The sequence below is a fragment of the Pseudomonas sp. 102515 genome, from assembly GCF_031085165.1.
Taxonomy (GTDB): domain Bacteria; phylum Pseudomonadota; class Gammaproteobacteria; order Pseudomonadales; family Pseudomonadaceae; genus Chryseomonas.
Map to the genome: position 1 here is coordinate 394,263 of NZ_JAVHTY010000003.1, position 111,367 is coordinate 505,629.

General features: G+C 66.1%; 104 protein-coding genes and 4 pseudogenes (2 of these 108 only partly in view). 61 read left to right on the top strand and 47 right to left on the bottom strand.

What is annotated here, in order from left to right:
* Window positions 1-706, bottom strand: the 5' portion of a protein-coding gene (trpB, locus tag RCF34_RS13175) for a tryptophan synthase subunit beta (RefSeq protein ID WP_308708575.1). 503 nt of this gene lie to the left of the window's left edge; the window shows 706 of its 1,209 coding nt (coding positions 1-706); the start codon lies at window positions 704-706; its stop codon lies beyond the left edge, outside the window.
* Between the two features lie 92 nt (window positions 707-798).
* Here trpB and RCF34_RS13180 point away from each other — a divergent pair, with 92 nt between their 5' ends.
* Window positions 799-1,695 carry a LysR family transcriptional regulator gene (locus RCF34_RS13180; protein ID WP_308708576.1) on the top strand — a complete coding sequence of 299 codons (897 nt, stop codon included), beginning with the start codon at window positions 799-801 and terminating at the stop codon, window positions 1,693-1,695.
* 38 nt (window positions 1,696-1,733) lie between these two features.
* Here the strand turns inward: RCF34_RS13180 and RCF34_RS13185 are convergent, their stop codons facing one another.
* The gene (locus tag RCF34_RS13185; protein ID WP_308708577.1) at window positions 1,734-2,057 is read right to left on the bottom strand and encodes a DUF883 domain-containing protein; all 324 of its coding nucleotides are present in this window, start codon (window positions 2,055-2,057) and stop codon (window positions 1,734-1,736) included.
* 218 nt (window positions 2,058-2,275) lie between these two features.
* Here RCF34_RS13185 and RCF34_RS13190 point away from each other — a divergent pair, with 218 nt between their 5' ends.
* Window positions 2,276-2,491, top strand: a complete 216-nt coding sequence (locus RCF34_RS13190; protein WP_007160169.1) for a dodecin — start codon at window positions 2,276-2,278, stop codon at window positions 2,489-2,491.
* Window positions 2,492-2,535: 44 nt separating this feature from the next.
* Window positions 2,536-2,763, top strand: coding sequence for a DUF1161 domain-containing protein (locus RCF34_RS13195; RefSeq protein WP_145008271.1), 228 nt, complete (start codon window positions 2,536-2,538; stop codon window positions 2,761-2,763).
* 86 nt (window positions 2,764-2,849) lie between these two features.
* Here RCF34_RS13195 and hmpA read toward each other — a convergent pair whose 3' ends face one another.
* Window positions 2,850-4,019 carry an NO-inducible flavohemoprotein gene (hmpA, locus tag RCF34_RS13200; RefSeq protein WP_308708578.1) on the bottom strand — a complete coding sequence of 390 codons (1,170 nt, stop codon included), beginning with the start codon at window positions 4,017-4,019 and terminating at the stop codon, window positions 2,850-2,852.
* 131 nt (window positions 4,020-4,150) lie between these two features.
* Between hmpA and norR the strand changes: the two genes are divergently transcribed.
* Complete coding sequence (gene norR / locus RCF34_RS13205; RefSeq protein WP_308708579.1) at window positions 4,151-5,689, top strand: nitric oxide reductase transcriptional regulator NorR; 1,539 nt, start codon at window positions 4,151-4,153, stop codon at window positions 5,687-5,689.
* Between the two features lie 17 nt (window positions 5,690-5,706).
* Here the strand turns inward: norR and choX are convergent, their stop codons facing one another.
* Window positions 5,707-6,624 carry a choline ABC transporter substrate-binding protein gene (gene choX, locus RCF34_RS13210; RefSeq protein WP_308708580.1) on the bottom strand — a complete coding sequence of 306 codons (918 nt, stop codon included), beginning with the start codon at window positions 6,622-6,624 and terminating at the stop codon, window positions 5,707-5,709.
* A 21-nt stretch (window positions 6,625-6,645) separates the two neighbouring features.
* Window positions 6,646-8,145: a choline-sulfatase gene (betC, locus tag RCF34_RS13215; protein WP_308708978.1), complete on the bottom strand. Its 1,500-nt coding sequence runs from the start codon at window positions 8,143-8,145 to the stop codon at window positions 6,646-6,648.
* A 117-nt stretch (window positions 8,146-8,262) separates the two neighbouring features.
* Here betC and RCF34_RS13220 point away from each other — a divergent pair, with 117 nt between their 5' ends.
* Window positions 8,263-9,249: a choline sulfate utilization transcriptional regulator gene (locus RCF34_RS13220; protein ID WP_308708581.1), complete on the top strand. Its 987-nt coding sequence runs from the start codon at window positions 8,263-8,265 to the stop codon at window positions 9,247-9,249.
* 7 nt (window positions 9,250-9,256) lie between these two features.
* Here RCF34_RS13220 and RCF34_RS13225 read toward each other — a convergent pair whose 3' ends face one another.
* The 5 genes from RCF34_RS13225 to prlC all read right to left on the bottom strand — a co-directional run bounded on the left by RCF34_RS13225 (window position 9,257) and on the right by prlC (window position 14,409).
* Complete coding sequence (locus RCF34_RS13225; protein WP_308708582.1) at window positions 9,257-9,646, bottom strand: VOC family protein; 390 nt, start codon at window positions 9,644-9,646, stop codon at window positions 9,257-9,259.
* 143 nt (window positions 9,647-9,789) lie between these two features.
* Window positions 9,790-10,956 (bottom strand): lactonase family protein, encoded by a 1,167-nt coding sequence (locus RCF34_RS13230; protein WP_308708583.1) that lies wholly within the window; start codon window positions 10,954-10,956, stop codon window positions 9,790-9,792.
* Between the two features lie 262 nt (window positions 10,957-11,218).
* Complete coding sequence (locus tag RCF34_RS13235; RefSeq protein ID WP_308708584.1) at window positions 11,219-11,677, bottom strand: anti-virulence regulator CigR family protein; 459 nt, start codon at window positions 11,675-11,677, stop codon at window positions 11,219-11,221.
* A gap of 366 nt (window positions 11,678-12,043) precedes the next feature.
* Window positions 12,044-12,316 carry a YheV family putative zinc ribbon protein gene (locus tag RCF34_RS13240; protein ID WP_308708585.1) on the bottom strand — a complete coding sequence of 91 codons (273 nt, stop codon included), beginning with the start codon at window positions 12,314-12,316 and terminating at the stop codon, window positions 12,044-12,046.
* Entirely contained in the window at window positions 12,313-14,409 is a 2,097-nt protein-coding gene (prlC, locus tag RCF34_RS13245; protein ID WP_308708586.1) for an oligopeptidase A, read from the bottom strand. Before prlC ends, RCF34_RS13240 begins: the two co-directional genes overlap by 4 nt.
* Window positions 14,410-14,453: 44 nt before the next feature.
* On the opposite strand from prlC, the gene RCF34_RS13250 reads away from it, so the two are divergent.
* Window positions 14,454-15,026 (top strand): gamma carbonic anhydrase family protein, encoded by a 573-nt coding sequence (locus tag RCF34_RS13250; RefSeq protein ID WP_308708587.1) that lies wholly within the window; start codon window positions 14,454-14,456, stop codon window positions 15,024-15,026.
* Window positions 15,027-15,124: 98 nt separating this feature from the next.
* Here the strand turns inward: RCF34_RS13250 and aroE are convergent, their stop codons facing one another.
* Both aroE and hemF read right to left on the bottom strand, forming a co-directional pair.
* Complete coding sequence (gene aroE, locus RCF34_RS13255; protein WP_308708588.1) at window positions 15,125-15,940, bottom strand: shikimate dehydrogenase; 816 nt, start codon at window positions 15,938-15,940, stop codon at window positions 15,125-15,127.
* A 5-nt stretch (window positions 15,941-15,945) separates the two neighbouring features.
* On the bottom strand, window positions 15,946-16,875 hold the full coding sequence (gene hemF / locus RCF34_RS13260) for an oxygen-dependent coproporphyrinogen oxidase (RefSeq protein ID WP_308708589.1): 930 nt from the start codon (window positions 16,873-16,875) through the stop codon (window positions 15,946-15,948).
* 143 nt (window positions 16,876-17,018) lie between these two features.
* On the opposite strand from hemF, the gene RCF34_RS13265 reads away from it, so the two are divergent.
* From RCF34_RS13265 to RCF34_RS23070, 4 genes and pseudogenes are all read left to right on the top strand, one after another.
* A complete protein-coding gene (locus RCF34_RS13265) occupies window positions 17,019-17,996 on the top strand; it encodes an NADPH:quinone reductase (RefSeq protein WP_308708590.1) in 978 nt (325 codons plus the stop codon).
* A gap of 158 nt (window positions 17,997-18,154) precedes the next feature.
* Window positions 18,155-20,638: pseudogene (locus RCF34_RS13270) on the top strand (PAS domain S-box protein); the annotation flags it as partial.
* Window positions 20,639-20,839: 201 nt separating this feature from the next.
* Window positions 20,840-21,079: pseudogene (locus RCF34_RS23065) on the top strand (ATP-binding protein); the annotation flags it as partial.
* Window positions 21,080-21,220: 141 nt separating this feature from the next.
* Window positions 21,221-21,538: pseudogene (locus RCF34_RS23070) on the top strand (response regulator); the annotation flags it as partial.
* 1 nt (window position 21,539) lies between these two features.
* Here RCF34_RS23070 and RCF34_RS13275 read toward each other — a convergent pair.
* From RCF34_RS13275 to RCF34_RS13285, 3 genes are all read right to left on the bottom strand, one after another.
* Window positions 21,540-22,094, bottom strand: a complete 555-nt coding sequence (locus RCF34_RS13275) for an L-threonylcarbamoyladenylate synthase (protein WP_158891449.1) — start codon at window positions 22,092-22,094, stop codon at window positions 21,540-21,542.
* Between the two features lie 64 nt (window positions 22,095-22,158).
* Window positions 22,159-23,244, bottom strand: a complete 1,086-nt coding sequence (gene dprA, locus RCF34_RS13280; RefSeq protein ID WP_308708592.1) for a DNA-processing protein DprA — start codon at window positions 23,242-23,244, stop codon at window positions 22,159-22,161.
* 50 nt (window positions 23,245-23,294) lie between these two features.
* Window positions 23,295-24,326 (bottom strand): LysM peptidoglycan-binding domain-containing protein, encoded by a 1,032-nt coding sequence (locus RCF34_RS13285; RefSeq protein ID WP_308708593.1) that lies wholly within the window; start codon window positions 24,324-24,326, stop codon window positions 23,295-23,297.
* A gap of 231 nt (window positions 24,327-24,557) precedes the next feature.
* Here RCF34_RS13285 and def point away from each other — a divergent pair, with 231 nt between their 5' ends.
* The 4 genes from def to RCF34_RS13305 are packed head-to-tail and all read left to right on the top strand — an operon-like array spanning window position 24,558 to window position 27,694.
* The gene (gene def, locus RCF34_RS13290) at window positions 24,558-25,064 is read left to right on the top strand and encodes a peptide deformylase (RefSeq protein ID WP_308708594.1); all 507 of its coding nucleotides are present in this window, start codon (window positions 24,558-24,560) and stop codon (window positions 25,062-25,064) included.
* Window positions 25,065-25,122: 58 nt separating this feature from the next.
* Window positions 25,123-26,067 carry a methionyl-tRNA formyltransferase gene (gene fmt, locus RCF34_RS13295; RefSeq protein WP_308708595.1) on the top strand — a complete coding sequence of 315 codons (945 nt, stop codon included), beginning with the start codon at window positions 25,123-25,125 and terminating at the stop codon, window positions 26,065-26,067.
* Entirely contained in the window at window positions 26,064-27,365 is a 1,302-nt protein-coding gene (rsmB, locus tag RCF34_RS13300) for a 16S rRNA (cytosine(967)-C(5))-methyltransferase RsmB (RefSeq protein ID WP_308708596.1), read from the top strand. Before fmt ends, rsmB begins: the two co-directional genes overlap by 4 nt.
* Window positions 27,366-27,376: 11 nt before the next feature.
* Complete coding sequence (locus RCF34_RS13305) at window positions 27,377-27,694, top strand: tetratricopeptide repeat protein (RefSeq protein ID WP_308708597.1); 318 nt, start codon at window positions 27,377-27,379, stop codon at window positions 27,692-27,694.
* Here RCF34_RS13305 and RCF34_RS13310 read toward each other — a convergent pair.
* The 3 genes from RCF34_RS13310 to RCF34_RS13320 all read right to left on the bottom strand — a co-directional run bounded on the left by RCF34_RS13310 (window position 27,685) and on the right by RCF34_RS13320 (window position 29,688).
* Window positions 27,685-27,957, bottom strand: coding sequence for a PilZ domain-containing protein (locus RCF34_RS13310; protein WP_007160145.1), 273 nt, complete (start codon window positions 27,955-27,957; stop codon window positions 27,685-27,687). The genes RCF34_RS13305 and RCF34_RS13310 overlap by 10 nt on opposite strands.
* Before the next feature lie 168 nt (window positions 27,958-28,125).
* Window positions 28,126-29,013, bottom strand: coding sequence for a lysophospholipid acyltransferase (locus tag RCF34_RS13315; RefSeq protein ID WP_187980760.1), 888 nt, complete (start codon window positions 29,011-29,013; stop codon window positions 28,126-28,128).
* A 90-nt stretch (window positions 29,014-29,103) separates the two neighbouring features.
* Window positions 29,104-29,688, bottom strand: a complete 585-nt coding sequence (locus RCF34_RS13320; protein ID WP_308708598.1) for a DNA-3-methyladenine glycosylase I — start codon at window positions 29,686-29,688, stop codon at window positions 29,104-29,106.
* 175 nt (window positions 29,689-29,863) lie between these two features.
* Here RCF34_RS13320 and glyQ point away from each other — a divergent pair, with 175 nt between their 5' ends.
* From glyQ to RCF34_RS13340, 4 genes are read left to right on the top strand one after another with little or no spacing between them, the layout of a single operon-like run.
* Window positions 29,864-30,829, top strand: coding sequence for a glycine--tRNA ligase subunit alpha (glyQ, locus tag RCF34_RS13325; RefSeq protein WP_150340262.1), 966 nt, complete (start codon window positions 29,864-29,866; stop codon window positions 30,827-30,829).
* Complete coding sequence (gene glyS / locus RCF34_RS13330; RefSeq protein WP_308708599.1) at window positions 30,829-32,886, top strand: glycine--tRNA ligase subunit beta; 2,058 nt, start codon at window positions 30,829-30,831, stop codon at window positions 32,884-32,886. Before glyQ ends, glyS begins: the two co-directional genes overlap by 1 nt.
* 3 nt (window positions 32,887-32,889) lie before the next feature.
* On the top strand, window positions 32,890-33,432 hold the full coding sequence (gene gmhB / locus RCF34_RS13335; RefSeq protein ID WP_308708600.1) for a D-glycero-beta-D-manno-heptose 1,7-bisphosphate 7-phosphatase: 543 nt from the start codon (window positions 32,890-32,892) through the stop codon (window positions 33,430-33,432).
* A complete protein-coding gene (locus RCF34_RS13340; protein WP_308708601.1) occupies window positions 33,432-34,181 on the top strand; it encodes a lysophospholipid acyltransferase family protein in 750 nt (249 codons plus the stop codon). The genes gmhB and RCF34_RS13340 overlap by 1 nt, the downstream gene beginning before the upstream one ends.
* Before the next feature lie 386 nt (window positions 34,182-34,567).
* Here the strand turns inward: RCF34_RS13340 and gyrB are convergent, their stop codons facing one another.
* Genes gyrB through dnaA form a run of 4 tightly spaced genes read right to left on the bottom strand, consistent with a single transcriptional unit; the run spans window position 34,568 to window position 40,700 of the window.
* Entirely contained in the window at window positions 34,568-36,988 is a 2,421-nt protein-coding gene (gene gyrB / locus RCF34_RS13345) for a DNA topoisomerase (ATP-hydrolyzing) subunit B (RefSeq protein WP_133860228.1), read from the bottom strand.
* Entirely contained in the window at window positions 36,985-38,094 is a 1,110-nt protein-coding gene (gene recF / locus RCF34_RS13350; RefSeq protein ID WP_007160137.1) for a DNA replication/repair protein RecF, read from the bottom strand. The genes gyrB and recF overlap by 4 nt, the downstream gene beginning before the upstream one ends.
* 10 nt (window positions 38,095-38,104) lie before the next feature.
* A complete protein-coding gene (dnaN, locus tag RCF34_RS13355) occupies window positions 38,105-39,208 on the bottom strand; it encodes a DNA polymerase III subunit beta (RefSeq protein ID WP_308708602.1) in 1,104 nt (367 codons plus the stop codon).
* A 28-nt stretch (window positions 39,209-39,236) separates the two neighbouring features.
* Window positions 39,237-40,700, bottom strand: coding sequence for a chromosomal replication initiator protein DnaA (dnaA, locus tag RCF34_RS13360; RefSeq protein ID WP_308708603.1), 1,464 nt, complete (start codon window positions 40,698-40,700; stop codon window positions 39,237-39,239).
* A 525-nt stretch (window positions 40,701-41,225) separates the two neighbouring features.
* Between dnaA and rpmH the strand changes: the two genes are divergently transcribed.
* From rpmH to glmS, 21 genes are all read left to right on the top strand, one after another.
* A complete protein-coding gene (rpmH, locus tag RCF34_RS13365) occupies window positions 41,226-41,360 on the top strand; it encodes a 50S ribosomal protein L34 (RefSeq protein ID WP_017641476.1) in 135 nt (44 codons plus the stop codon).
* Between the two features lie 12 nt (window positions 41,361-41,372).
* Window positions 41,373-41,774, top strand: coding sequence for a ribonuclease P protein component (rnpA, locus tag RCF34_RS13370; protein WP_133860591.1), 402 nt, complete (start codon window positions 41,373-41,375; stop codon window positions 41,772-41,774).
* Window positions 41,767-42,015 carry a membrane protein insertion efficiency factor YidD gene (gene yidD, locus RCF34_RS13375; protein ID WP_183632178.1) on the top strand — a complete coding sequence of 83 codons (249 nt, stop codon included), beginning with the start codon at window positions 41,767-41,769 and terminating at the stop codon, window positions 42,013-42,015. Before rnpA ends, yidD begins: the two co-directional genes overlap by 8 nt.
* 2 nt (window positions 42,016-42,017) lie before the next feature.
* Window positions 42,018-43,733, top strand: coding sequence for a membrane protein insertase YidC (gene yidC, locus RCF34_RS13380; protein WP_308708604.1), 1,716 nt, complete (start codon window positions 42,018-42,020; stop codon window positions 43,731-43,733).
* Window positions 43,734-43,796: 63 nt separating this feature from the next.
* A complete protein-coding gene (mnmE, locus tag RCF34_RS13385; RefSeq protein ID WP_308708605.1) occupies window positions 43,797-45,161 on the top strand; it encodes a tRNA uridine-5-carboxymethylaminomethyl(34) synthesis GTPase MnmE in 1,365 nt (454 codons plus the stop codon).
* Between the two features lie 443 nt (window positions 45,162-45,604).
* On the top strand, window positions 45,605-47,497 hold the full coding sequence (mnmG, locus tag RCF34_RS13390; protein ID WP_308708606.1) for a tRNA uridine-5-carboxymethylaminomethyl(34) synthesis enzyme MnmG: 1,893 nt from the start codon (window positions 45,605-45,607) through the stop codon (window positions 47,495-47,497).
* The gene (gene rsmG / locus RCF34_RS13395; RefSeq protein ID WP_308708607.1) at window positions 47,497-48,141 is read left to right on the top strand and encodes a 16S rRNA (guanine(527)-N(7))-methyltransferase RsmG; all 645 of its coding nucleotides are present in this window, start codon (window positions 47,497-47,499) and stop codon (window positions 48,139-48,141) included. The genes mnmG and rsmG overlap by 1 nt, the downstream gene beginning before the upstream one ends.
* A gap of 8 nt (window positions 48,142-48,149) precedes the next feature.
* A complete protein-coding gene (locus tag RCF34_RS13400; RefSeq protein WP_183632188.1) occupies window positions 48,150-48,944 on the top strand; it encodes a ParA family protein in 795 nt (264 codons plus the stop codon).
* A gap of 9 nt (window positions 48,945-48,953) precedes the next feature.
* Window positions 48,954-49,826 carry a ParB/RepB/Spo0J family partition protein gene (locus RCF34_RS13405; RefSeq protein WP_183632189.1) on the top strand — a complete coding sequence of 291 codons (873 nt, stop codon included), beginning with the start codon at window positions 48,954-48,956 and terminating at the stop codon, window positions 49,824-49,826.
* Between the two features lie 146 nt (window positions 49,827-49,972).
* Entirely contained in the window at window positions 49,973-50,377 is a 405-nt protein-coding gene (locus tag RCF34_RS13410) for a F0F1 ATP synthase subunit I (RefSeq protein ID WP_308708608.1), read from the top strand.
* 16 nt (window positions 50,378-50,393) lie between these two features.
* Entirely contained in the window at window positions 50,394-51,257 is an 864-nt protein-coding gene (gene atpB / locus RCF34_RS13415; RefSeq protein WP_308708609.1) for a F0F1 ATP synthase subunit A, read from the top strand.
* 139 nt (window positions 51,258-51,396) lie between these two features.
* Window positions 51,397-51,654 (top strand): F0F1 ATP synthase subunit C, encoded by a 258-nt coding sequence (gene atpE, locus RCF34_RS13420; RefSeq protein ID WP_003097235.1) that lies wholly within the window; start codon window positions 51,397-51,399, stop codon window positions 51,652-51,654.
* A 55-nt stretch (window positions 51,655-51,709) separates the two neighbouring features.
* Window positions 51,710-52,180, top strand: coding sequence for a F0F1 ATP synthase subunit B (locus RCF34_RS13425; protein ID WP_007160122.1), 471 nt, complete (start codon window positions 51,710-51,712; stop codon window positions 52,178-52,180).
* 12 nt (window positions 52,181-52,192) lie between these two features.
* Window positions 52,193-52,729, top strand: a complete 537-nt coding sequence (locus RCF34_RS13430) for a F0F1 ATP synthase subunit delta (RefSeq protein ID WP_007160121.1) — start codon at window positions 52,193-52,195, stop codon at window positions 52,727-52,729.
* An 18-nt stretch (window positions 52,730-52,747) separates the two neighbouring features.
* Entirely contained in the window at window positions 52,748-54,292 is a 1,545-nt protein-coding gene (gene atpA / locus RCF34_RS13435) for a F0F1 ATP synthase subunit alpha (RefSeq protein ID WP_308708610.1), read from the top strand.
* 48 nt (window positions 54,293-54,340) lie between these two features.
* On the top strand, window positions 54,341-55,204 hold the full coding sequence (gene atpG / locus RCF34_RS13440) for a F0F1 ATP synthase subunit gamma (RefSeq protein WP_273805523.1): 864 nt from the start codon (window positions 54,341-54,343) through the stop codon (window positions 55,202-55,204).
* Between the two features lie 30 nt (window positions 55,205-55,234).
* Window positions 55,235-56,611 carry a F0F1 ATP synthase subunit beta gene (gene atpD / locus RCF34_RS13445; RefSeq protein ID WP_059228664.1) on the top strand — a complete coding sequence of 459 codons (1,377 nt, stop codon included), beginning with the start codon at window positions 55,235-55,237 and terminating at the stop codon, window positions 56,609-56,611.
* A 38-nt stretch (window positions 56,612-56,649) separates the two neighbouring features.
* Entirely contained in the window at window positions 56,650-57,075 is a 426-nt protein-coding gene (locus RCF34_RS13450; protein ID WP_007160117.1) for a F0F1 ATP synthase subunit epsilon, read from the top strand.
* Window positions 57,076-57,229: 154 nt separating this feature from the next.
* On the top strand, window positions 57,230-58,597 hold the full coding sequence (glmU, locus tag RCF34_RS13455; protein WP_308708611.1) for a bifunctional UDP-N-acetylglucosamine diphosphorylase/glucosamine-1-phosphate N-acetyltransferase GlmU: 1,368 nt from the start codon (window positions 57,230-57,232) through the stop codon (window positions 58,595-58,597).
* A 54-nt stretch (window positions 58,598-58,651) separates the two neighbouring features.
* Window positions 58,652-59,422, top strand: coding sequence for a DeoR family transcriptional regulator (locus RCF34_RS13460; protein WP_308708612.1), 771 nt, complete (start codon window positions 58,652-58,654; stop codon window positions 59,420-59,422).
* Window positions 59,423-59,488: 66 nt separating this feature from the next.
* Window positions 59,489-61,324, top strand: a complete 1,836-nt coding sequence (glmS, locus tag RCF34_RS13465; RefSeq protein WP_308708613.1) for a glutamine--fructose-6-phosphate transaminase (isomerizing) — start codon at window positions 59,489-59,491, stop codon at window positions 61,322-61,324.
* 18 nt (window positions 61,325-61,342) lie between these two features.
* Here the strand turns inward: glmS and RCF34_RS13470 are convergent, their stop codons facing one another.
* Window positions 61,343-61,693, bottom strand: a complete 351-nt coding sequence (locus RCF34_RS13470; RefSeq protein WP_308708614.1) for an NADH:ubiquinone oxidoreductase — start codon at window positions 61,691-61,693, stop codon at window positions 61,343-61,345.
* A 51-nt stretch (window positions 61,694-61,744) separates the two neighbouring features.
* On the opposite strand from RCF34_RS13470, the gene RCF34_RS13475 reads away from it, so the two are divergent.
* Together RCF34_RS13475 and RCF34_RS13480 are read left to right on the top strand one after the other, a co-directional pair.
* Window positions 61,745-62,701: a CobW family GTP-binding protein gene (locus RCF34_RS13475; protein ID WP_308708615.1), complete on the top strand. Its 957-nt coding sequence runs from the start codon at window positions 61,745-61,747 to the stop codon at window positions 62,699-62,701.
* 131 nt (window positions 62,702-62,832) lie between these two features.
* The gene (locus RCF34_RS13480) at window positions 62,833-63,795 is read left to right on the top strand and encodes an energy transducer TonB (protein WP_308708616.1); all 963 of its coding nucleotides are present in this window, start codon (window positions 62,833-62,835) and stop codon (window positions 63,793-63,795) included.
* Here the strand turns inward: RCF34_RS13480 and ybaL are convergent.
* The 5 genes from ybaL to RCF34_RS13505 form a co-directional block, all read right to left on the bottom strand.
* Window positions 63,792-65,510, bottom strand: coding sequence for a YbaL family putative K(+) efflux transporter (gene ybaL, locus RCF34_RS13485; protein ID WP_308708617.1), 1,719 nt, complete (start codon window positions 65,508-65,510; stop codon window positions 63,792-63,794). The two genes, RCF34_RS13480 and ybaL, sit on opposite strands and share 4 nt — an antisense overlap.
* A gap of 74 nt (window positions 65,511-65,584) precedes the next feature.
* On the bottom strand, window positions 65,585-66,067 hold the full coding sequence (locus RCF34_RS13490; protein ID WP_308708618.1) for an acyl-CoA thioesterase: 483 nt from the start codon (window positions 66,065-66,067) through the stop codon (window positions 65,585-65,587).
* 61 nt (window positions 66,068-66,128) lie between these two features.
* On the bottom strand, window positions 66,129-66,887 hold the full coding sequence (locus tag RCF34_RS13495; RefSeq protein ID WP_027598710.1) for an SDR family NAD(P)-dependent oxidoreductase: 759 nt from the start codon (window positions 66,885-66,887) through the stop codon (window positions 66,129-66,131).
* 68 nt (window positions 66,888-66,955) lie between these two features.
* A complete protein-coding gene (locus tag RCF34_RS13500) occupies window positions 66,956-67,357 on the bottom strand; it encodes an SMI1/KNR4 family protein (protein WP_133860206.1) in 402 nt (133 codons plus the stop codon).
* A 180-nt stretch (window positions 67,358-67,537) separates the two neighbouring features.
* Complete coding sequence (locus RCF34_RS13505; protein WP_183632204.1) at window positions 67,538-68,395, bottom strand: Tim44 domain-containing protein; 858 nt, start codon at window positions 68,393-68,395, stop codon at window positions 67,538-67,540.
* 271 nt (window positions 68,396-68,666) lie between these two features.
* Here RCF34_RS13505 and RCF34_RS13510 point away from each other — a divergent pair, with 271 nt between their 5' ends.
* Window positions 68,667-70,427 carry a cation:proton antiporter gene (locus tag RCF34_RS13510; protein ID WP_308708619.1) on the top strand — a complete coding sequence of 587 codons (1,761 nt, stop codon included), beginning with the start codon at window positions 68,667-68,669 and terminating at the stop codon, window positions 70,425-70,427.
* A gap of 180 nt (window positions 70,428-70,607) precedes the next feature.
* Here the strand turns inward: RCF34_RS13510 and RCF34_RS13515 are convergent, their stop codons facing one another.
* From RCF34_RS13515 to RCF34_RS13525, 3 genes and pseudogenes are all read right to left on the bottom strand, one after another.
* A complete protein-coding gene (locus tag RCF34_RS13515; protein WP_273805531.1) occupies window positions 70,608-71,036 on the bottom strand; it encodes an EamA family transporter in 429 nt (142 codons plus the stop codon).
* A 2-nt stretch (window positions 71,037-71,038) separates the two neighbouring features.
* The gene (gene uvrD, locus RCF34_RS13520) at window positions 71,039-73,207 is read right to left on the bottom strand and encodes a DNA helicase II (protein ID WP_308708620.1); all 2,169 of its coding nucleotides are present in this window, start codon (window positions 73,205-73,207) and stop codon (window positions 71,039-71,041) included.
* Window positions 73,208-73,308: 101 nt separating this feature from the next.
* Window positions 73,309-73,773, bottom strand: a pseudogene (locus tag RCF34_RS13525) (Hcp family type VI secretion system effector); the annotation flags it as partial.
* A 320-nt stretch (window positions 73,774-74,093) separates the two neighbouring features.
* On the opposite strand from RCF34_RS13525, the gene hexR reads away from it, so the two are divergent.
* Together hexR and RCF34_RS13535 are read left to right on the top strand one after the other, a co-directional pair.
* Window positions 74,094-74,963 carry a transcriptional regulator HexR gene (gene hexR / locus RCF34_RS13530; RefSeq protein WP_295465432.1) on the top strand — a complete coding sequence of 290 codons (870 nt, stop codon included), beginning with the start codon at window positions 74,094-74,096 and terminating at the stop codon, window positions 74,961-74,963.
* 74 nt (window positions 74,964-75,037) lie between these two features.
* Entirely contained in the window at window positions 75,038-75,259 is a 222-nt protein-coding gene (locus RCF34_RS13535; RefSeq protein ID WP_308708621.1) for a transcriptional regulator, read from the top strand.
* On the opposite strand, the gene RCF34_RS13540 is transcribed toward RCF34_RS13535, so the two are convergent.
* Window positions 75,189-76,163 carry a LysR family transcriptional regulator gene (locus RCF34_RS13540; protein ID WP_308708980.1) on the bottom strand — a complete coding sequence of 325 codons (975 nt, stop codon included), beginning with the start codon at window positions 76,161-76,163 and terminating at the stop codon, window positions 75,189-75,191. The genes RCF34_RS13535 and RCF34_RS13540 overlap by 71 nt on opposite strands.
* 138 nt (window positions 76,164-76,301) lie before the next feature.
* Here RCF34_RS13540 and RCF34_RS13545 point away from each other — a divergent pair, with 138 nt between their 5' ends.
* From RCF34_RS13545 to RCF34_RS13585, 9 genes are all read left to right on the top strand, one after another.
* Window positions 76,302-77,717, top strand: coding sequence for an acetyl-CoA carboxylase biotin carboxylase subunit (locus RCF34_RS13545; protein WP_064307073.1), 1,416 nt, complete (start codon window positions 76,302-76,304; stop codon window positions 77,715-77,717).
* Between the two features lie 13 nt (window positions 77,718-77,730).
* Entirely contained in the window at window positions 77,731-79,536 is a 1,806-nt protein-coding gene (oadA, locus tag RCF34_RS13550) for a sodium-extruding oxaloacetate decarboxylase subunit alpha (protein WP_308708622.1), read from the top strand.
* A 147-nt stretch (window positions 79,537-79,683) separates the two neighbouring features.
* Complete coding sequence (locus RCF34_RS13555; protein ID WP_308708623.1) at window positions 79,684-79,815, top strand: hypothetical protein; 132 nt, start codon at window positions 79,684-79,686, stop codon at window positions 79,813-79,815.
* 210 nt (window positions 79,816-80,025) lie between these two features.
* Entirely contained in the window at window positions 80,026-80,919 is an 894-nt protein-coding gene (locus RCF34_RS13560; protein WP_308708624.1) for a metal ABC transporter substrate-binding protein, read from the top strand.
* Complete coding sequence (locus tag RCF34_RS13565; protein ID WP_308708625.1) at window positions 80,916-81,677, top strand: ATP-binding cassette domain-containing protein; 762 nt, start codon at window positions 80,916-80,918, stop codon at window positions 81,675-81,677. The genes RCF34_RS13560 and RCF34_RS13565 overlap by 4 nt, the downstream gene beginning before the upstream one ends.
* A complete protein-coding gene (locus RCF34_RS13570; protein ID WP_308708627.1) occupies window positions 81,677-82,531 on the top strand; it encodes a metal ABC transporter permease in 855 nt (284 codons plus the stop codon). The genes RCF34_RS13565 and RCF34_RS13570 overlap by 1 nt, the downstream gene beginning before the upstream one ends.
* Window positions 82,531-83,376 (top strand): metal ABC transporter permease, encoded by an 846-nt coding sequence (locus RCF34_RS13575; RefSeq protein ID WP_308708628.1) that lies wholly within the window; start codon window positions 82,531-82,533, stop codon window positions 83,374-83,376. The genes RCF34_RS13570 and RCF34_RS13575 overlap by 1 nt, the downstream gene beginning before the upstream one ends.
* Window positions 83,377-83,442: 66 nt before the next feature.
* Window positions 83,443-83,877: a CBS domain-containing protein gene (locus RCF34_RS13580; protein ID WP_308708629.1), complete on the top strand. Its 435-nt coding sequence runs from the start codon at window positions 83,443-83,445 to the stop codon at window positions 83,875-83,877.
* An 82-nt stretch (window positions 83,878-83,959) separates the two neighbouring features.
* A complete protein-coding gene (locus tag RCF34_RS13585; protein WP_308708630.1) occupies window positions 83,960-85,903 on the top strand; it encodes a TonB-dependent receptor domain-containing protein in 1,944 nt (647 codons plus the stop codon).
* 416 nt (window positions 85,904-86,319) lie between these two features.
* On the opposite strand, the gene RCF34_RS13590 is transcribed toward RCF34_RS13585, so the two are convergent.
* From RCF34_RS13590 to RCF34_RS13610, 5 genes are all read right to left on the bottom strand, one after another.
* Window positions 86,320-87,675, bottom strand: a complete 1,356-nt coding sequence (locus RCF34_RS13590; protein ID WP_308708631.1) for an ATP-binding protein — start codon at window positions 87,673-87,675, stop codon at window positions 86,320-86,322.
* Window positions 87,672-88,400, bottom strand: coding sequence for a response regulator transcription factor (locus tag RCF34_RS13595; protein ID WP_308708632.1), 729 nt, complete (start codon window positions 88,398-88,400; stop codon window positions 87,672-87,674). The genes RCF34_RS13590 and RCF34_RS13595 overlap by 4 nt, the downstream gene beginning before the upstream one ends.
* A gap of 67 nt (window positions 88,401-88,467) precedes the next feature.
* On the bottom strand, window positions 88,468-89,133 hold the full coding sequence (locus RCF34_RS13600; RefSeq protein WP_308708633.1) for a GNAT family protein: 666 nt from the start codon (window positions 89,131-89,133) through the stop codon (window positions 88,468-88,470).
* Complete coding sequence (locus RCF34_RS13605; RefSeq protein WP_308708634.1) at window positions 89,130-89,579, bottom strand: GNAT family N-acetyltransferase; 450 nt, start codon at window positions 89,577-89,579, stop codon at window positions 89,130-89,132. Before RCF34_RS13605 ends, RCF34_RS13600 begins: the two co-directional genes overlap by 4 nt.
* Window positions 89,580-89,593: 14 nt before the next feature.
* Entirely contained in the window at window positions 89,594-90,226 is a 633-nt protein-coding gene (locus tag RCF34_RS13610) for an FMN-binding negative transcriptional regulator (protein ID WP_308708635.1), read from the bottom strand.
* Window positions 90,227-90,316: 90 nt separating this feature from the next.
* Here RCF34_RS13610 and RCF34_RS13615 point away from each other — a divergent pair, with 90 nt between their 5' ends.
* Window positions 90,317-91,732: a PLP-dependent aminotransferase family protein gene (locus tag RCF34_RS13615; RefSeq protein ID WP_308708636.1), complete on the top strand. Its 1,416-nt coding sequence runs from the start codon at window positions 90,317-90,319 to the stop codon at window positions 91,730-91,732.
* A gap of 9 nt (window positions 91,733-91,741) precedes the next feature.
* On the opposite strand, the gene RCF34_RS13620 is transcribed toward RCF34_RS13615, so the two are convergent.
* The 5 genes from RCF34_RS13620 to RCF34_RS13640 form a co-directional block, all read right to left on the bottom strand.
* Window positions 91,742-92,749: a hypothetical protein gene (locus RCF34_RS13620; protein ID WP_308708637.1), complete on the bottom strand. Its 1,008-nt coding sequence runs from the start codon at window positions 92,747-92,749 to the stop codon at window positions 91,742-91,744.
* Window positions 92,749-94,608, bottom strand: a complete 1,860-nt coding sequence (locus RCF34_RS13625; RefSeq protein ID WP_308708638.1) for a hypothetical protein — start codon at window positions 94,606-94,608, stop codon at window positions 92,749-92,751. Before RCF34_RS13625 ends, RCF34_RS13620 begins: the two co-directional genes overlap by 1 nt.
* A 12-nt stretch (window positions 94,609-94,620) precedes the next feature.
* On the bottom strand, window positions 94,621-95,511 hold the full coding sequence (locus RCF34_RS13630; protein ID WP_308708639.1) for an SH3 domain-containing protein: 891 nt from the start codon (window positions 95,509-95,511) through the stop codon (window positions 94,621-94,623).
* A 136-nt stretch (window positions 95,512-95,647) separates the two neighbouring features.
* Window positions 95,648-96,454, bottom strand: coding sequence for an amino acid ABC transporter permease (locus RCF34_RS13635; protein WP_308708640.1), 807 nt, complete (start codon window positions 96,452-96,454; stop codon window positions 95,648-95,650).
* On the bottom strand, window positions 96,451-97,272 hold the full coding sequence (locus RCF34_RS13640; protein ID WP_308708641.1) for a transporter substrate-binding domain-containing protein: 822 nt from the start codon (window positions 97,270-97,272) through the stop codon (window positions 96,451-96,453). The genes RCF34_RS13635 and RCF34_RS13640 overlap by 4 nt, the downstream gene beginning before the upstream one ends.
* Before the next feature lie 99 nt (window positions 97,273-97,371).
* On the opposite strand from RCF34_RS13640, the gene RCF34_RS13645 reads away from it, so the two are divergent.
* Window positions 97,372-98,274, top strand: a complete 903-nt coding sequence (locus tag RCF34_RS13645) for a homocysteine S-methyltransferase family protein (protein ID WP_308708642.1) — start codon at window positions 97,372-97,374, stop codon at window positions 98,272-98,274.
* Between the two features lie 78 nt (window positions 98,275-98,352).
* Here RCF34_RS13645 and RCF34_RS13650 read toward each other — a convergent pair whose 3' ends face one another.
* On the bottom strand, window positions 98,353-99,105 hold the full coding sequence (locus RCF34_RS13650; protein WP_308708643.1) for an SDR family oxidoreductase: 753 nt from the start codon (window positions 99,103-99,105) through the stop codon (window positions 98,353-98,355).
* A 100-nt stretch (window positions 99,106-99,205) separates the two neighbouring features.
* Here RCF34_RS13650 and RCF34_RS13655 point away from each other — a divergent pair, with 100 nt between their 5' ends.
* From RCF34_RS13655 to RCF34_RS13670, 4 genes are all read left to right on the top strand, one after another.
* Window positions 99,206-100,147: a LysR family transcriptional regulator gene (locus tag RCF34_RS13655; RefSeq protein ID WP_308708644.1), complete on the top strand. Its 942-nt coding sequence runs from the start codon at window positions 99,206-99,208 to the stop codon at window positions 100,145-100,147.
* A 242-nt stretch (window positions 100,148-100,389) separates the two neighbouring features.
* On the top strand, window positions 100,390-101,724 hold the full coding sequence (locus tag RCF34_RS13660; RefSeq protein WP_308708645.1) for a CitMHS family transporter: 1,335 nt from the start codon (window positions 100,390-100,392) through the stop codon (window positions 101,722-101,724).
* Between the two features lie 116 nt (window positions 101,725-101,840).
* Window positions 101,841-102,593, top strand: coding sequence for a TerC family protein (locus tag RCF34_RS13665; protein ID WP_273805552.1), 753 nt, complete (start codon window positions 101,841-101,843; stop codon window positions 102,591-102,593).
* 164 nt (window positions 102,594-102,757) lie between these two features.
* Window positions 102,758-104,428: a Na/Pi cotransporter family protein gene (locus RCF34_RS13670; protein ID WP_308708647.1), complete on the top strand. Its 1,671-nt coding sequence runs from the start codon at window positions 102,758-102,760 to the stop codon at window positions 104,426-104,428.
* Between the two features lie 241 nt (window positions 104,429-104,669).
* Here RCF34_RS13670 and ampC read toward each other — a convergent pair whose 3' ends face one another.
* Complete coding sequence (gene ampC, locus RCF34_RS13675; protein WP_308708649.1) at window positions 104,670-105,824, bottom strand: class C beta-lactamase; 1,155 nt, start codon at window positions 105,822-105,824, stop codon at window positions 104,670-104,672.
* Between the two features lie 171 nt (window positions 105,825-105,995).
* On the opposite strand from ampC, the gene RCF34_RS13680 reads away from it, so the two are divergent.
* Window positions 105,996-106,898, top strand: a complete 903-nt coding sequence (locus RCF34_RS13680; protein WP_308708650.1) for a D-hexose-6-phosphate mutarotase — start codon at window positions 105,996-105,998, stop codon at window positions 106,896-106,898.
* Between the two features lie 45 nt (window positions 106,899-106,943).
* Here RCF34_RS13680 and RCF34_RS13685 read toward each other — a convergent pair whose 3' ends face one another.
* Window positions 106,944-107,927, bottom strand: a complete 984-nt coding sequence (locus RCF34_RS13685) for an asparaginase (RefSeq protein ID WP_308708651.1) — start codon at window positions 107,925-107,927, stop codon at window positions 106,944-106,946.
* A gap of 86 nt (window positions 107,928-108,013) precedes the next feature.
* A complete protein-coding gene (locus RCF34_RS13690; RefSeq protein WP_308708652.1) occupies window positions 108,014-109,468 on the bottom strand; it encodes an alanine/glycine:cation symporter family protein in 1,455 nt (484 codons plus the stop codon).
* 270 nt (window positions 109,469-109,738) lie between these two features.
* On the opposite strand from RCF34_RS13690, the gene RCF34_RS13695 reads away from it, so the two are divergent.
* Window positions 109,739-110,527, top strand: coding sequence for a helix-turn-helix transcriptional regulator (locus tag RCF34_RS13695; RefSeq protein WP_308708653.1), 789 nt, complete (start codon window positions 109,739-109,741; stop codon window positions 110,525-110,527).
* Here the strand turns inward: RCF34_RS13695 and RCF34_RS13700 are convergent.
* Window positions 110,524-111,367: the 3' portion of a GGDEF domain-containing protein gene (locus RCF34_RS13700; RefSeq protein ID WP_308708654.1), read on the bottom strand. It continues 362 nt past the right edge of the window; only the last 844 of its 1,206 coding nucleotides appear in the window; the start codon falls outside the window, past its right edge — the gene reads right to left on this strand; its stop codon occupies window positions 110,524-110,526. The genes RCF34_RS13695 and RCF34_RS13700 overlap by 4 nt on opposite strands.

Below are 111,367 nucleotides of genomic sequence, written 5' to 3' on the forward strand. Positions count from 1 at the left end.
TCAGGCTATCGGGCAGGCGCCCTTCCTTTTCCAGGATCTGCGCGCGCGTCTCACGACCGATCACGGCCTGGAAGTCACGGACCATGGCCGGGTAGGGGTGCGGACCGGCCACGGTGCCGATCAGGTAGAAGGTGTCGGCGACGTTGGTGACCCAGTCGCGCAGCGCCTCGTTCATGGCGTCCTTGAGGGTGCCGGTACCGGCGGTGACCGGGATCACCTCGGCGCCCAGCAGCTTCATGCGGAAGACGTTGGCCTGCTGGCGATCGATGTCGGTGGTGCCCATGTAGATGACACAGGGCAGGCCGAAGCGCGCGGCCACGGTGGCGGTGGCCACGCCGTGCATGCCGGCGCCGGTCTCGGCGATGATGCGGGTCTTGCCCATGCGCTTGGCCAGCAGGATCTGGCCGATGCAGTTGTTGATCTTGTGCGCGCCGGTGTGGTTCAGCTCTTCGCGCTTGAGATAGATCTTGGCGCCACCGAAGTGCTCGGTCAGGCGCTCGGCGAAATACAGCGGATTGGGGCGGCCGATGTAGTCGCGCTGGAAATAGGCCAGCTGCTCGAGAAACGCCGGATCTTCCATGGCGGTCTCGTATTCGCGCTGCAGATCGAGGATCAGCGGCATCAGGGTTTCGGCGACATAGCGGCCACCGAACTGGCCGAACATGCCTTGAGCGTCGGGGCCCTGGCGATAAGCGGTCTGGATCATGGGATTCTCCTGCGAAGATGGATCTACCTTACCTGCTTGAGTGCCGCCGATAAATCGATAAGATCGCCATGACCCGTCAGGAAATCTCACAGATGAGCGACCCCCGCGACCTACCTCCTCTGAATGCCCTACGTGCCTTCGAAGCCACTGCTCGTCTGGGCGGAATGAGCCGTTCCGGGGACGAGCTGCATGTGACCCACGGCGCCGTGAGTCGCCAGATCCGTGCACTGGAGGAACAGCTCGGGGTGGCGCTGTTTCGCCGCGAAGGCCGCGGCCTGGCGCTGACCGAAGCCGGTCTGCGCCTGCGCGAGGTGAGTGGCGAGGTCTTCGAGCGACTGCGCGAGGTGTGCGCCGAACTCAAGGCCGGCAATCGCCAGGGGCCTTTCGTGCTGGGCTGCCCGGGCAGTCTGGTAGCGCGATGGTTCATTCCACGGCTGGATCGCCTCAATCGCGATCTGCCGGAGCTGCGCCTGCACCTCTCGACCCGTACCGACGATACCCCGCTGGCCGCCGCCGGCCTGGACGCCAGCCTGCTGTTCACCGATACCGCGCCGCCGCGGGACGTGATGCCCTATCACCTGGCACCCGAGCGCATCGGCCCGGTGCTGAGTCCCTATTGCCCGGCCTATTTGAGATTGCGGGACGGCGATCTGCAGGCCTTGCTGGCGGAGCGCCTGCTGCACACCCTGTCACGGCCCCAGGCCTGGCCACAGTGGTTCGCCACCCAGGCCCTGGAGGCACCGGTGCTGGAGTACGGGCAGGGTTTCGAGCACCTCTACTACCTGCTGGAGGCGGCGCTGTCGGGACTGGGCGTGGCGATCGCGCCGGAGCCACTGGTGGCGGCGGATCTCAAGGCGGGAAGGCTGGTGGCGCCCTGGGGCTTTGCGGCGACGGGTGCGGAATTGGCACTGTGGGCGCCGGGTCGGCTGGCGGATGAACGGGTGGAGCGGTTGGCCGCCTGGCTCAGAACCGAGCTGGCCGGGCGCTAGCGCCCGAGGCACCCTTAGGATGCCTCGAACCGCCGCGATCAGTGGTCGCCGCGCAGCAGGGCCCAGCCGACCAGGACGGTCACGCCGGCGGCGATGCCGACGGTGGCCCAGGGATGTTCGCGCGCCACGCCGCTGGCGGCGCGACCGTACTGACGGGTCAGGCGACGCACGTCGTCGTAGACCTCTTCCAGCGAATCGCCCGAATGGTGCAGGGCTTCGCGAGCGGTGCTCTTGAAGGAATTCAGGCTGCTGCGGGAATCGCGCGCAGCATTCTTCTTCAGCGACGCCAGCGAGTCGAGCAGGCTGTTGATTTCGTTCTCGATGCTGGCGATGGACGCCTGGTAATCGGTGTTACGGGCCATGACAACCTCCTGGGATGGACGGATTCAGGAAATGTGACTACCGAGCCGTTGGAAAGTGCTGCAAAGCCGTGGGCGAGAGCCTGGGCAGTGAACTTATCGGGGCCTTTCGCGGCCTCAAATGGCAGAGGCACCCTTCCCGGCGAGTCGACCGCGACACCGGTCAACGCGTTGCCGGCTATCCGCTGCAACGCCCGTCATTGCTGACCCAGGAGATTCTCATGTCCGATCATCACACCTACAAGAAGCTGGAAATCGTTGGCTCTTCCACCACCAGTGTCGAGGACGCCATCAACAACGCCCTCGCCGAGACCGCCAAGTCGGTCAAGAACCTGGAATGGTTCGAAGTGGGTGAAATCCGCGGTCATATCCAAGACGCCAAGGTGGCCCACTATCAGGTCACCCTGAAGATCGGCTTCCGTATCGAAGCCAGCTGAGCAGTTACTCAAGACCTCCCTCCCCTCGCAAAAGGACAGGCAAGATGCGTAGAGTCGTGATCACCCTCGGTTTGTTGGCCCTGAGCGGCGGCGCCTTCGCCGCTGGCACCTCGTGCGACACGGTCAAGGCCGATATCGATGCCAAGCTGCAGGCCAAGCAGGTGGCGCACTACAGCCTCGAGGTGGTGGACAAGGGCAGCGCCAGCGCCTCCGCCAAGGTGGTAGGCAGTTGCGAAGGCGGTAGCAAGGACATCGTCTACCAGCGTCGCTAGGTCTCTGGCTGCGGGTGTCGCCCCGGGCAGCGTCCGCGGCGGCCTATGAAGCGCCCGCTCCCGAAAGGTAGCGGGCGTTGTCACATCTAGAGGTCCGTGGCAGGTCCGAAGAACTCGTGACGGATCTGCTTTTCCGGTACGCCCAGCTCCAGCAGATCGCGCCTTACCTGGCTCATGAATGGCTGCGGACCAAGGACGTAGGCATCGAGGTCGCGATCCTTGGGCAACCAGCGCTGCAGGCGCGTCCGATCCAGGCGCGAGGCATAGGCTTCTTCCGCCACCGGCTCGCTGTAGCAGAAGTACAGCTGCAATTGCGGATGATGGGCGGCCTGCTCTTCCAGCCAGTGACCGAAGGCCTGCACCCCGACGTGACGGGTGCAGTGGATCAGCTGGATCGGCCGGCCGCTGGGCAGGGCCGCCGACACCATGGGCAGCAACGGCGTGATGCCGACCCCGCCGGCGATCAGCAGCAGCGGCCTGGTGGAATCCTGCAGGACGAATTCACCAGCCGGCGCGAAGACCTGCAGCACGCTGCCTTCATGGGCGTCGGTGTGCAGGAAGCGCGACACCACCCCACCCGCCTGATGCTTGACGCTGATCCGGTAGCCACGGCCATCGCTGGCCGCCGAGATCGAATAGTTGCGGCGGTATTCCACCCCATCGAGGATCAGACTCAGCCCCAGGTACTGGCCAGGCTGGGCGATGCTGGTGGGCAGGCCGTCCACCGGCTCCAGGTAAAAGGAGCTGATCTCTTCGCTTTCCGGCTCGATCCGGACGATGCGGAAGGGTCGCCCGCCGCGCCAGCCACCGGGCGTCTCGGCCTGGGCCGCATAGCGTCGTTCCTCGGCGCCGATCAGCAGATTGGCCAGCTGGCCATAGGCGGCGGCCCAGGCATCGATCACGGCGTCAGTGGCCACCTCGGCCCCCAGCACTTCGTGGATGCTCTGCAGCAGCGCGATACCCACCAGGGGATAGTGATCCGGTTGCACCTGCAGCGAGACGTGCTTGTTGACGATCTGCTCCACCAGCGGCCCCAGGGTATCCAGACGGTCGATGTAGCGGGCATACAGGAGTACCGCCCGGGCCAGCGCCCGCGCCTGGGCACCACTGGCCTGGTGGGCGCCGTTGAACAGCGGGCGGATCTCGGGATTGTCGCCCAGCAACTTGTCGTAAAAATGCCGGGTCAGGGCCTCACCACCGGTTTCCAGCAGGGGGACGGTGGCCTTGATGATGGCTTTTTGGTCTGATGACAGCATGGCAAGGATCTCCAAACAGGACTGCCCTGGCCGTATCACGAGTCGTGCCAACCGAAAAACTGCGCTAGATCAGGCTTTTATCCGGAGAGCAGGTCATAATGACCAGGTCCCCATGACTCGCCGAGGTCAAATTGACCCGCCCCACCCTGCTCGAAGCGATGGTGCCACTGGTGGCGGATCTGGCCCGCGACCTGCCCGACCAGCAGCGTTACGCCAGCCTGCTCGATGCCCTGCGCCAGGTCCTGCCCTTCGATGCGGTGGCCCTGCTGCGCCTGGAGGGTGAGGTGCTGGTGCCCCTGGCGGTACGCGGCCTCGCGGCCGACACCCTGGGCCGCCGCTTCAAGGTCGGCGAGCACCCGCGCCTGGCGCTGCTGCTGGCGAATCGCACGCCCACCCGCTTCGCCCTCGATTGCGACCTGCCCGATCCCTACGATGGGCTGGTGGAAGGCGTGCAGGGGCATCTGGAGGTCCACGACTGCCTGGGCTGCCCGCTCTATGTGCAGGACCAGCTCTGGGGCCTGCTGACCCTGGATTCGCTGCAGGCGCAGAACGCCCAGCCCGAGGATCTCACCACCCTGGCCGCCTTTGCCGGTCTGGCGGCCGCCACCGTGGCCGCCGCCGAGCGCATCGGCCAGCTCTCCGCCCGCATCGTCAGCGAGCACGAGCTGACCGTGGCCTATCAGCAATCGGTGGGCCACCAGCGGCCTCGCGAACTCATCGGCCAGAGTCCGGCCAGCCTGCGCCTGCGCCAGGAGATCGAGACCGTGGCGGCCAGCGATCTGACCGTGCTCATCACCGGCGAGACCGGGGTCGGCAAGGAGCTGGTGGCCGAAGCCGTGCATGCGCGCTCCCTGCGCCAGCAGCGGCCCCTGATCAGTCTCAATTGCGCGGCCCTGCCCGAGGCCCTGGTAGAAAGCGAACTCTTCGGCCATGTGCGCGGTGCCTTTTCCGGTGCCGTCAGCGAACGCCGTGGGCGCTTCGAACTGGCCGACGGCGGCACCCTGTTTCTCGACGAGGTCGGCGAATTGCCGCTGACGGTGCAGGCCAAGCTCCTGCGGGTGCTGCAGAGCGGCCAGTTGCAGCGGCTGGGCTCGGATAGCGATCTCAAGGTGGACGTGCGCATCATCGCCGCCACCAATCGCGACCTGGCCGAGTGCGTGCGTGCCGGGCGCTTCCGCGCCGATCTCTACCATCGCCTGAGCGTCTATCCGCTGGCGGTGCCGGCCATGCGCGAGCGTGGCCGCGACGTCCTGCTGCTGGCCGGCTTCTACCTGGAGCAGAATCGCGCCCGCCTGGGCCTGCGCGGCCTCCGGCTGACCCCCGCGGCGCAACGGACCCTGCTGGCCTACGACTGGCCGGGCAACGTGCGCGAACTGTCGCACCTCATCAGCCGGGCGGCGCTCAAGGCCCATGCCGGCAGCAGGGAGCGCGGCGGCATCCTGACCCTGGACAGCGATCAGCTCGGCCTGCCGCCGGACGCGACGCCCCTGCTCGCTGACGATCCCGCCCTGCCCGCCACTTCACTGCGCGAGGCCACGGACGCCTTCCAGCGCCAGACCATCACCCTGGCGCTGGAACAGCACGGCCAGAACTGGACCCTGGCCGCGGCCGCCCTCGATCTGGACCGCGCCAACCTCGCCCGCCTGGCGCGGCGGCTCGGCCTCAAGTAGCCCTCGGAACGTAGCGCTCAGAGCGCTTTCTGTACCGCCGGCAGACCGGGCTGGCCGTCGCGGGTGGTGACCCCCTGCAGCCAGGGCTCCAGTACCTGGGGATGGGTCTTGAGCCAGGCCTTGGCGGCGGCGTCGTAGCTGCCGCCCTTGTCTCGCGCGGCGCTCATGACGGCGTTTTCCATGTCCAGGGTGAACTTCATGTTGGCCAGCAGGCGAGCCGGATTGGGGCACTGCTCGGCGTAGCCCTTGCGCGTCAGGGTGTTCACCGTGCCGGCGGTACCGAAATACTTGTCGCCGCCGGTCAAATACTTGATCGGGTAGTCGACGTTCATGGGATGCGGCGTCCAGCCCAGGAAGACCACCCACTTGTCGCGCTTCACCGCGCGCCCGACCTGGGACAGCATGGCCTGCTCGCTGGACTCCACCAGTTGCCAGCCCCCCAGGCCGAATTCGTTGTCCTGGATGATCTTCTGCAGCGACTGGTTGGCCGGCGCGCCGGCACCGATGCCATAGATCTTCTTGCCGAACTGGTCGGCGTGCTTGGCCAGGTCGTCGAAGCTCTTCACCCCGCCTTCCCAGACATAGGTGGGCACCGCCAGGGTGAATTCGGTCCCGACCAGATTCCGCGCCAGCTCGGTGACCTGTCCGGTTTTCACGAACTGGTCGTAGTGCGCCTGCTGCGCCGGCATCCAGTTGCCAAGGAAGGCATCCACCTGCCCGTTGCGCATGCCGCCGTAGATGATCGGCACCGCCAGGGTCTCGACCTTGCCGGTATAGCCCAGCGCACCCAGGATCGCGCCAGTGAGGGCGTTGGTGGCGGCGATGTCGCTCCAGCCCGGATCGGCCAGGCGAACCGTTGCGCAGGCCTGGTCCTCGGCCTGGGCCGACAGGCTGACCAGGGCCAGCGTGAAGGTAGCGATGATTCCGTGTTTCATGGCCGTGCTCCTGTTAGCGGTTCAGGGTTGAGGGTAGCGCGCGCGACGCTCCAGGTCGTCGAGGTCGATGTGATTGCGCATGTATTGCTGGCTGGCATCGACGAAGGGCTGGTGATCCCAGCTGGTCCGCTCGCCCTGCGCCAGGGCCGCCGCGACGAAGCGCCGCCGCCGCTGGCTGGCCAGCACCTCGTGGTGCAGGCGCGGCAGGTCCCAGCGCTGGCGGACCTCGGCCTGGAAGCTGGCGAGCAGCTCGGCATGGTCGGCACTGGCGGCCAGATTCTCGCGCTCCAGCGGATCGTTCCGGAGATCGAACAGCAGCGGCGGATCCAGTTCGCAATGGATGTACTTGTAGGCGCCGCGACGGATCATCAGCAGCGGGCTGACGGTGCCCTCGGCCAGGTATTCGCCGATGACCTCGTCGTGCCCTGCCCGGCCTTCCAGGTGCGGCAGCAGCGAGCGGCCATCCAGCAGCAGTTCGGCCGGCAGCTGGCCACCGGCCAGCTCGACGAAGGTCGGCAGCAGGTCCATGGTCGATACCGAGGCCTGCACCCGCGCCGGGGCGAAGCGCCCGGGTGCATGGATCAGCAGCGGTACCCGCGCGGCCATCTCGAACCAGTGCATCTTGTACCAGAGCCCGCGCTCCCCGAGCATGTCGCCATGGTCGCCGGAAAAGACGATCACGGTATCGTCGGCCAGACCGCATTCTTCCAGGGTCTTGAGCAGATGGCCGACCTGGGCGTCGACGTAGCTGCAGGCACCGTAGTAGGCCTGGCGGGCGTCGCGGATCTTGGCTGCGGGCAGGGGCTTGTCCCAGAGGTCGATCACCTTGAGCAGCCGCTGGCTGTGAGGATCCTGCTCGGCCTGGGGAATGGCGCCTTCCGGCAACGGGATGTCGACCTCGTTGTACAGGTCCCAGAATTCCCGGGGAATGGTGTAGGGATCGTGGGGATGGGTCAGGGACACGGTCAGGCAGAAGGGCTGGTCGTCGCCACGACGCACGTGATCGTAGAGGTACTGGCGCGCCTTGAAGACCACCTCTTCGTCGAAATCCAGCTGATTGGTGCGCACGCAGGGCCCGGCCTGCAGCACCGAGGACATGTTGTGGTACCAGCTCGGGCGCACGTCCGGAGCATCCCAGTTCACCGCCCAGCCGTAGTCGGCGGGATAGATGTCGCTGGTCAGGCGCTCCTCGTAGCCATGCAACTGGTCCGGTCCGCAGAAGTGCATCTTGCCCGACAGCGCCGTGCGATAGCCGAGGCGGCGCAGGTGGTGGGCATAGGTGGGAATGTCGGCGGCGAAATCGGCGGCGTTGTCGTAGGCGCCGATCTTCGACGGCAGCTGGCCGCTCACCAGGGTGAAGCGCGAGGGTGCGCACAGCGGGCTGTTGCAGTAGGCGGAATCGAACACCACGGCGCGCTCGGCCAGGCGCTGCAGATGGGGCAGCTTGATCGGCGAGGCGGCGTCGTACAGCGGCAGGATGGGCGCCGCCATCTGGTCGGCCATGAGGAAGAGGATGTTCATCGGCTTGGACAAGAGCGCCTCCGCTAGGATCAGGGTTGCTTATGGTTGACCCATCATCCAACGCCGAGAAATTTGCGTGAAGGCCATCCGGAGTGATGTTTCGGATAAGCTGGACTTATGTCTGATCACCAGGGAAACGCTCTCTTGGACGCCACTACCCCTGCCGACCGCCCTGCCCTGGCGCTGGACAGCCTGCGCACCTTCGAAGTGGTGGCGCGCCGTCTGAGCTTTACCGCGGCAGCGGGCGAACTGGGTACCACTCAGCCGGCCATCAGCCAGCAGATCAAGCGCCTGGAAGCCCAGTTGCAGGTGCGCTTGTTCGACCGGGTGCACCGCGGCATCCTGCTCACCGAGGCCGGTCGGCTGCTGCAGGAATACGTCGAGGCCGGACTGGCCACCTTGGACGAGGGTGTGCGCCAGGTCACCGCCCGCCCCGCTCACGAGATCCTGCGGGTGGCCACCGACTTCGCCTTCGCTTCCTACTGGCTGCTACCGCGCCTGCCGCGCTTCCATGCCCGCCATCCGGCGCTGGACGTGAGCCTGGTCACCAGCGACCGCGTCCCCCTGCCCGGCCCGGAAATCGACATCACCCTCGGTTTCGGCGACGGTCGCTTCAAGCATGGTGAGGCCTGGCCGCTGTTTCGTGAGGAAGTCTTCCCGGTATGCAGTCCGCGATTGCTCCAGGGCCGGCAGCCGCCGCTGCCCGCTGCGGAACTGGGCCACTGGCCGCTGCTGCACCTCAAGGCGGCGCCCAACAGCCGCTGGTACGACTGGAAGACCCTGCTGCCGGCGCTGGACCTGGCGCCCCTGCCCGCGGCGCCGTCCGGCGCGGTGCTGAGCTTCGACAACTACACCCTGGTGATCCAGGCGGCCATCGCCGGCCAGGGCCTGGCGATCGGCTGGCGCCACCTGGTGGACGAGCTGCTGCGGCAGGAACTGCTCTGTCGCCCCTTCGCCGGACTGGCCACCTCGCGCTATGGCTATTACGCCATCCTGCCCGAGCGCAAGCGGCGCCAGCGGCTGGTGCAGCGCTTTCTCGACTGGCTGCTGGAAGAGCTGGAGATGCCGCGCGAGTCCCTGGCCGGCGCGCGGCTGGCGACCTGAGCCGCACTCAGCGCTCGTAGACTTCCAGCGGCAGGTCGTCCGGGTCGGCGAAAAAGGTGAATCTCTTGCCGGTCAGCTCGTCGGTGCGGATCGGCTCGGTGACCACGCCATGGCCCTGCAGGTGGGCGACGGTGGCGTCCAGGTCGGCCACGGCGAAGGCCAGGTGGCGCAGCCCCTGGGCTTCCGGGCGCGAGGGCCTGGGCGGGGCATCGGGAAAGGAGAACAGCTCCAGCTGGGCATGCGCGCCCACCGCCAGATCCAGCTTCCAGGAGCGCCGGGTCTCGCGATAGGTCTCGGCGATCACCGGCAGCCCGAGGATCTCGGTGTAGAAGTGCCGGGAGCGTTCGTAGTCGGCGCAGATCAGCGCCACGTGGTGCAGACGGTCGAAAGGAGTCATAAGAAGCTGTTCACGATCTCGCGAGCTAGAGCCAAACAAGGCGAAAACGACTAGAGAAGCGCAGTTTACGTAGGGTAAATGAGCATTCTGAAGGCATTTTCCAACGCAGGTTGGCCGACGCACAGCAGATCGCGAACAGCTTCTCAGGGTACCGCGACGAATTTGAGGTCAGCCGGGGCGCCAACGTCCAGGCTCTGGAGTTCGTCGCCGAGCTTGCCGCTGTCGGGGTCCCGGGCGAAGACCTTGAGCTGATTGGATTTCTGGTTGGCCACCAGCAAGAAGCGCCCGGACGGATCGATGGCGAATTCCCGTGGCGACAGGCCGTTGACCGGATGGCGCTCGACAAAGGTCAGGGTGCCGTCGGGATTCACCGCGAACACCGCCAACTGGTTATCGGTACCGCGGCTGGCGACATAGAGGAAGCGCCCGTCGCCGGACAGGTGCAGCGCACCGGCATCCCGCTCGCCGGTGAATTCCTGGGGCGTCAGGCTGTAGCTCTGCAACTGCCGCAGCATGCCGTCCTGATGAGCGAAGGCCATCACCTGGCCGGCCAGTTCCAGGGTCAGGTAGGCGTAGCGGCCATCGGCGCTGAACACCAGGTGGCGCGGCCCGCTGCCTTCCGGCACCGGCACGAAGGGCGTCTCGGCGGCCGCCAGCGGCCGTTCCGGCTGCTGCGGCAGATAGCGATAGACGAATACCTTGTCGGCGCCCAGATCCGGGGCGAAGACGAAGCGACCGTCCGGGGTGGTCACCGCCGCGTGCACATGGCTGGACTGCTGGCGCGGGTGCTGTTCGCTGGGCTGGTGGAATTCGATCTGCGCCACCGGGCTGAGCACGCCGCCGTCCTGGATCGGCAGCACCGCCAGGGAGCCTTCCGGCAGGCTGGAGTAGTTGGCCACGAACAGGAACTTGCCGTCGGTGCTGAGGCTGGAGTGGGTCGGCTCGTCACCCAGGCTCTTGACCTGGCTGATCTGCTGCAGACGGCCATTGCCGGGTTCGAAGCGATAGGAGGTGACCCGCCCGATGCTGTCGCCGCTCGAACCCCGGCCATTCTCGTTGACGGTGAACAGGGTCCGACCATCGCGAGACAGGGTCAGAAATGACGGATTGGACGCCTTGACGATGCGCAGCGGGCCATCGATCTGGCCATTGCGACTGTTGAAGCGATAGACATACAGCCCCTGGCTGCTGCCCGCGGTGTAGCTGCCGACCAGCAGATTGAACAGGCCGGGCTCGGCGCGGGCCGGGGCGTTGTACCCGACGAGCAGGGCGAACAGGGCCAGCGGCAGCAGACGGGGCAGAGCTCTCATGGGAAATCCTTGGCGAGCGATGGGCGTTGAGACCGATGCGAGGCGGCCCGGTTTCCCTACCGCCTGGAGGCGGAAGGCGGCCGCGCGCGGCGGCTATTCTACTGAAATCCGGGCTGGCACTGTGCCAGAGGCCTTTCGCCATTTATCGCCTGCGTCGGCGCGCTGGCGGTCCACGTCGGGCCGACCGGCCCGAGGAGGCCGTGCCAGAGCCCGCGGTGAACTCGGCGCTGGCCGAGGGCTGCCGGTAAAAGAATTGGCCGGGCTAGTCCAGCACGCCCTGCAGGATGGCGTAGACGAGCCCGGTGCCCACGGCGACCAGCACCATGTCGGCACCCAGGCGCCGCCATTCGTAGCCCGGGTAGTCCGGTAGCTGGCGGGCGATGCCCGGCGGCAGCGGTCGGCCATAACCGGGTGGGAGAGGGCGCCCACGCTCCAGACGCAGCCCCGGCGGCAGGTCGCCACCCCGGCCGATCTGGCCACGCAGCGCCTGGATGCGCTCCCGCGCCGGTCCCAGATCCGGCGATCCACCGGCGGCCGGTCCGGTATCCGGGTGACCCTGGCCACGCGCCTTGGGACCCGGTCCCTGGCCATGGGAGCCACGCTGTTCCTGCCAGCCCGGTCCATGCGGACCCTTGGGCCCACCCGGCCCGTGATCCGGAGGCGCGGCCAGGGCCAGGTTGCCGATCAGACAGAGGGCTGCAGCGGAGAGGAAGGTACGCATCGAGGGCTTTCCTCATGAGGGATGACGGCATGGGTTATCCACTTGGAGTCTGGTCGCTGAAAAAGACTCCTGGGTCATTCCCGGGCTCATAAGCTGTGGATAAATCGGGGATAAAATCGGTATAACTTCGGAAGATATCTCTAAATCCCGTCAGAGATCAAATAAAAACCCTTTATTATCAATGAATTAAAAAGATGATCGGCTGGCTATCGAATCCGCTTTTTGTGGATAAAGCTTGAGACCCCCCCCAGGCCAGCTCCCGTTTTCACCGGTAGTCGAACCTCACGCGGACCAATTTCCCTAGCCCAGAAACGGAAAAGCCGCGCCTGAATGACCGGGCGCGGCTTTTCTGGAGGTCGCCTTTTCCTAGTCCGGCTTCTTCAGCTTGGGATTGGGAAAGAATTGCACGGCCTGCACCTTGGGATCGGGCTTCTTGGGTTTCAGCGTACTGATGTTGACCCGCGTCGGCAATTCCTTGGGGATCGAATTGCCGCGCTCGTCCAGGGTGTCGCTGTAGCCGCAGGAGACGCACTCGCGATGGGGCGTGCCGTCCTGGGTCCACATCTTCAGGGTATCCTGCGCCTGGCACGCCGGGCAGACCGCACCGGCGATGAACCTCTTGCGGATCGGCTCGTTCACGCCGCCTCCTCGCTCAGCCCGGAATGGCGGAGCAGGGCGTCGATGCTGGGTTCGCGGCCGCGGAAGTCGACGAACAGCACCATGGGCGCCTGGGAGCCGCCGCGGGCCAGGATGGCGTCACGGAAGGCCCGACCGGTTTCCGGGTTGAAGACGCCTTCTTCCTCGAACTTGGCGAAGGCGTCGGCGGACAGCACCTCGGCCCACTTGTAGCTGTAGTAACCCGCCGCATAACCGCCGGCGAAGATGTGCGCGAAGCTGTTGGGGAAGCGGTTGTAGGCGGGCGGCCGTACGACGGAAATCTCGTCGCGGATGCCTTCCAGCACCTCGCGTACGCTGCGGCCGTCGCCGTGGCTGGCGTGCAGCTCGAAGTCGAACAGCGAGAATTCCAGCTGGCGCAGCATCATCAGGCCGGACTGGAAGTTCTTCGCCGCCAGCATCTTGTCCAGCAGCTCCTGGGGCAGCGGCTCGCCGGTCTCGTAATGACCGGAGATCAACGCCAGGCCCTCGGGCTCCCAGCACCAGTTCTCCATGAACTGGCTGGGCAGCTCCACCGCATCCCAAGCCACGCCGTTGATGCCGGAGACGCTGGCATGCTCGACGCGGGTCAGCAGGTGGTGCAGGCCGTGGCCGAATTCATGGAAGAGGGTGGTCACCTCGTCATGGGTGAGCAGCGCCGGCTGGCCGGGGCTGGCCGGGGTGAAGTTGCAGACCAGGTAGGCCACCGGATCGATCAGCCGGCCCTGGGCATCGCGGCGCTTGTCGCGGGCACCGTCCATCCAGGCGCCACCGCGCTTGTTGGCGCGGGCATAGAGATCGAAGTAGAAGCGGCCGATGGAAGTGCCGTTCTCCTTGATCTCGAACAGGCGCACGTCCGGGTGCCACTTCTCGAAGTCGCGCAGCTCGGCGATCTCGATGCCATAGAGCTTCTGTACCGTGGCGAACAGGCCGGAGAGCACCTTGTCCACCGGAAACCAGGCGCGGACCTCTTCCTGAGACAGCGAATAGCGCTGCTGGCGCAGCTTTTCGGCGAAGTAGCCGGTGTCCCAGCTCTGCAGATCCTGCACGCCCTGTTCGGCGGCGAAGGCACGCAGTTCTTCCAGGTCGCGCTGGGCGAAGGGCTTGGAGCGCACCGCCAGGTCGCGCAGGAAGCCCAGCACCTGGTCGCTGCTCTCGGCCATCTTGGTGGCCAGCGACAGCTCGGCGTAGTTGGCGTAGCCCAGCAGGCGGGCCAGTTCCTGACGCAGGTCGAGCAACTCTTCCATCACCGGGCCGTTGTCGAACTGGCCGGCATTGGGGCCCTGTTCGGAGGCGCGGGTGGCGTAGGCGGCATAGACCTCTTCACGCAGGGCGCGATCATCGGCGTAGGTCATTACCGCGTAGTAGCTGGGGAATTCCAGGGTCACCAGCCAGCCGTCCAGCGCCTTGGCCTGGGCGGCGGCCTGCAGCTGGGCCTTGGCCGACTCGGGCAGGCCGGCCAGGGCGGCTTCGTCGGTGAGATGCTTGGTCCAGGCTTGCGTCGCGTCGAGCAACTGGTTGGAGAACTTGCTGCCCAGCTCGGACTTGCGCGCCTGGATGGCGGCATAGCGCTGCTGCTCGGCCGGCGGCAGGTCGATGCCGGACAGGCGGAAGTCGCGCAGCGCGTGTTCCAGGGTGGTCTTCTGACCGACGTCGAAGCCCTTGGCTTCCTCGCTCTCGGCCAAGCGGCTGTAGGCCTGGAAGAGGTCCTTGTTCTGGCCGATCTCGGTGGAATAGGCCGACAGCTTGGGCAGGCAGGCCTCGTAGGCGGCACGCAGCTCGGCGCTGTTGCATACGGCGTTGAGGTGACCGATGGGGCTCCAGGCCTGGCCCAACCGATCGTTCAGCTCATCCATCGCCAGCACCAGGCCAGCCCAGGTGGGGTGCTCCTTCTGGGTCTCCAGCAACTTGGCCAGGGCGGCACGGTTCTCGGCCAGTACGGTGTCGATGGCCGGCTCGACGTGCTCGGGCTTGATGGCGGAAAAGGGCGGCAGGTCGTAGGACTGAAGCAGCGGATTGCTGGCGCTCACGGCGTTCCCCTCGGGGCGATGGCTTTGACAGTTATATATGGAGCCCATCCTAATAGGTCTCAAGACCCTTCCGACGAGAAAAGGTATCTATCGTGACCATAAGGACTTTCCAGGGTAAGACCCCACACCTGGGCGAACGCGCCTTCGTCGACGCCACCGCCGTGGTGATCGGGGAGGTCGAGCTCGGCGCAGACAGCTCGATATGGCCGCTGACGGTGATCCGCGGCGACATGCATCGTATCCGCATCGGCGCCCGCACCAGCATCCAAGACGGCAGCGTGCTGCACATCACCCACGCCGGCCCCTTCAATCCGGACGGCTATCCGTTGCTGATCGGCAGCGACGTCACCGTCGGCCACCAGGTGACGCTGCACGGCTGCACGATTGGCGACCGGGTGCTGGTGGGCATGGGCAGCATCGTCATGGACGGCGCGGTGGTGGAAGACGAGGTAGTGATCGGCGCCGGCAGCCTGGTCCCGCCGGGCAAGCGGCTGGAAGGCGGCCATCTCTACGTCGGCCGCCCGGTCAAGCAGATCCGCCCGCTGGAAGACAAGGAACGCGCCTTCTTCACCTACAGCGCCGGCAACTACGTGAAGCTCAAGGACCAGCACCTGGCCGAGGGGTATGGGGAGGAGGGGACACAAGCGGTGCGCGCCGGTACCTAATCCCGTTGGGCTTCGGCGATGGAGTCGCCTCGACCCAACCTACGACAGCGCTCCCGTAGGTCGGGTTGAGCGCAGCGAAGCCCAACAGCGTCGCGGTACTAACCCAGCTGCCGCCGCAACTCCACCAGCACCGGGGCGCTTTCGGGACGCACGCCGCGCCAGAGTTCGAAGGCCTCGGCAGCCTGTTCCACCAACATGCCCAGGCCGTCCAGGGTGTGGAAGGCACCCTCGTCCAGGGCCCAGCGGTTGAAGGGGGTAAGGTCCTTGCCGTACATCATGTCGTAGGTCACCGTCTGCGGGCCGATGACCGCCTCCGACAGGGGTGGACGACCGCCTCCGAGACTGGCCGAGGTGCCATTGATGATGACATCGAAGGGCTCTCTCAGGGTGGAGAAGGCCGCCACCTCGATGGTTCCCAGCTCGGCGAATTCCCGCGCCAGTTGCACCGCCTTGAGTTCGGTGCGATTGGCCAGTACCAGTTGCCCGGGATTGCAGGCCAGCAGTGGCTCCAGCACGCCGCGTACGGCGCCGCCGGCGCCCAGCACCAGGACGCGCTGGCCGGCCAGCTGCAGACCGGCGTTGACCGTGAGATCCCGGACCAGCCCGGCGCCGTCGGTGTTGTCGCCCAGCAGGCGACCATCGGGCTGGCGCTTGAGCGTGTTCACCGCCCCGGCCCGCCGCGCGCGCGGGGTGAGTTCAGCGCACAGCTGATAGGCCTCTTCCTTGAAGGGCACCGTGACATTGGCGCCCAGGCCGCTCTGGAAGAAGCTGCGGGCGCTTTCGCTGAAGCCGTCCAGCGGCGCCAGCAGCGGCCCGTAGTGCAGGCGCTGCCCGGTCTGGTCGGCGAACAGGCTGTGGATCAGCGGCGACTTGCTGTGGGCGATGGGATTGCCGAAGACGGCGTAGCGATCCATGAGCTCTATCCTGCAGGCGTTGGGGCGAGCGCGAGCCAGTCGCGGTCGGTGAGAAAGAAGTCGGTCAGCCGCGCTTCCGGCGAGCCGGGCACGGGTTTCCAGTCATAGCCCCAGCGCACCTCGGGCGGCAGCGACATGAGGATGGACTCGGTGCGCCCGCCGGACTGCAGGCCGAACAGGGTGCCGCGGTCATAGACCAGGTTGAATTCCACGTAGCGGCCGCGGCGATAGGCCTGGAATTCCCGCTCGGCCTGGCCGTAGGGCTGGTCGCGACGGCGCTGGACGATGGGCAGGTAGGCGTCGACGAAGGCATCGCCGATGGCGCGCTGGAAGGCGAAGCAGGTGTCGAAGTCCCAGTCGTTCAGGTCATCGAAGAACAGGCCGCCGATGCCGCGTGGCTCGCCGCGGTGCTTGAGGTGGAAATAGCGGTCGCACCAGGCCTTGTAGCGCGGATAGACGTCGGCGCCGAAGGGCGCGCAGGCGTCATGGCAGACCTGGTGCCAGTGCACGCAGTCGGCCTCGTTGCCGTAGTAGGGGGTCAGGTCGAGACCGCCGCCGAACCACCAGACCGGCGCCTCGCCGGGCTTCTCGGCGAGAAAGAAGCGCACGTTGGCATGGGCGGTGGGAATGTGGGGATTGCGCGGGTGCATGACCAGGGAGACGCCCATGGCCTCGAAGCTGCGCCCGGCCAGTTCCGGGCGATGGGCGCTGGCCGAGGGCGGCAGGCTGTCGCCATGCACATGGGAGAAGTTCACGCCGCCCTTTTCCAGCAGGGCGCCCTCGGCGATCACCCGGGTGCGGCCACCACCGCCGGTCGGCCGGGTCCAGGCGTCTTCGACGAACGCGGCGGCGCCATCCTCGGCTTCCAGTGCGGCGCAGATGCGCTCCTGCAGATCGAGCAGATAGGCCTTGACGGCCTCCAGGGAGGGATTCATCGCAAGGATTTCCACAACAGGCGGGGAGGGCGGAGAGCATAACACCCGTATCCGACCGGTTGACGTGGCCCGCGGTTGCGGCTTGGATGAAGGCTCACCCCAAGAGAGCCCGGCCAAGGGCTCCAACCAGGAGACACGCAAGCATGGCCCAGCGCATCCAGTTCAGCCGCACCGGTGGTCCCGAAGTACTCGAACTTGTGGATTTCGAACCCGCCGCGCCCGGCCCCGACGAGGTGCAGGTGCGCAACCATGCCATCGGCCTCAACTTCATCGAGACCTATTACCGCAGCGGCCTCTATCCGCCGCCGGCACTGCCCTCGGGTCTGGGCACCGAGGGTGCCGGGGTGGTGGAAGCGGTCGGTAGCGCCGTCACCCGCTTCAAGGCTGGCGATCGCGTGGCCTATGCCACCGGCCCGCTGGGCGCCTATGCCGAGGTCCATGTGCTGCCCGAGCGCCATCTGGTGCACCTGCCGGAGACGATCTCCTTCGAACAGGGCGCCGCGGTCATGCTCAAGGGGCTGACCGTGCAGTACCTGCTGCGCCAGACCTATCCAGTGCAGGCCGGCGACACCGTGCTGTTCCATGCCGCGGCCGGGGGCGTCGGCTCCCTGGCCTGCCAGTGGGCCAAGGCCCTGGGCGTACGCCTGATCGGCACCGCCGGCTCGCCGGAAAAGCTGGAAAAGGCCAAGGCGCTGGGCGCCTGGGCAGTGATCGACTACCGCCAGGAAGACGTCCCGGCGCGGGTCCGCGAATTGACCGGCGGCGCCAAGGTGCCGGTGGTCTACGACGGCGTTGGCAAGGACACCTGGGAGATGTCGCTGGACTGCCTGGCGCCCCGCGGCCTGATGGTCAGCTTCGGCAACGCCTCCGGCGCGGTCACCGGGGTCAACCTGGGGATCCTCTCGCAGAAGGGCTCGCTCTATGTCACCCGGCCGACCCTGGCCACCTACGCTGCCTCGCCCGAAGCCCTGCAGGACATGGCCGATCAGCTGTTCGAGCTGATCACCGACGGCCGCATCCAGGTGGACATCGGCCGGCGCTATCCACTGGCCGAAGTGCAGGAGGCGCATCGGGCGCTGTCGGGTCGCGAGACCAGCGGCTCGACCATCCTGTTGCCCTGAGGCGACGCGCCCGCGTGCCTGGCCGGGGAAATCGTGACGGCCATTAAGTTTCCCGCAGCCAGGCGGCACGACGGGGGTAAACGCCGGTCTATCTCGGACAGTCAGGTCGTCACGACCTCGACGTTCTTTCAAGAATCGGCCGGATCGCTGCCCTCGTCATGCCTATCTCCAGCCCCCTCGCCAGCCTGCTCGACACCGCCACGGACACGGCGCTGATCACCCTGACCGCCGACGGGCGGATCGGGCAGTGGTGCCCGGCCGTCGCCCGGCTGCTGGGCTGGACGGCGCAGGACTGGCTCGGTGAATCCATCGTCGGCCTGCTGCTCCCGGAGCCACCGGCCGACGGCTGGCTGACCGCCCTCGAACGCTGCCAGACCCAGGGCCTGCGCCACCGCGATGGCCATCTGGTACGCCTTGACCTGCATCTGGTGCCGCTGCGCCGGGCCGAGGTCGCGGTGGGCTGGTTGCTGCATGTCTGGCAGGCCCCGGCGAGCCGTGCCCGTTTCGCCGCCCGGCGCAGCGCCGAGCGGGATCTACCGCAACGCCTGCAGGCGCTCGGCGAATGGTCAAGGCGCCTCAGCGGCACCACGGATCTGGCCACCTTGCGGCTGTGCGCCACCCAGGCCCTGCGTGACGTGGCCGACGACCCCCAGGCGCGGCTGCTGTCCGTGGCCGAGGCGGGCAATCCGCCGGCGGGTCAGTTGCTGATCCCGTTCGGCCCTGCCGCCCAGCCCCTGGGGTATCTGCAACTGGGCCGCGCCGTCGAGGCGGACACCCGGCTGTTGCTGGATCAGCTGGGCCTGCTGCTGGGCGCCCTGCTGGTACGGCAACAGACCCAGGACCAGGCCCGACAACTGGAGCGGCGGCTGTCGCTGGAACAGGGACTGCTGGCCAGCGTGCTGCAGCAAGCGCCGCTGGGCATCTCCATCACCGAGGCTGGCAGCGAAGAAGCGGTGATGCTCAACGACCGCGTCGATATCCTGCTGGGCAGACGCCCGGCCGGCGAAACGCTGGACGAACGCTATGGCACCATCGGCGCCTTGCACGCCAATGGCCAGCCCTATGCGGTAGACGACTACCCCACGGTACGGGTACTGCGCAGCGGCCAGGCGGTGGCGCCCGAATTGATGCGCTATCGGCGGCCCGACGGCAGCATCCGGCTGCTGGAGGTCTCCAGCGCGCCGGTCCGCTCGGCCACCGGCGAGGTGATCGCCTCGGTCACCCTGTTCGACGACGTCCAGCAGCGCGTCGATGCGGAAACCGCCCTGCGCGAGCACAGTGCGCGGCTAGCCAGCCTGATCAACCAGGCGACGGTCGGCATCTGCCAGACCGATGCCCGCGGACGCATCCTGCTCGCCAATCGTCGCTATTGCGAAATGCTCGATCGCAACGAAGTCGGGGTGCTGGAACAGACCCTGCAGGCCCAGACCCATCCCGAGGACCGGGCCATCCTGGAGCGTCATCTCGACACCCTGCGCGAGCGGGGCGACAGCTTCAAGCTGGACCAGCGCTTCCTGCGTCCGGATGGCTCGGTGGTCTGGGTCAGCCTGCACGGCTCGCCGCTGCAGTCGGAAGTCGGCCAGGAGTTGTCGGTGAGCCTGGTGGTGGTGGATCTCACCCAGCGCAAGCAGGCCGAAGCCGCGCTGCACCTGTCCAACCAGCGCTTCCGCAATGCCGTGGAGGCGGTGCAGGGGGTGGTCTGGACCAGCAATGCCCAAGGCCATTTGCTCGGCGAACAACTCGCCTGGAGCACCCTGACCGGGCAGAGCTATGCCCAGTATCAGCAGGACGGCTGGGCCGATGCCCTGCATCCCGAGGATGCCCCCCGCACCCTGCGCCGCTGGCGCCTGGCGGTACAGCAACAGGTGGATTTCCATGACGAACATCGTCTGCGCTGTCGCGACGGCCAGTGGCGCACCTTCAGCGTGCGCGCCCTGCCGGTGCGGGAGAATGGCGTGGTCTGCGAATGGGTGGGCGTGCACACCGACGTCAGCGAGATCCGCATGGCCGAGCATCGCCTGCGCCGGCTGGCCGAACTGCTGGAACAGCGCGTCCACGAACGCACCGTCGAGCGTGACCGCATGTGGCGGGTGGCCGACGACCTGCTCGGCGTCATCCAGGGGCAACGCTGGCTCAGCCGCAATCCCGCCTGGGGCCGCACCCTGGGCTGGGACGACGAGGCATTGCGTCATCAACCGCCGACCTCGCTGGAGCACCCGGACGATCCGCCGGTGTTTCCGCGCCTGGCCGCCCTGCGCCACGGCGAGGTGCTCAGCGATCTGCCCGGGCGCCTGCGCACGCGCGACGGCCACTGGCGCCACATGATGTGGAAGGCCACCGCCGATCACGACGGGCGCATCTATGTCTTCGGTCGCGACGTCACCGTCGAACACGACGCCGCCCTGGCGCTGCAGAACGCCGAGGCCGCGCTGCGCCAGGCGCAGAAGATGGAAGCCATCGGGCATCTCACCGGCGGCATCGCCCATGACTTCAACAACCTGCTCACCGGCATCAGCGGTTCCCTGGAATTGCTGCGCCGACGCCTGGACCAGGGTCGCCACGACAACCTGCAGCGCTACCTGGACACCGCCGAGCAATCCGCCACCCGCGCCGCCGCCCTGACCCATCGCCTGCTGGCCTTCGCGCGCCGGCAGACGCTGGATCCGCGGCCGGTAAACGTGAATGACCTGATCCTGTCCCTGGAAGAACTCTTCCAGCGCACCCTGGGCGAACGCATCAGCCTGCGCAGCAGCCTCGCGCTGCAGTTGCCACCGGCGCGCACCGACACCAACCAACTGGAGAACGCCCTGCTGAATCTGGTGATCAACGCCCGCGACGCCATGCCCGAAGGGGGTCGCCTGACCCTGGAAACCGCCCTTGATCACCTCACCGACCTGGCCGCCGAACATGACCTGCCGCCGGGTGACTACGTGCGCCTGACCATCGCCGACACCGGCAGTGGCATGCCGGCCGAGGTGGTGGATCGTGCCTTCGATCCCTTCTTCACCACCAAGCCCATTGGCCAGGGCACCGGTCTGGGCCTGTCGATGCTCTATGGCTTCATCAAGCAGTCGGGTGGCCATGTGACCCTGGAGAGCGAATTGGGCAGCGGCACCCGGGTCAGCCTCTGGCTGCCCTGTGCGCAGCCCGAGCGGCCGGCGGTGAGCGACACGCCCCAGGCGGCCATCGCCCAGAGTCGGGGCGAACGCCTGTTGCTGGTGGAGGACGATGTTTCGGTGCGGCTGCTGCTACGCGAGATGCTCACCGAGCTGGGCTACCGCGTGCGCACCGCCGCCAGTGCCTCGGCGGCGCTCACCCTGGCCGACGGCGATCTGCCCTGTGACCTGCTGATCACCGATCTCGGCCTGCCGGATCTCGACGGCGCCGAACTGGCGGAGCGCCTGCGTGAACGCTGGCCGGAGCTGCCGGTGCTATTCGTCAGCGGTCACGCCAAGCGGCCGACCCCGAACGGCGAGCTCTCGCTAGCCAAGCCGTTCCAGATCGATGCGCTGGCGCGGTTACTGCGCCAACTGCTCGATTGACCTAGGGCCGGAAGACCTTGCCGGTCACCAGGTCGCGAATCACGCTGGGATTCTTGCGCCCACCCAGTTCGCCCATGAGGATGCCGTCCAGGTTATCGGGAAAGTACTGCTGGACCCGTAGCCGGGTACGCGCGGCCGGGCGACCGGCGGGATTGGCCGAGGTGGAGATCAGCGGACCGGTCAGGGCGCAGAGTTCGCCCACCAGCGGATGCTCGGAGACCCGCAACGCCACGGTGGCGTGGGCGCCGGTCACCCAGCCGGGCAGGCGATTGTGGTGCGGCACCAGCCAGGTGTTGGGGCCCGGCCAGGTGCTGGCCAGCTTGGCCAGGGAGGCCTCCGGCAGATCGTGGAGCAGGAAGTCGAACTGGCGGATGTTGTCGGCCACCAGGATCAGACCCTTTTCCAGGGGCCGCCGCTTGAGCATCAGCAGGCGATAGACCGCGGCCTGATCCCAGGGATCGCAGCCCAGGCCCCAGACGGCCTCGGTAGGGTAGGCCAGCACGCCACCCTCCCGCACGATTCGCGCCGCCTGCCGCACTCGCCAGCTGTTGTGCATCGCCTTGCCTCCGCCAAATCCCTGAAGTCTACCCGAGCGCGCTGCCGATGCCAGTCATCCGCCGTCAGCCGAGACGCGTCCAGCTGCCCTGCTGCACCACTACCCGGCCCTCCAGCTCCAGCTCGGTCAGCTGGACCAGCACCTCCGGCAGCGACAGGCCGCAGAGCCGCGCCAGCTCTTCGCTGTTGAGCGATCCGGCGGTGAGGTGGCGCAGCAGGGGATGATCCTCGACCGCAGCGGGTGTGGCGGCCGGGGCCAGGCTACGCCAGCCCTGCAGGGCTTCGAGGATGTGTTCCACGCTCTCCACCAACTGCGCGCCCTCGCGGATCAGCTGATGACAGCCGCGGGCCCCGGGATGATGGATGGAGCCGGGCAGGGCGAATACCTCGCGGCCCTGCTCGGCGGCCAGTCGCGCGGTGATCAGCGAACCGCTGGAGGGACTGGCTTCCACCACCAGGGTACCCAGGCTGAGACCGCTGATGATCCGGTTGCGCCGCGGAAAGTTGGCGGCCTGGGGCGTGCAGTCCAGCGGTAATTCCGAGACCAGTGCGCCACCCTCGGCCAGCAGGCGCCGGGCGAGACCCAGATGCCGACGCGGATAGAGCTGCCGCAGGCCGGTACCCAGCACGGCAACCGTGCCGCCGCCGGCATCCAGGGCACCCTGATGCGCCGCGCCATCGATGCCCAGCGCCAGGCCACTGGTGATGCAGAAGCCGGCCGCGGCCAGGCTGTGGGCGAAACGCCGGGCATTGTCCAGTCCCTGGGCACTGGCCTGGCGACTGCCGACCAGGGCCAGTTGCGGTCGTTCGAGCAACTCGACCCGTCCTTCGACGAACAGCAGCGGGGGTGGATCGGCGATCTCGGCCAGCAGCGCCGGATAGCGGTCGTCACCCAGGCAAAGCAGGTGGCGCGCGGGTCCTTCCAGCCAGGCCAGGGCCTGGTCGACCCGTTCGCGGGTGGCCGGGCTGCGGCGGGCGTCCGCGGCCACCGCCGGTAGGCGCAGGGCGCACCAGGCCGAGGCGGGGGCACTGAGGGCAGCGGCCGCACTGCCAAAGGCATCCAGCAACAGGCGCTGGCGCACGGCACCGAGCTCCGGCAGGGCGTGCAGGCGAAGCCGAGCGTCCAGCTCGGCAGGAGAAAGGCTGGCCATGGTGTCATCCTTGAGGGGTGGCCGGTCGCCGTCCTGGCGACCCGCAGGGGTTAGGGGTTGCGCACCTTGTCCATGATCGCCAGCTGGCGGGTGGCGGTCAGGATCAGGCCGTAGCTGATCTTGTCGTAGGTGCGAAAGACCATCAGCAGTCCGGCGCGCTCGTCGGGGATCTTCACCAGCTCGCCGGTGATGCGATCGCGCACCGTCTCGCCGGTCTTGTTGACCGCCAGCACATTGCCCTCGGCCAGACCGTCACGGGCGCCCTTGTTGAGGGTGACCACATCGAACTGGCCGACCTGGGTGACGCCACGGGGCACATCGAGGATCAGGCCGTTGATGTCGCGGGCCGGGGCGCTGGGCATGAAGGTGGAGTTCACCAGCCGCTCCTCGGTGGGAAACAGCCGGTCGCCCAGGCGCACCTCCTGGGTGGTACGCGTCAGGCGCAGGGTGGCGATGTCGCCCTCCTGGGTGACCAGATCGGCGCTGCCGATGAAGTCGCCATTGATGCCGAGGAAGGCACCGGTCTTGGGATCGACATAGGTCCTGCCCTGGCGATAGATGCCATAGGCCGAGACGCCCGGCTGCAGCTTGCCGCGCACATAGATGCGATCGCCGGCGCCGCTCACCACCCGCTCGGCGTTGCCGGCCACCACATAGGGCGCCGCCTGGAACTGTTCGGCCGAATCGATGGCGCGATTCTGCAAGAGGAAGCTGTTGACCGCTTCCAGCGGAATGGCCGGGATGGCTTCGGCGATGGGCGTGCTGCGCACCGTGGGCGACAGCTTGACCGTGCCGCGCGAGGCGCCGCGGTTGAGCTGCAGGCGCGGCTGGCCGTCGACATAGCTCAGCACCAGGGTGTCGCCGGGATAGATGAGATGGGGATTCTTGATCTGCGGATTGGCCTGCCAGATCTCCGGCCATTCCCAGGGTTTGCTGAGGAATCTGGCGGAGATGTCCCAGAGGGTATCGCCGCGAACCACGGTGTAGCTTTCCGGGTGATCCTGACGCAGGGTAACCGCTGCGTACGCCGACTGCAGGGCGCCCCCTGCAACCAGCAGCAGGGCGAACAAAGATTTCCTCATGCGTCGAATCCCTTTACACTCTTGGCCTTGAAGAACCGTCTTCACGCAAACGTCGGGGAATCGCCCCAGTCGTGCCCTGATCGCCATCTCTGTCGGCACCGGGCAGCGCAGGCGCCCGTCCCCGTCGACCGACGTCATCCACCACTCGGGACCAGCCCGAGCCGGGTGGAAACAACGCTGCGGCATCTTAGCAGCGCCCCTTGACTGTATTCCACAAGTGCCCTCAACGCCATGGCGATCCTAGACATCCTCGAATTCCCCGATCCCCGCCTGCGTACCGTCGCCAAGCCCATCGACACGGTGGACGACACCCTGCGCCAGACCATCGACGACATGTTCGAGACCATGTACGAAGCGCCCGGCATCGGTCTGGCCGCCACCCAGGTCAACGTTCATCGCCGCCTGGTGGTGATCGACGTCAGCGAAGACAAGAGCGAACCCCTGGTCTTCATCAATCCCGAGGCCGAGCCGCTCACCCAGGAACTGGGTGAGTACCAGGAAGGCTGCCTGTCGATCCCCGGTTTCTACGAAAAGGTCTGCCGCCCCGAGCGTGTCCGGGTCAAAGCCCTGGATCGCGACGGCAAGCCCTTCGAGCTGGAATGCGACGGCCTGCTGGCGGTGTGCATCCAGCACGAGATCGATCACCTCGACGGTAAGCTGTTCGTCGACTACCTGTCGCCGCTCAAGCGCGATCGCATCAAGAAGAAGCTCGAAAAGCAGCAGCGCCACAAGGCCTGATCGCCCTGGCGGACGGCGTCTTCGGCGTCCGCCGCTCGCCCTTTCCGCCAGGTCCGCCATGTCCAGATCCCTTCGCCTCGTCTTCGCCGGAACCCCGGAATTCGCCGCCGTGCACCTGCAGGCGCTGATCGACGCCGGTTATCCCATCGCCGCCGTCTACACCCAGCCCGACCGCCCCGCCGGACGTGGCCAGAAACTGGCCATGAGTCCGGTCAAGCAGCTGGCGCTGACCCACGGCATTCCCGTGCAGCAGCCGCCGACCCTGCGCGACCCCGCGGCCCAGGCCACCCTGGCGGCGCTGGAACCCGACCTGCTGGTGGTGGTGGCCTACGGCCTGATCCTGCCCCAGGCGGTGCTCGATATCCCGCGTCTGGGCTGCATCAACAGCCATGCCTCGCTGCTGCCGCGCTGGCGCGGCGCGGCGCCCATCCAGCGCGCCCTGGAGGCCGGCGATACCGAGTCCGGAGTTACCGTGATGCGCATGGAAGCCGGTCTGGATACCGGCCCCATGCTGAGCAAGGTGACCACGCCACTGACCGCTGATGATACCGGCGGCAGCCTGCACGATCGCCTGGCCAGCCTGGGCGCCGCCGCCGTGGTCCAGGCGCTGCCGGGCCTGGCCGACGGCAATCTGCCGGGCGAGGTGCAGGACGACGACCTCGCCACCTATGCCCACAAGCTCAACAAGGACGAGGCCCGGCTGGACTGGGGTCGTCCGGCGGTGGAACTGGAGCGGCGTATCCGTGCCTTCGATCCCTGGCCGCTATGCCACACCGCCCTGGCCGGCGAACCGCTCAAGGTCTGGGCCGCGGAGCTGGCCGCAGGGCAGGGCGTTCCCGGCATGGTGCTGGATGCCGATCGCTCCGGCCTGCTGGTCGCCTGCGGTGAAGGTGCCCTGCGCCTGACCCGGCTGCAGCTGCCCGGTGGCAAGCCGCTGGGCTTCGCCGATCTCTACAACGCCCGTCGCGAGCGCTTCGCCCCCGGTCAGGTGCTGGGTCTATGAATCCGCGGCTGGCAGCTACCCGCGCCCTGGCAGCGGTCCTCGCCGGCCGCGCCTCCCTCGGCAGCAGCCTGCCCGAGCAACTGGCCAAGGTCGATCCGCGTGACCGCGCCCTGGCCCAGGATCTGGCCTTCGGCACCGCCCGCTGGCAGCCGCGACTGTCGCTGCTGGCGGAAAAGCTCCTGCAGAAACCCTTCAAGGCCGGCGACCGTGACCTGGAGGCCCTGCTGCTGATCGGTCTCTACCAGCTGTTCCATACCCGCATCCCGGCCCATGCCGCCATCGGCGAGACGGTGGGCTGCGTCGACAAGCTGAAGAAATCCTCGGCCAAGGGACTGCTCAATGCGGTGCTGCGCCGCGCCCAGCGTGAATACGACAGCCTGCTCCCCACCCTGGAACATGACCCCGCCGCGCGCCTGGCCCATCCGCGCTGGTTGCAGAAGACGCTCAAGGCGCGCTGGCCGGAGCAGTGGGAGGCCATCGCCACCGCCAACAACCTGCATCCGCCACTGATCCTCAGGGTCAATCGCCGTCAGGGCAGTCGCGACAGCTATCTGGCCGAGCTGGCCACCGACGGCATCGATGCCGTGCCCTGCGCCTTCAGCGCCGACGGCATCCGCCTGCTGCAGCCCCAGGACGTCACCGCCCTGCCGGGCTTTGCCGCGGGGCGTCTCAGCGTGCAGGACGAAGCCGCCCAGCTGGCCGCCGAACTCCTGGAGCTGGCGCCCGGCCAGCGGGTGCTGGACGCCTGCGCCGCGCCCGGTGGCAAGACCTGCCACCTGCTGGAACGTGAGCCGGCGCTGGCCGAGGTGGTGGCGCTGGACGCCGATGCCGGCCGTCTGGAGCGGGTCGAGCAGAATCTGGCACGCCTGGGCCTCACCGCCCGCACCCTGGCCGCCGACGGCCGTGCCGTGGCTGACTGGTGGAACGGCATGCCCTTCCAGCGCATCCTGCTGGACGCCCCCTGCAGCGCCACCGGGGTGATCCGCCGCCATCCGGACATCAAGCTGACCCGCCAGGCCAGCGACATCGCGCCCCTGGTCCAGCTGCAGGGTGAATTGCTGGACGCCCTCTGGCCGACGCTGGAGGTGGGCGGCATCCTGGTCTATGCCACCTGCTCGGTGTTGCCGGAAGAGAACAGCGACAACCTCGCCGCCTTTCTCGCCCGCACCCCGGGCGCCCGCGAGCTGGACATTCCCGCCCCCTGGGGCCTTGCCCAGCCCCACGGCCGCCAGCTCCTGCCGCAGCCCGACGGCCACGACGGCTTCTATTACTGCAAGCTGATCAAGATCGCCAAGTAGGAGACTTCGCCATGCTCGAATCCCTGGAGAAGATGCTCGCCCGCGGCCAGGACAATGCCCTGCTCAGATTCGGTCTGGGCAAGGGCTATCTGGATGCCGGAGAACCCGCACGGGCGATCGAGCACCTGGCACGCTGCGTCGAATTCGATCCGGCCTATTCGGCGGCCTGGAAGCTGCTGGGCAAGGCCCATGAGGGAAGTGGCGACCTGACCAGCGCCGAGGCGGCCTGGGCCCAGGGCCTGCAGGCGGCGCAGGCCAAGGGCGACAAGCAGGCGGAAAAGGAGATGACGGTGTTTCTCAAGCGCCTGGCGCGCCGCGCTCAGTCCTGATCGCGCAGGAACCTGAGGCCCGCGCCGTCGCCGTCGGTGCGCATGACTTCCATGGTCACCTTGGGCGCTTCGATCGGCAGGTCGAGCACCTGGCCGACCACCCGGGTGCCCTGCGGCAGCCGGGTCAGCTCGGGGTGCACCACATAGACGCCGCCATCGGACAGGTCACGGGTCTCACCGACGATCTCGCCATCCGGATAGGCGATCCATAGCCGGCACTTGAGCGGGGTACGGGTATGCTGGCGCTGATCGCGTGAATTCATCGCCTGACTCCCTGGCTTAGGCGCTCCCTTGAGGTCCAGGCAGCTTCCGGCAAAGCCCTGCGCCTGTCAGCCGCGCACCGACCGAACGGTGGCGGCGAAGCGCCGAGCGATAGGTCAGAGGACCATCGCCTGCCCCTCAGCGCCCGGGCAGGGCCCGGGCGAGCGAACTCAGTACCACTTCTCCTCACCATCCGGGCGATTCTTGAAACGCTTCATGCTCCACATGTACTGCGTCGGATAGCGCCGCACGTAGCCGGCCAGCACCTCGCTCATGGCGGCCACCGAGACCTCCGGATCCGGGTCGTACATGGCCGGCGGCGCGGCTTCCAGGATCACCTTGTAGCCGCTGCCGTCTGCCAGGCGCACGGCATGGAAGAACACTCCGCGGGCCTTGCCGCGCGCCAGTAGCGAGGGCACGAACTTGCTGGTCAGGGCGGTGGTACCGAGGAAGGGCACGAAGAGGCCGGCACTGCGACTCGGCTCGGGATCGGCCGGGATACCCACGGCGCCGCCGCGACGGACTTCCTTGATCACGCTGATGATGCCTTCCGGGGTGGAGGGCGCCACGCGATTGCCCAGCTGCACCCGCTGGCGCTTGAGCAGGTCGTCCACCGCCTTCAGCTTGGGCGGGCGGTAGAAGATGATCGGCTTGGCGTGGGAGCAGTAGAAGTGGTTGAGCAACTCCCAGTTGCCCAGGTGACTGGTGATGCCCACCACGCCATCGCCGGAAGCCAGAGCCTCCTGCAGGACGTCCATGCCTTCCACCTCGCGCACCAGGCGCAGCGAACGCTGGGGCGACCAGATCCAGGCGCAGGCGCTTTCGGTCAGGGTCTTGCCAATGCCGCGCAGGCACTCGCGCGACAGTCGCTCCAGACCGGCGGCATCGAGTTCGGGAAAACAGTGGGCAAGGTTGATGCGGGTGACCTTGCTGGCACGGGTCGGCAGCTTCCACATGCACCAGCCGATGAATCCACCCAGGCGCTGGACCAGCGGCCAGGGCAGCAGGGCGAAAAGGCGCAGGAAGGCGATCATCAGCGCGCCTTTGAATCTTTCCAAAAGAGGGACTCCTGTCTGAATGCCCAGACAGTTTACCGTCTACAAGTCCCGGAAACGTTAAGAAAGCGTAAGGTTCGCGCCAACTGGCGCCTATACATTCGACTTTTCCTGCAGTTCTGCCGACGAAGGTGCCAATTCGGCATGGCGGTCGCAATCGAGGGTGTGGTCCATCACCAAGCCCATGGCCTGCATGAAGGCATAGCAGATGGTCGGACCGACGAAGGTGAAACCGGCCTGCTTGAGCGCCTTGCTCATGGCCTCGGCTTCCGGAGTGATCGCTGGGACCTCCTGCCGATCGCGAAAATGATTGATCCTCGGCGCGCCGCCGACGAAGGACCACAACCAGCGGGAAGGGTCTTCGAGGCGCAGCCAGGCCTGGGCATTCTGACGGGCGGCGCGCAGCTTGGCGCCATTGCGGATGATGCCCGGGTCCTGCATCAGCATGGCGATCTCGGCATCGCTCAGCTGCGCCAGGCGCTCGGGATCGAAGCCATGGAGCACCTGACGATAGCGCTCGCGTTTCTTCAGCACGGTGATCCACGACAGTCCAGCCTGGAAGCCTTCCAGCAGGAGGAATTCGAAGAGCACCGCCGGATCGCGCTGGGGCACGCCCCATTCGTGGTCGTGATACTCGATGTACAGCGGATCGGTGGTGCACCAGAAGCAACGCGGCATGGCGAAAGCCCGGTCGAGAAGGGAAGGCCTCACCTTAGCGCAATTGCCCGCCAGCGGAGACAGCCCGTCCGGACAACCCGGCCAGCCGCCCGGCCGCGACACGCGCCCCATGCGGGCGACGGCGCCTTTCGGCTATACTCCCCGGCTTTTCGTCGCAGCCGAACGGGTATTTTTCGTGAGCCAGTCCAAGCCCACCGTGCGCACCTTCCAAGACTTGATCCTGGCCTTGCAGCAATACTGGGCCGAGCAGGGCTGCGTGGTACTCCAGCCCTATGACATGGAAGTCGGCGCCGGTACCTTCCACACCGCCACCTTCCTGCGCGCCATCGGTCCCGAGACCTGGAACGCCGCCTATGTGCAGCCCAGCCGCCGCCCCACCGATGGCCGCTACGGCGAGAACCCCAATCGCTTGCAGCACTACTACCAGTTCCAGGTGGTCCTGAAGCCCAATCCGGACAACTTCCAGGAGCTCTACCTCGGCTCCCTGGCCGCCATTGGCCTGGACCCGCTGGTGCACGACGTGCGCTTCGTCGAGGACAACTGGGAATCGCCCACCCTGGGCGCCTGGGGTCTCGGCTGGGAAGTCTGGCTCAACGGCATGGAAGTCACCCAGTTCACCTATTTCCAGCAGGCGGGCGGTATCGAGTGCTACCCGGTGACCGGGGAGATCACCTATGGCCTGGAGCGCCTGGCCATGTACCTGCAGGGCGTGGATTCGGTCTATGACCTGATCTGGGCCGACGGCCCCTTCGGCACCGTGACCTACGGCGACGTCTTCCACCAGAACGAAGTGGAGCAGAGCACCTACAACTTCGAGCACGCCAATGTGCCCAAGCTGTTCGAGCTGTTCGACTTCTACGAGTCCGAGGCCAATCGCCTGATCGCCCTGGACCTGCCGCTGCCCACCTACGAGATGGTGCTCAAGGCCTCCCACACCTTCAACCTGCTGGACGCCCGCCGAGCCATCTCGGTGACCGAGCGCCAGCGCTACATCCTACGCGTGCGCACCCTGGCGCGCAGCGTCGCCCAAGGCTATTTCAAGGCCCGTGCCCGGCTGGGCTTCCCCCTGGCCAGCCCCGCGCTGCGTGACGAGGTCCTGGGTCGCGACGATGTCCAGGCGCTGCTCAAGGAGGGCGAATGATGAGCACCACTCTGGATTTCCTGGTCGAACTGGGTACCGAAGAGCTGCCGCCCAAGGCGCTCAAGACCCTCGGCGACAGCTTTCTCGCCGGTATCGAGAAGGGCCTCAAGCAGGCCGGCCTCGGCTATGCCAGCGCCCGTGCCTATGCCGCCCCGCGCCGTCTGGCCGTGCTGGTCGAAGCCCTGCAGACCCAGCAGCCCGAGCGTAGCGTCAATCTGGACGGCCCGCCGATCCAGGCCGCCTTCGGTGCAGATGGCCAGCCGACCCAGGCGGCCCTGGGCTTCGCCCGCAAGTGTGGCGTCGACATCAGCGCCATCGATCGCAGCGGTCCCAAGCTGAGATTCTCCCAGAGCATTCCCGGTCAGCCGGCGGCCAGCCTGCTGCCCGGCATCGTCGAAGCCTCCCTGGCCGAGCTGCCGATTCCCAAGCGCATGCGCTGGGCCGCCCGCCGCGAGGAATTCGTCCGTCCGACCCAGTGGCTGGTGATGCTGCTCGGTGACGAGGTCATCGATTGCGAGATCCTCACTCGCCGGGCCGGGCGCGACTCCCGTGGCCATCGCTTCCACCATCCCGACGCCGTGCGCATCAGCGCGCCAGCCCACTATGCCGCCGACCTGCGCGCCGCCCATGTGCTGGCCGATTTCGCCGAGCGGCGCAAGCTGATCGAATCCCGCGTGGCCGAACTGGCCGCGGCGGAGCAGGGCAGCGCCGTGGTGCCGCCCGCGCTGCTGGACGAGGTGACCGCCCTGGTGGAATGGCCGGTGCCCCTGGTCTGCGCCTTCGAGGAACGCTTCCTCGACGTGCCCCAGGAAGCCCTGATCACCACCATGCAGGACAACCAGAAGTACTTCTGCCTGCTGGACGCCCAGGGCAAGCTCCTGCCGCGCTTCATCACCGTGGCCAACCTGGAGAGCAAGGATCCCGCGCAGATCGTCAGCGGCAACGAGAAGGTGGTCCGGCCCCGTCTCACCGACGCCGAGTTCTTCTTCAAGCAGGACCAGAAGCAGCCGCTGGAAAGCTTCAACGAGCGCCTCAAGAACGTGGTCTTCCAGGCCCAGCTCGGTACCGTCTACGACAAGGCCCAGCGCGTCGCTGCCCTGGCCGCCTCCATCGCCGAGCGCATCGGCGGTGATGCCGAGCGCGCCCACCGTGCCGGCGTCCTCGCCAAGTGCGACCTGGCCACCGAGATGGTTGGCGAATTCCCCGAGATGCAGGGCATCGCCGGCTACTACTACGCCAGGAAGGGCGGCGAGGCCGAAGACGTGGCCCTGGCGCTCAACGAGCAGTACATGCCGCGTGGTGCCGGCGCCGAGCTGCCGCAGACCTTGACCGGTGCCGCCGTGGCTCTGGCCGACAAGCTCGACACCCTGGTCGGCATCTTCGGCATCGGCATGCTGCCCACCGGCAGCAAGGATCCCTTCGCCCTGCGCCGTCAGGCCCTGGGTGTGCTGCGCATCCTCATCGAGAAAGGACTGGAGCTGGATCTGCCGGCCGCCGTCGCCTTCGCCATCGCCGGCTACGGCGAGCGGGTCAAGGCCGCGGGGTTGCAGGAGCAGGTGCTGGACTTCGTCTTCGACCGCCTGCGTGCCCGCTACGAGGACGAAGGCGTCGACACCGCTGCCTACCTGGCGGTACGCGCCCTACGTCCGGCCTCGGCGCTGGACTTCGACCAGCGCGTCCAGGCCGTGCAGGCCTTCCGTCGCCTGCCCGAGGCCGAAGCCCTGGCGGCCGCCAACAAGCGCGTCTCCAACCTGCTCGGCAAGTTCGAAGGCCAGGTCGCGGCCCAGGCCGATGCCGCCCTGTTCGAAACCGAGGCTGAACGTACCCTGGCCGCCGCCATCGCCGAGGCCGAGCGGGATGCCGCGCCCCTGGCCGAAGCCCGTCGCTATCGCGAAGCCCTGGAGCGTCTGGCCAGTCTGCGTGCCCCGGTGGATGCCTTCTTCGACGAGGTCCTGGTGAACGCCGAGGACGAGCGCGTCCGTGCCAACCGCTATGCGCTGCTCGCCCACCTGCGGGGCCTGTTCCTCGGCATCGCCGACATCTCGGTGCTGGGCTAGGGCATGAAACTGATCGTGCTGGACCGCGACGGCGTCATCAATGTCGATTCCGATGACTACGTACGTAGCGCCGAGCAGTGGCAACCGCTGCCCGGCAGTCTCGCGGCCATCGCCCGGCTGAACCGGGCTGGTTGGCAGGTGGCCGTGGCCACCAACCAGTCCGGGCTGGCGCGCGGTTATTTCACCGAAGACGACCTGGCGGCCATGCACGAGAAACTGCAACGGCTGCTGGCGGAGGAGGGCGGTCGGGTCGACCTGATCCTGCACTGCCCTCATGGCCCGGAAGCGGGCTGTAGCTGCCGCAAGCCGCTGCCCGGACTGTTCCGCGCCATCGCCCACCACTATGGCCGTACCGACCTGAGCGGTGTCCCGGTGGTGGGCGACAGCCTGCGCGACCTGGAAGCCGGCGTGGCCCTTGGCTGCACGCCCTGTCTGGTGCGTACCGGCAAGGGCGAGCGCACCCTGGCCAAGCCTTTACCATCCGGCACCCAGGTCTTCGCCGACCTGGCCGCGGTGGCTGATCATCTGCTCGAGGAAGCGCCCTGATGCGGCTCTTGCGTACCCTGTTGTTCTATGTGCTGCTGGGTACCAGCGGCATCCTCTGGTCCTGCGTCAGCCTCCTGATCGCGCCCTTCCTGGCCTATCGCGCCCGCTATCGGCTGGTGGTCAAGGCCTGGACCGGTTTCGCCGTCTGGCTGGCCAAGGTCATCTGCGGCATCCGCTACGAGATCGACGGCCTGGAAAACGTCCCGGCGCACCCCTGCGTGATCGTGGCCAACCACCAGAGCACCTGGGAAACCTTCTTCCTGTCCGCCCAGTTCGAGCCCACTTCCCAGGTGATCAAGCGCGAATTGCTCAGGATTCCCTTCTTTGGCTGGGCCTTCTCGCTGCTCAAGCCCATCGCCATCGACCGCGACAACGGCAAGCTGGCCCTGCAGCAGCTGACCGAGCAGGGCAGCCGTTATCTCGCGCAGGGCTGCTGGGTACTGATCTTTCCCCAGGGTACCCGCATCGATTACGGCCAGATGGGCAAGTTCTCCCGCGGTGGCGCCGCCCTGGCCTGCAGCCTGAACGTACCCATCCTGCCCATCGCCCACGATGCCGGCGCCTACTGGCCCAATCGCTCCTGGATCAAGTCGCCGGGGACCATCAAGGTCAGCATCGGCCCCTTGCTCTATCCCCAGGGCCAGGATCCCCGCGCCATCGTCGATCTCAACGCCCGTTGCTTCGCCTTCATCGAGCAGGCCCTGGCCCCCAAGCCCGACGCCAGCCCGGCCAAGCGCTGCGTAGCCTGATCGCCAGGCCGCAAGGCCTGGCTGTTTCCACCTCTTTTCCTCCCTTTTCCCACAGACTTATCCACAAGCTGTGTCGAGCTTTTCGCGCTTCCGAATTTTAACCTGCTAGCGCGGATTGCCCTTCATCCACAAGTACCGACAAGCTTATTCCCAGGCTTATCCACAGGACTCTTCGTTATAGCCTGTGTCTCTATGCCGCATGGCACGGCCCCTTTGCGTATCTTTTCGGCCTTGATCAAAAGCGGCTGAGGAAAACTATCCACAAAACCTTCGGCTATAAGATGAACGGCGTTCGTTCCCAGGGAACGAAACGGCGCGACTCTCTAGCTAGAATGTTTTCCACAAAAAAGCCCCGCATGGCGGGGCTTGTGCATAACCACAGTCGATCAGACGTCGAGGTTCGACACCGCCAGGGCGTTGCTCTCGATGAAGTCGCGACGCGGCTCCACGTGATCGCCCATCAGGGTATTGAAGATCTGATCGGCAGCTACGGCATCCTCGATGGTTACCTGCAGCATGCGGCGCACGTTCGGATCCATGGTGGTTTCCCACAGCTGATCCGGATTCATCTCACCCAGGCCCTTGTAGCGCTGGATGTTGAATCTCTTGCTGGTCTCGTTCATCAGCCATTCCCAGGCTTCCTTGAAGGTGCTGACCGGGCGACGGCGTTCACCGCGCTTGGCATAGGCGCCTTCTTCCAGCAGGTTGTCCAGCTGGGCGGCCAGCTCGGTCACCAGGCGGTAATCGTTGCTGCCGAAGAAATCCCGGTTGAAGGTGACGTAGCTGGACAGGCCATGGGCGCGGGTTTCCACCTCTGGTAGCCATAGGCCTCGCTCGCGGTCCTCGCGCAAACTGACGCGGTAGGTAGTGCCAGAGCGTTCGGAGGTCTGCAGGCGTGCGCTAAGGCCTTCCAGCCACTGACGCATCGCCGCTTCATCAGCCAGCTGATCGACACCAACCCGCGGCAGATACAGCAGGTGTTCGCTGACGGCGGCCGGATACAGCCGCGACAGGCGCTTGAAGGTCTTCATCACCTGGCGATAGCTGTTCACCAGCTTCTCGAGTTCCACGCCGGACAGGCCCGGGGCATTCTCGTTGACGTGGAGGCTGGCCTCTTCCAGGGCAGTCTGGGTCAGGTATTCCTCCATCGCCTCGTCGTCCTTGATGTACTGCTCCTGCTTGCCACGCTTCACCTTGTACAGCGGCGGCTGGGCGATGTAGATGTAGCCCCGCTCGATCAGCAGCGGCATCTGGCGGAAGAAGAAGGTCAGCAGCAGGGTACGGATGTGCGAACCGTCCACATCGGCATCGGTCATGATGATGATGTTGTGGTAGCGCAGCTTGTCGATGTTGAATTCTTCGCGGCCGATGCCGCAGCCCAGCGCGGTGATCAGGGTGCCCACCTCCTGGGAGGAGAGCATCTTGTCGAAACGCGCCTTCTCGACGTTGAGGATCTTGCCCTTGAGCGGCAGGATCGCCTGGGTGCGCCGGTTGCGGCCCTGCTTGGCCGAACCACCGGCGGAGTCACCCTCCACGATGTAGAGTTCGGACAGCGCCGGATCCTTCTCCTGGCAGTCCGCCAGCTTGCCCGGCAGGCCGGCGATGTCCAGGGCGCCCTTGCGGCGGGTCATCTCCCGCGCCTTGCGCGCGGCTTCCCGGGCCCGGGCCGCGTCGATCATCTTGCCGACCACCGCCTTGGCTTCGTTGGGGTTCTCCAGCAGGAAGTCGGAGAAGTGCTTGCCCATCTCCTGTTCCACCGCGGTCTTCACCTCGGAGGAGACCAGCTTATCCTTGGTCTGGGAGGAGAACTTGGGATCCGGCACCTTGACCGAGATGATGGCGGTCAGGCCTTCACGGGCGTCATCACCGGTGGTGGCCACCTTGAACTTCTTGGCCAGGCCCTCGGCCTCGATGTAGCTGTTCAGGTTGCGCGTCAGCGCGGAGCGAAAGCCCGCCAGGTGGGTGCCGCCATCGCGCTGGGGAATATTGTTGGTGAAGCAGAGGATGTTCTCGTTGAAGCTGTCGTTCCACTGCAGCGCCACTTCCACGCCGACGCCATCGTCTTCGCGCTGCACCTGGAAGTGGAATACCTCGTTCACCGCGGTCTTGTTGGTGTTCAGGTAATCGACGAAGGCGCGCAGGCCGCCCTCGTACTTGAACAGCTCTTCCTTGCCACTGCGCTCGTCACGCAGGACGATGCCGACGCCGGAGTTGAGGAAGGACAGTTCGCGAATCCGCTTGGCCAGGATGTCCCAGCTGAACTGGATATTGTTGAAGGTCTCGGCGGACGGCTTGAAATGCACCTGGGTACCGGTGGTGTCGGTCTCGCCGATCACCGCCAGCGGCGCCTGGGGTACGCCGTGCACATAGACCTGCTCCCACAGCTGGCCGGCGCGGCGAATGGTCAGCCGCAGCTCCTCGGACAGGGCGTTCACCACCGAGACGCCCACGCCGTGCAGGCCGCCGGACACCTTGTAGGTGTTGTCGTCGAACTTACCGCCGGCGTGCAGCACGGTCATGATGACCTCAGCCGCTGAGACGCCTTCTTCCTTGTGGATGTCCACCGGGATGCCGCGGCCGTTGTCGCGCACGGTGATGGATTCATCCATGTGGATGGTGATGCTGATCTCGCTGCAGAAGCCGGCCAGGGCCTCGTCGATGGAGTTGTCCACCACCTCGAAGACCATGTGGTGCAGGCCGGTGCCGTCATCGGTGTCGCCGATGTACATGCCGGGGCGCTTGCGCACGGCATCCAGTCCCTTCAGCACCTTGATGCTGGAAGAGTCGTAGGTATTGGTCTCGCTCATGCTTGGCTCCCGCTAGTGTGGGTCTGCTTGATATGGCCGTGTTCCACGTGGAACACGCTGACCTCTGTCTCCGGCCGCCAGGCGGCCTGTAGCGTCTCGCGCTCGACACAGGTGATGAAGACTTGGCACTCCAGTGCCTCCAGCAGCCGGCACAGGGCCAGCCGGTGTCCCTCGTCCAGTTCCGAGGGCAGGTCGTCGATGAGATAGACGCACTGGCCCCGCTTGACCTGGTTGACCAACCGCCCCTGGGCGATGCGCAACGCGCACACCACCAGCTTCTGCTGGCCGCGCGACAGGATGTCCGCCGCGTTGTGGTTGCCGATGCGGATCCGCAGGTCGGCGCGCTGGGGACCGGCCTGGGTATGTCCCAGCTGCAGATCCCGCGGCAGACTGTCCGCCAGCACCTCGCGCAGATCGCGCTCGCGGTCCCAGCCGCGGTAGTAGCTCAGGGTCAGGCCATCGAGCTGGATCAGCTCGGCCAGTACCGCGGTGAATTCGGGCTTCAGACGCTGGATATAGGCCTGGCGAAAGCCATCGATCTCGGCGCTGGCCAGGGCCAGTTCCTGATCCCAGGCGGCCTGCGCCGCAGGGTCGATTTTACCACGTCTGAGCCAATGATTTCGCTGCCTGAGCGCCTTTTGCAGGCGTTGCCACAGCGGCAGAAATCGCTGTTCCTCGTGGAACACGCCCCAGTCGAGAAACTGCCGCCTGATCTTGGGGCTGCCTTCGAGCAACCGGAAGCCGTCGGGGTTGATCAGCTGCAGCGGCAGTACCTCGGCCAGCTGCGCCGCGCTGCGGGCATTCTCGCCATTGATGCGAATCTGGTAGTCACCGCCGCGCTCGCGCTGGATGCCCAGGTTGCAGTCCTGGCCACCGGGCAGCCGCACCTGGCCGAACACCGTGCAACTGGCCTGCTCGTGCTGGATGACCGGCGCCAGCTTGGTGCTGCGAAAGGAGCGGGCCAGGCCCAGCAGGTGGATGGCTTCCAGCAGGCTGGTCTTGCCGCTGCCGTTCGCGCCATGTAGCAGATTGACCCGTGGCGAGGGCTGAAGCGCGACCGCCTGCAGATTGCGCAGGCGGTCGGCATTGAAGCGGATCAGCGTCATCGAGCGGCGATCAGAGGCGCATCGGCATCACGACATAGGAGGAATCGTCGTTGCCCGCCTCCTGCAACAGCGCACTGCTGCTGGAATCGGACAAGGTGATGCGCACCTGGTCGGTGGTCATCACGCCGAGCACGTCGAGCAGGTAGCTGACGTTGAAGCCGATCTCCAGGCTGCCGCCGTCGTAGTCGACCTGCAGCTCTTCCTCGGCTTCTTCCTGCTCCGGGTTGTTGGCCTGGATCTTCATGAAGCCGTTTTCCAGCTGCAGGCGAATGCCCCGATATTTCTCGTTGGAAAGAATGGCGGTGCGGCTGAAAGCCTCGCGCAGATGCTGGCGCTCGCCCAGGACCAGCTTGTCGCCATGCCGCGGCAGGACCCGCTCGTAGTCGGGGAACTTGCCGTCCACCAGCTTGGAGGTAAAGGTGAAGTCGCCGGTGGTGGCCCGGATATGGTGCTGACCCAGGATCACATTGACCGGCTCTTCCGGTTCGGTGAGCAGGCGCGACAACTCCAGGATGCCCTTGCGCGGCACGATGACCTGATGCTTCTCGGCCTGGTCGACATCGGCCTCCAGCATGCACATGGCCAGGCGGTGACCATCGGTGGCCACGGCGCGCAGGCGGCCGGTGCTGGCTTCCAGCAGCATGCCGTTGAGGTAATAGCGTACGTCCTGCTGGGCCATGGCGAACCCGGTGCGCTCGATCAGGCGGCGCAGGCGACCCTGGGGAATGCTGAACTTCAGCGAGCCCGGGCCTTCCTCCACGGTGGGGAAGTCGTTGGCGGGCAGGGTGGACAGGGTGAAACGGCTGCGTCCGGCGCGGATCAGCAGCTTCTGCTCCTCGGTGCGGATGTCGATCAGCGCATCGGGCTGCAGGCTCTTGCAGATGTCCATCAGCTTGCGCGCCGGCACGGTGATCTCGCCGGCTTCGGCGGCTTCTTCCAGATCGACCCGGCCAACCAGCTCGACTTCCAGGTCGGTACCGGTCAGCGAGAGGCGCTGGCCTTCCACGACCAGGAGTACGTTGGACAGCACCGGCAGCGTTTGCCGACGTTCCACGACACCGGCCACCAGCTGCAGCGGTTTCAACAGGGCTTCGCGTTGAATGGTGAAATGCATGGTCAGGTCCTTGCCAGGGCCGCGTCCGTCAGGTGGTCAGGGTACGCAGCAGGTTCTTGTAATCCTCGCGGATATCCGCGTCGGATTCCCGAAGTTCGGCGATCTTGCGACAGGCGTGCAACACCGTCGTGTGATCGCGTCCGCCAAAGGCGTCGCCGATTTCCGGCAGGCTGTGGTTGGTCAATTCCTTGGACAGCGCCATGGCGACCTGCCGCGGCCGGGCGACCGAACGCGAGCGGCGTTTGGACAGCAGATCGGCGATCTTGATCTTGTAGTACTCGGCCGCGGTGCGCTGGATATTGTCGATGCTGACCAGCTTGTCCTGCAGCGCCAGGAGATCCTTGAGCGACTCACGGATCAGCTCGATGGTGATGTCCCGGCCCATGAAGTGGGCATGGGCGATCACCCGCTTGAGCGCGCCTTCCAGTTCCCGCACGTTGGAACGGATGCGCTGGGCGATGAAGAAGGCAGCGTCGTGGGGCAGGTCGACCTTGGCCTGATCGGCCTTCTTCATCAGGATCGCCACCCGCGTTTCCAGCTCTGGCGGCTCCACGGCCACGGTGAGACCCCAGCCGAAGCGCGACTTGAGCCGCTCTTCCAGGCCATCGATCTCCTTGGGATAGCGATCACTGGTGAGGATCACCTGTTGTCCACCTTCGAGCAGGGCGTTGAAGGTGTGGAAAAACTCTTCCTGCGAACGCTCCTTGCGGGCGAAGAACTGGATGTCGTCGATCAGCAGCGCATCCACCGAACGATAGAAGCGCTTGAATTCGTTGATGGCATTGAGCTGCAGCGCCTTGACCATGTCGGCGACGAAGCGCTCCGAATGCAGATAGACGATCTTGGCGTTCGGATTGCGCTTGAGCAGATGATTGCCCACCGCGTGCATCAGGTGGGTCTTGCCCAGACCCACACCCCCATAGAGGAAGAGCGGGTTGTAACCGTGCTTGGGATTGTCCGCCACCTGCCAGGCCGCCGCGCGGGCCAGCTGGTTGGACTTGCCCTCGACGAAGTTCTCGAAGGTGAAGGTGCGGTTCAGATAGCTGGTGTGCTTGAGCGCACCCTCCACCTGCACGGTACGTTCGGTCTTGACGACCGGCTCGTCGGCCAATTCCGCCGTCACGTCTTCCAGGGCGACGCCCGCGGTGACGATATCCGACTGGATCGGTTGTGGCGCCTGCACCGGTGGTGGCAACGGAGCGCTCTGGCTGCTCGGCGTCTGAACCGCGCGCGGCTTGTTGCTGCGCTTGCTGCCGATCAGCAAGGACAGCACCGGGGCGATACCGTCGTCGGCATGCTCTTCGAGCAACTCGAGGAGGCGACCCAGGTATTTCTCGTTGACCCAGTCGAGCACGAAGCGATTGGGCGCGAACACCCGCAGCTCATCCCCTTCCGCTTCCACCTGCAGTGGCCGGATCCAGGTATTGAATTGTTGCGAAGGCAACTCGTCGCGCAGCACATCCACGCAACGTTGCCAGAGTTCGACCGACACAGCGTCTCCCAAGAACTGGAGCGGCCCGGACGGGCCATGAGCAAACGCCCATTGTATCCCTCCCCACCCGGGTTATCCACATGACCGCGCAGTTCCCGGTGAATATCGGGCAAGACCGCCCGGGCTGCACGCATGACCGTCAGCGCTGTGGATAACGCCGTCTGACCTCTCTGGACATCCTAGGGTTTTTCTCTGTGGATAATCGAGCTGTGCGTAACAGCTCCCCTTATCCACAGCCTCTGGACAGCCTGACCACCCTCGCCCCACCTGTTGAAAACAGACTTTCCGTTGCTGCTCCGACCACTCTGGATCGGTGTTGCAAGGATCTATCCACAGAAATCCGCTGCACCATACATATTCACTTCAACAGTCTTTTAAAGCCTTCTGACCTGTTGATTTTATTTACGCGTTCGCCTGCCAGCCGGTGCTGGTTGGAAATTGACCTGTACCGAGGCTTTCTCTAGAATCGCCGGTCTCTTTGCGCGGGGCACTCATGCCTTGCCGCTTTCACCTAGGTAAAAGTCCATGAAACGCACCTTCCAACCCAGCACCCTGAAGCGCGCCCGTGTCCACGGTTTCCGTGCTCGTATGGCAACCAAGAACGGCCGTCAGGTTCTCGCCCGTCGCCGTGCCAAAGGCCGCAAGCGTCTGGCGATCTGATTGCCCGGTCAGGTGGTGAGTCAGGGTTTCGGTCGGGACAGGCGCTTACTGAGCTCCCAACAGTTCCAAGCGGTCTTTGACTCTCCCACCCACAAGGCATCCGGCAAGCACCTGCTGCTGCTCGCCCATGCCAATGGGCTCGACCATTCCCGCCTGGGGCTGGTCATCGGCAAGAAAAGCGTCAAGCTTTCTGTCGAGCGCAATCGCATCAAGCGGGTCATCCGGGATTCCTTCCGTCTGAATCAGGACCGCCTGGGCAGCTTCGATCTGGTCTTCGTCGCCCGCAAGGGACTTGGCGAGGTCGACAATCCCGAATTGCACGATCAGCTGCTGCAACTGTGGAAACGTCTCAATCGCCAGGCGAGCAAGACGATTGCCCACCCCATTGACAGTCCCGACGGTGCTCATGCGTAAACCGGCCCTGCTGCTGATTCGCTTCTACCGTTATGCCATCAGCCCCTTGATGGCCAGTCACTGTCGTTTCTATCCGACCTGTTCCGGTTACGCCCTCGAAGCCATCGAGCGCCACGGGCTGCTGCGTGGTGGCTGGCTGACCACACGGCGACTGTGCCGGTGCCATCCCTGGCACTCAGGCGGATACGATCCCGTTCCTCCCGCAAAGAACCCAGCCCCGACCTCTTCGATGGCCGAGTAAACATGGATATCAAGCGCCCGCTACTCATTGCCGCCTTGGCGATCGTGTCCTACACCCTGGTTTTCCAGTGGAACAAGGATTACGGCCAAGGCGATCTGCCCACGGCCAAGACGCAGACCAGCGTCCTGCCGGGCGATACCCCCAACGTGCCCACCGATGTACCGGCCGATGCCAAGGCCGCCGCCCCGGTGGACAACTCGGCCGCCCAGCCGAGCACCGCGCTCATCAAGGTGCGTACCGACGTTCTGGATGTGGCCATCGACCCCCGCGGCGGCGACATCGTCCAGCTCGGTCTGGTGCAGTATCCCCGTCGCCAGGATCATCCCGACGTTCCCTTCATGCTGTTCGACAACGGCAACGAGCGTCTCTACCTGGCCCAGAGCGGGCTGACCGGTGCCAACGGTCCCGACGCCAACAGCGCCGGTCGTCCGCTGTACACCTCGGCCCAGTCCAGCTACGTGCTCGCCGATGGCCAGCCGCAACTGGCGGTGGATCTCAAGTACCGGGCCAATGGCGTCGACTACATCAAGAGATTCACCTTCCATCGGGGCCTGAAGGTCGACTGCTCGGACGCCGAGAAGGCGCAGAAGAAGATCACCTGCATCAACCCGGACGCCTACCAGATCCAGGTCAGCTACCTGATCGACAACCAGAGCGCCAACGCCTGGAACGGCGTGCTCTATGCACAGCTCAAGCGTGACAAGAGCGGCGACCCGTCGGCCACCACCGCCACTGGCGTGTCCACCTACCTGGGCGCCGCGGTCGGTACCCCGGCCGAGCCCTACCGCAAGGTGTCCATGAGCGACATGGACAAGAACCGCCTGCAGGAAGCCGTGCAGGGTGGCTGGGTCGGTTGGCTGCAGCACTATTTCGTCACCGCCTGGGTGCCGAACAAGGACGAGCAGCACCAGATCACCACCCGCAAGGACGCCCAGGGCAACTACATCGTCGGCTTCACCGGTCCGCAGTTCAGCGTGCCGGCGGGTGGCAAGGGCGAGACCTCGCTGACCCTCTATGCCGGTCCGAAGATCCAGGAGCACCTCAAGACCCTGTCCCACGGCCTGGAACTGACCGTCGACTATGGCTTCCTGTGGTTCATCGCGCAGCCGATCTTCTGGCTGCTGCAGCATATCCACAGCATCCTGGGTAACTGGGGCTGGTCGATCATCGTCCTGACCATCATCATCAAGATGCTGTTCTTCCCGCTGTCCGCCGCCAGCTACCGCTCCATGGCCCGCATGCGCGCCGTCGGCCCGCGACTGCAGGCGCTGAAGGAACAGCATGGCGACGATCGCCAGAAGATGTCCCAGGCGATGATGGAGCTCTACCGCAAGGAGAAGATCAATCCCCTGGGTGGCTGCCTGCCCATCGTGGTGCAGATGCCGGTGTTCCTGGCGCTGTACTGGGTGCTGCTGGAAAGCGTCGAGATGCGCCAGTCGCCCTGGATGTTCTGGATCACCGACCTGTCGGCCAAGGATCCCTTCTTCATCCTGCCGATCATCATGGGCGCCACCATGCTGGTGCAGCAGATGCTCAACCCGGCACCGCCGGATCCCATGCAGGCCAAGGTCATGAAGATGATGCCGATCATCTTCACCTTCTTCTTCCTGTGGTTCCCGGCCGGTCTGGTGCTGTACTGGATCGTCAACAACTGCCTGTCGATCCTGCAGCAGTGGTACATTACCCGGAAGATCGAGGCGGCCAGCAAGAAGGCCTGACCCCGCTCACCCTGTCCACACGACGCCCCTTGATTGGGGCGTCGTGCTTTCTGGAGGATCGTCATGTCCCTGCCTTCCGACAGCATCGCCGCCATCGCCACCGCCACCGGGCGCGGCGGAGTCGGTATCGTCCGCGTCTCCGGGGCCCTGGCCGCCCCTCTGGCGCGGGCGATCTGCGGCCGCGAGCTGCCCCCGCGACATGCCTACTACGGTAACTTCCTCGCTGCCGACGGCAGCGTGCTGGACGCCGGCATCGCCCTGTTCTTCCCCGGCCCCAACTCCTTCACCGGCGAAGATGTGCTGGAACTCCAGGGCCATGGCGGCCCGGTGATCCTCGACCTGCTCCTGCGCCGCACCCTGGAAGAGGGCGCGCGCCTGGCCCGCCCGGGCGAGTTCAGCGAACGCGCCTTCCTCAACGACAAGCTCGACCTGGCCCAGGCCGAGGCCATCGCCGACCTCATCGAGGCCAGCACCGAACAGGCGGCGCGCAATGCCCTGCGCTCGCTGCAGGGCGAATTCTCCCGCCGCGTGGAAAGCCTGGTCGAGCAACTCATCCAGCTGCGTATCTACGTCGAGGCCGCCATCGACTTTCCCGAGGAAGAGATCGACTTCCTCGCCGACGGCCGGGTACAGGGCCTGCTGGAGGGCGTCCAGGCCGAATTGCAGGAGGTCCGCCGCGAAGCCAACCGCGGTGCCCTGTTGCGTGACGGCATGACCGTGGTGATCGCCGGCCGCCCCAATGCCGGCAAGTCCAGCCTGCTCAATGCCCTGGCCGGCCGCGAAGCCGCCATCGTCACCGACATCGCCGGCACCACCCGCGATGTCCTGCGTGAACATATCCACCTCGATGGCATGCCGCTGCACGTGGTCGATACGGCCGGTCTGCGCGACACCGATGACCGCGTGGAACAGATCGGCGTCCAGCGTGCCCTGGACGCCATCGCCGGAGCCGATCGAGTGCTACTGGTGGTGGACGCCAGCGCACCGGAAGCCCGCGATCCCCAGGCGCTCTGGCCAGAACTGCTGAGCGCCAGGCCGCCGCTGGACAAGTTGACGGTGATCCGCAACAAGGCCGACCTCACCGGTGAGCCCATCGGGCTGCTGGCGTCGACGGCGCCGGTGGAGATCGCCTTGAGCGCCACCGATGGCGGTGGGGTCGAGGCCCTGCGCGAGCACCTCAAGGCCTGCATGGGCTTCGAACAGACCACCGAAGGCGGCTTCAGCGCCCGCCGCCGCCATCTGGATGCGCTGCAGCGGGCGTCCAGCGCCCTGGACCACGGCTATCGCCAGCTCACCCTGGCCGGCTCCGGCGAACTCCTGGCCGAAGACCTGCGCCAGGCCCAGCAGGTGCTCGGCGAGATCACCGGCGCCTTCAGCTCCGACGATCTGCTCGGCCGCATCTTCTCCAGCTTCTGCATCGGCAAGTAACTTCCTCTCTGCTATATCGGGCCTGTGCAATGCAGGCCTTGTCTGTCCTCACTTCCCCCTTCCAGAGCCCTGTTGATAAACCCGCCTGAGGTCTGCCCATAAATCGGTGCACGAACTGTCCATGACCAGGGCTGTGGATAAGCAGGCAAAGGATCCACAGGATGCTGAGAGCTTGTGTTCATCCACAGCACAGGGCGTGCACGGGGTTCAGGTTTTCCCCAGCCCAGGGCTGCCAAGGGGTGGATAAGCTTATCCACAGCGAAGGGCCTGCATATACATAAGCTCTATATCAATCCTTTTAAAACTTTCTTCTCTATTGTTTATATTGAGCGTCTACCACGGTGCCTGGTCATTTTTTGGCCAGGGCCCTTCTGCAAGACTGGCCTAGGCCTTATACTTGCCGGCTTTCCTTCGAATTCCTGCCAACAGGCACGAGGTGCGTGGTGGACTTTCCTTCCCGTTTCGACGTCATCGTGATCGGTGGCGGCCATGCCGGTACCGAAGCGGCCCTGGCGGCCGCTCGCATGGGTGTGCGCACCCTGCTGCTCACGCATAATGTGGAAACTCTCGGCCAGATGAGCTGCAATCCCGCCATCGGCGGCATCGGCAAGAGCCATCTGGTCAAGGAGATCGATGCCCTGGGCGGCGCCATGGCCGCGGCAACGGATCTCGCCGGCATCCAGTTCCGCATTCTCAACAGCCGCAAGGGACCTGCCGTCCGCGCCACTCGCGCCCAGGCCGATCGCGTGCTGTACAAGGCGGCTATCCGCCACGTCCTGGAAAATCAGCCCAACCTGTGGATATTCCAGCAGGCCTGTGACGACCTCATCGTCAAAGGCGATCGGGTCGCCGGCGTGATCACCCAGATGGGCCTGAAATTCCATGCCGACAACGTGGTGCTGACTGCCGGGACCTTCCTCGGTGGTCTTATCCACATCGGCATGCAGAATCACAGCGGTGGACGAGCGGGAGATCCGCCGGCCATCGCCCTGGCCCAGCGCCTGCGGGAACTGCCGCTGCGGGTCTCCCGCCTGAAGACCGGCACGCCGCCACGTATCGACGGCCGCTCGGTGGACTTCTCGGTGATGACCGAGCAGCCCGGGGATACTCCGCTGCCGGTGATGTCCTTTCTCGGCAGTCGCGAGCAGCATCCGGCGCAGGTCAGCTGCTGGATCACCCACACCAACGCCCGCACCCACGACATCATCCGCGCCAACCTGGATCGTTCGCCCATGTACTCGGGCGTGATCGAAGGGGTAGGGCCGCGCTACTGTCCGTCCATCGAAGACAAGATCCACCGCTTCGCCGACAAGGACAGCCATCAGGTCTTTCTCGAACCCGAGGGCCTGACCACCCACGAGCTCTATCCCAACGGCATCTCCACCTCGCTGCCCTTCGATGTGCAGCTCGAGGTGGTGCGCTCCATGCGCGGCCTGGAGAACGCCCACATCCTGCGACCCGGCTACGCCATCGAATACGATTTCTTCGATCCGCGGGATCTCAAGTACAGCCTGGAAACCAAGGTCATCGCCGGCCTGTTCTTCGCCGGCCAGATCAATGGCACCACCGGTTACGAGGAAGCCGGCGCCCAGGGTCTGCTCGCCGGTGCCAATGCCGCGCTGCGCGCCCAGGGCCGTGAGGCCTGGTGTCCGCGCCGCGACGAGGCCTACCTCGGCGTGCTGGTGGACGACCTCATCACCCTGGGCACCCAGGAGCCCTATCGGATGTTCACCTCGCGCGCCGAGTACCGGCTGATCCTGCGCGAAGACAACGCCGACCTGCGCCTGACCGAGAAGGGTCGCGAGCTGGGCCTGGTGGACGACCAGCGCTGGGCGCTGTTCGAAGCCAAGCGCGAGGGCATCGCGCTGGAAGAGCAGCGCCTCAAGGCGACCTGGATCCGTCCGGGTACGCCCCAGGGCACGGCGGTGGCCGAGCGCTTCGGCACCCCGCTCAACCACGAATACAACCTGCAGAATCTGCTGACCCGCCCGGAGATCGACTATGCCGGCCTGATGGCCGCGGTGGGCGAGGCGCCGGCCGAGACCCAGGTCGCCGAGCAGATCGAGATCAAGACCAAGTACGCCGGCTACATCGATCGCCAGCAGGACGAGATCCAGCGGCTGCGCGCCAGCGATGCCGTGGCACTGCCGGCGGAGCTCGACTACGCCAGCATCTGCGGCCTGTCCAAGGAGATCCAGCACAAGCTGGCCCTGGCTCGTCCCGAAACCCTCGGTCAGGCCTCGCGCATTCCTGGCGTCACCCCGGCGGCGGTCTCGCTGCTGCTGATCCACCTCAAGAAACGCAGCGCCGGTCGCAGCCTGGAGCACAGCGCCTGATGGCCAGCGCGATCCAAGCCAACGAACTGCGCCAGGGTGCCGATACCCTGGGCGTGGCGCTGTCCGCCGCCGTGGAAGAGCGGTTGCTGGGCTACCTGGACCTGCTGGTCAAGTGGAACAAGGCCTACAACCTCACCGCGGTGCGCGACCCCAACGAGATGGTCTCGCGGCACCTGCTGGACAGCCTCAGCATCGTCCCCTACGTGGGCGCCGGGCACTGGCTGGACGTGGGCAGTGGCGGCGGCATGCCGGGCATTCCCCTGGCGATCCTCTTTCCGGAGTCGCGCTTCACCCTGCTCGACAGCAACGGCAAGAAGACCCGCTTCCTGACCCAGGCCAAGATCGAACTGGGCCTGGCCAATCTCGAGGTGGTCCATGCCCGTGTCGAGGCCTTCCAGCCTACCGCGCCCTTCACCGGCATCGTCTCGCGGGCGTTCAGCGCCATCGACGACTTCGCCACCTGGACGCGCCACCTGGGCGACAACCAAACACAGTGGCTGGCGATGAAGGGGCTGCACCCCGACGACGAGCTGGCCAAGCTACCAGCGGATTTCCGGGTTGCGGCAGCGCACGTCCTCGCGGTTCCCGGTTGCCAAGGCCAGCGGCACTTGCTGATACTGCGCCGCACGATTGGAGAGGGGTAAGGCGGTACATGGCAAAGGTTTACGCGATAGCCAACCAGAAGGGCGGGGTGGGCAAGACCACGACGTGCATCAATCTCGCCGCTTCTCTGGCCGCCACCAACCGGCGCAAGGTGCTGCTGATCGACCTCGATCCCCAGGGTAACGCCACCATGGGCAGTGGGGTGGACAAGCATGCCCTGGAGCATTCGGTGCTGGACGTCCTCACCGGCGCCTGCGGCCTGCTCGACGCCATGCACTTCTCCGAGCACGGCGGCTACCAGCTGCTGCCCTCGAACCGCGACGTCACCGCCGCGGAAGTCGAGCTGCTGGAACTGCCCGGGCGCGAGAGTCGCCTGCGCGATGCCCTGGCGCCGGTGCGGGACAACTACGACTACGTGCTCATCGACTGTCCGCCGTCGCTGTCCATGCTGACCATCAACGGCCTGGTGGCCGCCGATGGCGTGATCATTCCCATGCAGTGCGAGTACTTCGCCCTGGAAGGCCTGACCGATCTGGTCGGCAGCATCCAGCACATCGCCCAGCGACTGAATCCGCAGCTGAAGATCGAGGGCTTGCTACGCACCATGTTCGATCCGCGCATCGGCCTGGCCAACGACGTCGCCGCCCAGCTCAAGCAGCACTTCGGCGACGAGCTCTACGAAACCATCATTCCGCGCAACGTCCGCTTGGCCGAAGCGCCCAGCTACGGCATGCCCGCCCTGGTCTACGACAAGAGTTCCAAGGGGGCCGCGGCCTACCTGGAACTGGCCAGCGAGCTGGTCAAACGTCAGCGCAAGGCGGCTCGCGTCGCCAAGACTGCCTAAGGAATCCCCATGGCTGTGAAGAAACGAGGTCTGGGCCGCGGTCTCGACGCCCTGCTCGGCGGTGCCAGCGTCAAGGTCCTGCAGGAGCAGGCTGCCGCCACGCCGGTCAGCGAACTGCAATCGCTGCCGCTGGACATCATCCAGCGCGGCAAGTACCAGCCACGCCGGCACATGGACCCGACCGCTCTGGAAGAGCTGGCCAACTCCATCCGCGTCCAGGGGCTGATGCAGCCCATCGTGGTGCGTGCCATCGGTGAAGGCCGTTACGAGATCATCGCTGGCGAACGCCGCTGGCGTGCCAGCCAGCAGGCCGGTCTGGAGCGAATCCCGGCGCTGGTGCGCGACGTGCCCGATCAGGTCGCCATCGCCCTGGCGCTGATCGAGAACATCCAGCGGCAGAATCTCAATCCGCTGGAAGAGGCCATGGCCCTGCAGCGGCTGCAGGACGAATTCGAGTTGACCCAGGCCCAGGTGGCCGAAGCCGTCGGCAAGTCACGCTCGGGCGTGACCAACCTGCTGCGCCTGCTGGCGCTGGCCGAAGACGCCAAGGATCTGCTGGCCAAGGGCGAGCTGGAAATGGGCCATGCCCGGGCCCTGCTCGGTCTGCCCAAGGCGCGCCAGGGCGAAGGGGCGCGGCACGTTGTCGCACGGGGCCTCACCGTCCGCCAGACCGAAGCCCTGGTGCGCCAGTGGCTCAGCGGCGCGGAGCCGGAGGAGAAGGCCGCGGTGGTCGATCCCGACATCAGTCGGCTGGAGCAGCGTCTGGCCGAACGTTTGGGCGCTAACGTGCAGATCCGCCATGGCGAGAAAGGCAAAGGCCAGCTGGTGATCCGTTACACCTCTTTGGACGAACTTCAAGGCGTACTGGCGCACATTCGCTGACACAAATGCCTGCGAGCCTGGACGGCAATCTGTCCGGGGTGGCTTGAACCACTCCGGACGCGCCCCTATACTTTGCCCGCTTTTTGTCGGCACAAAGCATGCCAGTGAAAACAACTATTAAGCCGACACCAGAGGACTTCGAGCCGATGGACCGCCGCACGCCCAAACGCCTGCCTTTCCATCACCAGCCTGCCTTTCGCCTGCTGCTCGTCCAACTGGCTGTCGCGTCGTGTGCCGCCGTTGTCTTGTCTTGCTTCGTCGGTAAGGTCGCCGGTTATTCCGGATTGTTGGGCGGGCTGATTGCCTGGCTGCCCAATCTGTATTTTTCGTTCAAGGCGTTCCGCTATCGCGGCGCCCATGCCGCCCAAGACATCGTCCGTTCTTTCTACTCGGGCGAGGCGGGCAAACTGATTCTCACGGCAGTGCTCTTTGCACTGACGTTTGCTGGGGTAAAACCGCTTTCGGCTCCTGCACTGTTCGGCGTCTACCTGTTGACGCTGATGGTCAATGCCGGCGCGCCCCTGCTACTGAAAAAACCGACTAGACCTTAAGGCATTCGAGGCACACATGGCAGCAGACTCCGCTTCGGGCTACATCCAGCACCACCTGCAGAACCTGACCTATGGTATGCACCCGGTGAACGGCTGGAGCTTCGCCCACACCCCCGCTGAAGCTAAGGAAATGGGCTTCTGGGCCTTCCACGTGGATACCCTCGGCTGGTCGGTCGCCCTCGGCCTGATCTTCCTGGTGCTGTTCCGCAGCGTCGCCAAGAAGGCCACCAGCGGTCAGCCCGGCGCCCTGCAGAACTTCGTCGAGGTGCTGGTCGAATTCGTCGACGGCAGCGTCCGTGACACCTTCCATGGCAAGAGTCCGCTGATCGCGCCCCTGGCCCTGACCATCTTCGTCTGGATCTTCCTGATGAACCTGATGGACCTGGTGCCGGTGGACTGGCTGCCGTCCGTGGCCGGCATGCTGTTCGGCGAGCACACCTACTTCCGCGTGGTGCCCACCACCGATCCGAACGCCACCCTGGGCATGGCCCTGTCGGTGTTCGCCCTGCTGATCTTCTACAGCATCAAGATGAAGGGGCTGGGCGGCTTCTTCGGCGAGCTGACCCTGCACCCCTTCAGCAGCAAGAACATGCTGCTGCAGATCATCCTGGTCCCGGTCAACTTCCTGCTCGAATTCGTCACCCTGATCGCCAAGCCGATCTCGCTGGCGCTGCGACTGTTCGGCAACATGTATGCTGGCGAGCTGATCTTCATCCTCATCGCCATCATGTTCGCCAACGGCCTGGCGCTGGGTGGCCTGGGTATCGTGCTGCAGTGGGCGTGGGCGGTGTTCCACATCCTCATCATCACCCTGCAGGCCTTCATCTTCATGATGCTGACCATCGTCTACCTGTCGATGGCGCACGAAGAAAGTCACTAAGGAATGGCCTGCGGACGCTGCTGACGGCGTCCGGAGGCGGTTCTGCCGTGAGTCCCGGAGGACAGTGTCCGCCGGGTAACTTGGGAAAACTTTTTCGCTTCAACCTTAACCAAGACGACTAAAAAAGTCGGGAGGAAAGATGGAAACTGTAGTTGGTTTGACCGCGATCGCCGTTGCTCTGCTGATTGGCCTGGGCGCTCTAGGTACCGCCATTGGCTTCGGTCTGCTGGGTGGCAAGTTCCTCGAAGGCGCCGCTCGTCAGCCGGAAATGGTTCCGATGCTGCAAGTCAAGATGTTCATCGTCGCCGGTCTGCTCGACGCCGTGACCATGATCGGTGTTGGTATCGCCCTGTTCTTCACCTTCGCTAACCCCTTCGTTGGTCAGATCGCCGGCTGATCACCCTCTCGGGTGTAGGCAGGACTGATGGACAACGAACGAGCGAGGTGTTGGCGTGAACATTAATGCAACCCTGATAGGCCAGTCCGTTGCCTTCTTCATCTTCGTGCTCTTCTGCATGAAGTACGTGTGGCCGCCGATCATCTCGGCGCTGCGTGAGCGTGAGAAGAAGATTGCCGATGGCCTTGACGCTGCCAACCGCGCGGCTCGTGATCTGGAAGTGGCACAGCAGCAAGCCAACCAGAAAGTGAACGAAGCCAAGGGTCAGGCAGCCGAGATCATCGAGCAAGCCAACAAGCGTGCCGCTCAGATCGTCGAGGACGCACAGGCCAAGGCCCGTGCCGAAGGCGACCGGATCAAGGCGCAGGCTCAGGCGGAAATCGAGCAGGAAATCAACACCGCGAAGGACGCTCTGCGTGCTCGCGTCGGTGTGCTGGCCGTGGCCGGCGCCGAGAAGATCCTCGGATCTACCGTTGATGCCAATGCTCATGCCCAGTTGGTCGACCGACTGGCAGCGGAAATCTAAGCGAGGCCACCAATGGCAGAACTGAACACGCTGGCCCGGCCCTATGCCAAGGCGGCTTTCGAGTTCGCACAGTCCCAGCAGCAGCTGACCCAATGGTCGGCCGCGCTAGGGCTGCTCGCCGCGGTATCCCAAGATGGGACCGTGCGCCAGCTGCTTCAGCAGCCGCAGTTGACTGCGGACGCCAAGGCCGGATTGCTCATCGATGTATGTGGCGATCAGCTGGATGCACAGTCCCAGAACTTCGTTCGGACCGTGGCAGAAAACAACCGGATCGACCTGTTCCCGGCCATCGCCGAGATCTACGAGGCGTACAAGGCCGAGCAGGAAAAATCCATCGAGGCGGAAGTCACCAGTGCTTTCGCCCTGAGCGACGAACAGCAAGACAAACTCGCCAAGGCTCTCAGCGCAAGGCTAGGTCGACAAGTGCGACTAAATGCATCCGAGGATGCGAGCCTGATCGGTGGTGTGGTTATCCGCGCCGGCGACTTGGTAATCGATGGCTCCGTTCGCGGCAAGCTCGCGCAACTGGCCGAAGCGTTGAAACCTTGAGTTTGAAGGGGCAGTAGCATGCAGCAACTCAATCCTTCCGAAATTAGTGAAATCATCAAGGGTCGCATCGACAAGCTCGACGTGACCTCGCAAGCCCGCAACGAAGGCACCATCGTCAGCGTGTCTGACGGTATCGTGCGGATCTTCGGTCTGGCCGACGTCATGTACGGCGAAATGATCGAATTCCCCGGCGGCATCTACGGCATGGCGCTGAACCTGGAGCAGGACTCCGTCGGCGCCGTGGTCCTGGGTAGCTACCTGGGTCTGGCCGAAGGCATGAGCGCCAAGTGCACCGGCCGCATCCTGGAAGTCCCGGTTGGTCCGGAACTGCTGGGCCGCGTCGTCGACGCCCTGGGCAACCCCATCGATGGCAAGGGTCCGCTGAACGCCAGCGCCACCGACGCCGTCGAGAAGGTCGCACCGGGCGTGATCTGGCGTCAGTCGGTCGACCAGCCGGTGCAGACCGGCTACAAGGCCGTCGATGCCATGATCCCGGTAGGCCGCGGTCAGCGTGAGCTGATCATCGGTGACCGTCAGATCGGCAAGACCGCCATGGCGATCGATGCCATCATCAACCAGAAGAACAGCGGCATCCGCTGTGTCTACGTCGCCATTGGTCAGAAGCAGTCGACCATCGCCAACGTGGTGCGCAAGCTGGAAGAGAACGGCGCTCTGCACAACACCATCGTGGTGGCAGCCAGTGCGTCCGAATCGGCTGCCCTGCAGTTCCTGGCGCCCTACTCGGGTTGCACCATGGGCGAATACTTCCGCGACCGCGGTGAAGACGCCCTGATCGTCTATGACGATCTGTCAAAGCAGGCCGTGGCCTATCGCCAGATCTCCCTGCTGCTGCGTCGTCCGCCGGGCCGTGAAGCCTATCCCGGCGACGTGTTCTATCTCCACAGCCGTCTGCTCGAGCGTGCTTCCCGCGTCTCCGTCGACTACGTCGAGAAGTTCACCAACGGCGCCGTGACCGGCAAGACCGGCTCGCTGACCGCGCTGCCGATCATCGAGACCCAGGCCGGCGACGTGTCCGCCTTCGTTCCGACCAACGTGATCTCCATCACCGACGGCCAGATCTTCCTGGAAGCCGGCCTGTTCAACTCGGGTATCCGCCCGGCGGTCAACGCTGGTGTCTCGGTATCCCGTGTGGGTGGTGCGGCCCAGACCAAGATCATCAAGAAGCTGTCCGGCGGTATCCGTACCGCGCTGGCCCAGTACCGTGAACTGGCGGCCTTCGCCCAGTTCGCCTCGGACCTGGACGAAGCCACCCGCAAGCAGCTCGAGCATGGTCAGCGCGTCACCGAGCTGATGAAGCAGAAGCAGTACGCGCCCATGTCCATCGCCGAGATGTCCTTGAGCCTGTACGCCGCCGAGCGTGGTTTCCTGAGCGATGTGTCCCTGGACAAGATCGGTAGCTTCGAGCAGGCCCTGATCGCCTACTTCAACCGCGATCACGCCGACCTGATGGCCAAGATCAACGTGAAGGGCGACTTCAACGACGAGATCGACGCCGGCATCAAGGCGGGAATCGAGAAGTTCAAGGCCACGCAAACCTGGTAAGCCGCGACGGGGGCGCCAGCCCCCGTTTGCCAACCCGATAGGTGTCACATGGCAGGCGCAAAAGAGATTCGCGGCAAGATCGCGAGCATCAAAAGCACACAGAAGATCACCAGCGCCATGGAAAAGGTTGCGGTCAGCAAGATGCGTAAGGCTCAGGCCCGCATGGCTGCCAGCAAGCCTTATGCCGAGCGCATCCGCGCTGTGATCGGCCACCTGGCCAACGCCAACCCCGAGTACCGCCATGCCTTCATGGTGGAACGCGAGGTCAAGCGCGTCGGCTACATCGTGGTCAGCTCCGATCGGGGTCTGGCCGGTGGTCTGAACACCAACCTGTTCAAGGCTCTGGTTCGCGACATGAGCGACCAGCGCGGCAAGGGTGTGGAAATCGATCTGGCGGTGATCGGGGCCAAGGGTGCCTCCTTCTTCCGCAGTTTCGGCGGCAACGTGGTCGCGGCCATCAGCCACCTCGGCGAAGCCCCGGCGATCGGCGATCTGATCGGCAGCATCAAGGTGATGCTGGACGCCTACCTGAACGGCCGTATCGACCGTCTGTACGTGGTGTCCAACGTCTTCGTCAACACCATGACCCAGAAGCCGACCATCCAGCAGCTGGTGCCCCTGGTGCCAGGCGAGGGCGGTGAGCTGCAGGGCAAGCACTGGGACTACCTCTACGAGCCCGACGCCAAGACCCTGCTCGACGGTCTGCTGGTGCGCTACGTGGAATCCCAGGTGTACCAGGCCGTGGTCGAGAACGCTGCCAGCGAACAGGCTGCGCGGATGATCGCGATGAAGAACGCCACCGATAACGCCGGCGATCTCATCAAGGAGCTGCAGTTGGTCTACAACAAGGCTCGCCAGGCTGCGATCACCCAAGAAATTTCGGAAATCGTCGGCGGCGCCGCCGCGGTCTGACGGACAGCTTAAACATTCGAGGAACGCGAAATGAGTAGCGGACGTATCGTACAAATCATCGGCGCCGTGATCGACGTGGAATTCCCGCGCGACGCGGTACCGCGCGTCTATGACGCCCTCAAGGTGCAGGGTGCCGAAACCACCCTGGAAGTCCAGCAGCAGCTGGGCGACGGGGTGGTCCGTACCATCGCCATGGGTAGCACCGAAGGCCTCAAGCGTGGCCTGAACGTGGGCAACACCGGCGAGGCCATCAAGGTCCCGGTCGGCGTCAAGACCCTCGGCCGTATCATGGACGTGCTGGGCAACCCCATCGACGAAGCCGGCCCCATCGGCGAGGAAGAGCGCTGGGAAATCCACCGCAAGGCCCCGTCCTATGCAGAGCAGGCCGGTGGTAACGACCTGCTGGAAACCGGCATCAAGGTCATCGACCTGGTCTGCCCCTTCGCCAAGGGCGGCAAGGTCGGCCTGTTCGGCGGCGCCGGCGTGGGCAAGACCGTCAACATGATGGAACTCATCCGTAACATCGCCATCGAGCACAGCGGTTATTCCGTGTTCGCCGGCGTGGGCGAGCGTACCCGTGAAGGGAACGACTTCTATCACGAGATGAAGGACTCCAACGTTCTGGACAAGGTCGCCCTGGTCTATGGCCAGATGAACGAGCCGCCGGGCAACCGTCTGCGCGTGGCCCTCACCGGTCTGACCATGGCCGAGAAATTCCGTGACGAAGGCCGTGACGTCCTGCTGTTCGTCGACAACATCTACCGCTACACCCTGGCCGGCACCGAAGTGTCCGCGCTGCTGGGTCGTATGCCGTCCGCGGTGGGCTACCAGCCGACCCTGGCCGAGGAGATGGGTGTCCTGCAGGAGCGCATCACCTCCACCAAGCTGGGTTCGATCACCTCCGTCCAGGCCGTCTACGTCCCTGCGGATGACTTGACCGACCCGTCCCCGGCGACCACCTTCGCCCACCTGGACGCCACCGTGGTTCTGTCCCGTGACATCGCCTCCCTGGGTATCTACCCGGCGGTCGATCCCCTGGACTCCACCTCGCGCCAGCTGGACCCGAACGTGATCGGCCAGGAGCACTACGACACCGCTCGCGGCGTCCAGTACGTGCTGCAGCGCTACAAGGAGCTGAAGGACATCATCGCGATCCTGGGCATGGACGAACTGTCCGAGTCCGACAAGCAGCTGGTATCCCGTGCTCGTAAGATCCAGCGCTTCCTGTCACAGCCGTTCTTCGTGGCCGAGGTCTTCACCGGTTCGCCCGGCAAGTACGTGTCCCTCAAGGACACCATCGCCGGCTTCTCCGGGATCCTGCGTGGCGACTACGATCACCTGCCCGAGCAGGCGTTCTACATGGTCGGCGGCATCGACGAAGCCATCGAGAAAGCCAAGAAACTGTAACTGCCGCGCCCGGCGACGGGCGCTCTTAGAGGCACGCTATGGCCAAGACAGTCCAATGCGACATCGTCAGCGCGGAAGGGGAAATCTTCTCCGGCGCGGTGGAGATGATCATCGCCCACGGCCACCTGGGTGATCTGGGTATCGCCCCGGGCCATGCGCCGCTGCTTACCGATCTGAAACCGGGCCCCATCCGCCTGGTCAAGGCCGGAGGCGCCGAGGAGGTGTTCTACATCTCCGGCGGTTTTCTGGAAGTGCAGCCGAATGTCGTCGAAGTGCTGGCCGATACCGCCAGCCGCGCCGGTGACATCGACGAAGCTGCCGCTCTGGAAGCCAAGCAGCGCGCCGAGGCAGCCCTGAGCGACAAGGGCACGGAGTTCGACTACACCGCTGCCGCCACTCAGCTCGCCGAAGCCGCCGCCCAGCTGCGCACCATCCAGCAGCTCAAGCGGCAGGCCAAGCGCTAAGCGCAAGGTCAGGCTGTAACGACAAGGGTAGCTTCGGCTACCCTTTTCTTTTGTCGCCCGAAAAGTGGGCGAGAAATTTCGCGTGGTCGGATTCGGAAGGCGCCTGCCGCCTTTGGTCGCCGGCCCGTTTCTTCCTCCTGTCTCCGAGGTTCCGATGTCCCTGGAAATCGTCATCCTGGCTGCTGGCCAGGGCACCCGCATGAGATCCGCTCTACCCAAGGTGCTGCATCCCGTGGCCGGTCGCAGCATGCTGGGGCATGTCCTCGATCGCGCCCGTGAGCTGCAGCCGGCCGGCATCCACGTCGTCATCGGTCATGGCGCCGACCAGGTCCGCAGTCAGCTGGCCGCTGACGACGTGAGCTTCGTGGTCCAGGCCGAGCAACTCGGCACCGGCCATGCCGTGGCCCAGGCGGCGCCGGCGCTGACGGCGGAGCGGGTGCTGATCCTCTATGGCGATGTCCCCCTGATCCAGACCGAGACCCTGCAGCGCCTGCTGCAGCAAGTGGATGACGATCACCTGGCGCTGCTGACCGTGGAGCTGGACGATCCCACCGGCTATGGCCGCATCCTGCGCGATGACCAGGGACGGGTAACCGCCATCGTCGAGCACAAGGACGCCAGCGACGCCCAGCGCGCCATTCGCGAAGGCAATACCGGCATCCTCGCGGTACCCGGTCAGCGACTGGCGGATTGGCTGGGCCGCTTGTCCAACCGCAATGCCCAGGGCGAGTACTACCTGACCGACGTCATCGCCCTGGCGGTGGCGGACGGCCTGACCATTGCCACCAGCCAGCCGGCGGATGCCATGGAAGTGCAGGGCGCCAACGATCGCCGGCAACTGGCGCAGCTGGAACGGCACTTCCAGCAACGCGCCGCCGAGCGCCTGATGCTGCAGGGCGTGACCCTGCTGGATCCCCTGCGCTTCGATCAGCGCGGGCAGGTCGAGGCGGGTCGCGATGTCTCCATCGACGTCAATGTCATTCTCGAAGGTCGGGTGGTGCTGGAAGATGGCGTGAGCATCGGTCCGAATTGCGTGATCAAGGACAGCGTGCTCAAGCGCGGCGCCATCATCAAGGCCAACAGTCATCTGGACGGCGCCGTGGTAGGGGAGGGCGCCGACGTCGGTCCCTTCGCTCGTCTGCGACCCGGCAGCGAACTGGGCAGCAAGGCCCATGTGGGCAACTTCGTCGAACTGAAGAACGCTCATCTGCAGGCTGGGGCCAAGGTCGGGCACCTGAGCTACCTGGGTGATGCCAGCATTGGCCCGGACAGCAACATAGGGGCGGGCACCATCACCTGCAACTACGACGGGGCCAACAAGTTTCGAACCGAAATCGGCGCGGATGTCTTCGTGGGTTCCAACAGTTCGCTGGTGGCACCGGTTAGCCTCGGTGCGGGCGCGACCACGGCGGCAGGCTCGGTCATTACGGCAGATGTGCCCGCTGATGCCCTGGCCCTGGGTCGGGCCCGGCAGGTCAACAAGACCGGCTGGCAGCGGCCGAAGAAGACCTCCGAGACTTGACGGCTGCTCGCTATTAGGTTTTGATTCGATCCATTATCTTTCGAATCGAAATTTATGACCCGTCGCAACACCGCGCAGCGCCGTCACGCCATCCTCGCCCAGCTTCAGGAGCAGGGCGAGGTCAGCGTGGACGGGCTGGCCCGTCGGCTGGAGACCTCCGAGGTCACCATCCGCAAGGACCTGGCCGCCCTTGAGCGCAATGGCCTGCTGCTGCGTCGCTACGGCGGCGCGGTGGCCATGCCCCAGGAACTGCTGGCCGAGGCACCGCCCCAGGCGTCGCCCTTCAAGCAGGCCATCGCCCGGGCCGCTGCCCAGCGCCTGCGTGAACATGCACGGATCATCATCGATTGCGGCAGCACCACGGCGGCGCTGATTCCGCAACTCGATCGCCGCCCCGGGCTGGTGGTTATGACCAATTCCCTGCAGGTGGCCATGGCGCTGCGCGAACTGGAGCAGGAACCCATGCTGCTGATGACCGGCGGCACCTGGGATCCGCATTCGGAATCCTTCCAGGGCCAGGTCGCCGAACAGGTGCTCCGCTCCTACGACTTCGACCAGCTGTTCATCGGCGCCGACGGCCTCGATCCGGAGCGCGGCACCACCACCTTCAACGAGCATCTGTCGCTGTCGCGGGTGATGGCCGAAGTGGCGCGAGAAGTGGTGGTCATGGCCGAAGCGAGCAAGCTGGGCAGGCGAATTCCCAATCTGGAACTACCTTGGGAAAGGGTGGACGTGCTCATCACCGATGAGCGCCTGCCCGCCGAGGCGGCCCGGGCGATCGAAAACCGGGGGGTGCAGGTGGTCTGCGCCCTTGTGGAAAACTAGACAATCAGGTCATCCACAGCCGGCCCCGCCGGGTCGCTGTGGATAAACCGGCAACGGGAGGTAAGCATGTGTGGAATCGTCGGCGCCATTGCCGAGCGTAACATCACCGCCATTCTGGTCGAGGGTCTCAAGCGCCTGGAATACCGGGGCTACGACAGCGCCGGCCTCGCCCTGCTGGATGCCCAGGGCGAGTTGCAGCGTCTGCGCCGCATCGGCAAGGTCAGCGAACTGGAAACGGCGCTGTTGGCCGATCCTCTGGCCGGTCGCCTGGGCATCGCCCACACCCGTTGGGCTACCCATGGTGCGCCCACCGAAGCCAATGCCCACCCGCATTTCTCCCAGGGTGACGTGGCGGTGGTGCACAACGGCATCATCGAAAACCACGATGCCCTGCGCGCCCAGCTCAAGGCTCAGGGCTATGTCTTCACCTCCCAGACCGATACCGAGGTCATTGTCCACCTGCTGCACCTCAAACTGCAGGACAGCGGCGACCTGACCATGGCGCTCCAGTTGGCGGTCAAGGAGCTGCACGGCGCCTACGGCCTGGCGGCGGTCTGGCGCCAGCAGCCGGATCGCCTGGTGGCGACCCGTAGCGGCAGCCCCCTGGTGATCGGCCTGGGCCTGGGCGAGAACTACCTGGCTTCCGATCAGCTGGCGCTGCGCCAGGTGACCGATCGCTTCGTCTACCTGGAAGAGGGCGACGTGGCCGAGATCCGTCTGGATCAGGTCAAGCTCTGGGACGTGACCGGCACGCCGGTCCAGCGCGAGACGGTGCAGTACCACGAAGGCAGCGAGGCGGCCGACAAGGGCGCCTATCGTCATTTCATGCTCAAGGAGATCCACGAGCAGCCCAGCGTGGTCCAGCGCACCCTGGAAGGGCGCCTGGGTGATGGGCAGGTACTACCCGAGGCCTTTGGGCCGTCGGCGTCCGCGTTGTTCGCCAAGGTGCGCCAGGTACAGATCGTCGCCTGTGGTACCAGCTTCCATGCCGGCTCGGTGGCGCGCTACTGGATCGAGGAATACGTGGGCATTCCCTGCCAGGTGGAGGTGGCCAGCGAATTCCGCTATCGCCGCGTCGCCGTCAGCCCGGACACCCTGTTCGTCACCATCTCTCAGTCCGGCGAGACCGCCGATACCCTGGCGGCCCTGCGCATGGCCAAGCAATCCGGCTATCTGAGCAGCCTGGCGATCTGCAACGTGGCGACCAGCTCCCTGGTGCGCGAATCCCAGTTGAGCTTCCTGACCCAGGCCGGTCCGGAGATCGGCGTGGCCTCGACCAAGGCCTTCACCACCCAGCTGGTTTCGCTGCTCTTGCTGACCCTGAGCCTGGGCCGCTGCCAGCAACGCCTGGATGGCGGTGTCGAAGCCGAGCTGGTGGCCGAGCTGCGACGGCTGCCGGCGCGCCTGGATGAAGCCCTGGCCATGGACAAGACCGTGGAAAAGCTGGCGGAGTCCTTTGCCGAGAAGCACCACACCCTGTTCCTCGGGCGTGGCGAACAGTATCCCGTGGCCATGGAAGGGGCGCTCAAGCTCAAGGAAATCTCCTACATCCATGCCGAGGCCTATCCGGCGGGCGAGCTCAAGCATGGCCCCCTGGCCCTGGTCGATGCCGACATGCCGGTGGTGACGGTGGCGCCGAACAACGAGCTGCTGGAAAAGCTCAAGTCCAACCTGCAGGAGGTGCGCGCGCGGGGTGGTCAGCTGATCGTCTTCGCCGACGAGCGCGCTGCCTTCGAGGAAGGCGAAGGGACGCGGATCGTGCCCATGCCGCACATTCATGACGCCCTGTCGCCGATCCTCTACACGATCCCGTTGCAGTTACTGTCCTACCACGTGGCCGTGTTCAAGGGCACCGACGTGGATCAGCCGCGCAACCTGGCCAAGTCGGTGACCGTGGAATAAGCGGTTCCACGTGGAACCTCAGGGCACGCGCCAGCTGCCCTGATTCTGCTGGCTGCAGGCGACGGCCAGAAAACGGCCGTCGCCGGGTTCGCCGTAATAGTGGATGTCCTGCCGATAGGGCACGCCCGGACTGCGTGCACCCTGGCAGATACCGATCTCGCCCACCGGACAGCGATCGACGAAGCGGACTTCGGTCTGCTGGTTCTTGAGCTGCGGCTGGCAGAAGCCGTCACGAAATAGTTGAGCGGGGATGTCGATGTTGCTCTGGCAGATCTGCACGTCCACACTGCCCTGACGACTGCGGACCACGCAGGCATCGGCGAGTGCCAGTGACGGCAACAGCAGCAGAGGGATCAGCGATCGCCACATTCCAGCCCATCTCCTCGATCAAATCGCCACTCTAGCATTCGACCTCTCGCCATGCGCCTCGCCGATATCAAGACCCATGTGATCGCCGGTCCTCTGGGGGCCGGCAAGACCACCCTGATCCGCCAGTTGTTCGCCCAGCGTCCCGCCCATGAGCGCTGGGCGATCCTGGTCAATGAATTCGGCCAGGTCGGACTCGATGCGGCGCTCATGACCCCGGACGACGAGGGCCTGAGTATTGCCGAGGTCCCGGGCGGTTGCCTGTGCTGCATCCAGGGCGTACCCCTGCAGGTGGCTCTCACGCGACTGTTACGGCGCGCCCGGCCGCAGCGGCTGTTCATCGAACCCTCCGGTCTTGGCCATCCCGCCAGCCTCTATCGGCAACTCCAGGCCTCGCCCTGGGCCGGGGTGCTGAGCCTGCAACCCCTGGTCTGGGTAGTGGATGCCCGGCAAGTGCTGAAACGCCAGCCCCTGCCGGAGGCCCAGCAACAGGCGCTGCAGCAGGCCGGTCTGGTCGTGCTCAACAAGAGTGCCGGTCTGGACCGCACACTCCTGCCTGCGCAACTGGGCGACCGGCCGCTGTCCTGGACCGAAGGCGGGCGGATCACCCTGGCCGAACTACCCCTGGCTGACAGTGAGGCCCTGAGTGACGGCGAGTTGCCCGAGCCCGTGGCGACGTCCGGTCCGCAGGCACTGTTGCTACCCGGGCGCCCGTTGCGCTTCAGCCATACCCAAGAGGGGCACCAGGCCGCCGGTTGGCGCTGGCATCCCAGCCACAGCTTCGATGGGCCGGCGCTGCTGGCTCTGCTGGGTGATCTGCCTGGCCTGCTCAGACTGAAGGCGGTCCTGCAGCTGGCGGACGGCTGGCAGGCCTACAATGGTCTCGCCGGAGAAGGTCGCTGGGAACCGACCCTATGGCGGCGTGACAACCGGCTAGAGCTGATCCTAGAGGAGAGGCCGGATCTAGAGGCTCTCGAAAAGGAGCTGTGCGGGACCATTCGCGATATTTGAGGTTGCCAAATTTGTTCAGTTAATGATAATGATTATTAAATTTACTTCCTCTGCGTATCGCTCCCATGGCTCCAACGTCGCTTGCCAAGCCTGAACCCCTCGTAATTGCCGCGCGTTCCGACGGTGACGAGATGGAATCTGTCCAGGGACCCGTCAGGGCCGCCCTGGCCGGCGACGTGGAGCCGGTGGCAGGAGTCAATGCCGAGCGAAGCGAGCCTTCGGCCACCATCCTGTCGTTCCGCATGCCCGAGCGTAACGAAGAGATACTCACTCCGGTGCTGACTCCGGTAGGCGCTGCCGAACCGGGCGAGCAACCACCGCGTAGCCGCGGCTGGGGCGCCGCCTCGGCGCTGTCGCTGATCATGCACGCCAGCATGGCAGCGGCCCTGTTCCTGGTGGTCCAGGCGCCGCCGGAGTTGAAGATCGCCAAGGGTGACGAACCCATGCAGGTCAGCTTCATCCAGTTGCCCAAGCCGGTTCCTGAACCCCCGGCGCCGACCCCGGCACCACCAGCGCCGCCGCCACCACAACCCGAACCGCCGCCCCCGGAGCCACCTAAGCCCGTGGAACCACCAAAGCCGGTGGAGCCGCCCAAGCCGGTGGTGGAAAAGCCCAAACCCAAGCCGAAGCCCAAGCCGGTCGCACACAGCCAGCAGAAGCCGCTGCCGAAAAAGGTCGAGCCCGCACCGGAGCCCGTCGCCCAGGCCGCGCCGTCACCGGCACCCACGCCTGCGGCCACCGCCGCACCCAGTCAGCCGGCACCGGCCGCGGCGCCGTCCGGCCCGCCAAAGACTGCGGGCCTGCCTACCGGCAGCATCGACGACGCCGATATCCGGCCAGTCAAGATGACGCCGCCGGAATATCCGGAAATGCTGCGTCGTCGCGGTGTGGGTGGCGAGGTGCGGGTGATGTTCACCGTGACCGCGGACGGTCGACTGGCCGATATCCAGGTGCTGGAAGCCTCCAACAAGCAACTGGAGCGAGCCGTGCTCGAGGTGCTGGGCGAATGGCGCTTCGCCCCGCGGGTCTCCGGCGGTCAGATCGTGCCGCGCAAGGCGACCAAGACCTTCAACTTCAAGATCCAGCGCCGCTAGGTCGTCAGGCCCCTGGGCTGTGCCTCGTGCTCCCCGGGCCGCTCCAGGCCCAGATAGCGGAACATGCCATGGGCGATCTCGCGTTCGCCCATGATCACCTCGTCCACGCCATTGGCTTCGAGATGCCGGATCTCGTCGTCGTGATGGGCGCGGGCGAGGATGTGCAGATCCGGCGCCAGCTCACGCGCCCGGCGGCCGATCTCGGCAGCTTCGAAGCCGTTGGGAATCGCCAGCAGCAACGCCCGCGCCTCCTTGAGCTTGGCCCGCGCCAGCACCTTGTCCTGGGTCGCATTGCCGAGGATCGCCTTGACGCCCTGCTGGCGTAGCGCCGTGACGTGCTCGGGCTCGTCCGAGATGACGATCAGTGGCGGACCCTGGAAGTCCAGGCGATCGCAGATGTAACGACCCACCCGCCCATAGCCCACCAGCACCAGATGACCGCTCTGCTCGACCGGCTCGGGTTCGTCGTCCAGTTCCGGGGCATGCTTGCCCTTGGCATTGATCAGCCGCCGGCCTTCGCGGCGTTCCATCCAGGGCTGCAGGCGATCAATGCCGTGAAACAGCAGTGGATTGAGGATGATGGAGATGATGGCGGCGGCCAGGATGAGGTCGTGAGCGCCCTGGTCGAGCAATTTCAGCGACAGGCCGAGACTGGCCAGGATAAAGGAGAATTCGCCGATCTGCGCCAGGCTGGCGGCGATGGTCAGGGCCACGCTCAGCGGTCGGCGATAGGCCAGAACGATCAGGGTCGCGGCGAGGGACTTGCCGAAGACGATGACCGCCACCGTGGCCAGTACCGCCAGGGGTTGCTCCAGCAGGATCTCCGGATCGAACAGGCAGCCCACCGAAAAGAAGAACAGCACGGCGAAGGCTTCGCGCAGTGGGAGCGAATTCTCCGCCGCGTCGTGGCTGAGTTCCGACTCGTTGAGCACTACGCCGGCAAAGAAGGCGCCCAAAGCGAAGGACACCCCGAACAGCGAGGCCGAGCCGTAGGCGATGCCCATGGCGATGGCCAGGGTCGCCAGGGTGAAGAGTTCTCGGGAACCGGTACGGACCACCCGGGCCAGCAGCCAGGGGATGACTCGCCGGCCCACCAACAGCATCAGGGCGATGAAGGCGCCGACCTTGAGCGCGGTGAGGCCCAGTTCCAGGCCCAGACTCTCACCCTGCTCTTCACCGCCGTCACCCCCCAGAGGGCCTGCCAGCGCCGGCAGCACCACCAGGGCCAGCACCATCAGCAGGTCTTCCACGATCAGCCAGCCCACGGCGATCCGTCCGCGCCGGCTTTCCACCATCTGCCGTTCTTCCAGCGCCCGCAGCAGCACCACGGTACTGGCCACCGACAGCGACAGGCCAAAGACCAGGCCGCTGCCCAGGCCCCAGCCCAGGAAATGGCTCACGCCCATGCCCATCAGGGTGGCGGCGGCGATCTGCACGATGGCGCCGGGGATGGCGATGCGTTTGACCGCCAGCAGATCCTTGATGGAGAAGTGCAGACCCACGCCGAACATCAGCAGGATGACGCCGATCTCGGTCAATTCCCTTGCCAGCTTGGGATCGGCGACGAAGCCAGGCGTGAAGGGTCCGGCGGCCACCCCGGCGAGTAGATAGCCGGCGATGGGCGGCAGGCGCAGGCGGGTGGCCAGGGTGCCGAAGGCGAACGCCAGGACCAGGCCGATCGCCAGGGTGGATATCAGAGGGGTGTCGTGGGACATGCTGGCTCCAGGGATTTGGATTGCCAGATCCTGGAGCCGCTGCCGTCGAACGACGGCGACCTAGCCGGCAAAACTCAAAAGGTTTCCTTGAGTGCCTGATAGCGCTCTTGAAGTTCCCGGCGGATCTGCCGGCGCTGCTGGGCCTGCACACAGCGTCGCTTCTCGTCCGCGGTCACCGGTTCGAGCTGGGGGACGGGGCAGGACTTGCCGTGCTCGTCCACCGCCACCATGGTGAAGAAACAGCTGTTGGTGTGGCGTACCGAGCGTTGCTGGATATTCTCGGTGATGACCTTGACGCCGATCTCCATGGAGGTGGTCCCGGTGTAATTCACCGAGGCGAGAAAGGTCACCAGTTCGCCGACATGCACCGGCTCGCGAAAGATCACCTGATCCACCGACAGGGTTACCACATAGCGTCCGGCATAGCGGCTGGCACAGGCGTAGGCCACTTCGTCGAGGTACTTGAGCAGGGCACCGCCGTGGACATTGCCGGAAAAGTTGGCCAGGTCCGGGGTCATCAGGATGGTCATGCTCAACTGGTGGTTGCCGGCTTCCATGGGCGAATCCTCGAGGGGGGAAATCCTGTAGACGGCGCACCGACGCCGTCTGTCACAGCCATCAACGGCCAGCGGAAAGCCCGAAGTCGATGGGCAGGTCGGCGCCGGAAATGGCCGCCGCCTGGGGCTGGCAGAGGAAATAGACGAACTCGGCCACCTCTTCCGGCTGGATGAAGCGCGCGGTCTCACCCTGGGGATAGCGATTGAGCAGGTTGCGACGATAGCCCGCCGGATCGCCGCTGCCGTAGTGGGCAGCCTGGAAGTCCAGCATGGGGGTGTCGATGTCGCCTGGCGAGACGGCGTTGACCCGCACGCCATCGCGCGCCAGTTCCACCGCCAGATTCTGGCTGAAGAAGCGCACCGCTGCCTTGGCGGCACCATAGGCCGCTGCACCGGCGATGGGCTGACGCCCGGCTCCGCTAGCGACATTGATGATGACGCCGCGATTTTCCTTGAGGAAGGGAATGGCCGCCGAGCACATGAAGAAGGTGGCCTTGAGATTGACCGCCATCACCAGGTCGTAGTCATCCTCGGTAAAGGTCTCCACCTCGCCTTCGCGCCAGATGCCCGCGGCGTTGATCAGGGCATCCAGGCGCCCGGTACGGGCCATGACCTTGCTGACCAGGGACCGGCAGCCCTCGGCGCTGGAGATATCGGCGGTCACGCTGGAATCCAGGCCGACGATGCCGTTCAGCCCATGCAGGCCCTCGGCATCGCGGTCGGCGGCGGCAACGCGCCAGCGACTCTGGGCGAAGCGTTGCGCCAGGGCGCGGCCGAGGCCGCCCGCGGCGCCGGTGATCAGGACGACGGGAGTGCTCATGACGCTTCCTCCGGAGTAATGGCCTTATCCAGACCCGTGTCGGGCAGGGTCGTTCAGTACCGGCCCGGTCAGCCTTCCAGCCAGACGTCGCGGGCCCAGATCCAGACCGAATCCCAGGATTCGTCGGTCAGGTCGCCGTCTTCCCACAACAGTACCTCGCCTTCCTGGCTGACGCAGTAGTAGCCGTCGTCGCTGGCGCAGAGGGGAATGTACTCCCGCGGCAGGCCTTCGTCCCAGGCGGTGGCTGCCACTTCCGGCAGGTAGGTATGGGACTGGGGATCGGTGACGGTCACCGGCTCGATACGGCCATAGACCACGTCGCTGACGGTCAGCAGGAATTCACGGAATTCCGGCGGCAGGCTGATGAGCAGTTCTTCCTCGATCTCGACCAGCAGGTCTTCGTCGGGCAGCTCCAGGGGTACGGGAACGGGTTCGTTTTCTTCACGCAGGCGTTCGATGACGTCTTCCATAGCAGGCCTCTCTCGAAATGCGCGCCGGATAAAGGGAAAAGAGGCGCGCAAGGTTAGCAGTTCAGTCCGGGATAACGGCAGCTTCCGTGCGGACTTGATAGCGGTTTCGAGAGATGTTCGGCAGGCGGCGCCCAGGAAAAAGCCCGGCGTAGAGCCGGGCTTTTCGGTGACGCGCCCTTATCAGGCGTTCTGGCGGATACCGGCCAGCAGCCAGGGCTGGTTCTCGCCCGCCATGCGCTCCATGCGCCAGCTTTCGCTGAACGGCTGGCCCTGGTCGAAGCGCGATTCCTTGGACACACCGTTGAAGGTGATGGTGGCGATGGTCTTGCCTTGCAGATCCTCGACACCGTCCAGGGTAGCGTTCAGGTTCTCGATGTAGGTGGACTGGAAGCCTTCGCCCAGAGCAGCGCGCTCGTCACGCAGCCACTGCAGCATCTGCGGGGTGACGAACTCGGAGATCTTGTCCATCTCGTTGGCGTCCCAGTGCTGCTGCAGGCTCATGAAGTGATCACGACCGGCCGCCACGAAGCGCTCGGCATTGAACCAGCTCGGTGCGTTGATCACCGGTGCGGCACCAGCAGCGGCACCCCCGAACAGACCGCCATTGTTGGGCTGGTTGGGCATCTCGCGCTGCATGGGCGCATGACCCGCCACGGCGGGCTGCGGACCAGCCTGCTGCTTGCGACGGGCGATCAGGCGGAAGATCACGAAGGCGATGAGGGCCAGGATCAGGAAGTCGAAGAACTGGAAGCCTTCGAAGCCGTCGCCCATGAACATGGAGGCCAGCAGACCACCGGCGGCGATACCGGCCAGCGGGCCGAGCCAGCGCGAGGCGCCACTGGGACGGGCAGCGGCGGCGGCGCCAGCACCGGCGGCAGGAGCGGCCATGCCCGGTTGCTGGGTCGGCGCGGCCTGGCGGGTCTGGTGGATGGGCGCGGCGCCAGCGGACTTGCCGGCGCCCATGCGTTTGGCATTGGCATCCAGGCTGAGCGTGAGGCCCAGGCACAGGATCATGAAGAAGCTCATCAGGCGTTGCATGTGGTGTTCTCTCTGTGAAGAGTCTGGTGTTGGATACATCTTGCGCTGCCCGGTCAAGTACAGCCAGCGTGAATTGTTTCGGTATTTTGCCCTGTCGGCGTTCCCTGGAAGCCATGCGCCAAGTGCTTGCGACGGTTGAAAATTTCCAAGCACATCAATCTATTACAGATTTTTGCAAAATCCGTCACAAGAGTTTGCAGGTGCTAGTCTTGGACTCCAGTCAGCGCAGGTGTCGGGAGATTGCCCGGCCCGTCATAGGAGGGCCCGGCCGATGCATGCTCTAGCTTTTATCCAGGACATGGCCGTCATCATGCTGGTGGCCGGCGTGGTGACCATCCTCTTCCACCGCCTCAAGCAGCCCGTGGTCCTGGGCTATATCCTCGCCGGCTTCATCATCGGACCCCACACCCCGCCATTCGGTCTGATCCACGACGAAGAAAGCATCAAGACCCTCGCCGAGGTGGGGGTCATCTTCCTGATGTTCAGCCTCGGTCTGGAATTCTCGCTGCGCAAGCTGTTCCGGGTGGGCGCCACGGCCTTCATCGCCGCCTTCCTCGAGATCAGCCTGATGCTCTGGCTGGGCTACCAGGTGGGGCAGATGTTCGGCTGGTCGCACATGGATTCGCTGTTCCTCGGCGCCATCCTGGCCATCTCCTCGACCACCATCATCGTCAAGGCGCTCAACGAGCTGAAGATGAAGCACGAGCGCTTCGCCCAGCAGATCTTTGGCGTGCTGATCGTCGAGGACATCCTCGGCATCGGCATCATCGCCCTGCTGTCGGGCCTGGCGGTGAGCGGCTCGGTGGAGCCGGGCGCGGTGGCCTCGACCCTGGGCAAGCTGAGTCTGTTCATGATCGTGGCCCTGGTCATCGGCATCCTGCTGGTACCGCGCCTGCTGGCCTACGTGGCCAAGTTCGACAGCAACGAGATGCTGCTGATCACGGTGCTGGGACTGTGCTTCGGCTTCTGCCTGCTGGTGGCCAAGCTGGAATACAGCGTGGTACTGGGCGCCTTCCTGATCGGCGCCATCATGGCCGAGTCGCGCCAGCTGCTGAAGATCGAGAAGCTGGTGGAGCCACTGCGCGACATGTTCAGCGCCATCTTCTTCGTCGCCATCGGCCTGCTGCTCGATCCCAAGGTGCTGGTGGAGTACGCCTGGCCGATCACCGTCATCAGCGTCGCCGTAGTCCTGGGCAAGATCCTCGCCTGCAGCCTGGGGACCCTGATCGCCGGCAACGACGGTCGGACTTCGCTGCGGGTCGGCATGGGTCTGGCGCAGATCGGCGAGTTCTCCTTCATCATCGCCACCCTGGGGATCACCCTGGGCGTCACCAGCCATTTCCTCTATCCGGTGGCGGTGGCCGTGTCGGCGGTCACCACGCTGCTCACGCCCTATCTGATCAAGGCCGCCGATCCACTGGCGCTGTGGATCGGTCGCTGGCTGCCGCAGCCCCTGCAGCGGGTGCTGGGCATCTATGGCGAATGGCTGCGCAGCATCCAGCCCCAGGGCGAGAAGGCGGTCCTGGCCGGCATGATGAGACGCATCCTGCTGCAGGTCGGCATCAACCTGTCGCTGGTCATCGCCATCTTCCTGGGTGGGGCCTATTTCGCCGGCGGACTGGCGGGCTGGCTCAGCGCCTGGATCGTCGATCCCGACCTGCAGAAGGCCTGCATCTGGGGCGGGGCGTTGCTGCTGTCACTGCCCTGCCTGATCGCCGCCTATCGCAAGCTCAAGGCCCTGGCCATGCTGATGGCCGAACTCAGCGTGCGGCAGAACCAGGCCGGGCGCTATACGCAGCCGGTACGGCGACTGGTCAGCGAGTTGATCCCCCTGCTGTCGCTGGCCGGCATCCTGGTGCTGCTGGCCGCCCTGAGCAGCAGCATCCTGCCGCGCGGCGAGCTGTTGCTGCTGATCGGCCTGGTCGCGGTGGTGGTGATCGCGGTGCTGTGGCGCTGGTTCATCCGTGTCCATTCGCGACTGCAGATCGCCTTCATCGAAACCCTGGAGCAGGACAAGGGCGGACACCATTAGGCCGCTTTTGCGGAATCCAGCCATTGCCGGCTGGGGATCGACGCGGCAGAATCGCTCTAAGTCGCCCGTTTGAATGAACGGGACGATGGCAAGGGAATGCGCAATGCAGGAAATCGGCTTGGCCGCTTTCTGCCGTCCGGCAATCTCCCACCGGCGGTCAGGCCCTTTTCCTGCGCCCCTTCAAGGTCGCCAGGCGAGCAGCAGCACGCCCCCGCCGATGGCGGCGATGCCGCACCACTGGCGCAGGTCCAGGCGCTCACCCAGCAGCGCCACGCCAAAGATCGCCACCAGCACCACGCTCAGCTTGTCCACCGGCGCCACCAGCGACGCCGGGCCCAGCTTGAGCGCCCGGTAGTAGCACAGCCAGGACAGGCCGGTGGCCACGCCGGAGAGCACCAGGAACAGATAGCTGCGCCCGGCGATGCTGGCCAGGGGTTGCGCCTGCCCGGTGGCCAGGACGATGGCCGCCAGGACCACCACGACCACCAGGGTGCGCAGCAGGGTGGCGAAATCAGCGTTGACGTGTTCCACGCCTAGCTTGCCGAAGATGGCGGTCAGGGCGGCGAAGGCCGCCGCCAGGAGCGCCCAGAACAGCCAGGAGGTCGTCATCGCTAGAGGGGTTCGAGCTTGGCGTAGCTCACCATCAGCCACTTGCTGCCGTCGGACTTGAAGTTCACCTGCACCCGGGCATGGGCGCCGGAGCCCTCGTAGTTGAGGATGACGCCGTCGCCGAACAGTGCGTGGCGTACCGGCTGACCGAGGCTGAAGGTGGTTTCCGGCACCGGTGCCTGGGCAAAGAGGTTGGGACGACTGCCGGCGAAGGGCTGCTTGACCGCATTGGACAGGCGTACCTCCTGGATCAGGCCATCCGGTACCTCGCGGACGAAGCGCGAAACCTTGTTGTAGGTCTCGCTGCCGTAGAGTCGGCGGGTCTCCGCATAGCTCATCACCAGCCGGCGCATGGCGCGGGTGATACCCACATAGGCCAGGCGGCGTTCCTCCTCCAGACGGCCAGGCTCTTCCAGGCTCATCTTGTGCGGGAACAGGCCTTCTTCCATGCCGGCCAGGAACACCAGGGGGAATTCCAGGCCCTTGGCACTGTGCAGGGTCATCAGCTGGACGCTGTCTTCATGGCTGTCGGCCTGGGTGTCCCCGGATTCCAGGGCGGCGTGGTCGAGGAAGGCCGCCAGGGGCGTCATCTCCTCGTCGCCGCTGAAATCGAAGGAGCGCGCGGCGCTGACCAGTTCTTCCAGGTTTTCCACCCGCGCCTGACCCTTTTCGCCCTTTTCTTCCTTGTGGAAGGTGACCAGGCCGGTCTGCTCGATGATCTGCTGCACCAGGTTGTGCAGGGACAGGTCCTCGGCCTTGAGGGCCAGGGTATCGACCAGCTCGACGAAGACGTTGAGCGCCGAGGCGGCGCGACCCGACACCGCGCGGGCGCCGACCAGGTCGTGCAGCGCCTGCCACAGCGAGGTGTTCTGGGCCCGCGCGGCGCTGCGCAGCGCCTCCACGGTCTTCTCGCCGATGCCCCGTGGCGGCACGTTGATCACCCGCTCCAGGGCGGCATCGTCGTGGCGATGCTGGATCAGCCGCAGGTAGGCCATGGCGTTCTTGATTTCGGCGCGCTCGAAGAATCTCAGGCCGCCATAGATGCGATAGGGGATCTTCTCGCGCAGCAGGGCCTCTTCCAGCACCCGCGACTGGGCGTTGGAGCGGTAGAGGATGGCCATTTCGCTGCGCCGGCTGCCCTTCTTGAACTCGCTCTCGATGGTCTCGACGATATAGCGGGCTTCGTCGTGCTCGTTGAAGCCGGCATAGAGGGTGATGGCCTCGCCTTCGCCGGTATCGGTCCACAGCTCCTTGCCGAGGCGGCCGAAGTTGTGGGCGATCAGGCCGTTGGCGGCCTTGAGAATGGTGTCGGTGGAGCGGTAGTTCTGCTCCAGGCGAATGATCTCGGCCGAGAAGTCCTCGTTGAACTGCTGGATGTTCTCGATCTTGGCGCCGCGCCAGCCATAGATGGACTGGTCGTCGTCGCCCACCACCATGAGGCTGGCGCCATTCTGGGCGAGGTGCTTGAGCCAGGCGTACTGGACGGCGTTGGTGTCCTGGAATTCGTCCACCAGCAGGTGCTGGAAGCGCCGCTGGTAGTGTTCCAGCAGGCTGGGATTGTTGCGCCAGAGATCCAGGGCGCGCAGCAGCAGCTCGGAGAAGTCGATCACTCCGGCGCGGGCACAGGCTGCCTCGTAGGCTTCGTAGATGCTGCGCATGGTGCTCAGGAAGAGGTCACCGGCGGCCTGGATGTGCTGCGGCCGCAGGCCTTCGTCCTTCTGGCCGTTGATGAACCACTGTGCCTGGCGCGCCGGCCAGCGCTGCTCGTCGAGGCCCAGCTCGCGGATCACCCGCTTGACGATGCGCTGCTGGTCGTCGCTGTCGAGGATCTGGAAATTCTGCGACAGCCCCGCTTCCTGCCAATGCGCCCGCAACAGGCGGTGGGCCAGGCCGTGGAAGGTACCGACCCACATGCCCTGCGGACTCATGCCGAGCAATTGCTCGATGCGGTGGCGCATCTCGGCGGCGGCCTTGTTGGTGAAGGTCACCGAGAGGATGGAGTGCGGCGAGGCGCGCTCGACCTGGATCAGCCAGGCGATGCGGTGCACCAGCACCCGGGTCTTGCCCGAGCCGGCACCGGCCAGGACGAGTTGGCGACCCAGGGGCGCGGCCACGGCCTGACGTTGGGCATCGTTGAGAGAATTGAGCAGCAGGGAGATGTCGTCGTTCATCGCCGCATTCTACCGATGCGGTGGAAGGAGCGCCAAACCGGACGGATGGGAGGCGAGGCGGGTGGCGCGGGGCAGGCGAACGCCCGGGACCGGCGCGTCAGGCGCCGGTCGTCGGCACCGGAGGTGCCGGAGACCTCGTGGGGTCCAGACGATCTTGCGGTAGGTGAAGTAGACGTCTTCCAGGTGGGTGAAGTGCGCCATGCTCGGGTCCTGGCAGTTGGGCATGCGCGACTGGACATCGACGATGATGGCGCCCTCCAGCTCGAGGGTGAAGTAGTGCTCCTGAGTGCCGGTGGCCGAGATGCGGTACCACTCCAGGCGGCACTTGCCGAGGCGTTCGCTGGAGGTGAGGGGACGCGCTGGCCGGTGGACTGACCCGACTGGGGATCGCGGGGAACGATCACCTGGTGATTGAGGGCCTGGACCAGGATCTGGTCTTCGTGGCCTTCCTGGAAGATGTTGCCGACCGAGTCCTCGGTAATGGTGCCGGCGGTGACCAGACCTTGCCTGGTGCCTTCGAGGGACAGGTACGCAGGGTTGGCATGGTGCGCTCCTTGCCTGGTGATAGGGCTTTTTGGTCCGGGTACCAGGACTTGACAAGGGCCATGCCAGAACTGGAAAAATCCTTTCTGATCAGTGGCTTGCAAAAGGACTACAAGGTGTGGGCAGGACTACTGCATGCCACTGCCCAGGAATCTGCGCAAGGCCGTGCGCAGAGCGGTTCAAAAGCTGCTCCGGCACTTGGTAGTCACCTGTCCAGGAGACTACCAAGTGCCGATGGGAGTGCGAAAAAGACCGTGCTGAATCGTAATGACCAAGAGCCTTGGCGACCGTTATGTAGTATAAGTACGACGCACTACATCCGCCCGCTAGACGAGATACGCCTGTGAACCTCATGCAACACATTGCTCAATCCCGCCACCTGCTGCGCAAGTCGGAGCTCAAGGTCGCCGAGCAGGTCATGGTGGATCCGGCTGCCGTCATGCACAGCTCCATGGCCGACCTTGCCCACAACGTCGGCGTGAGCGAGCCCACCATCGTGCGTTTCTGCCGGGCCATCGGTTGCGATGGCTTCCAGGATCTCAAGCTGCGCCTGGCGCAGAGCCTGGCGGCGGGCGCCAGTTTCGGTCAGTTCGCCATCCACGAGAACGATGCGGTGGAAGACTTCAGCCTGAAGATCTTCGATACCACCCTGCACACCCTCATGGACGTGCGCGAGCGCCTAGACATGCGGGCGTTGGAAACGGCCATCGAGGCGATCGCCAAGGCGCAACGGGTGATGTTCTACGGCTTCGGCGCCTCGGGCTCGGTGGCCAACGACGCCCAGCACAAGTTCTTTCGCCTGCAGCTCAGCGCCACCGCCTATTCCGATCCGCACATGCAGGCCATGTCGGCGGCGACCCTGACGCCTTCCGACGCCGCCATCTGCATCTCCCAGTCGGGGCGCTCCAAGGACCTGCTGATCACCGCCAATCTGGTACGCGACAACGGCGCGGCCCTGATCACCATCTGCCCGGGACAGACCCCGCTGGCCGACCTGTCCACGGTCAACATCGCCATCGACGTGCACGAAGACACCGACATCTATGTGCCCTTGACCTCGCGCATCGCCCACCTGGTGGTGATCGATGTGCTGGCCATGGGCGTGGCCATGTCCCGTGGTCCGGCGCTGGTCGAGCACCTCAAGGGCGTAAAGCGCAGCCTGCGCAGTCTGCGGCTGTCGTCGAAGTCGACCAAGCACAGCGACACCCAATAGTCGTCTCGCTGTCGCCAAACCGTCACCTGTTAGGGTGAAGCTGCCCATTCCGATCCCAGCCCGGAGGAATTGGCATGACCGCTCTCATCCAGCAATCCAGCGTTCGTCTCGACAGCAAGGCCCGCAGAAAGCTACAGGATCAACGGCGGATGAGATTCCGCCGTGCCATCGAGGCCCGTGCCGAAGAACAGCGACTCGCCGTGGAAGTCGATGAACTGCTGTTTCTCAATCAACTGCTGAACGAACGCCAGGCCCAACGCCGGCAGCAGGCTCCAGGGCAATACCTAACGCATTGATCAGGCTGCGCTGGCCGCGCAGATAGTCGACGAAGGCCTGGGCCACCGGCGACAGCGGCTTGCCGCGTACCTGGACCACGCACCAGGAACGGCGCAATGGCAGCTCGGCGACGTCCAGCTCGACCAGGCTGCCGGCGGCGAGATCACTGCGAATGGCCTGGCGCGGCAGGAGCGCCAGGCCGAGTCCGGCGCGGACCGCCTCGCGCTGCGCCTCGAAGGCGCCGATCTCCAGCTGTTCGGCGAAGTGCGCGCGCTTCTGCTTGAGATAGTCCTCGCAGGCCTGGCGCGTGCCGGAGCCGACCTCGCGCACCAGCAGCGGATAGGCCGTGAGGTCGCGCAGGCTGAGGCCGTTGCACCCGGCCAGGGCATGGCCCGGGCGCGCCACGGCGACGATGGCATTGTCCAGCAGGGGCAGGAAATCCAGGTCCGCGTTGCTCGGCACCCCGGACATCAGCGCCACGTCCTCGCGATTCTCCGTCAGCCGACGCAGCACCCGGGCATGGTTGCCCACGGTCAGCGCCAGGTCTACCTGGGGATGGCTGCTGCGGAACTGGCCGAACAGGTGCGGCGCCAGGTACTGGGCACTGCTCTCCACCCCCAGTCGCAGCTGGCCGTGCAGGGCGCCGCGCAGATCCGACAGTTGCATGTCCAGGCTGCCCAGGCGGGCGAAGAGGTCACGCCCGGTCTGGCGCAGGGCCTCGCCGGCTTCGGTGAGGTAGAGGGTGCGATTGAGGTAGTTGAACAGGGGCGCGCCCACCACCTCTTCGAGCTGGCGTACCTGCAGGCTCACCGCCGGCTGGGTGAGCGCCATGATGTCGGCCGCGCGGCTGTAGGAACGCGCCTCGCAGACGGCCTCGAACACCTGCAACTGGCGGAAGGTGAGTCGCATCAACGGCTTGCGCATCGGCATCGGCGAGATCCATAAGGAATGACTTATGGAGTATCCAACAATTATTTATTTTCCATAAGAGAGGTGCTGGCGTAGCGTCAGATCACCGGCAATAACAAGCGGCTGCAGCCTGCAGCAGACAAGGAGCCAGGTGTGATCAAGAAGATACTTATCGCCAATCGGGGCGAGATCGCCGTGCGCATCGTGCGTGCCTGTGCCGAGATGGGCATTCGCTCGGTAGCGGTCTACTCCGACGCCGATCGCCAAGCGCTCCACGTGAAACGTGCCGACGAGGCCCATGGGATCGGCAGCGATCCGCTGGAGGGTTATCTCAATCCGCGCAAGCTGGTGAACCTCGCCGTGGAGACCGGTTGCGACGCCCTGCATCCCGGCTATGGCTTCCTTTCCGAAAATGCCGAACTGGCGGAAATCTGCGCCCAGCGTGGCATTCGGTTCATCGGGCCATCCGCCGAGGTCATCCGCCGCATGGGCGACAAGACCGAAGCGCGGCGTAGCATGATCGCCGCTGGCGTGCCTTGCACCCCCGGCACCGAGGGCAACGTGGCGGACATCGCCGAGGCCCTGCGCGAAGGCGATCGTATCGGTTACCCGGTGATGCTCAAGGCCACCTCCGGCGGCGGCGGGCGCGGTATCCGTCGCTGCAACTCCCGCGAAGAACTGGAGCAAGCCTATCCGCGGGTAATCTCCGAGGCGACCAAGGCCTTCGGCTCGGCCGAGGTGTTTCTCGAGAAGTGCATCGTCAATCCCAAGCACATCGAGGCGCAGATCCTCGCCGACAGCCACGGCAACACCGTGCACCTGTTCGAGCGCGACTGCTCCATCCAGCGGCGCAACCAGAAGCTGATCGAGATCGCGCCCAGCCCCCAGCTGACCCCCGAGCAGCGCGCCTACATCGGTGATCTCGCCGTGCGCGCCGCCAAGGCGGTGGGCTACGAGAACGCCGGCACCGTGGAATTCCTGCTCGCCGAGGGCGAGGTGTATTTCATGGAGATGAATACCCGGGTCCAGGTGGAGCACACCATCACCGAGGAAATCACCGGCATCGACATCGTCCGTGAGCAAATCCGCATCGCCTCGGGGCTGCCGCTGTCCTTCGCCCAGGAAGACGTCCAGCACCGCGGCTTCGCCCTGCAGTTCCGCATCAATGCCGAGGACCCGAAGAACAACTTCCTGCCGAGCTTCGGCAAGATCACCCGCTACTACGCGCCGGGTGGGCCGGGGGTGCGTACCGACACCGCCATCTACACCGGCTACGTGATCCCGCCGTACTACGACTCCATGTGCCTCAAGCTGATCGTCTGGGCGCTGACCTGGGAAGAGGCCATGGATCGCGGCCTGCGTGCCCTGGACGACATGCGCGTGCAGGGGGTGAAGACTACCGCGCCCTATTACCAGGCCATCCTGCGCGATCCGGAATTCCGCAGCGGGCGCTTCAACACCAGCTTCGTGGAAAGCCATCCGGAGCTGACCCAGTACTCGATCAAGCGCAACCCGACGCACCTGGCCATCGCCATCGCCGCCGCCATCGCCGCCCACGCCGGTCTGTAAGGACGACAGAACAATGAAAAGCATCCAGATCACCGACACCATCCTGCGCGACGCCCACCAATCGCTGCTGGCGACCCGCATGCGCACCGAAGACATGCTGCCGATCTGCGCCAAGCTCGACCAGGTCGGCTACTGGTCGCTGGAAGTCTGGGGCGGCGCCACCTTCGACGCCTGCGTGCGCTTCCTCAAGGAGGATCCCTGGGAGCGCCTGCGCCAACTACGCGAGGCGCTGCCCAATACCCGGCTGCAGATGCTCCTGCGCGGCCAGAATCTGCTCGGTTACCGGCACTACAGCGATGACGTGGTCGAGGCCTTCATCGAACGCGCCGCAGCCAATGGCACCGACGTCTTCCGCATCTTCGATGCCATGAACGATGTGCGTAACCTGGAAACCGCCATCCGCGCGGTCAAGGCCAGCGGCAAGCACGCCCAGGGCACCCTCTGCTACACCACCAGCCCGGTGCACAGCGTGGCGGCCTTCGTCGACCAGGCGCGGCGCATGGCCGACCTGGGCGTGGACTCCATCGCCATCAAGGACATGGCCGGCCTGCTGACGCCCTATGCCACCGGCGAGCTGGTCAAGGCGCTCAAGGAGGCCCTGACCCTGGACGTCGTGGTGCACTCCCATGACACCGCCGGGGTGGCCGCCATGTGCCAGCTCAAGGCGGTGGAGAATGGCGCCGATCGCATCGACACGGCCATTTCCAGCCTGGCCTGGGGCACCAGCCACCCGGGGACCGAATCCATGGTCGCGGCCCTGCGCGACACGCCCTACGACACCGGCCTGGACCTGGAACTGCTGCAGGAAATCGGCCTGTACTTCCATGCGGTGCGCAAGAAGTACCATCAGTTCGAAAGCGAATTCACCGGGGTCGATACCCGGGTGCAGGTCAACCAGGTGCCGGGCGGCATGATCTCCAACCTGGCCAACCAGTTGCGCGAACAGGGCGCCCTCAATCGCATGAACGAAGTGCTGGAAGAGATCCCGCGGGTGCGCAAGGACCTGGGCTACCCGCCCCTGGTGACGCCGACCTCGCAGATCGTCGGCACCCAGGCTTTCTTCAACGTCCTGGCCGGCGAGCGCTACAAGACCATCACCAACGAGGTGAAGCTCTATCTGCAGGGGCGCTACGGCAAGGCGCCGGGCGCGATTTGCGAGCAGCTGCGCAAGCAGGCCATCGGCCAGGAAGAGGTCATCGAGGTGCGCCCGGCCGACCTGCTCAGCCCCGAGCTGGCCCGGCTGCGCGCCGAGATCGGCGACCTGGCCAAGAGCGAAGAAGACGTGATGACCTTTGCCATGTTCCCCGACATCGGGCGCAAGTTCCTCGAGGAACGCGCCGCGGGCACCTTGGTGCCGGAAGCCTTGCTGCCCATGCCGTCGGCCGATGGCGTGGCCGCGGTGGGCGGCCAGGGCGTGCCGACCGCCTTCAGCGTCGACGTGCACGGCGAGACCTACCAGGTGGACATCACCGGCATCGGTCTCAAGAGCGAGGGCAAGCGGCACTTCTACCTGTCCATCGACGGGGTGCCGGAAGAGGTGGTGTTCGAGGCCAGTGGCGACTTCGTCGCCGAGGGCGCTCAGCGGCGGCGCCAGGCGGAGCGGCCGGGCGACGTCAGCACCACCATGCCGGGCAACATCGTCGAGGTGCTGGTCAAGGAGGGTGATCGGGTCAAAGCGGGGCAGGGCGTGCTGGTCACCGAAGCCATGAAGATGGAAACCGAGATCCAGTCCCCCATCGCCGGCACCGTCACCGCGGTACGGGTGGCCAAGGGCGACCGGGTCAATCCGGGTGAAGTCCTGATTGAAATCGAAGGCTGAGATCCCTTCGATTTCCCTCGGGGGCCACTAGGCCCCCTTTTTTATGGGCGGCTTCTATCCGATCGATTAGTAAAAAGCACTAACACCTCTCGATAGGGTCTGCTATTTAATATAGCCAAGGCTATAACGATCCCGGGAGGATTCGCGATGCTGAAAGATCTCAAGAGACGCGCCCTGCGTGGCCTGCTGGACAAGCTGATCGACCAGCCTGCCGAACGTCGTCCGCTGGATGCGCAGTCCGAGCGCTCGCGCAGCATGACAGCCCACGCCGCTCACTGATCCCTGCTGATCAAGAGAGGCCGCCTGGCCTCTGCAGCCCTCATCAGCGCCCTTTTACGTTCTGAACGAGGGTTACGTCCGAACGAGGCGCTTTCCCTGTTCACCTCTGTCCTTTACCCCTCTCATCCCAGGTTACAAAGTCTTCCTGCACCTCTGATAGGTTGTGCTATCTAATTTAGCCAAGGCTATAACCACCGAGAGGCGGGCCGCATGCTAGAGAAGACGAGACGCTGGACCCTGACGGGTCTGCTGGGATTGCTGCTGGGCAACGCCGCCCAGGCCGCCGAGCCGTTCAAGGTGGTCACCACCTTCACGGTGATCGCCGACATGGCGCGCAACGTGGCGGGCGACGCCGCGCGAGTGGAATCCATCACCAAGCCCGGCGCCGAGATCCACAATTACCAGCCGACCCCGGGCGATCTGCTCAAGACGCGCGATGCCCAGCTGGTGCTGTGGAACGGCCTGAATCTGGAGCTCTGGTTCGAGCGCTTCTTCAGCCGCATGAAGGCCGTGCCCAGCGCCGTGGTCTCCCGCGGCGTCGAGCCCATCGCCATCGCCCAGGGCCCCTATGCCGGCAAGCCCAATCCCCATGCCTGGATGTCACCCCGGGCAGCGCTGATCTACGTCGACAACATCCGTGATGCCCTGGTGGAGCACGACCCGGCCCGGGCCGAGACCTATCGCCGCAACGCCGAGGCCTACAAGGCGCGCATCACCGCCACCCTCGACCCGTTGCGCCAGCAACTGCAGGCGATTCCCGAACAGCGGCGCTGGCTGGTGTCCAGCGAGGGCGCCTTCAGCTACCTGGCGCGCGACCTGGGGCTGAAGGAGCTCTATCTCTGGCCGATCAACGCCGATGCCCAGGGCACGCCGCAGCAGGTCCGTAGGGTGATCGAGACGGTGCGCGCCGAGCGGATTCCGGCGGTGTTCAGCGAAAGCACCGTCTCCGCCGCACCGGCCGAGCAGGTGGCGCGGGAGAGCGGCGCCCGCTACGGCGGAGTGCTCCATGTGGATTCCTTGAGCGCGGCCGACGGGCCGGTACCGACCTATCTCGATCTGCTGCGGGTCACCACCGAAACCCTGGTGAAGGGGCTGGCGCCATGATCGCCCTCGACGCAGTCAGCGTGACCTATCGCAACGGCCATACCGCCTTGCGCGAGGCCAGCCTGGTGGTGCCTGGCGGTTCCATCACCGCCCTGGTGGGGGTCAATGGCAGCGGTAAGTCGACCCTGTTCAAGGCGATCATGGGCTTCGTGCCGGTTCGCTCCGGCCAGGTGCGGATCGCTGACCTGCCGGTGACCCAGGCGCTCAAGCGCAATCTCGTCGCCTACGTGCCCCAGAGCGAAGACGTGGACTGGGACTTTCCAGTGCGGGTGGAAGACGTGGTGCTCATGGGTCGCTATGGCCGGATGAATTTCCTGCGCCTGGCGCGCGCCGCCGATCATAGGGCGGTGGACGCCGCCCTGGCCCGGGTGGGGCTGACCGAGTTGCGCAAACGGCAGATCGGCGAACTCTCCGGTGGCCAGAAGAAGCGGGTCTTCCTCGCGCGCGCGCTGGCCCAGGACAGCCGGGTGATCCTGTTGGACGAACCCTTCACCGGGGTGGACGCCACCTCCGAACGGGCCATCATCGAGTTGCTCCAGGCCCTGCGCGCCGAGGGTCGCTCGATGCTGGTGTCGACCCATGATCTGGCCAGCATCGAGCGCTTCTGCGACCGCACCGTATTGCTCGATCGCACCGTGCTGGCCCAGGGGCCGACGGCCGAGGTCTTTACCCGCGAGAATCTGGAACGCACCTTTGGCGGCACCCTGCGCCTGTTCGAGGCTGGCCAGGCGGAGCCGCGGCGCCGGGAGCGTGCCTGATGGAAGGGCTGCTGGAACCCCTGGCCTACGGCTACATGAGAAATGCCCTGGGTGCGGCGGCGCTGGTGGGCGGGTTGTGCGCCTTCCTCTCGGCCTACCTGATGCTCAAGGGCTGGTCGCTGATCGGCGATGCCCTGTCCCATGCCGTGGTGCCCGGCGTAGCCGGCGCCTATCTGCTCGGCCTGCCGCTGGCCCTGGGCGCCTTTCTCGCCGGCGGCACGGCGGCCGGGGCCATGCTCGGCTTGCGGCACTACACCCGGCTCAAGGAAGACGTCATCATCGGGCTGATCTTCAGTGCCTTCTTTGGCGGCGGGCTGTTCCTGGTCTCGCTGGCGCCGGTCGCGGTGGACATCCAGACCATCGTCTTCGGCAACATCCTGGCCATCACCCCCGAGGCCAATCGCCAGTTGCTGATCATCGCCGCCATCTCCCTGCTGGTCCTGCTGCTCAAGTGGCGCGACCTGCTGCTGGTGTTCTTCGACGAAGGCCAGGCGCGCGCCTGCGGCCTCAATCCCACCCTGTACAGGCTGCTGTTCTTTACCCTGCTGGCCCTGAGCACCGTGGCGGCCATGCAGACGGTGGGCGCCTTCCTGGTCATCGCCCTGGTGGTGACGCCGGGGGCGACGGCCTATCTGCTCAGCGACCGCTTCTCCCGGGTGGTGCTGATCAGCGTGGCCATCGGCGTCGGCAGCGGGCTGCTGGGCACCTATCTCAGCTACTTCCTCGACGGCGCCACTGGGGGCTGCGTGGTGGTCTTGCAGACCCTGATCTTCCTGCTGGCCTTCGTCCTGGCGCCGCGCCACGGCCTGCTGGCCAACCGCCACCGGGCGCGGCAGACGGCGGAGGCGGGCTGATGGACTGGTTGCGGCTGACCCTGGAAATCGACTTCATGCGCCAGGCGCTGCTGATGGCCGTGCTGGTAGCGATCCCGACGGCGCTGTTGTCGTGCTTTCTGGTGCTCAAGGGCTGGGCGCTGCTGGGCGACGCCATCGCCCATGCGGTGTTTCCCGGCCTGGTGCTGGCCTCGGCGCTGGGGGCGCCGCTGGTCGTGGGCGCCTTCGTCGCGGGGCTGGGGTGCGCCCTGGCCACCGGCTATCTCAAGCGCCACAGCCGGGTGAAGCAGGACACCCTGATGGGCGTGGTCTTTTCCGGCATGTTCGGCCTGGGCCTGGTGCTGCACGCCAGGCTGCCCACCGAGCTGCACCTGGACCACATCCTGCTCGGCGATCTGCTGGGGGTGACGCCGGAGGCCTTCTGGCAGATGGCGGTGATCGCCGCCCTGGTGGTACTGGCGCTGGCCTGCCGCTGGCGCGACCTGCTGGTGCTGGCCTTCGATGCGGCCCAGGCACGGGCCCTAGGCCTGCGGGTGGAGGTGCTGCACTACGGCCTGCTCGGGCTTATCGCCCTGACCGTGGTCGGCGCCCTGCAGGCGGTGGGCATGGTGCCGGTGGTGGCCTTGCTGATCGCCCCCGGTGCCACCGCCTTTCTGTTGACCCGTTCCTTTGGCTGGATGCTGCTGGTGGCCACGACGCTGACCGTGGCGGCGGCCCTGGGCGGGGTGCTGCTGAGCCTGGCCTGGGACAGCGCACCGGCGCCGACCATGGTGGTGTTGCTGACCGCGGGTTTCCTGCTCGCCTTGACATGGCGCCTGTGGCGGGATCGACGTCGCTCGGGCGATAAGGGCGTTCAATCGGCCTGATGTAATCGGTTGACTGGCCTGGCCAGGCGCTCCCGGTCACGCTCGCCTTCCCTCAGGAGAACAATTATGAAAACCGTTGCCCAGTTACTCGCCGCCAAAGCCCAGCAGGACGTCTACACCACCATGCCGGAAGCCTCGGTGCTCGAAGCGCTGCAACTGATGGCCGACAAGAACGTCGGGGCGCTGCCCGTGATGCGCGGAGGCGAATTGGTGGGCATCGTCAGCGAGCGCGACTATGCCCGCAAGATGGTGCTACAGGGGCGTTCCTCCTACGCCACCCCGGTGAGCACCATCATGACCGCCGCGGTGATCATCATCCTGCCATCGCAGAGTGTCGCCGAGTGCCTGGCGCTGATGACCGAACATCGCCTGCGTCACCTACCGGTAATGGGTAACGGCCAACTGATCGGCCTACTGTCCATTGGCGACCTGGTCAAGGAAATCATGGTCGAGCAGGCCGCGCTGATCCGTCAGCTGGAAGGCTACATCCGCGGCGAGTGAGGGCAGCTGTCCCAACCTGTCCCATTTTTCGTAACGCCAATCATTACCATCCGTGCCCTTTCCCGTCTGGAGGGCACGCTGCATGGCAAGGTTGCAACGCTTCATCCCCACGCCCCTGGCGCTCGGCCTGGCTGTGGCCAGTCTGGCGATCCAGGCCGAAGAGGTCACCGATCTCGACACCACGGTGGTCACCGCCTCCGGCTTCGAACAGCGGCTGGAGGACGCCCCGGCCTCGGTCACGGTGATCGACGCCGAGACCCTGCGCAAGCGCCCGGTGCGCGACCTGGGCGATGCCCTGCGCGACGTCGAGGGCGTGGTGGTCAACGGCGCGGCCAACGAGACCGACATCTCCATCCGCGGCATGCCGGGGGACTACACCCTGATCCTGGTCGACGGCAAGCGGCAGAGCGCGCGGGAATCTCGGGTCAACGGCAACCGCGGCTACGAGCAGAGCTTCATCCCGCCAGCCGCGGCCATCGAGCGCATCGAGGTGGTGCGGGGGCCCATGTCCTCGCTGTACGGCTCCGATGCCATCGGCGGGGTGGTCAACATCATCACCAAGAAGAATGTCGCGCAGTGGCATGGCTCCCTGACCACCGACTACATAGCCCAGCAGCACAAGGATCAGGGCAATTCGCGGCAGGGCCAGTTCTTCCTCGGCGGCCCGCTGCATGCCGACCTGCTCGGCCTGCAGCTCTGGGGTCGCTACCTGGATCGCCAGGCCGATGACGACGTCCAGCAGACCCAGGGCTTCAGCAAGGCGCGCCACCGCGACCTGACCGGGCGTCTGGTGTTCACCCCGAACGAGGATCACGAGATCCTGCTCGAAGCCGGCCAGACGCGGCTGCGTAACGGCGATGGCCTGAGCAATGACTGGGCGACTCGCCAGCAGGACAATGACCGCGATCACTGGTCGCTGAGCCATACCGGGCACTGGCAGGGTGGGATGCGGTCGGACGTGTCCCTGGCGCATGAGGAAACCTCTCGCGAAGGTCTGGCCACGCCGGCGCAGACCGATGTCTATGGGCGCAAGCCGCAGGTCGAGAACACCGTGTTCGACGCCAAGCTGGTGACCCCCCTGGACGACCACCTGCTCACCACCGGTCTGCAATACAACCGCGGCGAGGTGCAGGACTGGAACCAGGGGCTGAACGATCGCCGCCAGTATGCCTTCGCGGTGACCCAGCAGGCCTTGTTCGCCGAGGACGAGTGGGCCATCACCGACAGCTTCGCCCTCACCGGCGGGCTGCGCCTGGATCACCATGAGCTGTACGGCAATCATTGGAGTCCGCGGCTCTACGGGGTCTGGCATGCGACCCCTGAGTGGACCTTCAAGGGCGGCGTCTCGCGCGGTTTCAAGGCGCCGGAAATCCGCGCCGTGGCGCCAGGTTATGCCTATCTGCGGCGCAACCGCTTCGTCATGCTCGGCAATCCGGAGCTCAAGCCGGAAACCAGCACCAACTACGAGGTGGCGGCGCTCTGGTCCAACCGTCGCAATCTGGAGGCGGCGGCGACACTGTTCTACAACGACTTCCAGGACAAGCTCTCCACCGTCACCACCACCCAGCGCTGGAACAACTACATCCGCATGGATCGCATCAACGTCGACGAGGCGGTGATCCGCGGTGTGGAGCTCAGCGGTGGCTGGGATATTACCGAGGCCCTGCGTCTGGGCGGCAACTTCACCTATCTCGACTCGGAGCAGCGCAGCGGCCCCAACCAGGGTGCGCCCCTGGCCCTGACCCCGGAGCGCAAGGCCAACGTCCGCCTGGACTGGACCCTGTCGGACCGGCTCAATCTGTGGACGGCGCTGGATTACTACGGTGAGGAATACGACGCCACCCTGACCGGCGAAGCGGCGCCGGCCTATACCACCTGGGATGTGGGCGGCGGCTTCGTGGCGACGCGCAACCTGAGCTTCAATGCGGCGATCCGCAACCTCAGTGACCGCCGCCTGGACGACGAGACCTATGGCACGGTGAACTACGGCCGGCATCTCTGGGTGAGCGCAACCCTGAGTTTCTAGGGGGACCTGGATGCTCCACGTGGAACCTCTGCGTGGTAAGCGCACGGTCGCTGTCGGAGTCGTAGCCTGGAAACGGCGTAGCCTTTTCCACCGGGTAGTTCGCTGCGAGGCGCGCCTTCACCCCAGCCCTCTCCCAAAGGGAGCGGGCTGGCCGAGCAGGCGTTCATCTCCAACACCAGCAAGATCCTGACCGATCATGGTGTCGCCACCTTGGAAGCCACTGTCTTGGCGCGACCAGGGTGGTCCGCCGCTATGGTCGCTTTGGCCTGGACTATCGCGGCCATGGACCGCTCCTGCAGCCTCCGACGTAACCGTAGGAGCGACCGCATCGGCGGACCGCCCTGGCCGCGATCAGCTGAGAGGATTCAAACGTCGAAGCCCGGCAATTGCCTGCCCACGCAAAGGCCGTTGGGCTGCTAGGTGGCCGACGGCAGCAGGATCCGGGCGCAGAGGCCGCCTTCCGGGCGATTGTGCAGGTGCAGTTCCCCGCCATGGGCGAGGATGCAGGCGCGGGCGATGGCCAGGCCCAGGCCCAGGCCGCGGGCGGAGTCCTGCCCCGGGGGCCGGTAGAAGGGTTCGACGACCTGCTCCAGCTGATCCTCCGGCAGGCCGGGGCCGTCATCGAGGATGTCTAGCCGGAGTAGCTGTGGCGCGGGACGCGACAGCTCGAGCGTAGCGCTGCCGCCGTGGTGCAGGGCATTGTCGAGCAGATTGCCCAGGGCACGCTTGAGCGCCAGCGGGCGACCCCGTAGCGGGACCGGTCCGTCCTCCGGCCAGGTCACCGGTTGGCCCAGCGCCCGGTAACGCTCGCGCAAGTCCTGCAGCAGGGCGCTCAGGTCGATACCCTGGTGGGCTTCGGTCTGGCGCTCGCCACGGATGAAATCCAGGGTCTCCTGCACCATGGCGTCCAGCTCGCCCAGGCTTTCCTCCATGTCGTCGCGTTCGGCCGAGGGTTCCAGCAGGGCCAGCTGGACCCGCAGCGCGGCCAGCGGGGTATTGAAGTCATGGCTGATGGCGGCCAGCATGCGCACTCGATCGTCCAGATGGCGCAGCAGCCGCTCCTGCATCAGCTCGAAGGCCGCGGCCAACTCCCTGGCCTCGCGCGGGCCCTGGCGGACCTCCAGTCGACTGCGCTCGCCCCGGCTGAGTCGCTCGGCGGCACGGGTGAGTCGTTGGAGCGGCCGTACCAATTGGCCGATCAGCAGCCAGGCCAGCAGCAGCACCGGCAGGGCACCCAGCAGCAGCGACCTGCCCAGGGCGGTCAGCCAGCCGTCGCTGCGCGCTGGATACTGCACGGCATTGAGCCAGCGACCGTCCGGCAGGAGCACGCTGCTGCGCAAGCGCAGGGGGGCCCAGCCGGCCGGGGTCAGCGGTGAGGCGCGGGCGGCGTCGCCCGCGAGGCCTTCCAACTGCATCACCAGGCCTTCTTCGGCTTGCCCCAGGCGTCGCGCTAGATCCCGGGTCAGGCGGCGTTCCTCGGCGAGCATGGCGAAGGGCGCCACCTCCGGCGTCGCGGCGACCCAGACCTGCGCCGGTGACTCGGCCAGCACCCGCAGCAGGGCTTGTGCCTGCGCCACCGGCAAGCGCTCGACCGCGGTACGGGCTACCGCCAGGCGCTCCAAGGCCTGACCATAGGACAACGGATGGACCAGCGAGCCGGTCTGGTGCAGGACCAGTGCCGCGGTCGCGTGCGCCAGCAGCAAGACCGCGCAGAACAGCAGACAGAGGCGGGGCGTGATGCCTTGCAGCCAGCGACGCCAGGCGGCAATCATGGCCCGTCCAAGGCCTCTACCGGGCAGTCCAGCAGATAGCCGCGGCCCCAGACGGTCCGCAGTGGCGACTCGCCGGCCGGATCGGCCAGGCGCAGGCGCAGCCGGCTGACCTGGCGATCCAGGCTGCGGTCTTCCAGCGCGCGATCGGGCGGCCGTACCTGGTGCAGCAATAGATCACGATGCAGCACGGTCCGGGGCTGACACAGGAAGGCCAGCAGCAGGCGAGCCTCCGCCTGGCCCAGGCGGCGGGTGCTGCCGTCGGCGTGGCGCAGGCATTGGGTAAGGGGGATGTAATGCCAGTCGGCGAAGCGATAGGCCGCCGCGGGTGTGGGTTCGACCGCGACGGTTGGCGTGGTCGCCTGGTAGCGCCGGTGCAGGGTGCGAATCCGCGCCACCAGTTCGCGCGGTTCGAAGGGCTTGGTCAGGTAGTCGTCGGCGCCCTGTTCCAGGCCCAGCACCCGATCATCCACTTCGCCCCGGGCGGTGAGCAGCATCACCGGCGTCGTGTCGCGCTGGCGCAGCTCACGGCAGAGACTGAAGCCGTCGCCATCCGGCAGCATCACGTCGAGGACGATGACATCGAAGCGCTGCTGCGCGAGCAGCGCCTTCATTCGGGTGGCATCGGCCGCGGTGGTGGCTTCCAACCCCTGACGACGCAAGTAGATCGCCAGCGGTTCGCGCAGCTTGCGGTGGTCGTCGACGAGCAGGACGTGGATGGCGGTCACGGCAATGGAGACTGATGGTAGCAACCCCTCTAGGATAGCGCTTTGTCCGCTTCGTTGGTATTGCTTCTCATTTGCCAGCCGCGACAGCCAGGGCGCTCAACTGACGACCTTCGGCATCGAAGTTCTCCGCCGCCAGCCAGCGCCTGAAGCCTACGTCCACCGCGGGCCATTCGTGATCCAGCAGGCTGAACCAGGCAGTATCGCGGTTGCGACCCTTGACCACCCGGTGCTGGCGGAACAGGCCTTCAGGGCGCATGCCCAGCCGCACCGCGGCACGCTTCGAGCGGGCATTGGCATCGTCGCACTTCCACTCCAGGCGCCGATAGCCCAGTGCGAAGGCCTCCTGCATCAGCAGATAGAAGGCCTCGGTGGCCAGGGGCGTGCGCTGCAGGCGCCCGCCAAAGGCGACATGGCCGATCTCGATGCTGCCGTGTTCGGGAACGATGCTCATCAGGCTGAGCTGCCCCAGGGCGCGGCCGTCGCGGGGATCCACCACGGCATGGAACAGCGGATCACGACCCTCTGCCAAGCCCGCCAGCCAGGTGTCGAAGGCGGCCCGCTCGGTGAAGGGCCCATAGGGCAGATAGTCCCACAGGGCCGGATCCTGGTCGTGCAGGGCCTGCCAGAGATCGGCACCATGGCGCTGCGGGTCGAGCGGTTCCAGGCGTACATGGCGACCCTGCAGCAGGCGGGGCTGAGGCAGATGGGCCGGGGTCCAGTCGAGAGGGGTCATGTCCTGTCTCCCAGCAGGTGGCGGTACTGGATGAAGCCGGAGCGGGTGGCGATGCGATCGTAGAGCTGGCGTCCCGGGTAGTTGGTCTCCTGGGTCAGCCAGTGCACCCGGTCGCAGCCGTCCGCTTCGGCGCGGGCATAGACGTGCTCGATCAAGGCGCGGCCCAGACCGTTGCCGCGATGGTCTTCGGCGACATAGAGATCCTGCAGGTAGCAGTAGTCGGTCTCGGTCCAGCAGGACGGGTGATAGATGAAGTGCACCAGGCCCAGGGGCCGCTCGCCGTCCCAGCCCAGAGCACCGTGGACGGGTTCGCTCGGATCGAGCAGGCGTTGCCAGGTGCGGGCATAGGTGGTTTCCGGCAGGACGGTCTCGTAGAAGGCCAGGTAGGCCTGCCACAGCGCGTGCCAGGGGGCGTGATCGGCTTCGCTCAGGGGGCGGATGGTCATGGGTGGCTCCAAGGTCAGGCGGGAGAGGGGATCAGGGCGGCCAGGGCCTGGTCGCCGGGTACCGGGCTGGTGGCCAGACCCTGGCGGACGCCTTCGCGGTCGGCGGCGGTGCGATTCTGGCTGAGCTTGGCGATGCCCTGGAGGCTGTCCAGCGGCAGGCGCAGACCACGGATGGCGCGCAGCATGCCCTGCACATAGTCGGCCGGCGCGTCCGCGACCTGCCAGGGCCGGGCGCGCCCGGCTTCGTGCTGGTCGGTGAGGCGCTCCAGCAGCTGTAGTAGGCGCTCGGGGTCATCGAACACCTCGACCATGCCGCGGGCGTGCACGGCCTGGTAGTTCCAAGTCGGCACCACCCGGCCATGCTCGGCCTTGCCGGGATAGAAGGCGGGGCTGACATAGGCCTGAGGCCCTTGGAACACCGCCAGTGCCTGTCCCGCCTCGAGCAGTGCCTGGGCCTGGGGATTGCTGCGCGCCAGATGGCCATAGAGGGTGCCATAGGGGCCCTCATCGGGAGCCAGCCAGAGCGGCAGATGACTTACCAGCGGACCGGTCTCGGTCTGGCTGATGAGCAGCGCCAGGGCGTGATCGCGCAGGTGCTGGTGCAGCCTGGGCAGGTCGTCGAGACAGAAGGCGGGATTGGGATACATGGGCAGGAACTCCAGCGACGTCCGGCCATGCTAAGGTCGACTTTGGCTCCCTGTAAGAGCCAATTCTCATGACTTTCAGGGTGCCAATCCATGCTGGGATTCGAGCCGTCGGGGCTGTTGCTTGAGTCGGGTCAGGGTCTGGCGCGCCAGCTCTACCAGGGCCTGCGCAGGCGCATCCTGGCCGGGGAGCTGGGCGCCGGGGTAAGGCTGCCGGCCAGTCGCGAACTGGCGCGGTTGCTGGGTATCTCGCGCAATACCGTGACTGCCGCCTACGAGCAGCTCCTGGCCGAGGGTTTTCTCGACAGCCGCCTGGGCGACGGCACCTATGTCGCGCCCGTGGCCCAGGCGTTGGCCGCTCCCGAAGCCACGGCCAGGACCGCCCCCGTGCCCCTGGCCAGCGTGCCGCCCGGCGCGCCGTGCGCCTTTCGGGTCGGCCTGCCGGCGGTGGACCTGTTTCCCTTCGCCACCTGGGCGCGGCTGCAGCAGCGTTTCTGGCGCCAGCCGGAACCGGCGCTGCTGGGCTACCGCGAACCCGGCGGCGAACCGCGGCTGCGCCGACTGCTGAGCGCCTACCTGCGCCAGGCGCGGGGCCTGGTCTGCGCACCCGAGCAGATCCTCATCACCAGCGGCGCCCAGCAGGCCATCGAACTCTGCGCGCGGTTGCTGCTGGCGCCCGGAGCCCTGGCGGCCATGGAGGATCCCGGCTATCGCGCCGCGGGCCTGGCCTTGCAGAGTGGCGGGGCGCGGTTGCAGGGCGTTGCGGTGGATGGGGCCGGGCTGGTGGTGGAGCAGCTAGCAGGGCGGCCGGACTGCCGGCTGGTCTATGTCACCCCGTCGCACCAGTATCCCACCGGCGCGGTACTGTCCCTGCCGCGGCGCCTGGCGCTGCTGGACTGGGCGCGGCAGGCGGACGGCTGGATCGTCGAGGACGACTACGACGGTGAGTACCGCTACCAGGGCGCCCCGCTGGCACCCCTGGCCGCGTTGGATCGCCACGGCCGGGTGCTCTATGTCGGCACCTTTTCCAAGATCGCCTTTCCCGGCCTGCGCCTGGGCTATCTGGTGGCCCCGCCCGCGCTAGTGCCGGCGCTGCTAGAGCTGCAACGGGCCGGCATCCGTCATCTCGACAGCGCCACCCAGACGGTCATGGCCGATTTCATCGAACAGGGCCACTTCCAGCGCCATATCCGCCGCATGCGACGGGCCGCGCGCAATCGCCGCGATACCCTGCTGGCCGGCTGGCCAGAGGTTGCCGGCTGCGCCCCGCCGGGCGTCCCGGTGGCCGGCCTGCATCTGTGCCTGCCGGTCACCCACCTGGCCCGCGAAGCCGAGCTGGTGACCCGGGCGGCCGCGGTCGGGGTGGAGCTCAATGCGCTGTCGCGCTACTGGCTGCCCGAGGGCCCGACCCCGCCCGACGCCCGCGCCGGACTGGTGCTGGGCTTCGCGGCGGTGCCGGAGGCGCGGATCGTCGAGGCGCTGGCCAGGTTGCGGGGGGCCTGGGCCTGAGCGCTGCCGTCAGAGGCTTTTCGACTCCAGGTTGAGGCGGTCCAGCAATCCGGCGGCGCCTGCAGGATCCAGGGCCGCGGTCAGCGCGACTTCCAGGGTATCGCCCAGACGCACGCGTTCCTGGGGCGCAAGGCTTACCCGCAGACCGTCTTCCTCCCCGGAGGCCAGATCGACCAGGCCTTTGCAGAGGTCCTTGCCGCGCGCACCCAGGTTCTGGAAGTCCTGCAGGCAGTCATTGCGCTGCTGCTGGTGCGCGGCGGCCAAGGCCCGGTCACGCTGCTTGTCGAAGTCGCCCGCGGTAGGGTCGAGCGGCAGGTAGCGACGGGTCAGGGCCAGGCTGCGCTTGAAATAGCCCTGATCCTTGACGTCCACCTGCAAGCCCTTGAGCTCGGCGCGTTGCGCGCTCTGCTGCAGCTTGCCCAGCAGGCCGAAGGATGACAGCAGACCGCGCTGGCCAACCTGCTGGCCATTTTCGGCCATATCACTCAGGTCTTCGGCCAGGCGGCGAACCTGCGCCAGCGACAGGCTCGCCTCCACGTCCAGCAGCTCCGGCAGGTCCAGGGTCAGGCCGATGTCCGCCAGCTCATCCTCGACGTTCCATTTCAGCCGGCCGGAAAAGGGCGCCAGTTCGGCACGTCCGCTGGCGAGCAGCAGACCGCCAACCAGAGGCAGGTGCAGCGCCGTCGAGCGCCCCTTGGCGTCGGGTGGAAAAGCCACGCCTTCGAACTGGACATCGGCCCGGCGGTGAGCGGGTTCGTCCTCGAGGTCGGAGAGGGTCAACTGGGCGATGCTCGGCCCATCGCTGATGCGCACCTCGTGCAGCTCGATCGTGCCGCCCAGCGGTGAGGAGGACAGCGACTGCCAGCTGATCCTGTCCTGCAGGCGGTGTTCGAACAGCCAGTCGCGCAGACGTCCATCGGCGACATGAGCGGCGTAGGCCTTGAGACCGAAATAGCCACCGACCACCACGACCAGCGCCGCACCGGCCAGGAGTTTGACATTGAGAGTCCGTTTCATCAGAAGCGCTCCTCGCCGAGACCGGCATCCTTGAGCTGTTGGCGGGCCGCCTCGGGGGTCCAGGCGGGATCTTCGAATTGCACCCGTGCCAGCGCCAGGGGATCGCGCAGGTCGCTGCAGCCTTCGCTGGTGCAGGGCTGCACGACCTTGGCCGTCAGGTGCGTCAGGGGTAGGTCGTCGACATCACGTGCCTTCGGATCGAGCTGCAGGGTGCCGCTCAGGACATACCAGCCGGTCTTGGCCGGGGCGCCGGTTGGTACCTGCGCCTGGATCGGATAAGGATAGTCGAGGGTCCAGCCGTCGCTATTCGTCTTGGTGACCCTGGCGATCAGGCGTACGGGATGGGTAGCGCCACGCACCAGGTCGCCATAGTCGCCACCACTGCCCGGCATGTAGTCCACATCGTTGACCTGACTTGCCAACAGTCCCTGCGGATTGGACCGGGCCTGTTCAGCCAAGGCTTGGTAGAGGCCTAGTTGCTGGCGGGCTTTGAACGCAACCTGCAGTCGGGCCTGCTGGGCTTCACGCTCCCGCTCACGTGCGGCCTGCTCGCGCTGGCGCACCTGCTTCTCGTCCCAGCGGAAAAGGTAGTTGGTGGCCTGTTCGGGATTGAATTGCCAGGCCTTGTTGCGCCAGTTCTGACCGATGGCAACCTCGTAGAGCCAGTAGTCCTGGCTGACCTCGCCGCTATCCCATGGCTGTTGCGTAGAGCCTTTGTGGAAATCCCGCATGGCAAGAACGGAGAATTGCTGGATGCCTGTCTTTAGTGCCGAGATCTGGCGCTGGATCTGCTCGATGATGGGCTGGATCCGTGAAAGCTGGCGGAATTGCTCGCTATCGGCTGTCACGAAGAGGACCGTTGGATAGTTCACCAGCCAACCCCGCTGATAGGAGTAGCGCAGCCGCAAGAGGCTGTAGCTGGCGGTGGCCGGGTCGCTAGCCAGCAGGAACAGGGCGCGCTTCTGATCATCGAAACCGACAAACCGCAGGGGAGGCAGGGGGTCGTCCAGCGGCAGTCCGTTGAGGAAGAAACCCTTCCAGCGCTGCAACTGCTTGCCGTCGCTCCGCTCCAGGGCGAGCTCACCCTCGCCCTGGGCCAGGCCGTTCTCGCAATGGATACCACTGGAGCGAACCTGCAGGTAGCGGCTGTCTTCCTCGACCTTGAAGGGTACGCGGAAGGCGCAACCCTGGCTGTCCTTGAGGGCGGTGATGAAGTCGCTCTTGGCCAGTTCGGCTTCGCCATCGCCCGGGCGCCAGCCGGCGACATCGAAATCGGTGGCGATCTGACCGGCAGGCGCCTCGGCTGCTGCAGGTGCAGGCTCGACCTTGGCCGGCGCGGCAGGTGCCGACTCAGCAACCGGGGCCGGCGGAGCTGCGGATGCCGGTGCCTCTGGGACTACCGGCGGAGTGGCGGGCCTGGCCGTCTCAGGCGCCGCCGCAGCGGGCGCGTCGGCAGGCGGCGTCGCCTTGGGCGGCTCGACCGGGACTTCGGCAACGGCAGGCGCTGTCGTCAGCGCAGCCGGATGCTGTACCTGCGCCGTCCAGGCCGTGGCCTTGGTGGCCGTGCCGTTCAGCCGGGCGTCGGTGGTGCCGGTGGCCGTCCAGTTCAGGCGTTCGGCCTGGTCGCACTGCTTGCCCAGCAGCGCGCCGATCTTGGGCATCAGGCGTTCGACGGCAACGGCCTCGGCGGGCTTGCCATAGACGAAGCGCAGCGCCAGATCGGGCGCGCACCAGGCGGCTGCAGAGTGATCGACGAAGACCTCGACGTCTTCGGCCTTGGAATAGGCGAGGCGAGTGCTTTCGGCCTGGGCAGCCGTGGCCGTGGCCAGCAGCGTCAGGGCCAGCAGGGTGGGTTTCATGGTCATCCTTCCTTAGATCAGTTCCCAGGCACCGTCAGCGGCCTGGCAGGCCTTGGTGGTCTGCTGATCCTGCTGACCGTCCTGGCTCAGGCTGTAGTTCAGGGTGCGGCAGGTGGTCTTGGCGGCGACCTTGTCCTGCACCGGCGCGGCATCGAGATCGGCGGCGTCGAGGTCCACGCCCTGCTGCTTGGCGCTGGCCACGTCCAGGGCATCCAAATCGACCGCGGGCGCTGGCTGAACCTGGGTCTTGCCAGCGGTCGCCACGTTGGCGGCGGTTGCGGGAGTGACCAGGGGCGCATAGACATAGCCGATGGTCACGCCCTTGCGGCCCACGGCGATCCAGTCGTTGCCGGTACGGCCCAGGGCGGTGAAGCGCGTACCCGTGGGCAGTCCGCCGACCTTGGCGGCATTGTCGTTGGGTGCGGCGCGCAGATTGGCCGACTTGATCGACTGATAGGGCTTGTTGAGCAGGGTCAACTGCTCGACCTTCTGCACCTTGGGCGTGCGCTTGACCGCCACCTGGCGGGCTTCGGTCTCGGTCGCCACCGGCACGATGCGGGCGGTGGCGCCGCTGTGGTCGGAGGTCCAGGTGGTCACCTGACCATCCTGGGCGTGCTCCAGCGCCTTTTGCGTCTGCACGGCCAGGGCCTCGCGATCACGCTGGTCGAGCTTGGCCCCGAGGGTCTTGCCCAGGGCGCCACCGGCGAGGGCGCCGGCCAGCATGGCGGCGGTACGGCCACTGCCACCACCGATCTGGCTGCCGATAAGGATGCCGGCCGCCGCCCCGACCACGGTGCCGACGTTTTCCTGATTGAGCCATTCGTTCTGCGACAGGTTGGAGCAGCCGGTGACGGCGAGGCTGCCACCCAGGCAGAGAACGGCAAGGCGATGACGAGGCTTCATGACGAGTCCTTTCCGAAGCGAAAATTTAGGAGGAGGGAATGGTAGAGGCTTGCTCCAGAGACGTTGTGACCTGATTCACTGAAAGCGGGTTTGGCATCAAAGGGCTAGCATGGCCTGGAAGGCGTAGTAGGAGGCTTTAACGCCCCCGATACGCCTTCCCATAGTGCCGCTCCAGGCGCGACTGCATGAACTCCATGGCCAGGGACATCAGCCAGTAGAGCACCGCCGCGGTGGTCAGCATTTCCAGGTAGCGATAGCTGGAGCGGCCATAGGACTGGGCGAGGAACATCACCTCCCAGACACCCATGACCGAGACCAGGGAGGAGTCCTTGAGCATGGAGATGAACTGGCTGGTGGTGGGCGGGATGATGCTGCGCATGGCCTGGGGCAGGGTGACGCGCCAGAAGATCACCCGCGGCGACAGGCCCAGGGCCCGGGCCGCCTCGCGCTGACCGGCGGGGACGCCGAGCAGGCCGGCGCGAAAGATCTCGCTGAGGTAGGCGCCGTAGTTCAGCGACAGGGCGAGGATGCCGGCGCTGATGGCGCCGGGCACCACGCCGATCTGCGGCAGGCCCAGGTAGATCAGCAGGATCTGGATCAGCAGCGGGGTGCCACGAAAGAAGGAGGCGTAGAAGGTCGCCACGCCATAGGCCAGGGCGCTGGACGACAGCCGGCCCAGGGCCGCGGCGAAGCCGAGCAGCACCGACACCAGGATGGAGCTGAGGCTGAGGAACAGCGTCAGGGCCGCGCCCTGCAGGAAGCCGCTGGGCCCCAGGCGCCAGCCCACCAGGTTGGGCAGGCGCGGCCAGACGCTGGCGAACTTGAGGTCGAAGCCAAGCACGAAGACCACGCCCCCGGCCAGCAGCGCCAGCCAGGTCAGCCAGACACGGGTACGAAAGCTCAGCAGCGGACGCGATTCGACCGGGGGTGGTAGCTGACTCATTGGCTGATGTCGGCACCGATCCACTTGTCGGAGATCCGCTTCAGGGTGCCATCCTGGCGCAGCCCCTCGATGATCTCGCGCAGCCTGGCGGCGAATTCCGGGTCACCCTTCTCGATGGCCACGGCGTTGGGCTCGGCATAGAGCGGTGCGCCGGCCAGCTTGAACTTGGCGTCCTGAGCCAGGCGCGGCTGGGCGGTCACCAAGTTGGTCAGCACCGCATCCAGGCGCTTACCGGCACCCAGGCCCAGGTCCTGGAAGGCGACATTGTCGTCGGGGAAGGGCACCACCTGCACCTGGTCGAAGGGATAGCTCAGCGGCTGATCTTCCTGGCCTTCGATGATCAGGTCCTTGTTCAGGTAGCTCTCGTAGGAAGAGGCGCTGGTGACGCCGACCTTCTTGCCGGAGAGGTCCTTGGCGCCCTCGATGCGGTCGTCACTGGCATTGACCACGATCACCGCCGGCGAGGCGTAGTAGTCGACCGGGAAATCGAATACCTGGGCGCGCGCCTGGCTGGGCGTCATGGAGCAGATGCAGACGTCGTAGCGACCGCTCCAGCGACCGGCGGCGATCACGTCCCAGGAAGGGGTTTCCAGGCGCAGCTTGACGCCGAGCTTGTCGGCCACCGCCTTGGCCACGTCAACGTCGAAGCCTTCCAGCTGGTTCTGGGCATTGAGCTGGGAGAAGGGCGGATAGCTCTCCATGAGCACATTGACCAGCTCGCCCTTGGCCTTGATGCGGTCCAGGGTGGCGCCGGCCGAGGCCGAGGTGGCGACCAGCGCCAGGGTCAGGCCGAGGGCCGATAGCAGAGCGGTTCTCATGGGGCGTCCTTTGCAAAGGGAAAGAGGGCCTGGTATTAGAGAGATATGAGAACCGATATTGAACTCTGTTTTGGTTATAAGGAAAAGTGAAATAGCTATATGGCCAACATGAATCTTGTTCTGCTCGACGGTGGCATGGGCCGCGAACTGCAGCGCCGCGGCGCGCCCTTTCGCCAGCCGGAGTGGTCGGCCCTGGCCCTGAGCGAGGCGCCCGAGCAGGTGGAAGCGGTGCATCGTGCCTACATCGAGGCAGGTGCCCAGGTGATCACCAGCAACAGCTATGCGGTGGTGCCCTTCCATATCGGCGAAGAGCGCTTCGCGGCAGAAGGCGAGGCCCTGGCCGCGCGGGCCGGCCAGCTGGCACGGCAGGCCGTGGTGGCCAGTGGTCAGCGGGTGCGGGTGGCGGGTTCGCTGCCGCCGCTGTTCGGCTCCTATCGTCCCGATCTGTTCGAGCCGGCGCGGGTGGACGAGCTGCTGCAGCCCCTGATCCGCGGCCTGGCGCCCCATGTCGATCTCTGGCTGGCGGAAACCCAGAGCGCCCTGGCCGAGGTGCGCGCCATCGCCGCCGGGCTGCCCGGGGATGGCAAGCCGCTGTGGCTGTCCTTCACCCTGAAGGACGAAGACGTCGACGAGACCCCACGGCTGAGGTCCGGCGAGCCGGTGGCCGCGGCCGCGCAGCTGGCGGTGGAGCTGGGCGCCGGGGCGCTGCTGTTCAATTGCAGCCAGCCCGAGGTGATGGCCGCGGCGCTGGATACCGCACGGGCGACGTTCGCCGCGGCGGGTGTCGAGATTCCCTTTGGCGCCTATGCCAATGCCTTCCCGCCCCAGCCGGAAGAGGCCACCGCCAACGACGGCCTCGACCCCCTGCGTCCGGACCTGGATCCGCCCGGCTACCTGAGCTTCGCCCAGGACTGGCAGGCGCGCGGTGCGAGCCTGATCGGCGGCTGCTGCGGCATCGGCCCGGAGCATATCGCCGTACTCAACACGCGGCTGCGCGGCTGACGCCCGCATTTAGTCGGCAAAAGAAGCGGACAGCGCCCTGAGCGCTGTCCGCTTTTTTTCATGCCGCCAAGACACCGTTCAGACCTGCGCCTGGCCACCATCGGCGAAGAGTTCGGCGCCGTTGACGAAGCTGGAGTCGCTGGAGGCCAGGAACAGGGCGACCCTGGCGATCTCCTCCGGCTCGCCGACGCGACCGAGGGGGATCTGGCTGGCCAGATGATCCAGCAGGCTCTGTTGCTGGGCGGCATCCGGACCGGCCAGCTCCACCAGGCCCGGGGTGCGGGTGGCGCCCGGACTCAGGGTGTTGATGCGGATGCCGCGGCCCTGCAGTTCCAGGATCCAGTTGCGGGCGAAGGCGCGCACGGCGGCCTTGGAGGCGCCATAGACACTGAAGGCCGCGGTGCCGGTACTGGCGGCGGTGGAGCCGGCCAGGATCACCGAGGCGTGGTCCGCCAGCAGCGGCAGAGCCTTCTGCACGGTGAACAGCACCCCCTTCACGTTGCGATCGAAGGTGTCGTCGTAGTGGGCCTCGGTCACCTCGGCGAGGGGCAGCATGCTGCCACCCCCGGCGTTGACGTAGAGCACGTCGAGGCGCCCGTGCTCGCGGCGGATGCGCTCATAGAGGGCATCGAGCTGGTCCAGGCGGGCTGAGTCCACGGCGATGCCGGTGGCGTTGCCGACCTGGGCGACCGCGGCCTCCAGTTCCGCCTGCCGCCGGCCAGTAAGGATGACGTGGGCGCCCTGCTGGGCGAAGAGCTTGGCAGCGGCCAGGCCGATGCCGCTGGTGGCGCCGGTGACGAGGGCGATCTTGTCTGTGAGCTTGAGGGTCATGGCGGGATCTCCGAGAGGTTGTGATCAGGTGGAGTCAGCCTATCGACCAAGCCCTCCTTTCAAAATAAAATGATTGGCAAGTCATCGTTGCAGAAATGAAATGAACAGATTGCCGGATTTCGAAGGGCTGGCGATGTTCGCCAAGGTCGCCGAGGAGGGTTCCTTCGCCGCTGCGGCGCGGGTACTGGGCGTATCGGTGGCCACCGTCTCGCGGGCGGTGACGCGCCTGGAGGAGCGCCTCGGCGGGCGGCTGTTCAATCGCACCTCGCGGCAGCTGGCGCTGACCGCATTCGGCCGCGAGCTGGCCGCCCAGGCCGGTGATCTCTATCGCCAGGCGGAGGCGACCGAAAGCGCCGCTCAGGCGCGCGCCGTGCAGCCCCGTGGGCAGGTACGGCTGGCGGTGCCCATGGCCTTCGGCCTGCGCTGGGTGGCGCCGCTGCTGCCCGAGCTGCTGCGCCGCTATCCCCAGCTGACGGTGGATCTGCACCTGTCCGATGCCACCGTGGATCTGGTGGCGGAGGGCTTCGATGCCGCTCTGCGCATCGCCGCCTTGCCCGACTCCTCGCTGGTCGCCCGGCGGCTCTGCGCGGTCAGCCAGCTACTGGTGGCGGCGCCGGCCTATGTCGAGCGCCACGGGCATCCCCGACATCCGCAGGAACTGACCGAACATGCCTGCCTGAGCTATGCCTACCGGGCGCGCAGCCAGGTGTGGCGCTTCAGCGGGGACGATGGTCGCGAGGAAAGCGTGTTGCCGCGTGGTCCCCTGCGCGTCACCAACTCCGAAGCGCTGCTGCCGGTGCTGCTGGAAGGCCTGGCCATCGCCGAGTTGCCGGAATTCATCGCCGCCGACTACCTGGCCGATGGCCGGTTGGTGCAGCTGCTGCCGGACTGGCAGCTGACCCATGGCGGTCTCTATTTCGTGACCCCCTCGGCGCGCAGTCGCCCGACCAAGATCCAGGTGCTGCTCGATTTCTTCGTCGAGCACCTGAGCGCCCCCGGCTGGCAGCGGGGCGAACGGCACCCGTCCGTGTCGGCTTCGTGACATCCGGCAACATCCACTCGCCACCACGCAAGGCTGGCGAAAGGTTGACGGCTTAGGATCCGCTCAAGACCCGCCCCCGTGAGCGGGCGACGTGCCTACAAAAATAACCAGGATTCTTGCCATGTCGTATCTGTCCTTCCAGGCGTCCCCGCGCGCCCGTCTCCCCTGGATTTTCGCCTTCTCCGCGCCCCTGCGCCGCGGCTGAACCTTCCTTCTCTTCGCGAAAATTCAGAGGTATTCCCATGCTGACTTTCCTCGGCTTCGCCATGGTCATGACCTTCATGTACCTGATCATGACCAAGCGCCTGTCTCCACTGATCGCCCTGACCATGGTGCCGATCGCCTTCGCCGTGCTGGCCTGGGCGCTGTCCAGCGAGTTCGCCAGCCTCGGCAGCGTCAAGCTCGACGCCCTCGGCCCGATGATGCTCGATGGCATCCGCAAGCTGGCGCCCACCGGCGTGATGCTGCTGTTCGCGATCCTCTACTTCGCCGTGATGATCGACACCGGCCTGTTCGATCCGGCGGTGCGCTGGATCCTCAAGCTGGTCAAGGGCGATCCGCTCAAGGTGGCCATGGGCACCGTCTTCCTGACCCTGGTGGTCTCCCTGGACGGCGACGGCTCGACCACCTACATGATCTGCGTGGCCGCCATGTTCCCGTTGTACAAGCGCCTGGGCATGAATCCGCTGATCATGACCTGCCTGATGCTGCTCTCCAGTGGCGTGATGAACCTGACCCCCTGGGGCGGTCCGACCGCCCGCGCCGCCAGTGCCCTGCACGTGGATCCGGCCGACGTCTTCGTGCCCATGATCGCGCCGATGCTGCTGGCCATCGCCTGGCTGTTCTTCCTCGCCTACCTCTATGGCCGCAGCGAGCGCGCGCGCCTGGGCATCCTGCAGATCGGCGAGACCGAAGGCGCCGACGTCACCGTCTCCCAGTGCGCCGAGGCCCGCCGCCCGCACCTGCGCTGGTTCAACGGCCTGCTGACCCTGGCGCTGATGGCCGCGCTGATCGTTGGCGTGCTGCCGATGCCGGTGCTGTTCATGATCGCCTTCGGCATCGCCATGACCGTCAACTACCGTTGCCTGAACATGCAGAAGCAGCGCATCGCCGCCCATGCCGAAAACGTCCTGGCGGTGGTCTCGCTGATCTTCGCCGCGGGCATCTTCACCGGCATCCTCTCGGGTACCGGCATGGTCGACGCCATGTCCAAGGGCCTGCTGGCGGTGATCCCGGACGCCCTGGGCCCGTACATGGCGGTGATCACCGCCCTGGTCAGCCTGCCGTTCACCTTCTTCATCTCCAACGACGCCTTCTACTTCGGCGTGCTGCCGGTGCTGGCCGAGGCCGCGGCGGCCTATGGCATCAGTCCGGTGGAGATCGCCCGGGCCTCCATCGTCGGCCAGCCCGTGCACCTGCTCAGCCCCCTGGTGCCCTCGACCTACCTGCTGGTGGGCCTGGCCAAGGTGGAGTTCGGCGACCATCAGCGCTTCACCCTGAAATGGGCCACCGTGACCTGCATGTTCCTGCTGGTCGGCGCTTTGTTACTGGGTGTGTTTCCGCTGTACAGCCGCTAGAGTTTTGTCAGAGGTACGACTAGCCTTGCCGGCTGTTCGAAAACGGCGCGTCATCCGATGCGCCTTTTCCATTAGAGCGCACGCCCGAGTGCGCCTTCGCTACGAGAGGATTCGCAATGGAGTGGTTGACCAACCCGGAAATCTGGGTCGCCTTCTTTACCCTGACGGCCCTGGAGATCGTCCTGGGCATCGACAACATCATCATGATCTCCATCCTGGTCAGCCGCATGCCCAAGCACATGCAGGCGCGGACCCGTTTCTTCGGCCTGGCCCTGGCCATGGTCACCCGCATCCTGCTGCTCTTGTCCATCACCTGGGTGATGCGCCTCACCGCCGACCTGTTCTTCGTCTTCGGCCAGGGCATCTCCGGCCGTGACCTCATCCTCTTCTTCGGCGGCCTGTTCCTGCTGTGGAAGAGCAGTGCCGAGATCTACGAAGGCCTGGAAGGCGAAGACGAGCACGACGAGGACGCGCCCCAGAAGAAGGGCAGCGGCTTCATCGGCACCATCATCCAGATCGCCATCATCGACATCGTCTTCTCGCTGGACTCGGTGATCACCGCGGTCGGCATGGTCAGCCACGTGCCGGTGATGGTCGCGGCGATCATCGTCGCGGTGCTGGTGATGATGCTGGCGGCCGGCGCCATCAGCAATTTCATCGACAAGCACCCGAGCCTGAAGATGCTGGCGCTGTCCTTCCTGATCGTGGTCGGGACCGTGCTCATCGCCGAAGCCTTCGAGGTCCACGTGCCCAAGGGCTACGTCTACTTCGCCATGGCCTTCTCGCTGGCGGTGGAAGCCATCAACATCCGCCTGCGCGGCAAGGCCAAGGCCCGCGAGGCGGTCAAGCTGCGCAAGGAGCAGATCTGATCGCGGCGGCGGAACCCACCCGGCTCTCCGCCGCCTAAACCAGCAAGTCCCCACGAGCCCGAAGGTGCCCTGCCTTCGGGCTCGTGCGTCTGTGCAGAACGGTCATTACGATTTTGTGACAAGCTCGCCAGGAGCTCTTGGACACGCGCCGGGAGGGCGCCACGATGCTGACACTGCTCAATCTGCTATCCGCCGTTGCCCTGCTGGTGTGGGGCACCCATATCGTGCGCACCGGCATCCTGCGGGTATACGGTGCCAGCCTGCGCCGGGTGCTCAGCCGCAGCATGCAGCGCATGCCGCTGGCCTTTCTTTCCGGTATCGCCGTCACCGCCCTGGTGCAGAGCAGCAACGCCACGGCGCTGCTGGTGACCTCCTTCGTCGCCCAGGGCCTGGTGCCGCTCACCCCGGCACTGGCCATCATGCTCGGCGCCGACGTGGGCACCGCACTGATGGCGCGGGTGCTGACCTTCGACCTGTCCTGGCTGTCGCCACTGCTGATCTTTCTTGGCGTGGTGTTCTTTCTCGGTCGCAAGCAGACCCGCGCCGGCCAGCTCGGCCGGGTCGCCATCGGCCTCGGGCTGATCATCCTGGCGCTGCAACTCATCGTCGAGGCGGCCTCGCCCATGACCCATGCGGCCGGGGTCAAGGTGCTGTTCTCTTCGCTGACCGGCGACCAGTTGCTCGATGCCCTGACCGGCGCGGTCTTCGCCATGGTTTCCTATTCCAGCCTGGCGGCGGTACTGCTGACCGCCACCCTGGCCGGCTCCGGGGTCATCTCGCTCAAGGTGGCGCTGTGCCTGGTGGTGGGCGCCAACCTGGGCAGTGGCGTGCTGGCGCTGATGGGCGCGGCCAAGCAGGGCGTGGAAGCACGGCGGGTGGCGGTGGGCAGCCTGCTGTTCAAGCTCGCCGGCTGCATCCTGGTGCTGCCCTGGATCGGCCTCTTGGCCGACTGGCTGCAGGGCTACGACTTCAATGACGCCGAGGTGGTGATCGGCTTCCACGTCGCCTACAACCTGGTGCGCTGCCTGCTGTTCCTGCCGCTCACCGGGCCCCTGGCGCGCTTCTGCACCGCCATGCTGCCGGCCAAGGACAGCGCCGAGACCATCCTGCGGCCGCGCCACCTGGACACCGCCGCCCTGGACACGCCGGCCCTGGCGCTGACCAACGCCTCCCGCGAGCTGCTGCGCATGGGCGACGTCATCGAGCAGATGCTGCAGCACCTGCTGGTGCTGATCAACGCCGGCGACAAGCAGCTGGCCCGCGAGGTGCGCCGTCTCGACGACGACGTCGATGCCCTCTACACGGCGATCAAGCTGTACCTGGCGCGCATGCCGCGCGACGACCTGGACGAGCGCGACAGCCGGCGCTGGGCCGAGACCATCGAACTGGCGATCAACCTGGAGCAGGCCGGCGATCTGATCGAGCGCATGGCCAGCGACGTCGACAGCAAGAAGATCGCCGCGCGGCGTTCCTTCTCGGCTTCCGGGGTGGACGAACTCTCCGCCCTGCACCGGCTGCTGGTCGACAGCCTCAAGCTGTGCCTGTCGGTCTATCTCTCCGGCGACCTGGACGCTGCCCGCCGCCTGCGCCGACTCAAGCAGCGCTTCCGCCTGCTGGAACGGCGCTATGCCCATGCCCACGTCGAGCGGCTGCACCAGCAGGTGGTGGAGAGCTTCGAGACCAGCTCCCTGCACCTGGGCCTGCTCAGCGACATGCGCCGGGTCAATTCGCTGTTCTGCAGCATCGCCCACGGCGTGCTGGAGGCGGCCGATGCCGGCTACGCCACCGAGCACGAGGTGCCGATGGAAGGGCGCGAGGAGTCGAGCGGGGTTTGAGGCCGCGGTTTGACGTAGGGGTTCGTGGATGAGGCTGCGCCGTCATTCGGGCGAGTGGCTAAGCCTTATCACGGCTCTGGCGGCGATAGACCGTAGGTTGGGTTGAGACAGCGCCATCGTCGAAGCCCAGCACTGCCAGGGCCCCGAGACGATGTTGGGCTTCGCTGCGCTCAACCCAACCTACGGCGGTCCGTAGCGCGGCTGCCTCGGCGGAGCGCCATGGCCGCGATGACACCTTCGCTCACTGCACCCCGCCATTGAGCTTCTGCAAAATCCGCCACGCCGTCTCGATCCGCGCCGGGATCGGATAATTGCGGTTGGCCAGGATCACCAGGCCGAGCTGGCGCTCCGGCACGAACAGCGCATAGGCGCCGAAGCCGTTGGTGGAGCCGGTCTTGTTCAGCAGCCGGGCGCCTGTCGCGGGCAATGGCGGGTGCTGCCAGTCCGCCGGTTGCGGCTCCAGGGCCATCGCCGGGGTGTTGCCGGCCAGCAGCTGGGTCTTGGCCAGCGGATAGGGATAAGCCTCCCAGCCCAGGCCCTGGGTCATGGAGCCGCTGCGGTAGTAGCCCTGCTGGGTGGCGCCGAGCGCCTTGGCCAGGGGCGCCGGCAGCCGTCCAGGATTCAGATTCGCCTCGACGAAGGCGAGCAGATCACCCGCGGTGGTCTTGATGCCATAGGCCTCTTCGGCATAGACGCCCGGATTGACCCGCAGCGGCTGGTCGTTGTTGCCATGGCCCCAGGCGTAGTGGGCCTGCGCCGCCGCCGGCACCTGCAGATAGGTATGCCTGAGGCCCAGGGGTTTCAGCACGTGGCGCTGCAGGGCCGTGGCGAAGGGTTCGTCGAGTCGCTGGGCCGCCAGGGCGCCGAACAGGCCGATGCTGGGATTGGAGTAGAGGCGGCGGCTGCCGGCGGGGAAGGGCGGCTGGAAGGTGCGGTAGAAGGCCACCGCCTGATCTTCGGTGGTGACGCTGTCGGGAAATTGCAGCGGCAGCCCGCCGGCGCTGTAGGTGGCCAGTTGCAGCAGGCTGGCCTGCCCGATGGCGCTGCCGGCCAGGGCCGGACGAACCTGGGCGGCGGACTCGTCCAGCCGCAGGCGGCCCGTGGTCACCGCGTAGCCACCCAGGGTGGCGGTGTAGGTCTTGCTCAGGGAGCCGATCTCGAACAGGGTGGCGGCGTCCACCGGCTGGCCGCTGCGGCGATCGGCGGTGCCGAAGTAGTAGAGCCGACGCAGGCCTGGAGCAGTGATCCCCACGGCCAGGCCGGGGATGTCCTGCTCGGCCATCACCGCATGGGCGGCGGCGCGGATCTCGGCGTCGAGGGGATCGGCCGCGGTGGCCAGGGGCGGCAGGGTCAGGCCCAGGCCGAGCAGCAGGGAAAGACGCAGGAAAGCCGACATGCGGGACCGATTCCTGAGGAGGGGAGGCCAGGAGTCTAGCCGAGCGTTGCTGCTCAGGTATGAGACGCGGCCAGCGTTGGAAGATTTTGCCGCCGGTGCTGTCCATGGCTGGCTGGAGCCCGGTCCTCGACTGGACTACAGTCGCCTCTTCCCTTTTCCAGGAGTCATCCCATGTCCGCTGCCCCCCTCGTCGAACAGATCCAACTGGGCCAATTGCCCGTCTGGCGCATCCGCGTCGGCCAGGCCGAAGCCCTGGTGGCCTGCCAGGGCGCCCATGTGCTGCGCTACGGCTTCGACGGCGAACCGGACATCGTCTGGGGCAATCCGGAAGCCGTGTTCGAGCCCGCTACCCCGATCCGCGGCGGTATCCCGGTCTGCTGGCCCTGGTTCGGCGACCTGCTGAAGAATCCGGCCGCGGTCCAGGCCATGTGCACCACCACCGAGGACGCCCCGGCCCACGGCCTGGCGCGCCAGGTCGCCTGGCAGGCCGGCGGCGTCGAGGTGGACACCGACCGGGTGCGCCTGGACTTCCACCACCGCACCTCCGCCGAGACCACCCCGGGCTGGCCCCATGCCACCGAGCTGACCCTGAGCCTGAGTGTCGGCGAACGCCTGGAGCTGACCCTGAACGTACGCAATCTGGAAGATCATCCGCTGGTGCTGAGCCAGGCGCTGCACACCTATTTCGCCGTGAGCGACGTGCGCGAGGTAGGCATCGAAGGTCTGGCCAATGCCGACTACTACGACTGCCTGGACGGCTGGACCCGCAAGCGGCAGAACGGCGAGCCGACCATCACCGCCGAGACCGACCGGGTCTATGTCGGCCTGCCGGCACGCCTGGCGATCCGCGATCCGCAGTGGCGGCGCCGGTTGTTCGTGGAGACCCGCAACAGCCATTCGGCGGTGCTGTGGAATCCCTGGATCGACAAGGCTGCGCGCCTGAGCCAGTTCGCCGACGACGCCTGGACCGGCATGCTGTGCATCGAGACCGCCCGGGTGATGGACGACGTCCTCACCGTGGCGCCGGGTGCCTCGGCCGAGATGGCGGTGAGCCTGTGGCGCGAAGCGCTGTAAGGCGCTGAGCGGACAGTGAGGGGGTAGCCGGCACCTAGCCGACGATCACAACTCTTCGCACAGATTCCGCCCGATCCACTCGGCGACCGCCGCGCGATCCAGTCCGCAGCCGAGCAGGCTGTGCAGCTTGCCCAGGGCGGCTTCGCGGGTCATGCCGCGGCCGGAGAGGACCCCGGCGTCGGCCAGGCCGCTGCCAGCGGCGTAGGTGCTCAGCTCCACCGTACCGCGGGCGCCCTGGCTGAGGGCGACCACGGGGACGCCGGCAGCACGCAGTTCGGCGAGGGCGGCGAGAAAATCGGCGTCATCCGCCGGACCCGTGCCGCTGCCATAGCACTCCAGCACCAATCCCTGCACGCCACTGCCCGCCAGACCGCGCAGGGTGGCGCCGTCGACGCCCGGAAACAGCGGCAGCACCGCCACCCGCACCGGCTGACGTGGCTGGTCGAAGCGCAGCGCGGTTGGCGTTGCGACCAAGGCCTCGCCACTGCGCGGCCGGGCGCTTTCCACGAAGGCCTTCCAGCCGCTGCTGGCCTGCTTGGTGCAGCGTGCCGCCGGCAGCCGTTCGCCATGGAATTGCACCTGCACCCCCGGCGCCAGCCCGCTGGCGAAGGCGGCGAAGCTGTCCGCCAGGTTGCCGTCGGCATCGCTGTCCGGTACGCCGGCCGGCAGCATGGAGCCGGTCAGCAGCACCGGAACGGCCAGGCCCAGCAGCCGGAAGGCCAGGGCGGCGGCGCTGTAGGCCAGGGTGTCGGTGCCGTGCAGCACCAGCACGCCGCGGCAGGCGGGGTCGGTGGCTGCCGCCAGGATCGCCTGGGCCATGCGCTCCCAGGCGGCGGGGGTCATGTTGGCGCTGTCGATCAGCGGCAGCAGTTCCTGCAGCCGCCAGGCCGGCGTGCCCAGCGCCGGACGGCTGGCCAGCAGGGCGTCGATGCGCGCCTCGAAACCGGCGGCGGGGGCCAGGCCGGCGGCGGTCGCCTGCATGCCGATGGTGCCGCCGGTGTAGAGGATGTGCAGGTAGGGTGAGCTCATAGGGACTTCCTGATAAGACTGCCCCCACACAGGGTGGGGGCAGGAAAACGGTCGCGGTCCGGGTCAGCGCGACCTGGCGGCGGCGGTCAGTGCGCCTGGCGCGGCTGGGCCGCGCGGGCTTCGGCGACGGTCTCTTCCAGACGCTCCAGCGCCGGCCAGGCCTGGCGATCCAGGTCCAGGTCACGGAACTGGTCGGCATCGAACACCGGCTGGTCGACACCGGCACGGCGCTGGGCGTCATAGTCGTTGAGGATGCGCATGCCGACCTTGATCAGCATGGCCAGGGCGATCAGGTTGACGAAGGCCAGGCAGGTCATGGTGATGTCGGCGAAGGCGAACACCGTGGTCAGGTTCTGCATCGAGCCCCAGCAGATCAGCACCAGCACCAGGCCGCGATAGCCGAGCAGCACGGCCTTGCCGCGGCCGAGCAGGTAGCGCAGGCCGTTCTCGCCGAGGTAGATGTTGTAGAGGATGCAGGTGAAGACGAACAGCGACAGGGCGACGCTGATGAAGATGCGGCCCCAGTCACCGACCACCGCGGCCAGGGAGTTCTGGGTCAGCACGATACCGTCGCCCTCGAAGCCCGGGGTGTAGAAGCCCGACAGCAGGATCAGCAGCGCGGTGCAGGTGCAGATGACGAAGGTGTCGAGGAAGACGCTGAAGGCCTGCACCACGCCCTGGGCGGCCGGGTGCTTGACCGCGGCCACGGCAGCGACATTGGGCGCAGCGCCCAGGCCGGCTTCGTTGGCGAAGACGCCACGCTTGACGCCCATGGTGATGGCGGCGCCCAGCAGGCCGGCGAACGCCGGCTCCAGGCCGAAGGCGCTCTTGACGATGGTCAGCAGGGTGCCGGGGACCAGGTCGATCTGGGTGACGATCACATAGAGGGTGACGGCGATGTAGGCCAGGGTCTTGACCGGCACCAGGATGTCGGAGACCGCGGCGATGCGCTTGATGCCGCCGATGAATACCAGGCCCAGCAGGATGGCGAGGGCGATCCCGGTGTACTGCACCGGCAGGCCGAAGGCGTTTTCCAGCGAATGGGTCACGGTGAAGGACTGCAGGCCGACGAAGGCGAAGCCGTAGGTCACCAGCAGCAGGCCCGAGAAGATCAGGGCCATCCAGCGCTTGTCGAGGCCGTGCTGGATGTAGTACGCCGGACCACCCACGTAGAGGCCGTCATCGTCGGCGCGCTTGTAGACCTGCGCCAGGGTGCACTCGAAGAAGCTGCTGGCCATGCCGACCAGGGCGGTCACCCACATCCAGAACACCGCGCCGGGGCCACCCAGGGTCACGGCCAGGCCCACGCCGGCGATGTTGCCGGCACCGACGCGACCGGCCAGGCTGAGCATCAGCGCCTGGAAGGAACTCAGGCCATCACCGCTGTTGCGCAGGGAGTCCTTGAAGACGGTGAACATGTGCGGGAAATGGCGCACCTGCACGAATCGCGAGCGCAGGGTGAAATAGCTGCCCAGGCCGACGATCAGCACGATGAGCACGTGGCCGGACAGGAAGTCGTTGAGCATTTCTAGGTAGTGCATGAAGAATCCTCGAGCATGCTAGTGATGCTCCAAGGCCGGCTCGCAAGCCTTGGGGCTATTATTGTGGAATATCCTGCAGGGCCTGCTCCCGGCGTGGGGAGACGACGGCAACAGGCTCTGGAACGGGTCGGTCCGCGTGGAACGGGCAGTAAGACGGACCGGGCGCCTAGATTCGGCTATCCCACTGGCGTGAACAATTCCGCGCCTCGCTTCAAAATGGCGCGACTTGATGCTAGTTTTCTGGCCGTCTGTCAAGCTCGGGCCGGATTCATGAGCGATTTTTCCGCCAATTTGCAGCTGCTCTGCCAGCGCCACCGCTCGATTGCCGCCGTCTGTCGCGCCGTTGGCATCAACCGCGCCCAGTTCAATCGCTACCTCAACGGGCAGAGCCGTCCGTCGCCTTACAACCTGCAGCGCCTGGCGGGATTCTTCGGGCTGCCGGTGGGCGATCTGCAGCTGCCACAGCGGCAATTCGCGGCGCGCCTGGGGGCGCCGGTCGCTCAGGAGGCCGGCTGGGCGGGGCAGGCACTGGCCCTGTTCGGCGAGCGCCAGGAAGGCCTGGCGCGCTACCAGGGCTACTACCACGAATACTATCCGTCGCTGTCCACGCCGGGCGTGGTGCTCTGCGGACTGGTCCGGCTGTTCGCGGAGGAGGGCGTCTTCCGCTACGTGCGTTTCGAGCGCCTGCGCCGGCGGGACGAAGCCACCAGCCAGGCGCGCTTTCGATACCTGGGCCTGGCCATGAGCCTGGAAAGCCGGCTGTTCTTCACCGACTACGAATCCCTCACCGGCAACGAGCTGTCGCAGACGGTGCTGCTGCCCAGTGCGCGCAACCGCATCGATCGCCTGAACGGACTCAAGCTGGGCGTCAGCGCCTCCGACCGCCGCGAGCCAGCCTGCACCCGGGTGGTCTGGGAGTACCTCGGCACCCGGCCGCAGCGGGGTCAGGCCTATGCCCGCATCGGCCTCTACGACTGGCAGGATCCCAGCCTGGACGACGATCTACGCCAGCGCCTGGCCAGCGTGGCCCTGGTCGATCGGGTCTATCGCCTGGGCTAGAGGGGTTCCTCGATCGGTGGGCGGCAGCGCTCGCAGTCTTCGAGGATGGCGCGGTCGCGCCCGGCCTGCTTGGCCCAGTAGAGCTGGCGATCGGCGGCTTCGATGAAGGTCTCGGCGCAGTCGTGGTCCGGCCGCGCGCAGGCACCGCCGATACTCACCGTCACGCGCGGACCGGCATGGGGCCCGAGGTGGGGGATCTCCAGGCGCCGTACCGCATCGAGCAGGCGCTGGGCCAGCTTGCCGGCATCCTCCTCACGCGAGGGCGTGCAGAGGATGGCGAATTCCTCGCCACCGTAGCGGGCCAGGCAATCGCCGGCGCGCAACTCGTCGGCCAGGGCGGTGGCGACCTGTTGCAGGCAGCGATCGCCCGCCGGATGCCCGTAGCGATCGTTGAAGGCCTTGAAGTGGTCGACGTCGATCATCAGCAGGAGCAGCGGGCGTGGCGGGGGATGGGCCAGGGCGGTGGCCAGGGCCTGCATCAGCGCCCGGCGATTGGCCACGCCGGTCAGGGGATCGGTGGCGGACTGCTGCGCCAGGAAGCGATTGGAGGCGGTCAGTTCTTCGTTGCGCAAGCGGTCGCGCAGGATCAACAGATAGCCCTGACGGCGCGCGCGCTCCATCCAGAAGTTGGCGAGCAGGGTGAAGACCGCGGTGGCGAATGCCAGGGTGAGCACCAGCGAGGCTTCCATGGCGGGCAGGTTGTGTATCTGGGTCGCCAGGCCGATGGTCAGCAGGGCGACCAGGCTGTGCACCGTGGCCTGGCGCAAGGGTGGGGCGATGCAGCTGTTGGTGAAGAGGGTCATCAGCGGCAGGGTGGCGAGCCAGAGGGCGCGATGTGCG

What these genes read in the sequence shown, in the direction of transcription:
- RCF34_RS13590 (WP_308708631.1), bottom strand. Translation starts at nt 87,675, where the DNA reads ATGATTGCCGCCTGGCGTCGCTGGCTGCAAGGCATCACGCCCCGCCTC.
- RCF34_RS13235 (WP_308708584.1), bottom strand. Translation starts at nt 11,677, where the DNA reads ATGCGTACCTTCCTCTCCGCTGCAGCCCTCTGTCTGATCGGCAACCTG.
- RCF34_RS13190 (WP_007160169.1), top strand. Translation starts at nt 2,276, where the DNA reads ATGTCCGATCATCACACCTACAAGAAGCTGGAAATCGTTGGCTCTTCC.
- ampC (WP_308708649.1), bottom strand. Translation starts at nt 105,824, where the DNA reads ATGTCGGCTTTCCTGCGTCTTTCCCTGCTGCTCGGCCTGGGCCTGACC.
- RCF34_RS13630 (WP_308708639.1), bottom strand. Translation starts at nt 95,511, where the DNA reads ATGAAGCCTCGTCATCGCCTTGCCGTTCTCTGCCTGGGTGGCAGCCTC.
- RCF34_RS13640 (WP_308708641.1), bottom strand. Translation starts at nt 97,272, where the DNA reads ATGAGAACCGCTCTGCTATCGGCCCTCGGCCTGACCCTGGCGCTGGTC.
- rpmH (WP_017641476.1), top strand. Translation starts at nt 41,226, where the DNA reads ATGAAACGCACCTTCCAACCCAGCACCCTGAAGCGCGCCCGTGTCCAC.
- fmt (WP_308708595.1), top strand. Translation starts at nt 25,123, where the DNA reads ATGTCCAGATCCCTTCGCCTCGTCTTCGCCGGAACCCCGGAATTCGCC.
- yidD (WP_183632178.1), top strand. Translation starts at nt 41,767, where the DNA reads ATGCGTAAACCGGCCCTGCTGCTGATTCGCTTCTACCGTTATGCCATC.
- RCF34_RS13620 (WP_308708637.1), bottom strand. Translation starts at nt 92,749, where the DNA reads ATGAAACGGACTCTCAATGTCAAACTCCTGGCCGGTGCGGCGCTGGTC.
- atpE (WP_003097235.1), top strand. Translation starts at nt 51,397, where the DNA reads ATGGAAACTGTAGTTGGTTTGACCGCGATCGCCGTTGCTCTGCTGATT.
- RCF34_RS13305 (WP_308708597.1), top strand. Translation starts at nt 27,377, where the DNA reads ATGCTCGAATCCCTGGAGAAGATGCTCGCCCGCGGCCAGGACAATGCC.
- RCF34_RS13480 (WP_308708616.1), top strand. Translation starts at nt 62,833, where the DNA reads ATGGAATCTGTCCAGGGACCCGTCAGGGCCGCCCTGGCCGGCGACGTG.
- RCF34_RS13185 (WP_308708577.1), bottom strand. Translation starts at nt 2,057, where the DNA reads ATGGCCCGTAACACCGATTACCAGGCGTCCATCGCCAGCATCGAGAAC.
- RCF34_RS13610 (WP_308708635.1), bottom strand. Translation starts at nt 90,226, where the DNA reads ATGTATCCCAATCCCGCCTTCTGTCTCGACGACCTGCCCAGGCTGCAC.
- RCF34_RS13450 (WP_007160117.1), top strand. Translation starts at nt 56,650, where the DNA reads ATGGCCAAGACAGTCCAATGCGACATCGTCAGCGCGGAAGGGGAAATC.
- choX (WP_308708580.1), bottom strand. Translation starts at nt 6,624, where the DNA reads ATGAAACACGGAATCATCGCTACCTTCACGCTGGCCCTGGTCAGCCTG.
- RCF34_RS13615 (WP_308708636.1), top strand. Translation starts at nt 90,317, where the DNA reads ATGCTGGGATTCGAGCCGTCGGGGCTGTTGCTTGAGTCGGGTCAGGGT.
- recF (WP_007160137.1), bottom strand. Translation starts at nt 38,094, where the DNA reads ATGACGCTGATCCGCTTCAATGCCGACCGCCTGCGCAATCTGCAGGCG.
- RCF34_RS13695 (WP_308708653.1), top strand. Translation starts at nt 109,739, where the DNA reads ATGAGCGATTTTTCCGCCAATTTGCAGCTGCTCTGCCAGCGCCACCGC.
- hemF (WP_308708589.1), bottom strand. Translation starts at nt 16,875, where the DNA reads ATGAATCCCTCCCTGGAGGCCGTCAAGGCCTATCTGCTCGATCTGCAG.
- glmU (WP_308708611.1), top strand. Translation starts at nt 57,230, where the DNA reads ATGTCCCTGGAAATCGTCATCCTGGCTGCTGGCCAGGGCACCCGCATG.
- ybaL (WP_308708617.1), bottom strand. Translation starts at nt 65,510, where the DNA reads ATGTCCCACGACACCCCTCTGATATCCACCCTGGCGATCGGCCTGGTC.
- RCF34_RS13555 (WP_308708623.1), top strand. Translation starts at nt 79,684, where the DNA reads ATGCTGAAAGATCTCAAGAGACGCGCCCTGCGTGGCCTGCTGGACAAG.
- RCF34_RS13470 (WP_308708614.1), bottom strand. Translation starts at nt 61,693, where the DNA reads ATGTGGCGATCGCTGATCCCTCTGCTGCTGTTGCCGTCACTGGCACTC.
- mnmE (WP_308708605.1), top strand. Translation starts at nt 43,797, where the DNA reads ATGTCCCTGCCTTCCGACAGCATCGCCGCCATCGCCACCGCCACCGGG.
- RCF34_RS13650 (WP_308708643.1), bottom strand. Translation starts at nt 99,105, where the DNA reads ATGACCCTCAAGCTCACAGACAAGATCGCCCTCGTCACCGGCGCCACC.
- yidC (WP_308708604.1), top strand. Translation starts at nt 42,018, where the DNA reads ATGGATATCAAGCGCCCGCTACTCATTGCCGCCTTGGCGATCGTGTCC.
- uvrD (WP_308708620.1), bottom strand. Translation starts at nt 73,207, where the DNA reads ATGAACGACGACATCTCCCTGCTGCTCAATTCTCTCAACGATGCCCAA.
- atpA (WP_308708610.1), top strand. Translation starts at nt 52,748, where the DNA reads ATGCAGCAACTCAATCCTTCCGAAATTAGTGAAATCATCAAGGGTCGC.
- atpG (WP_273805523.1), top strand. Translation starts at nt 54,341, where the DNA reads ATGGCAGGCGCAAAAGAGATTCGCGGCAAGATCGCGAGCATCAAAAGC.
- RCF34_RS13500 (WP_133860206.1), bottom strand. Translation starts at nt 67,357, where the DNA reads ATGGAAGACGTCATCGAACGCCTGCGTGAAGAAAACGAACCCGTTCCC.
- RCF34_RS13410 (WP_308708608.1), top strand. Translation starts at nt 49,973, where the DNA reads ATGGACCGCCGCACGCCCAAACGCCTGCCTTTCCATCACCAGCCTGCC.
- glyS (WP_308708599.1), top strand. Translation starts at nt 30,829, where the DNA reads ATGAGCACCACTCTGGATTTCCTGGTCGAACTGGGTACCGAAGAGCTG.
- RCF34_RS13540 (WP_308708980.1), bottom strand. Translation starts at nt 76,163, where the DNA reads ATGCGCAAGCCGTTGATGCGACTCACCTTCCGCCAGTTGCAGGTGTTC.
- RCF34_RS13570 (WP_308708627.1), top strand. Translation starts at nt 81,677, where the DNA reads ATGGAAGGGCTGCTGGAACCCCTGGCCTACGGCTACATGAGAAATGCC.
- RCF34_RS13180 (WP_308708576.1), top strand. Translation starts at nt 799, where the DNA reads ATGAGCGACCCCCGCGACCTACCTCCTCTGAATGCCCTACGTGCCTTC.
- betC (WP_308708978.1), bottom strand. Translation starts at nt 8,145, where the DNA reads ATGAACATCCTCTTCCTCATGGCCGACCAGATGGCGGCGCCCATCCTG.
- aroE (WP_308708588.1), bottom strand. Translation starts at nt 15,940, where the DNA reads ATGGATCGCTACGCCGTCTTCGGCAATCCCATCGCCCACAGCAAGTCG.
- RCF34_RS13195 (WP_145008271.1), top strand. Translation starts at nt 2,536, where the DNA reads ATGCGTAGAGTCGTGATCACCCTCGGTTTGTTGGCCCTGAGCGGCGGC.
- RCF34_RS13275 (WP_158891449.1), bottom strand. Translation starts at nt 22,094, where the DNA reads ATGCACAACAGCTGGCGAGTGCGGCAGGCGGCGCGAATCGTGCGGGAG.
- oadA (WP_308708622.1), top strand. Translation starts at nt 77,731, where the DNA reads ATGAAAAGCATCCAGATCACCGACACCATCCTGCGCGACGCCCACCAA.
- RCF34_RS13635 (WP_308708640.1), bottom strand. Translation starts at nt 96,454, where the DNA reads ATGAGTCAGCTACCACCCCCGGTCGAATCGCGTCCGCTGCTGAGCTTT.
- RCF34_RS13660 (WP_308708645.1), top strand. Translation starts at nt 100,390, where the DNA reads ATGCTGACTTTCCTCGGCTTCGCCATGGTCATGACCTTCATGTACCTG.
- RCF34_RS13605 (WP_308708634.1), bottom strand. Translation starts at nt 89,579, where the DNA reads ATGACCATCCGCCCCCTGAGCGAAGCCGATCACGCCCCCTGGCACGCG.
- RCF34_RS13655 (WP_308708644.1), top strand. Translation starts at nt 99,206, where the DNA reads ATGAACAGATTGCCGGATTTCGAAGGGCTGGCGATGTTCGCCAAGGTC.
- def (WP_308708594.1), top strand. Translation starts at nt 24,558, where the DNA reads ATGGCGATCCTAGACATCCTCGAATTCCCCGATCCCCGCCTGCGTACC.
- RCF34_RS13310 (WP_007160145.1), bottom strand. Translation starts at nt 27,957, where the DNA reads ATGAATTCACGCGATCAGCGCCAGCATACCCGTACCCCGCTCAAGTGC.
- RCF34_RS13495 (WP_027598710.1), bottom strand. Translation starts at nt 66,887, where the DNA reads ATGAGCACTCCCGTCGTCCTGATCACCGGCGCCGCGGGCGGCCTCGGC.
- RCF34_RS13665 (WP_273805552.1), top strand. Translation starts at nt 101,841, where the DNA reads ATGGAGTGGTTGACCAACCCGGAAATCTGGGTCGCCTTCTTTACCCTG.
- RCF34_RS13600 (WP_308708633.1), bottom strand. Translation starts at nt 89,133, where the DNA reads ATGACCCCTCTCGACTGGACCCCGGCCCATCTGCCTCAGCCCCGCCTG.
- RCF34_RS13645 (WP_308708642.1), top strand. Translation starts at nt 97,372, where the DNA reads ATGGCCAACATGAATCTTGTTCTGCTCGACGGTGGCATGGGCCGCGAA.
- RCF34_RS13535 (WP_308708621.1), top strand. Translation starts at nt 75,038, where the DNA reads ATGACCGCTCTCATCCAGCAATCCAGCGTTCGTCTCGACAGCAAGGCC.
- dnaN (WP_308708602.1), bottom strand. Translation starts at nt 39,208, where the DNA reads ATGCATTTCACCATTCAACGCGAAGCCCTGTTGAAACCGCTGCAGCTG.
- RCF34_RS13580 (WP_308708629.1), top strand. Translation starts at nt 83,443, where the DNA reads ATGAAAACCGTTGCCCAGTTACTCGCCGCCAAAGCCCAGCAGGACGTC.
- RCF34_RS13575 (WP_308708628.1), top strand. Translation starts at nt 82,531, where the DNA reads ATGGACTGGTTGCGGCTGACCCTGGAAATCGACTTCATGCGCCAGGCG.
- RCF34_RS13405 (WP_183632189.1), top strand. Translation starts at nt 48,954, where the DNA reads ATGGCTGTGAAGAAACGAGGTCTGGGCCGCGGTCTCGACGCCCTGCTC.
- prlC (WP_308708586.1), bottom strand. Translation starts at nt 14,409, where the DNA reads ATGGGCTCCATATATAACTGTCAAAGCCATCGCCCCGAGGGGAACGCC.
- RCF34_RS13430 (WP_007160121.1), top strand. Translation starts at nt 52,193, where the DNA reads ATGGCAGAACTGAACACGCTGGCCCGGCCCTATGCCAAGGCGGCTTTC.
- RCF34_RS13680 (WP_308708650.1), top strand. Translation starts at nt 105,996, where the DNA reads ATGTCCGCTGCCCCCCTCGTCGAACAGATCCAACTGGGCCAATTGCCC.
- RCF34_RS13475 (WP_308708615.1), top strand. Translation starts at nt 61,745, where the DNA reads ATGCGCCTCGCCGATATCAAGACCCATGTGATCGCCGGTCCTCTGGGG.
- RCF34_RS13220 (WP_308708581.1), top strand. Translation starts at nt 8,263, where the DNA reads ATGTCTGATCACCAGGGAAACGCTCTCTTGGACGCCACTACCCCTGCC.
- dprA (WP_308708592.1), bottom strand. Translation starts at nt 23,244, where the DNA reads ATGGCCAGCCTTTCTCCTGCCGAGCTGGACGCTCGGCTTCGCCTGCAC.
- RCF34_RS13225 (WP_308708582.1), bottom strand. Translation starts at nt 9,646, where the DNA reads ATGACTCCTTTCGACCGTCTGCACCACGTGGCGCTGATCTGCGCCGAC.
- RCF34_RS13515 (WP_273805531.1), bottom strand. Translation starts at nt 71,036, where the DNA reads ATGACGACCTCCTGGCTGTTCTGGGCGCTCCTGGCGGCGGCCTTCGCC.
- RCF34_RS13690 (WP_308708652.1), bottom strand. Translation starts at nt 109,468, where the DNA reads ATGCACTACCTAGAAATGCTCAACGACTTCCTGTCCGGCCACGTGCTC.
- atpD (WP_059228664.1), top strand. Translation starts at nt 55,235, where the DNA reads ATGAGTAGCGGACGTATCGTACAAATCATCGGCGCCGTGATCGACGTG.
- gyrB (WP_133860228.1), bottom strand. Translation starts at nt 36,988, where the DNA reads ATGAGCGAGACCAATACCTACGACTCTTCCAGCATCAAGGTGCTGAAG.
- rsmG (WP_308708607.1), top strand. Translation starts at nt 47,497, where the DNA reads ATGGCCAGCGCGATCCAAGCCAACGAACTGCGCCAGGGTGCCGATACC.
- glmS (WP_308708613.1), top strand. Translation starts at nt 59,489, where the DNA reads ATGTGTGGAATCGTCGGCGCCATTGCCGAGCGTAACATCACCGCCATT.
- RCF34_RS13340 (WP_308708601.1), top strand. Translation starts at nt 33,432, where the DNA reads ATGCGGCTCTTGCGTACCCTGTTGTTCTATGTGCTGCTGGGTACCAGC.
- RCF34_RS13560 (WP_308708624.1), top strand. Translation starts at nt 80,026, where the DNA reads ATGCTAGAGAAGACGAGACGCTGGACCCTGACGGGTCTGCTGGGATTG.
- RCF34_RS13510 (WP_308708619.1), top strand. Translation starts at nt 68,667, where the DNA reads ATGCATGCTCTAGCTTTTATCCAGGACATGGCCGTCATCATGCTGGTG.
- RCF34_RS13625 (WP_308708638.1), bottom strand. Translation starts at nt 94,608, where the DNA reads ATGAAACCCACCCTGCTGGCCCTGACGCTGCTGGCCACGGCCACGGCT.
- RCF34_RS13505 (WP_183632204.1), bottom strand. Translation starts at nt 68,395, where the DNA reads ATGCAACGCCTGATGAGCTTCTTCATGATCCTGTGCCTGGGCCTCACG.
- RCF34_RS13320 (WP_308708598.1), bottom strand. Translation starts at nt 29,688, where the DNA reads ATGCCGCGTTGCTTCTGGTGCACCACCGATCCGCTGTACATCGAGTAT.
- RCF34_RS13670 (WP_308708647.1), top strand. Translation starts at nt 102,758, where the DNA reads ATGCTGACACTGCTCAATCTGCTATCCGCCGTTGCCCTGCTGGTGTGG.
- hmpA (WP_308708578.1), bottom strand. Translation starts at nt 4,019, where the DNA reads ATGCTGTCATCAGACCAAAAAGCCATCATCAAGGCCACCGTCCCCCTG.
- RCF34_RS13460 (WP_308708612.1), top strand. Translation starts at nt 58,652, where the DNA reads ATGACCCGTCGCAACACCGCGCAGCGCCGTCACGCCATCCTCGCCCAG.
- rsmB (WP_308708596.1), top strand. Translation starts at nt 26,064, where the DNA reads ATGAATCCGCGGCTGGCAGCTACCCGCGCCCTGGCAGCGGTCCTCGCC.
- atpB (WP_308708609.1), top strand. Translation starts at nt 50,394, where the DNA reads ATGGCAGCAGACTCCGCTTCGGGCTACATCCAGCACCACCTGCAGAAC.
- RCF34_RS13685 (WP_308708651.1), bottom strand. Translation starts at nt 107,927, where the DNA reads ATGAGCTCACCCTACCTGCACATCCTCTACACCGGCGGCACCATCGGC.
- gmhB (WP_308708600.1), top strand. Translation starts at nt 32,890, where the DNA reads ATGAAACTGATCGTGCTGGACCGCGACGGCGTCATCAATGTCGATTCC.
- RCF34_RS13285 (WP_308708593.1), bottom strand. Translation starts at nt 24,326, where the DNA reads ATGAGGAAATCTTTGTTCGCCCTGCTGCTGGTTGCAGGGGGCGCCCTG.
- RCF34_RS13585 (WP_308708630.1), top strand. Translation starts at nt 83,960, where the DNA reads ATGGCAAGGTTGCAACGCTTCATCCCCACGCCCCTGGCGCTCGGCCTG.
- RCF34_RS13230 (WP_308708583.1), bottom strand. Translation starts at nt 10,956, where the DNA reads ATGAGAGCTCTGCCCCGTCTGCTGCCGCTGGCCCTGTTCGCCCTGCTC.
- RCF34_RS13265 (WP_308708590.1), top strand. Translation starts at nt 17,019, where the DNA reads ATGGCCCAGCGCATCCAGTTCAGCCGCACCGGTGGTCCCGAAGTACTC.
- RCF34_RS13490 (WP_308708618.1), bottom strand. Translation starts at nt 66,067, where the DNA reads ATGGAAGCCGGCAACCACCAGTTGAGCATGACCATCCTGATGACCCCG.
- RCF34_RS13565 (WP_308708625.1), top strand. Translation starts at nt 80,916, where the DNA reads ATGATCGCCCTCGACGCAGTCAGCGTGACCTATCGCAACGGCCATACC.
- RCF34_RS13400 (WP_183632188.1), top strand. Translation starts at nt 48,150, where the DNA reads ATGGCAAAGGTTTACGCGATAGCCAACCAGAAGGGCGGGGTGGGCAAG.